Here is a 115343-nt window from a genome sequence, read left to right as displayed (position 1 = left end):
AAGAAGCAGCCGTTCGGTCCGCGCAAGGTGCTGATCGATGGCGGCGTCGACCCTTCGAAGAATCCGATCTGGATCGAAGGGCCGCACATCTTCAAGCGCGATGGCTGGTATTACCTCAACTGCGCCGAAGGCGGCACCGGTCCGCAACATTCGCAGGTGATCCTGCGCAGCCGCGAGGTGTGGGGCCCGTACGAACCGTACGGGAACAATCCCATCCTGACCCAGCGCGACCTGCCGGGCGACCGCGTCCATCCCGTCACCAACGCCGGCCATGCCGATCTGGTGGAAGGATTGGACGGCCGCTGGTGGGCCACGTTCCTGGCCAGTCGCAATTACGGCGGAGTGCACTACAACACCGGCCGCGAAACCTTCCTGCTGCCGGTCGAATGGAAGGACGGCTGGCCGATGATCCTGGAACCGGATCTCGAGATTCCTTATGTCGCTGCAGGTCCGGCTTTCATGTCGCGCACGGAAACGCAGGCGCCCTCGACCGGAAATTTCACCTGGCGCGACGAGTTCGATAAGCCCGAACTGGATCGCGCCTGGATGTACGTGCGCGTGCCCAAACAGCCGTGGCTCGATTTCGCCAGCCACGCGGGGCAGTTGTCCATGCGGCCCTTGTCCGAAGCGCTGGACACGCTGCGCAACCCGGCGTTCCTGGCGCGTCGCCAGCAGCACACGACGTTCGAAGCCAGCACCGCATTGCGGGTGCCGGTCGAGGCGGGCACCGAGGCGGGCATCGCCGCCTTCCAGAACGAAACCCACTGGTACTTCCTCGGAGTGCGTCGCCAGGGCAAGCGCATGGAATTGTTCCTGGAGAAAAACGGCGGCGAAGGCGGACGCATCGTCGCCACCACGATGCTGCCGGCTTCGGACTCGCTGGAACTGAAGATCACGGGCGACGCCGCCGACTACTCGTTCGGCTACGACGCAGGCAGGGGCTGGCAATGGTTGAAGCAGGGCGAGGACGGCACCTTGCTCAGTACCGACGTGGCCGGGGGTTTCATCGGCGCCGTGGTCGGACCGCATGCGCGAATCGCCCCGAACGAACGAAACGGAGCAGACAAATGAGCGACAGGAATCCATGGTTGCGGACGATGATCCGTGGCGGCTTGATGGCGATGCTCGCGTGGCACGCGCCGGGCCTGCATGCCGCGGAGGCGCAGGGGGCGCTGCCGATCTATAAGGACACGCAGCGCAGCTTCGAGGAACGCGCGGCCGACCTGGTGTCGCGGATGACATTGGAAGAGAAGGCCGCGCAGATGCAGAACGGCGCGCCCGCGATCGAACGCCTGGGCCTTCCCGCGTACGACTGGTGGAACGAGGCGCTGCATGGCGTGGCGCGCGCAGGAGGCGCTACCGTGTTCCCGCAGGCCATCGGTCTGGCCGCGACCTTCGACGTGCCGTTGATGGACCAGGTGTCGCGGGCGATCAGCGACGAAGCGCGCGCCAAGCATCACGAGGCTTTGAGGCGTGGCGAACACGGCCGCTACCAGGGCCTGACCTTCTGGTCGCCGAACATCAATATCTTCCGCGATCCACGCTGGGGGCGTGGACAGGAAACCTATGGCGAGGATCCGTTTCTGACCGCGCGCATGGGGGTGAGCTTCGTGCGCGGCTTGCAAGGCGACGACCCGAAGTACCGCAAACTCGACGCCACCGCCAAGCACTTCGCCGTGCATAGCGGGCCGGAAGCGGATCGCCATCACTTCGACGCCCGCCCGAGCGCGCGCGATCTCTACGAGACCTACCTGCCGGCGTTCGAGGCGCTGGTCAAGGAAGGGCAGGTGGACGCGGTGATGGGCGCGTACAACCGGGTCCATGGCGAATCGGCCAGCGCCAGCCGGTTCCTGCTGCGCGACGTGCTGCGCCGCGACTGGGGCTTCAAGGGCTATGTGGTGTCCGACTGCTGGGCGATCGTGGATATCTGGAAGAACCACAGGATCGTGGCCACGCGCGAGCAGGCCGCTGCGCTGGCGGTGAAGAACGGCACCGAGCTGGAATGCGGGGAGGAGTATTCGACCTTGCCCGAGGCCGTGCGCCAGGGCCTCATCACCGAAGCGGAGATCGACGATGCGCTGACCCGGTTGTTCACGGCGCGCATGCGCCTGGGCATGTTCGACCCGCCGGAAATGGTGCGCTGGGCGCGCATTCCCGCCTCCGCCAACCAGTCGCCGGAACACGACGCGTTGTCGCGCAAGGCCGCGCAGGAATCGATGGTGCTGCTGAAAAACGACGGCGTGCTGCCGTTGTCGCGCAAGCTGCGCCGCATCGCGGTGGTCGGCCCCACCGCCGACGACACCATGGCCCTGCTGGGCAATTACTACGGCACCCCGGCCGCGCCGGTGACCCTCCTGCAGGGCATCCGCGAGGCCGCGCCACAGGTGGAAGTGGTGCATGCGCGCGGCGTCGACCTGGTCGAAGGGCGCGAAGATCCCGCCGCGACGCCGCTGGTCGAGGCGCAATACCTGCGCCCGGCCGCGGGCAGCAGCGAGCGCGGCCTGCGCGGCGAATATTTCCGCAGCCGCGATCTGTCGGGCACGCCGGCATTGGTGCGCGTGGATGCGCAGATCGGGTTCCGCTGGGATCGTGGTTCGCCCACCGACAACCTGATGGCGCGTGGAGAAGCCGGCCCTGGCCAGGGCGTGCCCGCCGACGATTTCAGCATCCGCTGGAGCGGCCAGCTGCTGCCGCCGGTATCGGGTACTTATCGCATCGAAGCCGCGGCCAACGACGGCTTCCGCCTGTACCTGGATGGACGCCTGTTGCTCGACCATTGGCAGGCCAGCGATCGCCTGAGTGCCAATGGCGTCGACGTGGAGCTGGAAGCCGGCCGTGCCTACGGCATCCGGCTGGAGTACTACGAAGGCGAGCGCGACGCCGGGGTTCGCCTGGCCTGGAACATGCCGGGTGCCAAACCACCGTTCGAGGAAGCGCTGCAAGCGGCGCGCGGTTCGGACGTGGTGGTGTTCGTCGGTGGCCTGACCGGCGATGTCGAAGGCGAGGAGATGACGGTCAGCTACCCGGGTTTCGCCGGTGGCGATCGCACCGACCTGCGCCTGCCCGCCACGCAGCGCAAGCTGCTGGAGGCGCTGCAGGCCACCGGCAAGCCGGTAGTGGTGGTGCTGACCGCGGGTTCGGCACTGGCCATCGACTGGGCACAGCAGCACGTGGCGGCGATCCTGATGGCGTGGTACCCGGGCCAGCGTGGCGGCGATGCGGTGGCGGACGTCCTGTTCGGCGACGCCAATCCCGCCGGGCGCCTGCCGGTCACCTTCTACAAGGCGGACGAGAAGCTGCCGCCGTTCGATGACTATGCGATGGCAGGACGCACCTACCGCTACTTCGAGGGGGAACCGCTGTATGCGTTCGGCCATGGCCTTTCGTACACAAGCTTCGAGTATGCAGATCTGCATCTGGATCGTGCGCGGGTGGACGTCGACGATGAAGTGAAAGTGTCGCTGCAAGTCGGCAACAAGGGCGCGCGCGCCGGCGATGAAGTCGTGCAGCTGTACCTGCGTCAGGTCCGGCCCGGGCACGGGCACGGGCGTGCATTGAAGGAATTGCGCGGTTTCCAGCGCATCACCTTGCAGCCGGGCGAGAGCAGGAAGGTGGAGTTCGCCATCCTCCCGGAGCGCGACCTGCGGTTCTACGACGAGCAGGGCAAGCGCTATGCCGTCGATCCGGGCGCGTACGAGGTGCAGGTGGGCGCGTCCAGCGCGGACATCCGCGCACGCGCGACGTTCGAAGTGGACGCAGGCATATCGCGATGATCCGGCAGACTTGTAGGAGGGGCTTCAGCCCCGACCGGCATCCGGCCGACTCTTTCGCGGCTGACGCCGCTCCCACAAAAGCGGCCCGTTGCTGGCTGCTCGCTGCATGACCGTTTCCATTTCCACCGCTGCACGACTCGGCGACACCGTGCTCGACGCGCTTCCAGTCGACATCGTGCGCCCGGCTTACGATCGTGCAGCCACCCGCATCGGCATCGTCCATATCGGCGTCGGCGCCTTCCATCGCGCGCACCAGGCGGTCTACGTCGACGACCTGCTGGCCGACGAACCGGAATGGGCGATCTGCGGCGTCTCGCTGCACGGCGCTGGGGTACGCGATGCCCTGCGACCGCAGGACGGGTTGTACACGCTTGCCTTGCTAGGCGAACGGCCAGTCCTGCGGGTCATCGGCTCCCTCAAGGAAGTGCTGTACGCGCGCGAGGATTCTTCCGCCGTGCTCGACCGCCTGGCCGATCCTTGCACCCGGCTGGTGACCCTGACCATCACCGAGAAGGGCTATTGCCTGGCCGGCGATGGGCTGGACCTGGCGAATCCGGAGATCGTCCATGACCTCGCTTCGCCCGGGGCGCCGCATGGCGCCATCGGTTACGTAGTGGCCGGATTGCGCCGGCGCTGGCGGCTTGGTGTGGCGCCTTACACCGTTCTGAGCTGCGACAACCTTGCCGACAACGGCGGGCGTTTGCGACGCGCGGTCCTGCAGTTCGCGCAACGGATCGATCCTGCATTGAAAGATTGGATCGAAGCCGAAGTCGCATTCCCCCGCTCGATGGTCGACAGCATCACCCCGGCCACCGACGACGTGTTACGCGAACAGGTGTCCGCACAACTCGGTTGCATCGATGCGTGGCCGGTCCAGCGCGAAGCCTATTCGCAATGGGTGGTCGAGGATCGTTTCTGCAATGACCGCCCGCGCTTCGAACGCGTCGGCGTGACCCTGAGCGACGACATCGCCGGTTACGACCGGGCCAAGCTGCGCCTGCTCAACGCGCCGCACTCGGCACTGGCCTATCTTGGTTCGCTGCTGGAGATCGAAACGGTGGCCGATGCGATGCGCCGTCCGCAACTGGCCGGCTTCGTCGAGCGATTGATGCGCGAACACATCGCGCCCAACCTCGACACGCCGCGCGGATTCGATCCGCAGGCCTACATCGGCGCCATCCTGGAACGCTTCCGCAACCCCGCCATCCGCCACAAGCTGTCGCAGATCGCCTGGGACGGCTCGCAGAAGCTGCCGGTACGCCTGCTCGGCACGATTTCAGATGCACTGGCGGCCGGCCGTCCCATCGACGTGCTGTGCCTGCCGATCGCGGCCTGGATGCACTTCGTGCGTCGCCAGGCCAATAACGGAGTGGCGCTGGTGGATCCCCTCGACCAGGCGTTGTCTACCATCGGTCGCAAGGCAACGGGTGATGCACAAGGTGACGTGGCGGCTTTCCTCGCGATGGATGCGGTGTTCGCACCGCTCGGCGGCGATCCGCGATTCGTGGGTGCATTGCGCGAGGCCTACGCCAGGTTCGGCGATGCGACGCCGTCGGCGATCCTGCGCGTGCTTGCGGGCGAGGGACGTGCCTAGGCGGATCCGACGCCACGCCTTGTGTAGGAGCGCCCCTTGGGCGCGATGCTCTACCGAGTGCCCAGACCAGAGCATCGCGCCCAAGGGGCGCTCCTACGGCGGTGACGGTCCGGGCGTTCCTAGCGGCCGAATTGCAGGCCGGTGACTTTCAAGCGTATCCGTGCCAGCAGGGTATGCGAGGTCATGTAGAGCGTGCGCCCGTCGTCGCCGAAGGCGCAGTTGGAGATCGCGAGGCCGGTCTCGATACGTCCCAGGCGCTTGCCATCGGGATCGAACACCAGCACGCCACCGGGTCCGGTGGCGAACAGGCGTCCGTCTCCAGCGACGGCCATGCCATCGGGCAACCCCTGGACACCTTCATCGATGAGGTCGGAGGCATCGGCGAACACGCGCTTGCCGGCGACATCGCCTTGTGCATCCAGTGAATAAGCCATCCACACCGGGCGCGTCGGATCCGAGTTCGAAACATATAGAGTCCGCTCGTCCGGCGACAACGCGATGCCGTTGGGGAAACTCAACTCATCATCCAGCAGATGCACGCTGCCATCGGTATCGATGCGGTACACACCGTTGAACTTCAGCTCCTTGGCCGGGGAATCGTCCAGTCCCTTCAGGCCATAAGGTGGATCGGTGAAGAACACCACGCCATCGCTGCGCCGGACCAGGTCGTTGGGACTGTTGAAACGTTTCCCTTCGTAGGTCGCTGCAATCGTGGTTTTCCGCTTCGTAGCCGGATCGAGCCTGGCCACGACACGCGTCCCGGAGTCGGCCACCAGCACGGTACCTGCCGGCTCCGCGTACAAGCCATTGGCGCCGGCCTCGCGCATGATTTCCGGGTCGGGGTCGGCAAGACCGGAAGGCTTGAGGAAAACAGAGAGACCGTCGCGCTGCGTCCAGCGATACAGCGTGTTCTCGGGCACGTCGGTGAAAAGCAGGTAATTTCCGCCGCGGATCCAGGTGGGTCCTTCGGACCAGGTGAAGCCTTCGGTGAGCTTCTCGATCTGTGCATCCGCAGCGACGACCGCGTGGAATGACGGATCGAAGGCGGTCGTGCGTCCGATGACAGGAAAGTCAGCTGCCGATTCGCCCGGTGTCGTGCAGCCAACCAGTGTAGCCAGGAACGAAAGGGCAAGAATGAGGCGGGAGATATTTCGCATTGTGGGATATCCAGGCGGCTCGTGATCAGTGATCGGTCGGCGTTCAAGCATCGCATTCGTTCTGGACGGATCCAGCGACGCCGATAGTCAGTCGCTTGAGAATGGTGGTCAAGCCGGATCCTTGCAGTAGTGGGGCACTCATTTCGTTGCCGGCCCAAGGTACGTCAACGGAATGGGCCCAGTGCTCGCGACCAGCTTCTGCAGCACTACGTTGTCGTCCAGCCGCCAGACCTTGACCGAATGCTTGCCTGCGATCACTCCCGGGAACACCGTCTGCAGCACGCGGACATTGTGTTCGACCGCGCGATTCCAGTCGCGCTGCTCTTCCAGGGTCGTTGCCGTCGGCGAGGGCAGCAGTTTGTCGACCAGCGTCTGCATGGGGCCGTCATCGAGGGAGATGCCGACCCGCAACGATCCGCGGCCGATGGTGTCGAGGGTCGGGGACAGGTACAGCTGCACGGTCAGGTCGCCCGGATGACGGACCATGACGTCGTATTCCAGCCGCACAGCGTCTTGCTCGACGGTCGGGGCGCGTCCCTGCGGCAGGGCGACGACGGCGCCCAGGGTGCGCCCGAGATGCGGAATGACCCTCCATGCCAATCCCTTGCCATCGACGGCCCTGCTGAAGTCGGGTGCTTCGATGGCCACGACCTCCTGCGTTGCCTCGTGATCCGCGGCACTGCTGGCGAAGACGACCGGTCTGGTTTCGCCCGAAGCCTGGATGCGCTTGATCCCGGGCATCACCTGGGTCGCGGGCTGTTGCCAATTGCTGTAGCCGATGTGCGTCTGCGACATCATTCCGTCCCACTTGCCGCCGGCCACATGGTGATAGGCGTCGGTCAATGCCTGATCACGGCGGAAGGCGGCCTCGGCACGATCGGCGAAAGTGTTGGCGCGCGGATCGCCGGCCGCAGCCAGGCGACGGTTCCAGGCGACGGCATGGTAGAGCTGATAAAGATTGGACAGCGCCGCGATGGGATGTTCGACCAATTGGAGGTACGCGGCACGTTGTGCTTCGGGCAGCTCAGCCTTCACCTTCAGCATGTTTCGTTCAAGCGACTGCCATTCGTCCACCAGCATGTCGAACTCACCACGCTCCAGCGTGTCGCCGACCCGTTCGCCGATGCGGAAGCTGTCGGCGTCGATCAATTCCGGCTTGCGCCGCGCCGCGTACTGGCTGTAGCGCGTGACCAGGTCCGCGATCGCGACCGATTGCGCGGGTCCGAAGGTCGCGCGCGCCCATGCTTCCGGATAGCGCTTGAGCGCATCCGGGGTCATCGCCTCGGGATTCCAGGCCTGTTCCATGAAGAAAGAGAGCGGAAACTCCATCGGCTTGATGTCGCCCACGTTGACGATCCACAGCGCTCTGGCGCCCCGCGCATAGGCGAGATCCATCTGCTGCCAGGTCTTCTCGATCTGGACCGTGTTCAACCATTTGTAGTTGCGCGGCGCGCCCACGTAGTCGAAATGGTAATAGACGCCATATCCACCCTGATGGCCGAGGTCGCCGGTGGGCAGGCGACGGATCTGCCCCCAGTTGTCGTCCGCGAAAAGCAGGGTGACATCGTCCGGGACTTTCATTCCCTGGTCGTAGTAGTCCTGCACTTCCTTGTAGAGGGCCCACACCTGCGGCGTCTGCCCGGCGGGCTTGCCGGTCGCCTGGGCGATGATCCTGCGCTGGTCGGCGACGATGCCTTCCATGAGCGGGATGGCGGTGCCCTCGGCCATGGCTTCGTCGCCGTCCCCGCGCATGCCGATGGTGACCAGGCTTTCGTACGATTGCCCGTTGCCTTTCGACATCATTCGTTGGATGCCACCCCGCCAGAAGGTTTCCAGGTTGGCGGCATTGGTTGCGTAATCCCACTTGCCGCCGGTGACGCCTTGCTCCGTGTTGCGATGCCATTCGTCATGCGCGCGCGTCATCGGCTCGTGGTGCGAAGTGCCCATGACCACGCCCATGGTGTCGGCGACGACCATGTTGTCCGGATCATCGTCGTTGAAAGCTCTCGGCGACCACATCGCCGGCCACAGGTAGTTGCCCTTGAGCCTGAGCAGCAGTTCGAAAACATGCTCGTACATCTTCGCGTTGCTGCCGCCGAACTTCTTGCTGGTCCAGCTGCCGAACGCCGGATCTTCGTCGTTGATGAAGAAGCCGCGATACTTGACCTTCGGCGCATCCCGGTGCGATCCGGCAGTGACGAACAGGTTCGACTGCGGGCGCACCGGTACGTCGGCGAACCAGTACCACGGCGAAACGCCGATCTTCGCGGAGAGGTCATAGGTGCCGAACACCGCCCCGCGACGGTCGGCACCGACGATGACCAGCGCCCGCGAAACACCCGGCAGCGGTTGCTCGACGACGACCTGGCGGAAGGCTTCCCACTGCCCGGAAATGTCACGCGCATCGAGCTTGCCGCTGCGGACCAGGTCATCGATGACCGGACTTTGCCCCAGCACGCCGATGATCACCAGGGCGCCTGCCTGCGCGGGAATTCCAGCGATGCGTCGAGCGCTGGTTCCGCCCACGCGTCCCAGATCGGCGGCGAAGTTGTCGGCCGCCCGCTGCACGGCAGGATCCGCCGAGGCATCGACGAGGATAGTAGCCGGCTTTCCCGCTTCGATCAGCGGGAAGCTGCCTTCGCCTCGCTCAGCGCAAACCGATGCAGGGGATTCGCAGGCATGGGCGGCCGGCATGATCGCCAGGGCGAACAGCAGGGTTATGGTTCCGCAGGCGAAGCGCATGATTTTCAGATCCTCTTTCGAAGAGTGGGTCGCTGGTTCCGTGGGGCGTGCAAGGGCGGATTGGCGGGTAAGCGCAACCTCGTCGAGTCGTCCCTTCAGTCCTGTCGCGCAGGCACCTTCAGCACCGCGTCCAATGCGGGCTTGGGTTGGCGTTCGCGATCGAACAGCAGCGGATAGTTGGTACGGTGCGGGATCGGGTAGTCGTTCTTCCACGACATGCCGTCGTGCACGCCCCACAGGCTGACCCGCGCGATCGCATCGCGCTTGCGGTGGAAGATGCGGAAAAGTTCGACATAGCGTTCGCTCAGTTGACGCTGCACCTCTGCCGGCAGTCCATCGGGGTAGGGGTCGAGGAAGCGTTCGAATTCCTCCCGTTGGAATTGCGGATGGGCCATGCCGGTGCCGATGATCTGGCCTTCCCTGGTCAGCGGCAGCACGTCCACGTCCAGTTCGGTGATCATTACTTTCAAGCCCAGCGCTGCGTAGGCGTCGATCGCCGTCTCGATATGCGCGGTGGATGGATAGTCCAGGCCCCAGTGGCCCTGCATGCCGATGCCGTCGATGCGGATGCCCGCGGCCTGCAGCATCTTGACCATGCGCACGATGCCATCGCGCTTTTCCGGCCGCCAAGCATTGAAATCGTTGTAGTAGAGCTCCGTGTCCGGTGCGTAGCGTTGAGCGAAACGGAAGGCGTTGCGGACCACTTCGTCGCCATCACCGATCGCCTTGACCCAAGTGGTGGGACGATAGCCGCCGTCCTCGTCGATGATCTCGTTGACGACGTCCCATGCATCCACACGCCCCGCGTAGCGACCGGCGACAACTTCGATGAAGCCGCGCATGCGTTCGATCTGGGCTTTCGGATCATTCGGCTTGCCATCGCCATCCTGGAAGAACCAGTCGGGTGTCTGGTTATGCCAGACCAGTGTATGGCCGACGATGAACATGCCGTGCTTCTCGCCGAAGGCTACGAAGGCATCCGCCGCGGCGAAGTCGTACACGCCCGGCCTTGGATGTATGACCTCGTTCTTCATAACGTTCTCGGCAGTGATCGCGTTGAAGTGCAGCGGAACCAGCGCCTGCGAGCGCGCATCGCGACCCGACACGATGTCGTCGTTGACCGCCACGCCCACCATGAAGTCGTCGGCGTAGGCCTGCTTCAGCGTGGCGGACTTCGCCGACGTTCCCGCAGCGGCGCCCACTGCGCTATCGTCCGCCTGCAGTGGCGGGACGACTGCAACGGCCAGGCCCGCCAACAACAGCGACGCCAGGGTCCTGGCCTTCAGCGATGACAAGCTCATCGGCGTGCTCGCCCGCCTCACAGCTTGTAAGCCTTCTTCGGCAGCCGATAAGCCAGGTCCACCACGACCTCGGCCGCTTCGTCTTCGTCCATGCGGTGCTCGGCGACCAGCTTGGCCAGGAAGGCGCAATCCACGCGCCGCGCTACGTCGTGGCGGGCCGGGATCGAAAGGAAGGCGCGGGTGTCGTCGTTGAAGCCGACCGTGTTGTAGAAGCCGGCGGTGCTCAACGTCTGTTCGCGGAAACGCCACATGCCTTCGGGCGAATCGTGGAACCACCACGCCGGACCCAGCAGCAGGGCAGGGTAGTGGCCGGCCAGCGGACCGAGCTCCCGCGCATAAGCGCTTTCGTCCAGGGTGAAGAGGATCAGCTTGAATCCGGGTTCGTTGCCGAACCGGTCCAGCAAGGGCTTGAGCGCATGCACGTACTCGGTGCGCACGGGAATGTCCGCGCCCTTGTCGCGGCCGAAGCGCTGGAACAGCTGCCGGTTGTGGTTGCGGAAGCATCCCGGATGGAGCTGCATGACCAGGCCGTCGTCCAGGCTCATCGCGGCCATCTCGGTCAGCATCTGCGCGCGGAACAGTTCGGCCTGCTGCGCCGTCGCATCGCCGCGCACGACCTGGTCGAACAGCCGGCGCTTGTCGGCATCGGCAAGATCGGCGGTCGCTGCGCTGGGGTGTCCATGGTCGGTCGAAGTGGCGCCCATCGCGGCGAAGAAGGCACGGCGCTGGCGATGCGCGCGCAAGTATCCGTTCCAGTCGAGCACGTCCTCGCCGGTGATTTCCCCGAACCGGCGCAACGCCGCCGGGAACTGTTCGTGTTCCGGGTCGATCACCGGATCGGGACGATAGGCGGTGACCACGCGCCCGTTCCAGCCGCTGTCGCGGATCGCGGCATGGTGCCGCAGCGGATCCAGCGGCGATTCGGTGGTGGCGATGACTTCGATGTTGAAACGCTCGAACAACGCGCGCGGGGCGAACTCCGGCCGCTGCAGCGCCCCGGTGATGTGGTCGTAATGCGTGTCGGCGGTGGCTTCCTCCAGACGCACGCGCAAGCCGAAGACCTCGTGGAAGACATGGTTCAGCCACATCGACGACGGCGTGCCCCGCAGCAGGTGGAAGTTGGCCGCGAACAGGCGCCAGGCCGCGCGGGGATCGACGCCGGCGCGCGAGCCGTCGGCGCGGGGAATGCCCAGGGCATCCAGCGCAATGCCCTGGCTGTAAAGCATGCGGAACACGTAGTGGTCCGGGACCAGCAGCAACTCGGTCGCGTTGGCGAACGCGGCATTGGTCGCGAACCAGGCCGGATCGGTGTGGCCGTGCGGGCTGACGATCGGCAGGCCGGCGACCTGCGAATAAAGCCGGCGGGCGATCGCACGGGCTGTCGGATCGGGCGAAAACAGCCGGTTTTCGTCGAGGACCAGTGGCGTTGGTGCAGTCATCGCAGCGGCTTCGGTGGAATGCATTCGAGCGGATGGAAGATCCCGGTCATCGCGTCGTGGCGCCTGCCGGATCGCCGCTGACATAACGTCGCAGCCATTCCAGGGCGGGACGCTCGCTGCCGTCCGCGCGGATCAGGTACGCGCCTTCCTTCTCGCGCCACATTCCCGGCCGGTATCCCCACAGGGTGATGCCCTTGACCGCCGGATGTTCCCAGAACACCGGGAAAACGCGCTGGTAGCTGGCCAGTTGTTCGGCATCGCTGGGGCCGTCGATATCCATCTCGGTCACGTAGAGGGGCAGGCCGGTCTGTGCGAGCGAATCCAGGTTGGCGCGGTGCACGTCCATCGGCCATTCGCTGGTCGTGGCGAAGGAATGCGCCTGCACGCCGATGCCGTCGACCAGGTTTTCCTTCTGCAGCAGCTTGATGATCCCGCGGTAGCGCTTCGTGTTCTCGGGCTTGTTGGTGATGTTGTAATCGTTGATCAGCAGCTTGGCCCGGGGAAAGTACTGGCGTGCCAGCCGGTAGGACTGCAGGATCCATTCCCAGCCGCTGGCGCCTTCGCCGCCCAGCGCGGCGAGGTAGTTGCCGCCGCCTTCGTCGTCCTTGTTCGGCGGGTCGTTCAACGGCTCGTTGACCACTTCCACGAAATCCAGGTCCGGATAGCGCTGGGCCACGGCCGCGAACCACTCCTCGATCTCCTCGCGCTGTTCCGCGGGCGGCAAGGTCTCCATCCATTCGGGCTGCTGGTTGCCCCAGACCATCACGTGCATGTGGAAGGGCAGGCCATTGGCCTTGGCGAAGCGGTGGGCCTCGTCCAGCAGGGTCCAATCCATCCGGTCGCGGACCGCCTCGACCTCGCCCCATTTGCCGGCGTTCTCGGGCGTCACCTTGTTCCAGTACCTGGCAAAATCAGGGGCCTGCGCCTGGCTGTAGGCGCTGCCCAGGAATTTCGACTGGCCTTCCGCCAAGGGCGCGGAGTACGCCGGTCCGCTCGCCGCGATCGACAGCAGGCTTGCAAGAAAGAGATGTTTGCTCATGCGATGTTTGTTCACGCGACTCTCCGGGGGGCGTCAGATGGTTTGTGCAGGCGGGACATCAAGCTGTGCGGGTTCAAGCCTGGGCGCCAGCGCATGCACCACCATCAGCGCGAGCAGGTAGGCCGAGCCGGCCATTAGGAACAACGGCACATAGCTGCCGGTCGCTTCCAGCAGGAGGCCGGTGAAGGTGGCGATCATCATGCCGCCGACCGCACCGGCGAAGCCACCGATGCCCACGACCGAGGCCACGGCCCGGCGCGGAAACATGTCCGAGGTCAGCGTGAACACGTTGGCCGACCAACCCTGGTGGCCCGCCGTAGCCAGGCCGATCAAGGCCACCGCCAGCCACAGGTTGTCGGCGCGCGCGGCGAAGACGATCGGCACCACGCACAGCGCGCATACCAGCATCGCGCCCTTGCGCGCGCGGTTCACGCTCCAGCCGCGTTTGATCAGGCGTCCGGACAGCCAGCCGCCGGCGATGCTGCCGACATCGGCCATCACGAAGATGACGATCAGAGGAAGCCCCAGGCCCATCAGGGTCAGGCCGTATTCGGCATGCAGGAATTTGGGCAGCCAGAACAGGAAGAACCACCAGATGGGATCGGTGATGAACTTGGCGGCGACGAAAGCCCATGCCTGGCGATGGCGCAGGATCCGCGACCACGGCACGCGCACGGTCGGTTCCGGCGGGTCGCTGCGGATATGCGCCAGTTCCGCGCTGGAGAGGGCAGGGTGTTGCTCTGGGGTGCGGTAGATCAACAACCAGGCCACGATCCACGCCGCACTCAGCACGCCGGTGAACAGGAAGGCGGCCTGCCAGCCCCAGGTCACGGCGACCACGGGCACCATCAGCGGCGCGACGATCGCGCCGATGTTCGAGCCGGAATTGAAAATACCGGTGGCCAGCGCACGCTCGCGCCGCGGGAACCATTCGGCGACGGTCTTGATCGCCGCGGGGAAATTCCCCGCTTCTCCCAGGCCAAGCATGAAGCGCGCGGCGATGAAGCCACCGACGCTTGCGGCCAGCGAATGGCTCATGGCCGCCAGGCTCCAGACACCAATGGCGATGGCATAGCCGATGCGCGTGCCCAGGCGATCGATGATCACGCCGGTGCACAACAGGCCGATGGCATAGGCGGCCTGGAACGCGGTGACGATGTAGCCGTATTCGATCTCGTTCCAGCCGAATTCCTCCTGCAGGAACGGCGCCAGTACGCCCAGGACCTGGCGGTCGATGTAATTGATCGTGGTCGCCGCCAACAGCATCGCGCAGATGCGCCAGCGGTACCTGCCCAGCCGCGGCGCCGCTTGCCCAGCGTCGGCGCTGGATCCGGCGCTGCTCATGTACGACAAGCCACGGAAGAATCCGCGCATGTCGTCGAATGACGAAGCAGGAAGGAAGTGCGCGCGCCAGAAAGGGAATTGCTGCGGCGCAATGCGAATTGCGCGTGGGGTCTGGTTCGGATCATCGGTGTTTTCCCTTGCGCGACGTGGCATTGCGACTTGTGTGATAGCGCTATCATTAGCACAGCGGAACGACGCCCGGCTAGACCCGGAAGAAGTGTCCCGGAAAACGCCGCGATCAATAAACAAGCACCTGCTGCAACGCAGCAGGGCACTTTTCGGTCAATCCCGGATCCATGTTGCTGCGCAGCGTGCGGGAAAAAAATGGTAGCGCTACCATCCGGCCGGTCCGCTCATCACGCAATCGCGGTCGCTACGGTCAGTCCTGACAAAAAACACCAACCACTCGACTCCACGCGGCCAATATCCGCGACAGGTCGAATCACCAGAAACGGGAGGGGAGTACGGTGCAAATTCATATTTCAAGAACGGCGTTGTCGCGCGCATTGAGTCTGGCGCTTTTCAGTCTGGCGAGCGGTTCCGCCTTCGCCCAGTCCACGGAATCCGCACCGGCCGAGCCTGTCGCCACGCCTGCGGAACCCGCGGCGCAGGTGCAGGGCACGGAGCCCACCGTGACCGACCTCGACCGGGTGGTCTCCACCGGATTCCGCCAGAGCCTGCAATATTCGACCGACGCCAAGCGCGAGTCGACCGGCTTCACCGATTCGATCTTCGCCGAGGACATCGGCAAGTTCCCGGACACCAACATCGCCGAATCGCTGACCCGCATCCCGGGCATCCAGATCAGTCGCGACGTCAACGGCGAAGGCCTGAACATCGGCATCCGCGGCCTCGGCAACAGCTTCACCAAGACCACGATCAATGGCGCCGCCGCGGCCACCGCCTCGATCGGCCTGGACGCGACCAACCAGAACCGCGAAGTCGACCTGAACCTGTTCCCCACCGAATTCTTCAACAAGGTGACGGTATACAAGTCGCCGAAGGCCAGCCTGCCCGAAGGCGGCGCGGCGGGCGTGGTCGACATGCGCAACTCGCGTCCGTTCGACAATCCCGGCAAGCACCTCACCTATTCGCTGCAGGGCTCGTACAACGACATCAGCGACAAGATCAGCCCGCAGGGTTCGCTGATCGGCAGCTGGACCAACGAGGCCGGCACCTTCGGCGCGCTGGTCGGCGTGTCCTCGGTCAAGGGCAAGATCGGCGTCGAAGGCTACGAGACCATCGGCTGGACCAATCCGAACCTGACCAACGCGCAATGCGGCAATGGCGGTGATCCCGCCGGCTTTCCCGCCCTGGGCCAGCCCTGCAATGTCTACGGCGGCAATGGCTGGCGCATCCCCGACACGGTGCCGGACAACCCCTCGACGATCGGCGCCGGCCTGACCCCGGGCCAGCCGATCGACGCCGCGTGGTTGCTGGCCAACAATCCGGGCCTGACCGCCGCGCAGATCGGCGAAGCGCTGATCCCGCGCCTGGGCCGCCCGGTGAACATGTCCGGCGACCGCGACCGCGATGCGTTCGTGGGCTCGTTCGAGTTCCGTCCGAACGAGGACATGAACTTCTACCTGGACCTGCTGTACACGAAAGCGCACCGCACCAACGACCGCATCGACATGAACCTGATCGGCCGCAACGGCAGCATGATCCCGATGGACATGCAGCTGGACGAGAACGGCGTGGTCACCAGCGCCACCTTCACCAATGCGCGGTACTTCCTGGAGGCGCGCCCGTACGCCGAGGACGTGAAGTACTGGAGCGCCAATCCAGGCGCCACCTTCTGGTTCGGCGGAGACGACCAGGTCAAGCTGGACTTGCAGGCCAACGTCAGCCGCAGCTGGATGCGCCGCGAGTCGCCGACCATCCTGGTCAACTCTCCGTACACCACCATCCAGTACGCCAACGACGGCAGCCTGCCTTCGTGGACCACCGACCTGGACCTCAACGATCCGAACCTGGGCTGGACCTGGGCCGGCGGCCGCGTCAACGTGCAGAACGAGAAGCGCGTGACCGAGACCGGCGGCTTCCGCGCCGACCTGCAGTTCGGCGACGACAGGAACAACATCAGGATCGGCGCGGCCACGGACCGCAACTACCGCACCATCCAGGGTTTCGACAACAGCGCGGCGTGGGAGGATTACGTGTGCCGCGGCCTGAATGCCGACGGCAGCGTGCCGAACCCGCGTCCGGCCTGCGAAGGCGGCCCGCTGGCCGCGGTTCCGCAGGACCAGCTGGCCCAGTACCTGCTGCCGGGTCCCGACGGTTTCATCACCATCGACTTCGACCGCTTCATGGCCGACACCAACTACGCCGAGTTCCGCGATTCCGCGCCCGAATCGGGCGGCCCGAACACGGGCGGTTCGACCGGCGGCTTCGAGGAGAAGAGCAAGGCCGCCTACATCGAGATCAATGGCGAGTCCGAAATCCTCAACCGCACCCTGCGCTACAACGCCGGCGTGCGCTGGGTGGACACCAAGCACAACATCAATGGTCCGGTCACCATCGGCGGCGTGCGCCAGTGGCAGAGCCTGGACGGCGACTACAGCGAATGGTTGCCGTCGTTCAGCGCGGCCTGGGACGTGGCCGACAGTGTGGTCCTGCGCATGTCCGGTTCGCGCACGATGACCCGGCCTAACCCGAGCAGCATGTTGCCGAACACCACCTTCACCGACCAGGGTGCGACGAACGCCAACCAGGGCAACCCGGGCCTGACGCCGTACATCTCCACCAACTTCGACCTGGGCGGCGAGTGGTACACCGGCGATGAAGGCTTCGTCGGCCTGACCCTGTTCAACAAGCGAGTGGAGGGTTACACCTTCCAGGGCGTGACCACGATTCCGTTCCTGCAACTGGGCATTCCGTTCGAAGACCTCACCGAAACCCAGCAAGAGGCGCTGAACCAGCGCGGCGGCCCGAACGTGGCCACGATCAACGTGCAGCAGCAGGTCAATGCCGATGCGGCGCTGAACATCCGCGGCTGGGAAGCGATCTGGGTGCAGCCGCTGGACTTCGTGTTCAACGGCCTGGGCTTCATGGCCAACTACACCAAGATCAAGATCTCGACCGAGGGCCGCGACGCCACCGCGCTTTCCGGCAACGTGTACGGCGTTTCGCCGTCGCTGTGGAACGCCACCGCCTATTGGGAGAACGACCTTGCTTCGGTGCGCCTGTCCTACAGTTGGGCGGAAGGCGCGTTCGGCACCGGTCCGAACCAGCAGGGCATCGCCCCGGCGCAGATCTACGGCGAGGACCGCGGCCAGCTGGATCTGTCGGCGAGCTACACGTTGTCGAGCCTGCCGAGCAAGCCGCAGATCACGCTCAACGTGCTCAACCTCACCGGCGAGGAGCGTCGCTCCAACTTCTGGCACGACAACGCGGTCAACGACTACTACGATCCGGGCACCACGTACATGGTCGGTATCCGCGGCACGTTCTGATGCAGCATGTGCCGATGGACATGTCCTGATGGGACATGCGATGCGGTAAACCGGTGGGCGACCACCTGCGGCCCGCTCCGGTGCGAAAGCGCCGGGCGGGTCGCGCCATATCCAGGGCAGTGCGGCCGGGTGGCCGATAATGCCGGAAGCTTGATCCACAGGGAAAACCCGCGGCCATGAACAACGCAACCGAAACGCTCTCGGTCAAGGAAAAAGTCGGCTACAGCCTCGGCGACCTGTCGGCGAACCTGATCTTCCAGACCTTCATCACCTTCCTCGCCTTCTTCTATACCGACGTGTACCGGATCCCCGCCGGCACCGCGGCCACGATCATCTTCGCCGGCGGCCTGCTCGGCGCCTTCGTGTTCACCCCGGTCGTCGGCCTGATCGCCGACCGCACCAACACCCGCTGGGGCAAGTTCCGTCCGTGGATACTGTGGACCGCGGTCCCTTTCGGCGTGCTCTCGCTGCTGGCCTTCAGCACGCCGGACCTGGGCGAACACGGCAAGGTCGTGTACGCGCTGACCACCTACACCCTGCTGGTCATGGTGTACGCCGCCAACAACCTGCCGTATTCGGCGCTGAGCGGCGTGATCACCGGCAGCATGGCCGACCGCAACAGCCTGTCGTCGTACCGCTTCGTCGCGGTGATGGTCGCGCAGTTCGTCATCCAGGTGCTGTTGCTGCCGCTGGTGCTGATCCTCGGCGGCGGCGACAAGGTGCAGGGTTTCCACAACACCATGGCGTTGTTCGCGGTGGTCGGCACCGTGTTCTTCCTGATCACCTTCATCACCACGAAGGAGCGCATCGTCCCGGCGGCGGGGCAGAAGTCCAGCATCCGCCAGGACCTGGCCGACCTCACCCGCAACAGGCCGTGGCTGCTGATCCTGGCGCTGACCATCCTGGTGTTCATCAACCTCGCCCTGAAGGGCGGCATGTACGTCTACTACTTCAAGTACTACCTGGATGCGGGACAACTGGCGCAGTTCCTGGAAAACGTCGGTTTCGACCGCTTCATCGCCGGGCTCAACGCCGCGCTCACCGGCATCGGGCTGAGCGAATTCCAGTGGCCGAAGGACGCGCCGACCTCGGCGTTCAGCCTGTTCAATGCCGGCGGCATCATCTTCATGATCATCGGCATCGGTTTCTCCAAACGGCTCGCCGACCGCTTCGGCAAGCGCGATGTGTTCGGAGCCGCGCTGTTCGTCTCCACCCTGTGCCTGCTGGCGTTCTGGTTCTATTCGCCGTCGTCGATCGGCCTGGTGGTCGTGTCGTACATCCTGCACGGCTTCTTCTACGGCATCACCATCCCGCTGCTGTGGGCGATGGTCGCCGACGTGGCCGACTGGTCCGAGTGGAAGAACCACCGCCGCGCCACCGCGATCACTTTCTCGGCGGTCCTGTGCGGGTTGAAGATCGGACTGAGCGTCGGCGGCTCGCTGGTCGCCGGCATCCTGGCCTGGTACGGCTACAGCCCCGACCTGGCCGCGCAGTCGCCGCAAGCGGTGCACGGCATCAAGCTGGCGATCAGCGTGTACTGCTCGATTCCTTTCCTGGCCTGCGTGGCGCTGCTGTTCCTGTACGAAATCGACAAGAAGATGGAGTCGCGGATCGAACAGGAGCTCAATGCGCGCCGGGCACAAGCCAATGCGTGAACTGTCGACTACTTATCCCTGCGGAACAGATCGCCATGGCCGATGAATTCGATCCAATCTTGCTGAAGGCGCTGGCCGGAAAGGCGATCTCGCCACCGCTGGTCACGCACATCTACACCGCCGACCCTTCGGCGCACGTTTTCGATGGCCGCCTCTATATCTATCCCTCCCACGATATCGAGGCGGGCATCGCTTTCAACGATCTGGGCGATCACTTCGGCATGCAGGACTACCACGTGCTGCGCATGGATTCGCCCGAGGGCGAAGCGGTCGATTGCGGCGTCGCGTTGCATATCAGAGACGTGCCCTGGGCCGAACGGCAGATGTGGGCGCCGGATATCGCGTATCGCGACGGCCGCTATTACTTCTATTTCCCGGCCAAGCGCGCGGACGGCATCTTCCAGATCGGCGTGGCCGTCGGCGACGACCCGGCGGGTCCGTTCGTGCCCGAGCCGCAGCCGATCGACGGCAGCTATTCCATCGACCCCGCCGCGTTCACCGACGACGACGGCGAATGCTACCTGTACTTCGGCGGCCTCTGGGGCGGGCAGCTGCAGAAATACCGGGACAATGCCTACGATGCCTCGCACGAAGAGCCTGCCGATGGCCGGCAGGCGCTGGGTCCACGCGTGGCAAGGCTGGAGGCGGGCATGAAGCAGTTCGCCGAGGCACCGCGTGAAGTACTGATAGTGGATGAGGCGGGGCAGCCGCTACGCGCCGACGATCATGCACGGCGATACTTCGAGGGCCCATGGATGCACAAGCATCTGGGCAAGTACTACCTCTCGTATTCGACCGGCAACACGCACCTGCTGTGCTACGCGGTGGGCGACAACCCGTATGGTCCGTTCGTCTACCAGGGAGTGATCCTGCAGCCGGTGGTTGGCTGGACGACCCATCACTCCATCTGCGAGTTCGAGGGCCGTTGGTACCTGTTCTACCACGACTCGATTCTCTCGGGCGGCGTGACCCACCTGCGATCGGTCAAGGTCACGGAACTGCATTACGACGGGCAGGGCAGGATCCGGACCATCGACCCTTATGGCGGCTGATCCGCACGGATCGCCTGCAGCGGATGCGATGGCGCCGTTCGCGCCGGGGCCGCTGATCGGCATCGCCCACGGAAGCCTGCGCGTGACGATCGCGCCGCAGGCGGGTGGACGCATCGCGCAGATCAACTACGACGGGATCGATCATCTGGTCGGCTATCAGGAAGACAACACGGCGATGATCGCCTGGGGAAGTTATCCGATGCTGCCGTGGGCGGGTCGCATCCGCCATGGCCGGTTCGGCTTCCAGGACCGGGAATATCAGCTTCCCTTGAACATGGGTGCGCATGCCATCCATGGTGTCGGCTTCGCAATGCCGTGGAAGGTGGAGGCGCACGAAAGCCACGCCGTCGAACTTTCGCTGGCGTTGCCCGAAGACGAACGCTGGCCGTTCGGCGGTACCGCGCATCAGCGCATCGAGGCAGGGGAGGGCTGGTTGAAGATGGATCTGTCGGTACGCGCCGGACAACATCCGATGCCTGCCGTCATCGGTTGGCATCCCTGGTTCCGCAAGCCCGAGCAGTTCCACTTCTCACCCAGCAGCATCTATCCACGGGACCATGAAGGAATAGCGACCCTGCCGCTGGCGGATCCGCCGCCGGGCCCCTGGGACGACTGCTTCATCAACCATGAGCCGGTCACGCTGCGGCGCGCAGGCCAGCAGCTGCGCCTGAGCTCGAATTGCACGCACTGGGTGGTTTACGACGCGACATCCTTCGCCACCTGCGTGGAACCGCAAAGCGGTCCTGGCGATGCATTCAACTTGGAGCCGACGCTGGTCCTGCCAGGGGAAATGCTGCGGAGACGATTCCTGATCGAATGGGGCGAGACCTGACCTGGCTGATCAGCCTGAAGAATGGATCGTGGGGAGATTCGGTCGATCAGGAAGTAGACCTGACCTCCGTTCTTCACGTTCCATGGGTCTGGTGAGCGAGATCGGATGATCCGCTCGAGCAGGAATAACTGCTTCCGAACCGGGGCGGGTGTTGCTAGAAGTCAACCTGACCCCGTTCCTGTAACTGCGGATCGCAGGGAGTTCCTCGTCGTCGATTCCGGAATGCAACCACATTCCGTATGCGATGGTCCGCTCTTCCCCGGTAGCGCCCAGTGCCTGGTACGCAGGGTGCGGTGTAATCAGTGGATCACGGGCCTTGCCAAGGTGTGTGTGTACGCTGGACCAGCGGTATTCTTCCGGCAATGCGGCCATGGCGGCCCGCACCGGGTTCAGTTCGATGTAGCGGCATACCGTCAGCGCATATCGATCGGAATCGACCAGGCAGGACTTGAAGCGACCCTGCCACAGCGTGCCGGAGCGACCATGCCGGTAGTTGAAGCACTGGACGTAGCTCTGGCCGACGGCTCGCATCGCCACGGCCAGCACCTCTGGCCTGGGTGGCGTCAGGAGCAAGTGGACATGATTGTCCATCAGAACGGAGGCATGGACGGCGATGGCATTTCCAGTACAGGCTTCGTGCAGCAGCTTGCGGTAGTGATGACGGTCGTCGTCATCGATGAGAATGGCGGCGCGGTTGACGCCGCGCTGGGTGATGTGGAGCGGAACGTTTGGCAGAACCAGGCGTGCGCGGCGCGGCATGGCGGAAGGCGGAGGGTGGCGGGCATCCAATGTCTCGACCGGCGGCGCGGCGGAAAATCAGGGAAGTGATGCGCGGAACGTAGGAAATGCCTGTTTAATTACCTCCGTCCCCTTTAAGTCTTTAAGCCGAGGCAAGTCCGTGGATGCTGAAGGAAAAGCGCTGTCGTCGCTGCATGGACTGGTGCTGGCTGGTGGCGACAGCCTGCGCATGGGCGAAGACAAGGCGCTGCTCGATGCCGGCGGGGAACCGCAATTGCAGGCGACGCTGCGGCTATTGCAGAAGCATGCGCGGCCTTGCTTCGTATCGCTGCGTGCCGGACAGCGCAGCGAACCTTTGCGCTCGGGAATGCGCCAGATCATCGACGGCCTGGAGGGAGTCGGACCGGCGGCGGGGCTGCTCGCCGCGCGCGCCGCGTACCCACAGGCGGCATGGCTGGTGGTGGCCTGCGACCTGCCGCTGTTGAACGACGCGGCATTGGAGGCATTGATCCGCGCACGCGACGGGCGCCATGCCGCCATCGGCTATCGTAGTGGCCATGACGACCTGCCCGAACCGCTTTGCACGCTCTGGGAACCGGCCGCGCTGGGTCGCCTGGAGCAGCAGGTGCGCGCGGGGCGGAACGGCTTGCGCGACACCTTGCTGCAGGTCGACATGCTGTTGTTGCCCACGCCACCCGATGCGGTGCTGGACAACGCCAACACGCCGCAGGAGCGTGAACGGCTCATGCGTCGGATGGAACCTGCATCGGGAAAACGATGAAATATCGAGGCGCGGTACCGGAATGCGCTACGGCCTGGCATCGGCAGGCATGCCTCGAACCGACGTCTCGATGCAATCCACTTTCCGTTTGAGAACCGGGGATCGTTCGTGATTGCGTATGCGGAGGCGCTGCGGCGGGTGCTGGATCGATCCCGCCTGCTGGAAATGGAATCGTGTTCTCCCGCCGATGCGCGGGAACGCGTGCTTGCCATGCCGATACAGGCGGCATGCGCGCTTCCGCTTTTCGACAATGCGGCCATGGACGGCTACGCGCTGGCCAGTGCCGGCGGGACGCTGCGCGCCGGCGGCGAATTCCGCGTCGCCGGGGTGATCGTTGCGGGTGGACCGATACCTGCCGGGACCAGTGGCGCGGCCTGGGAAATCACCACCGGCGCGTGCTTGCCCGATGGCTTCGATTGCGTGGCGGCGCTTGAAAATACAGAACGGCTGGATGATGGGCGCATGCGACTGTTGGCGGACGTGAGTCCCGGCCAGAACGTGCGTCGCCGCGGCAGCGACCTCATGCCGGGCGAACCAATCGCACTCCCCGGCCAGCGCGTCGAGCCGGCGTTGTGCATGGCCCTGGCGGCACTGGGCGTGGAGCGCGTCGAGGTCCGCCGCAGACCGCGCGTGGCCATCCTGAGCACGGGCAGCGAACTGGTGGCCGATCCGTCGCTGCCGCTGGAGCCGGGAAAGATCCGCGCGGCCAATGCCCCTTATCTCGAGGCATCGCTTCGCGCCTTCGGTGCCGAGGTGGTGACGAGCCTGACCCTGGACGACGATCCGGCGATCTTCGCCGCGGAGCTGCAGCGGGTCGCCGTGCAGGCCGATCTGGTGCTGAGCACCGGCGCGGTTTCCATGGGACGCCACGATTTCGTGCCGGCCAGCCTGGAATCGATCGGCGCCCGCCTGCTGTTCCACAAGGTGGGTATCCGTCCGGGCAAACCGTTGCTCGCCGCGATGCTGGCGGACGGTCCGCTGATGATCGGACTGCCGGGCAATCCATTGGCGACCGCGGCAGGATTCCGTTTTTTCGTGGTGCCAGCGTTGCGGGCGATGCTGGGCATGGCGCAGGAATCGCCGCTGCACGCGCGGCTTTCCGTGGCAAGCGACCGGCGAGCCGGATTGCGGCATTTCCTCAAGGCGCGGGTCGACCACGACACGCATGGCCTGCTGCGGGCAACCCTGCTCGACGGGCAGGAATCGTTCCGCATGGCTCCCTTGCTGAAAGCCAATGCCTGGGCAGTGTTGCCTAACGATGTCGACGAAACGCCGGACGAGGCGATGATCGATGTGTTGCCGCTGGATCCGGGCGGCAAGTGGGATTTCGGTTGAAGCTTCAACCCGCCGTCGGATCTTCCGGCTGGATCAATCGCCGCGGATGGCTGTAGATCACGTGGCGGCCAGGCCGGACGAAACCGGCCAGTGTCAGGCCGCAGTCCTGGGCCAGGTGCACCGCCAAGGCAGTGGGCGCCGAAATCGCGGCGAGGAGCGGCATGCCGGCGATAGCCGCCTTGGTGACCATTTCGTAGCTGGCGCGGCTGGTGACCAGAGCGAAACCCCGGTCGGGTTCGACGCCGGCGCGCAGCATCGCGCCGATCAGCTTGTCGAGCGCGTTGTGGCGACCGACATCCTCGCGAACCAGCACCAGTGCGCCATCGGGGCGCGCCCACGCGGCGGCGTGGGTCGCGCCGGTGGCGGCGTTGAGCGGTTGCCTGTGTTCGAGCGCTTGCAGCGCCGCCTCCAGGGCAGCTGCACTGATCGTCGTTCCTTCGGCGACTGCTGCGGGATGCTTGACCACTTCTTCCAGCAGGCGGCTGCCGCAGATGCCGCAACCGCTGCGCCCGGGAAGATTGCGTCCACCCTCGTCCGCGCCGGTCGGCGCCGGGTGACGGGTGGTTATGTCCAGGAAGATTCCCTCGAGCACCGGCCGTATCCCGATCGCGACGATGTCGCGCGGATGCGCGCGGCCCTCGGTCAATGAAAATCCGTAGGCGAAATCCTCCAGGTCGTGCGGCGTCGCCATCATCACCGCGAACGCGACGCCGTCGTAATGCACCGCGACGGGAATTTCCTCGGCCAGCAGGTCGTCGGCCGGCTGCACCGACGCGCCGCGCACCTGGGTGACGGGTCGGCGCAGGTAACCGGCGCCTTCCGCGGTCGGATCAGACGGCACGGTTTCCGCTTTCGCTGGAAGCGCTGATCAGCACCGGAATCGACTTGTACGCCGGAGTGCCGGATTTCGGATCGTGGCTGTCCAGCGGCACCAGGCAATTGCCTTCCGGGTAGTACATGGCGGCCGATCCGCGCGGGATGTCGTAGGCCACGGCGGTGAAGCCGCGAACGGTACGCGTGGCGATGCCGTCTTGCGCCGTCGCCACGCGCGATTCGATATCGATGCGGTCGCCATGCGCGAGTCCGCGCGCCTCCAGGTCCTGCCGGTTCATGAACACCACGTCGCGACGCCCGGAAATCCCACGATAGCGATCGTTCAATCCGTAGATGGTGGTGTTGTACTGGTCGTGCGCGCGCAGCGTCGTCATCGTCAGCAGACCGGGCTGGCCGTTGGGTTGGTCTCCTGCCGCGTCCTCGTCGAGTCCCGGCGCGACCAGGAAATTCGCCTTCCTGCCCGGTCCGCCCCAGTCGCGTACCGAGGCGCCCACCGGCAGGCGGAAGCCGCCCGGCTCGCGCACCCTGCGATTGAAATCCTCGAAGATAGGGAACACCGATTCGATGCCATCGCGGATCAGGTCGTAGTCGTCGACCAGGGCCTGCCACGGGACCTTGCTGTGGGGCAGGGTGGCCTGGGCGATGCCCGCGACGATCGCCGGTTCGGACAGCAGGTGTTCCGACGCCGGCTTCAATCCGCCCTCGGAGGCGTGGACCATGGACATGGAATCCTCCACGGTCACCGACTGCAATCCGCTGGCTTGCCGGTCCAGCTCGGTGCGTCCCAGGCAGGGCAGCAGGAACGCCTGCCTGGCGGCGATCAGGTGCGAGCGGTTGAGCTTGGTCGCGATGTGCACGACCAGGTCCAGCTTGCGCATCGCCGGGAAAGTGACCTGCGGGTCGGAGATCGCCACCGCCAGGTTGCCGCCCAGGCAGACCAGCGCTTTCGAGCGGCCATCGCGTATCGCGCGTATCGCTTCGACCGCATCGTGGCCGTGGCTGAGCGGGAATTCGAAGCCGTAGGTGCGCTTGATCGCCTCCTGCAGCTCCACGGTCGGTTTCTCGGTGATGCCGACGGTGCGGTCGCCCTGTACGTTGGAGTGCCCGCGGATCGGCGCGATGCCCGCGCCTTGCCGGCCGATGTTGCCGCGCAATAGCATCAGGTTGGCCATCTGCTGCACGTTGTGCGTGCCGAAGCGGTGCTGGGTCATGCCCATGCCGTAGCAGAGGATCACGCGCTCGGCGTGGGCATAGACCGAAGCTGCATCTGCGATGTCCGCGCGCGACAGTCCGGAGATGCGTTCTATATCGTCCCAGCGCGTGCCTTCGATATCGGCGCGCAAGTCTTCGATGCCATGGGTGTGTTCGGCGATGAACGCGCGATCGAGCAGGCCCGGTCCACCTGCCGCCAGGTCGACCGCATCGGCTTCGAACAGCCACTTCATCATGCCCTTGAGCAGGGCCACGTCGCCGCCGATCTTCACCTGGTAATAGGTCTGGGCGAGGGGGGTGGAGCTGTTGGTCAGCATCTCCGCCGGATGCTGCGGGGAGGTGAAGCGCTCCAGGCCGCGCTCGCGCAACGGATTGACGGCGATGATCGGCGCGCCGCGCTTCGCTATCCCGCGCAGGGTCGTGAGCATGCGCGGATGGTTGGTGCCGGGGTTGTGGCCGAAGCTGAAGAGCGCGTCGCAGTGGTCGAAGTCCTCCAGCGTCACCGTGCCCTTGCCCACGCCGATCGATTCGGGCAGGCCGACGCTGGTCGCTTCGTGGCACATGTTGGAGCAGTCGGGGAAATTGTTGGTGCCGAATTCGCGCACCATCAACTGGTACAGGAACGCCGCTTCGTTGGACGTGCGGCCGGAAGTGTAGAACTCGGCCATGTCCGGATCCGGCAGTTCGCGCAGCGCCGCGCCGATGCGGGCGAAGGCTGCTTCCCAGGCGATCGGCTGGTAGGTGTCGGTGGCCGGGTCGTAGGCCATCGGATGGGTCAGCCGCCCTTCGTCCTCCAGCGCGTGGTCGCTCCATTCCCACAACGCGGAAAGGGAATGCGCGGCGAAGAATTCCGGTGTCGCGCGCTTGCCGGTGGCTTCCCATGAAACGGCCTTGGCGCCGTTCTCGCAGAATTCGAAGGAAGAAGTGTGTTTCGGATCGGGCCAGGCGCAGCCCGGGCAATCGAAACCGGTGGGCTGGTTGACCCTGCGCAGCGCCGCGGTCTCGCGGCCGATCGCCATCTGGCCCTTGAGCGCCCTGGCGACCGCGCCCATCGCGCCCCATCCGCCCGCCGCGCCATCGTAGTCGTCTACGCCTGGAACTTTGCGATCAGTCATGGTGGGGGTTCCGTCGTTCGGATGAGCCAGTCTCGTCGCGCAATAGTGCCACGTCGTCCAACAGAGGGGCCATCAACAAAGGGGCCAGAGTAAATATCCGTTTGAATTCGGGATTTCACCATGCTTCCACGCGGGAAAGTCCGATAGTCCCGGCCCGGCGCGACAGGGATGCTGGCTGCAGTCTTTCCGCTGCAGAGGGTTCCCGCCATGCCGCGCCGTCCACGCCTCGAGTTACCTGGGGTGCCGCTTCACATCACGCATCGGGGCGTCAATCGCGCCGCCACGTTCCTGGATGCCGAGGATTTCACCCACTACCGCCATTGTCTCGGCGACGCCCTGGCGGAACAGGGCGTCGCACTGCACGCCTACGTGCTGATGACCAACCATGTCCATCTGTTGCTCACCCCACCGGCACCCGGTCGCGTGTCCGCAGCCATGCGAAGATTGGGGCAGCGTTACGTCCCGGCATTCAACCGCAAGCATGGGCGTACCGGCACGCTTTGGGAGGGGCGCTTCAAATCCTGTCTGGTGGACTCGGAACACTACCTGCTCACGGTCCATCGCTACATCGAGCTCAACCCGGTGCGTGCCGCCATGGTCGCTGCTCCGGAGCACTATCGCTGGTCCAGCGTGCATGCCAGCCTGATGACCCTCGCCGATCCGATCATCACCCCGCACGAGGTCTACCTGGCGTGGTCCGGAACGCATCCCGCGCAGCGGGCGGAAAGCTATCGGGAATGGCTGCGGCAGGGCATCAACGATGACGAACTCCACGCTATCCGCGCGCATCTCCAACAGGAGCGCGCCCTGGGCAACCCCAGGTTCCAGGCCATGGCGGAAAAGACCCTCAATCGTCCGGTAACGGTACGATCGCGAGGAAGGCCGCGGAAGCCAGGGGAGCCCGCTGACGCTTAGGATTCAAACGTATATTTACTCTGGCCCCTTTTGTTGTTGGAGCCATCGCGACCGAGGCCGACATTGTCCAGGTAGCCCGGATCGTCGCGATACTGGGCCACGGCGCGGATCGCGAACACATCCTGCTTGATCGGGATATTGACCATCGCCTTGGCGCCGAAGCCGGTGTCGGCGTTGCGGGTCTGGCTGACCGTGGCTTCCACCGCCGCGTCGAAGCCCGACGCATCGGCGGTATTGGCCACGTAGTTGATCGCACCGCCCATCGATGCCGAACCGAACAGCGTGCCCTGCGGGCCACGCAGCACTTCCACCCGGTTGAGGTCGAAGGTGTCGATGTCGGGCACCACGATGGTCCAGCCCGGCTCGGTCAGCGGTACTTCGTTGAGGAAATAGCCGGTGGTGGTCTGGCCCTGCACGTTGCCGGAGTTGCTGGCGATGCCGCGCACGACGACATGGGAAACGCCCGGCTGGTACTGGTTGAAGACCACGCCCGGGGTGCTCTGGATGTAGTCGGCCAGGCTTTGCGCGCCGATGTCCTGCAATTGCTGGCCGGTGACGGCCGAGACCGAGCCGGCGACTTCGCGCACCGACTGCTCGCGCTTGCCGGCGGTGACGGTAATCCGGTCCAGGGTGGTCGCGTCGGGTGCCGTGGTTTCTGCGGGAGCGGCTTCCTGCGCCCAGGCCGGGGCGCCGCCGATGAGGCTGCACAGACAAGCCAGGCGGATGGCGTGGAAAAGGGTGTGGCGGGCTTGCGCTTTCATGGTCGATCCCCTCGATGGCGTCGTGGCGTAAGGCTGCGAAGCAGGACTGCTCCCGGACGGCGCGCCGGTGACCTACCGTCGCGGGCGGCATCAGGGAGCCTGCTGGCTAGCAGTAATAGGTGACCGCAGGCGCTGCGTCCAGCAGAAACAACGGAGCTGGATATTTTGATAAGATGCTGAAAATAAAGAAGTTACTTGTCTATATTCCGCATGGCCGACGGATCCAGACATCAATAACTGCAGAATCTTCTGGATAGTGCTTCGTATTTCCTACAACCTGCGGCCCGATCCGTGGTCTCTTCAACGAGTCCTGACCCCTGCGAGTCCGAACATGTCCCAGAAGAGTCCCGACCGCCTGGATCTGAAGATCCTCGATGTCCTGCAGCAGGACGCGCGCATCACCAACCAGGCGCTGGCCGACCTGGTGGCGCTGTCGCCCAGTGCCTGCCTGGCGCGGGTGCGCGCACTGGAAGCGCGTGGGCTGATTCGCAGCTACCGCGCGCACGTGGCCGTGGACCGCATCCGCTCGGCCACCATCGTGTTGGCGCAGGTGACCTTCAAGCAGCATGCGCTGGACGAGTTCACCGAGTTCGACCACCGCATCCTGGCCATGCCCGAAGTGGTCGAGGCCAGCCGCATCAGCGGCTCCTACGATTACCTGTTGCGGGTGATCGTGCACGACGTGCACGAATGGAAGGACATCGCGCGCCTGTTGCTGGGCGGCGAGTACGGGGTGGAGAAGATCGTCTCGCACTTCCTGATGGATGAAGTGAAACCATTCTCCGGTTATCCGCTGACGTCGCGGCCGCAGCGCGGTTGACTGCACGCGAATCATTGCCGTCGCTCCGGAGACGCTCGCCAGCTTCGACTCGCGGCATGGATCCGGCCGACCGCATTTGTCGATGGGTTGCCGGCGCCCCGATCGGAGGCTGCTCTGCGGAAACCTCGATGCATCCGGGGTCGTCGGGATTCCGTTCGCGGCTCCCGCCGCTCCCGCGAGACGCGATGCCACGCCTCTGTAGGAGCGGCGCAAGCCGCGAAGGCGATCCTGCGAGCCTCGATGCATCAGGCGCTGTCAGGCTCTATTCGCGGCTCACGCCGCTCCCTAAGGATCGCGCTTGTACATGATCAGCAGCTGCAGGTCTTCGTCGCCGGCCTGGCGGATCGAATGGGTGCTGCCCGGCTGGAGCACCGCCAGTTCGCGCTCGTCAATCACCGACGAGGGATGCGCCTGTACAGTGTGGATGGCCAGCGTGGTGGGAGCGGCCAGTCCGCGCACCGCCTGTGCATACAAGTACAAGCCGTGCGTGTCCAGAAACTGGATCTTGTCGAACTCGCGCGGCGCCACCGGCCTGGCCAGGATCGGGGGGTGGCACCGCATTCGCGCGCCAGCGCGACATAACGCATCAACCATTGCGGGAAATCGTGCAACGGTTCGTTGTAGCGCTTCGGGTCTTCGATTTTCCAGTCGTTGCGACTTAACTGGAGAAACGGTTTCAAAGACACTTATGTCGTAGTCGAAGTGCCATTCTGCTGATGATAGCTTGGTGATTCTTTGCGTGGTCAGAAAGGAACTCTGACACCGTTCTTCCTGGGCATTAGCATGAGACTCTAGCGCAGCAATGCGGTCGAATGGATTCGATGATTGGAACGAGGATTCTCTCCAAGAGAGTCTTTTTCGGCGCTCACTTGTGGCCGTCAGCGGCGATTGCAAAGCGATTGGATGTTCTAGATGTCGTTCGACTGCATCAGGCCGGACTTGAGACTAAGCGCGACTGCCTTGCTTCTCGAACCTACCCCCAGTTTGCCGAGAATGTTCTTGACGTGGAACTTGACGGTGTCTTCGGACACGCCGATCTCCAGACCGATCTGCTGGTTGCTGTGACCACGCACGATCCAGTGCAGCACTTCCAGTTCCCGGGCCGTAAGCTCGGGCTGCGTCGCTGCTTCCTCGGCCTTTAGGCCTACAGCGGGCGATAGGTACCTTCCGCCATGGTGGACTGTGCGAATGGCGCCCATCAGTTCTTCGGAAGGCGCGTTCTTGAACAGGTAGGCCTGAGCGCCGGCCTGCAGCGCTTTCTCTATCTCGCTGCCGCCCGCGTTGGCGGTCAGCACCAGGAATCGCGCGCGCGGCGATTTGGCGCGAAGCAGCGAGATGAGTTCGATGCCTCCCAGGTCCGGCAGCGACAGATCCACCAGCGTCACATCCGGTACACGCGATTCGAACAGTCCGATCGCCTCGGCCGCGTTAGCCGCCGCTCCGACCAGTTCGAAGTCTTCTTGGTAGCCGACGATGGCGCCGATACCCGCGCGTACGACAGGATGGTCGTCCACTATCAGGACCCGGATTTTTTGCTGCTCGCTCATCCCTCTATCCTTTCAGTGCCGTTTCCACGTAAATAGCGCCACAACCGCTCCATCAAATTGGGCCGGGGGACACGTAGCGAAACCCGGGAGCCCTGGCCGATTTCGCTGCTTACTTCAAGCCGTGCACCCAGACGATCAGCGCGTCGGCGGATGTTGTTCATTCCATAGCCCCGTGCGGGCTGCGGCGTATTGGAGCCTTGGGAGAAACCGCTGCCGTCGTCGGAAACGACCAGATGCAACGCATCGGTCGCGTAAGTCACGTCGATGGAGATCGTTCGCGCGTTACCGTGCTGGATGGCATTGGATATCGCTTCCTGAGTGATCAGAACCACATGGTGTCGAGCCTCCGAACGCAATGTCCAAAGCGTCCCGGAGGTACGGATATCCAGTTTATCGACGCGGCCGGCGGTGAGTTGATGGGCCATGGCCGAGATCGATTCCATCAGGCTTTTGTAGGCCAGGTTCGGCGGACTCAGGTTCCATACCGAATACCGCGCATCGTCCAGACTGGTCTTGGCGAGGTCCCGGGCCGAGGTCAGATGCGTCGAAGTCATGTGGGGCGCGCGCGTCATGCTGATCAAGGCGGCCTCGGTCTGGAAAACGATGCCGCTCAAGCCCTGGGCCAGGCTGTCGTGGATCTCGCCTGCTATGCGCTGGCGCTCTTCCAGGATTCCCGCTTTCGCATAAAGCCAGTTGACGCGCATCCGGTAGGTCAGCCATGCAAGAACGAATACGAGCAGGCCGCTCAACAACCGGAACCACCAGGTCTGATAGAACCGGGGACTGATGTAGAAGTGAAGAATGTCTTCCTGTTCGTTCCAGCTTCCATCCGCTCCGCTCGCACCGACATGGAAGGTGTAATGGCCGGGCGAAAGATTGGTGTACTGCGCCATGCGTTCCATGTTGCCCGTGATCCATTGTGCGTCCAGGCCATCGAGTTTGTAACGGAACCGGGTTCGCTCAGGAGCGGAAAGATTCGGTGCGGTGAAATGGATCTCGAGTCGACCCGTTCCCGGCAGCAGCTTCACCGCCACGCCCAGGGTGACTGGGATTTCGTCGGCGAGCACCTGCTCTATGCGGGCCTGTGGTTTCAGCGTGCCCAAGGAAAGGCGAGTGGGATCGATCACCGATACGCCGCGGATCGTGGGGAACCAGAGTCTGCCGTCGCGCCCCTTCCATCCGGCCGGTTGCGAACCGGCAGTGGTCTCGCTGCTTTTCATGCCGTCCGCTTTGCCGAACACAAGCGGATTCAGTTGCCGTTTCTTGCCGGCGGAAACCGCCTCCAGATCCGAACGGAGGATGCGCAGAACGCCTTTGTTGGAACCGATCCAGAGGTTACCCGTGGCGTCCTCCATGATGTTGTTGATGGTATCGTCAATCAGCCCCTGATGGGTAGTGAATCGTTCGAGCAAGCCATTCTTGCGTCGAAACAGGCCATGACCGTTCGTGCCTATCCACAGGGTCTTCCCGGCGTCGTAATACAGCGACAGAATGAGCACGTCGCTGAGGTCGCTCTTGGTGGCGTCGCTGCTGATGCGATCGTCTTGGATGGTGTCCAGGCCATAGCGGGTGCCGGCCCAGATGGTGCCGCGCGGGCCTCCGATCAGAGCGAACACGAAGTCGTCCAGCAATCCATCAGCCTTGGCGTAAGAGCGGACTTTTCCGGCGGCATAACGCACGATCCCTCCGCCCCTGGTGGAGAGCCAGAGCCGGCGATGATCGTCTTCGTATATTCCGGTGATCTGGTAATGAGGCATGCCTTGTGGTCCGGCGACGGTTTCCGTTACGCGCTCGTCCCTGATCCGGACCAGTCCGTCTCCGGTTCCCACCCAAAGGTTCTGCGCGCGGTCTTCGAGTAGCGAGATCATCTCGTTCGAAGGCAATCCGTCGACGATGGTGAAGGTACGCACTTTGTGATCACGTATGCGGCTGAGCCCGGCGCCCGTGGCTACCCACACATCGCCCTTGGAATCCTGGAGAACCGACTGGACTGGGTCGGCGGCCAGTCCTTCCTCCGTGGCGTATGTGGTGAATGCGCCATCTTGGAAACGGTCCAGTCCTCCACCCATGGTGCCTACCCACAGGTTTCCGGTGCGGTCCTCATAAAGTGTGTTCACCTGATCGCTGCTGAGTCCTTGCTTGGCGGTGAAACGGTCGACCTGCTGTCCCTTGACCCGCAACAGGCCTTCGCCCGCGCTGGCGAACCAGAGGTTTCGGTCGCGATCCATGAGGGTGTCGCTGACGGTGCCGAAGGGGAACCCGTCGATGTTCCAGGGCTGGATGCCTTCGCGCGAACGTCGCGTGATGCGGGTGTCGCGCGTGCGAGCCCACAGGTTGTCGTCGAGATCGAGGAACAGGTCGGACACGTCTTTGCCAGCCGCATCGCCCTGACTTGGATAAGGCAAGATTCTGCCTTGCGCCATGCGGTTCAGACCACCGGAAGTCGCGATCCAGACCGAACCGTCCGCGGCGGTCGCCAGGCGCCGGATGAGATCGGTCCAGAGCCCATCGGAGGCGGTGTATATCCGCACCACGCTCCCGTCGCGGACATGCACCAGGCCGCCATGGCCGCCCACCCACACGCTGCCATCGGGGGTTGCCGCAACGCTTATGCCGGCCCTCGGACCAACGCTGTCCAGATGGGAAAAGACATCGTTGCGGAAAGACGTGACGCCACCGTTGGCAGTGGCGATCCATAGCGTGCCATGGCTGTCCTCGGCCAGATCCGAAACGAAATCATCATGCAGTGCGGGAGTGTTGGTGTGGTCGAATACGGTGAATCGCACGCCATCGAAACGGGCAAGGCCGCCTTGTGTGCCTACCCACAAGTATCCATCCGAGGTCTCGAGGATCTTGGTCACCGCGCTTTGCGGCAAACCATCCTCCATTCTCCACACAGTGTGCACATACTGGGTAAGCGCTTTTTCCGGATCCAGCGCGAGCGCCGCCGGCAAGGGCGCCACAATGCACAGCAGGCCGAACGTGAGCTGGGCCATCCAAGTTGTTCGCCGGCACATCAATGGCCTTGCGCCATGCGCAATGAAATCTCATCCACATGGTACGCCGGGACTGCGATGCAATGTGGGATTGGATTCGCATCGAATGCGACAGGCGCCGCGAATGCATCCGCATATTTCTTTCCTCGCGTAATTTCCGTCTGGTCGCCAGAAGCGTCATATCGTTGCAGGATTTCCCTGTTCACTTTCACGTACCGGCGAGATGCCGCTGCAAAGCCACCACTTCGGGTAGGTCTTCTACTATCCGTGCGAGGGTGTTCTGTGCATATGTAAGCGGTGCATGATCGGACCGCGACGCATCCAGGACAAAGAGCGACGTGCGATATGGCCTGTCAGTCGCATGTATTAACGCAAGGAAGCGAACTACGGCCGTCCTGGTGCGGCAGATCTTTCGCGCATGGCCATTGCCATCCACTCCTACCAACGAAATCCGGCGCGAACCTGCCGGCCTGGACTTGTCGCAGCGCTTAGAAACATCCGAAGCACCTGAGTACACGTGGCCAGGCCTGATGGCGCTAGCCGACACCCGCCATCATCGGTTGTACAACCAAGGATCCGTCAATGAGAGGCAACACCAACGGCCGGCTGCGCAAAGCGCGCGGAGCACGAATTTACAAGCTGGCGCCAACTACCCGCGCCGTCCGTGCCGTGCTCGCAGGCTCGGCCACCTTTTGGGCACTGGCGCTGGCCGGCAATGGCGTCGCCTATGCGGGCACATGCCTTTCGACGGACGCCACTACAGTTTCCTGCAACGGAGATATCACCGAGACGCTCCCGGGTACCCTGTTCGTACCGCCCATCGACATGACACTGGTGTTGGGCGATGCGGCGCCGACGAGCGTGACCACGGCGATGGGCGAGATCGGCGTGGATGCGACATGGAGCGGCAGCATCGGCATCGTGAGCAACGCCGACATCACTACCGACGGTGGCGATGGCGTGCATGTCTATGGATCGACTCCTGGTGCGGGCGCTACATTCGAGAACCTCGGCAGCGTCGACACTAGCGTTACCCTGGATGGCGCCAATGCGGTCGACATCGATGCATATGGCGATGTGACCATCGCCAATGCGAGCGACCTGGCGGCCAACGGCGCTGGCAGTTACGACGTTACAACGGTCGCCGCCTATTCGGTCGAGGGAGTTACCACCATCGACAACCTGGCCACGGGCACTATCGCCGCTAACGCCAGCGACGGGAATGCACTGGCGGTCAGTGCGTTCGGCTTTTACGGATCCGTAGTCAATAACGATGGTGCGATTGTCGGCACGTCAGTGAACGGCACCGCCACCGGGGTATTCGTGGAAGCTTTCGCCGACGCGCTGGGCGGCGGCATCGCCGACGCCAGCAACACCGGCAGCATCGATGTCTCATCGACCAATTCGCAGGCCATCGGCATATCGGCTTATGCCGGCAGCACTTCGGCGGCGATAGACAATGCCGGCACGATCACCGCCACCGGTTATGGCCTAGCGGTAGGCATAAGTACCTACGCCACCGGCACCACGGCCATCGACAGCTCCGGCACGATTGCGGTCACGGCCATTGCCGGCGACGCCTTCGGCATATCGGCCGCGTCGGATTGGGACAGCATAAGTATCGTCAATTCGGGTGATATTTCCGCCGACGGAAGCAACGCGGCGGCGGCTATCCTCTCTGCTGGCTATCGAGGCGATATCGACAATTCCGGCGCCGTTACCGCCAGCGCCGCTAACGGCACGGCGAGTGGCATCCTGGCGCAGGACTATTACTCCAGCAACATAAGCAGCGACGGCGGCATACACGCGACGTCGCTGTTTGGAGACGCAGTGGGCGTGGATGCGTCCACCGCGCTGTTGGTGGCGGTGGACAACACCGGGGCGATTTCGGTGGACGGAGCCAACAATGCGACCGGCATCATCGCCGCGTCGCTTTTCGGCACCCATGTGGGCAACTCCGGCACAATCACCGCCAGCGCCGAGTACGGCAACGCGGCCGGCGTGATTGCCGAGGTGCTGGGTGGCCCCTATGCCTACGAGAACGCCGTCGTGGACAACTCGGGCAGCATTTCTGCAACGAGCAATATCGGCGACGCCAGCGGTATCCAACTGACGGCAGACCTGCCGTTCGCCGTGGTCTACAACTCAGGGTCGGTGTCGGCGGCATCGAGCCAGGGCGCGGCCACGGGCATCGGCGTCCAGACCGATGCCAGCATCTCCAGCTCCTACGTCCTCAGCAGCGGCAGTGTCGATGCGGCCGCCGGCGGAGACCACGGTTTTGCCCAGGGCATCAGTGCGTATGCCAACGATGGCGATTCATTCGTCGTGACCTCCGGTACCGTCTCGGCAACAGCCGGACTTTCCGGAACCGCGTACGGAGTGATGGCGCTATCGCAGAACGGTTCGACTACGGTCGACAACTCCGGCGATATCGACGTCGCGACCACGCCGATGGGCGTAGTGCAATTCACTACCGATCTTGACTATGCAACTGGGATCTACGCGGGCAGCGAAGATCTGTCGACAGTCACCAACTCGGGCAGCATCACCGTCGACGGCGGCTGGCAGGCCCTGGGCATCGAGGTGCGTGCGGACGACGGCCTGGTGTCAGTGAGCAATGGCGAGGCTGGTACGATCAACGTGACCGGCAGCCGAACCGCTACCGGTATCAGCACTTTTGTTGACTCCTTCGGTCGCGACCCTTACACCAATGCCGCGCTGATCGACAACGCCGGCAGTATCTCGGTGACCACCACCGGCGAAATCACCGATCCCGCTGGCTATGCTTTCCTGGGAAATGCGATAGGCATCGACGCTTTTCTCTTCCACGGCGAAGACGTCACGATCACCAACTCGGGCAGCATCTCCATCGATGCCGCAGGTGTCGGTAAGGGAATACACGCCGACACAGTCGGCGAGGTGTTGGTGACCAATTCCGGCAGCATCGCCATCACCGGCTCCGGCTCGAATTCTTCCTACGGTATCGAGGGGGTTTCCGTTACAGGTGACATCTCCCTCGTCAATAGCAGCGGTATCACCATATTGTCGAGCGCCTTGTCTGCCGCCGATGTCGCCACCGGCCTCGACGCGTCGGCACTTTCTCTATATGCGGCGGGCGACGCCAGCGTCGTCAACACCGGCGATATCATCATCGACGGTGCGTTTACCGCGTTTGGCGTTCATGCGGATGCCGGCTTGCTGGGGACGGGCAACGTCACCGTAAGCAATGTCGGCGATATCACCCTGGCAGCCGTGGGTAATGCATGGGGTGTCGACACCATGCTGTGGAAATACGATGGCGACACGATTGTCGACAATACCGGCAATATTACGGTCACCGGTACCGATGCGCGGGGCATGCGCGTGGGGCAGGCCAGCAGCGTTGGCGACATCCATATCACCAATTCCGGCGACATCGATGCCACCGCCATCAGTCCGGCGAATCCTTATGGTTATGCGTATGGGGCCATCGGCGTTTTCGCCCGGAGGTATGCGTTCGGGGATGGCGGTGTCGTAACGGTCGACAACACGGGCTCGATCAGCGCCATCGCCGACATCGGCGACAGCAACCCCGGCTTCCGCGGCGCCCATGCCCATGGCGTCAAGGTGTTCACATACGGCAACGACATCGACGTGAGCAACGCCGGTTCGATCCTGGCCGAGTTGGCGGCAACAGGTCCAACGGCCGGTTCTGCCCTGGGCGTTTTCGTGAAGAACGGGTACGGCACTTCGTTCGGCGATATCGGCATCAGCAACACCGGCTCCATCGAAACGTCGGTCACCTCGAACGACGCGGTGTCCCCCTTTACATTCCTTTACTACTCGGGTGCCTACACGGCAGGCGTCCACGCACGCGCCACTTATGGCGATGTGGACGTGATCAATGCAGGTTCCATCAATGCAAGCGCGTTATCCGATTACAACGCCGATGCCGGCGTCACCCGCGCCAGCGGCATCTCCGTGCTGAGCAAGGTTGGAACCGGTACCGAGCGCGACTTCGACCTAGGCGACCTCACGGTGGCCAATGCCGCCACCGGTTCGATCCGCGCCCATTCGCAGGCCGACATCGGCGAGAGCGTCATCATTGCTACCGGCATTTCCGCCTTGGTTTCGGTCGGTACTTACGGTTCCCTGCTGGCCAGCGCCGGTCACGGCATCACCATCGACAATACAGGCCTGGTCTCGGCGATCGCCGTCACCGGCGAAGGCGCAACGGGTACGGCAACTGCCACCGGTATCTCCGCGGCCAACGGTTCGACGCAAGGGTTCGCTGATGTAAGCAACACCGGTCGACTCAACGCCGAAGCCACCACGACCGGCACGGCTACCGCCATTGGTCTGTTTGCCTCGGCCGCCGAGATCACCATCGATCTAGGCCCAGACAGTGTGATCACCGCGACAGCCACAGGTGCGGACGGCACTGCGACCGGCCTGTCGCTCAGCGGCGGGTCCATCACTGCCAGCAATGCCGGTATCCTGCAGGCCGAGTTCATCGGTGCGGACGGCAGCACTTACGGCGCGCACATTGCCTCGACCACGGGCGCCGCGGACTTCAGCAACAGCGGCACGATCAACGCCACCGATGCCGACCTGGCGGTGGGCGTACAGCTCGACAGCCTGACTTCCACCACCCTGATCAACAGCGGCACGATCAATGCGTTCTCCGCAGCGGGAAGAGGTATCGCCGTGCGCACCGGCGACTCGACCGACCTCATCCAGAACACCGGCACCTTGAACGGCGCGCTGGTCACCAATGGCGGCAACGACACTCTGGATAACGGCCTGGGCGGCGTGTGGCATGCGATCGGTTCGTCGGATTTCGGATCCGGCACCGATACGATCACCAATGCGGGCACAATCTTCCTGGACAACGCCGCCATCACCCTGGGCGATTCGGCGACCTTCGACAACGCCTTTACCAGCAATGGCCTGATCCGGGTGTCGGGCGACAACACGATCGACCTGGGCGCGCAGAATACCCTGGCGTTCTCCAACAGCGGCATCCTAGACTTCCGCGACGGCGCGGCCGACGACATCCTGACGATCAATGGAGACTTCGGCGGCAGCGGTGCGATCAACCTGGATGTCAGCGGGCTGAACACCAGCAGCGACCTGCTCTACGTCAACGGCAATATCGCTGCAGGCAGCACCAGCACGATCAACGTGTCCCTGATGGCCTTGCCGACCACGCAGACGGCCAGCATGCCGCTGGTCTATGTATCGGGTGACTCCACGGCCACTTCCTTCCAGTTGGGGGAAGTGCGCTACGACCCGGACCAGAACTTCCTGACCCTGACCTACAACGTCGATCTGGAAGCGGCCATCGACACGACCAACGCAACCCTCGACGTGTTCTCCCTGGGGATGAAGGTATCGGGCCTGAGCGACTCGGGCACTCTGGCCGCCACCATCGCCCCGGGCGCGCAGAGCCTGCTGAGCAGCCAGGTCGGTACCTGGCGCCAGCGCATGGGCGTGATCGACAAGTTCCGCCAGGGTGGCGTGGCTCTCTGGGCGCGTCTGTTCCAGGACAGCGGCGTGGTCAGTCCGCAGCACACGGCGAGCAATTTCGGCCAGGACGGCAACTTTGCCTTCGACCAGCGTAACTCCGGCACCGAAGTGGGCGCCGATTTTGCGATCTCCGATGCGCTCAGTGTCGGCCTGTTGGCCGGCAAGTCCGATGCCCGCCAGCGCCTGCAGGGCACCGGCCTGGGCACGAGCACGATCGAGGGCGATACCTACGGCGCCTACGCCACCTGGATCTCACCCATCGGTTTCTACGTGGATGCCTCGTACCGGCACATGAGTTTGGACGCCAAGCTCAAGACCTCGGCAGGCGAGATCCGCACCAGCGGCAATGCCAATGCGTTGAGCCTGGAAGGCGGATACGCCTGGACGCTGGACAACGGCCTGAAGATCGAGCCGCAGGTGCAGTACACCCGCATCACGGTCGACGACATCGACGCGCTGTCGGGTCAACTGGCCAGCTTCCAGTCCGAAGGCGGCGATTCCTCGCGCGGCCGGATCGGCGTGATGTTCCGCAAGGGCTTCGGCAGCGGCAGTGCGGTATGGACGCCGTATGCGTCGGTCAACGCGGTGCGCGAGTTCGACGGCAAGAACGGGTTCTCCATCAACGAGGATTTTTCCGGGGAGACTCATGCCGAGGGTACCAACGCGCTGGTCGAGGCGGGCCTGAACGTCGACATCGGCCGCCTGTCGGTGTTCGGCAGCGCGAACTGGCAGGACGGCGGCGCGCTGGAAAGCATCGTCACCGGACAGGTGGGCGTGCGCTTCGCCTGGTAAGACTGCAGAAACCCCGTCGCCAGGTGGCGCCAGGGTCCTTGTACCGATTGACGGCGGATCACCGGAGCAATTCGGTCGCCCGCCAGCCACCTTCCCAAGAGGACTTATCCATGTCGTTCAATCCCAAGATCCTGTCGCTGGCCGTGTTGATGGCGCTCACCGGCAACACGGTTGCCGCAGAGCTGGACAGCGCAACGATCGCGAGCAAGCAGCTCGCCCTGCAGAAAAGTCCGGCGGTAGGTCGCGCCCTGGGACTGTTGGGTACAAGCAAGGGAATCTCTACGGCGCGTGTCTCGCAGAACGACCGCTTCATCGCCCGCGATGTGACCGTGGACCGGGACGGCACCGAGCACGTGCGCTTCAACCGCACCTATGCGGGTCTGCCGGTGATCGGCGGCGACTTCGTGGTGCACTCGCGCAACGGACAGCTCAAGGCGGCGTCGCAGACGCAGCGTTCGGCATTGAGCCTGAGCACGCGCGCCCGGGTCGCGGCCACCGATGCGATCGTGAGTGCAGGCGTTGAATTTGGCAGCGGTTTCGTCGGCAGGCCGACCGCCTCGCTGGCGGTCTACGCACGTGACGAAAATGCGCCGAAACTGGCATGGCAGGTCGCGTTCGTTGGCTTCGACAAGACCGGGGGGGCGATTGATTCCGTGTACATCGTCGATGCCAACAACGGCAAGGTGCTCGATCGCTGGAGCACCATCGAAACCACGCGCGTACGCGGGGCCGTCTGCCTGAGCACCGACAATACTCCGGCAACGGGTACCGGCAAGACGCTCTATTCGGGCAACGTGGCCATCGGCACCACGGCTTGCGGCACCAGTTTCGACCTGAAGGACCAGTCGCGCGGCCGCAACTACGTCACCGACCTGGGCAATGCGGCTGTCGGCAAGGGCAAGATCTTCAACGACCTCGACAACGTATTCGGCAACAATGCCGACACCGATCGCGCTTCCGCGGCGGTCGATGCCTTGTATGGCGCGGAGAGGACCTGGGACTATTACCGCGATGTCCACGGCCGCCTCGGTATCAACAACGACGGCGTCGGCGCCTTGAATCGCGTGCATGCCGGCCAGGGTTATGCCAACGCCAACTGGAGCGACGCCTGTTTCTGCATGACCTATGGCGATGGCGATGGCGTCAATATCGGCCCACTGGTGGCTCTGGACATCGCCGGCCACGAGATTTCCCACGGCGTGACCAGCCGTACGGCCAGGTTGATCTATTCGGGCGAATCGGGCGCGTTGAACGAGGCCAATTCCGACATCCTGGGCACCATGGTCGAGTTCCGAGCGAACAACCCGCTCGATACCCCCGATTACCTGATCGGCGAAAAGATCTTCATCTCCAACCCCGGCAACACCAAGGCCTTGCGCTGGATGTTCAAGCCCGACCTCGATGGCCTTTCGCCCAACTGCTACTCCAGCAACATCGGCAAGCTGGACGTGCATTTCTCCTCTGGAGTCGCCAACCATTTTTACTACCTGCTCGCCGAAGGCAGCGGTTCCAAGACGTTCAGCGGTGTGAACCACACCTCGCCGACCTGCAATGGCTCGTCGCTTGCCGGCATCACCCGCGCCAAGGCCGAGAAGATCTGGTATCGCGCACTGACCGTGTACTTCACCTCCAACACCGGCTACGCAGCCGCGCGCGCAGCCACCATCAGCGCATCCAACGACCTCTACGGGGTCAATTCCATTGAGTCCAAAGCAGTGGCTGCGACCTGGTCGGCCGTCAAGGTCAACTGACGCACGGTTCTTCATCGCGAAATGCGGTGAGAATAGGTTTGGCGACGCTCATCAGTGGAGAACTCCGTGGCAAGCAGGAAAAACAGCATCCCCGATGCGGGAGCCGTGATCCCCGCGGCAAGCGTCGAAGGCGAGATAGGCCTGGAGCCGGTGACCGCCGAGGCGCCGATCCCGGCGCCGGAGCCCTCCGGTACGCCCGACGGCCCCTCGCCCGAGGGCACTGCGGGGTCTTCGCCCAAGGCGCCGCTGGACATCACCCAGCTCAAAGTAGAGAAGAGCTGTTCGCGCGGGCTGGCCGCCTGGCTGGCCGGCAATCGCCTGTCCCTGGCGATCTCTTCCTACCAGACCGGACGGGTCTATCTGGTTGGCAGCGACAAGGCCGGACGGGTGTCCTTCTTCGAACGCATCTTCGAACGCGCCATGGGCATTGTCGGCAACGCCCAGCGCCTGTACCTGGGCGGGCTGTACCAGCTGTGGCGCTTCGAGAACGTGCTTCGCCCGAACGAGGTCATCCATGGCCAGTTCGACAAGTGCTACGTGCCGCGCAACGCCCAGACCATCGGCGACCTGGACATCCATGAGCTGGGCATCCGCAAGAACGGCAAGGTGGTCTTCATCAACACCAAGTATTCCTGCCTGGCCGAGCTCAGCATGACCCACAGCTTCAAGGCGATCTGGAAGCCGGACTTCATAAGTAAGCTCGCCCCCGAGGACCGCTGCCACCTCAACGGCCTGGCCATGGTCGATGGTGAGCCGAAGTACGTCACTGCCGTATGCAAGTCCGATGCGGTGGACGGCTGGCGCGACCGGCGCAAGGACGGCGGGGTGGTGATCGACATCGAGAGCAACGAGATCGTCTGCGAAGGCCTGTCCATGCCGCACTCACCGCGCTGGGCGAACGGCAAGCTGTGGGTGCTCAATGCCGGCACCGGCGAGCTGGGCTGGGTGGACTTCGAGAAAAAGTCATTCGTGCCGCTGACCTTCCTGCCCGGCTTCGCTCGCGGCCTGTCGATCATCGGCAATACGGCTGCGGTGGGTTTGTCCAAGCCCAGGAACCAGCGTTTCGAGGGCCTGCAGCTGGATGAAGCACTGAGCAAGCGCGATGTCGAGCCCTGGTGCGGCGTGCAGATCGTCTCGCTCACCAATGGCGATGTGCAGCACTGGATACGTTTCGATGGGGATATCAGCGAGGTCTTCGACCTGTGTTTCCTGCCGAACGTGCGCAACCCGATGATGGTGGGGCTGCGTACCCCGGAGATCCGCGACCTGATCACCTTCGAAACCGAATCCCAGAAGGAAGTTGGCGCATAAGGAGTATGTCGGCATGGTCGGCACACTGCTCCAGCCCACGCCCTAGTTTTTGACGGAACCCGGTCTGTTCCTCATCCGCAATGTCCTGATGGCTTTCCCGGATCCGTTATTGGCTACCTAGATTCTGGCTGCACCACCACAATCCAGGCAAGCCCCGTGCGTCTCGTCTGGTGCGCAGGAGCGATGCCAGTCGCGGAATCCACATCAATAAGGCTCTATCGCGACGACTTCACCGCTATGGGTTGCGTCCGTACATGATCAACAGCTGCAGATCTTCGTCGCCGGCCTGGCGGATCGAATGGGTGCTGCCGGGGCGGGTGAGCATGGCGTTGCCGGCGTGCACTTCATGGGTCTTGCCGTCCAGGGTGTAGATGCCGCGGCCGGCGAGCACGTAATAGATCTCGTCCTTGTCGTGCTGGTGCAGGCCGGTGCTGGCGCCACGATGCAGCATGCGCTTGCGGAATACGAAGGGCATGTCCGGCGCATCGGCGAAGAACGGATAGGCCGTGGTTTCGCCGGTGCCGCCATGCGGACCGGGTTGGAGCACCGCCAGTTCGCGTTCGTCGATCACCGACGAGGGATGCGCCTGCGCCTTGAGGTCGGCCAGCGCGGTGGCGCGCGCGCCGCAATCGGTATCGCGGACCACGTGCGCTTTCATCGACGGGTCGAGCTTGATCCAGGCGGCCACCACCAGGCAGGCGACCGCGGTCGCGCCGCTGGTCTGGAAATGCGTATCGTCGGCCTGGCCCTGTTCCGGCACGTGCATGTAGAAGGCTTTCGACGGCTCATCGCCCAGCGCTCGCAGCCAGTCCATGCTGCTGGCGGTGAGGTCGATCAGGCCGACCCGTTCGCGCGCGGCCAGGTCGCGCACCGCCTGCGCATACAGGCCATGCGTGTCCAGCAGCTGGGTCTTGTCGAACTCGCGCCGCGCCACCGGCGTGACCAGGATCGGGGTGGCGCCGCGTTCGCGCGCCAGCGCGACATAGCGCAGCAGCCACTGCGGGAAATCGTGCAGCGGTTCGTTGTAGCGCGTCGGGTCTTCGATCTTCTCGTCGTTGTGGCCGAACTGGACCAGCAACACGTCGCCCTTGCGCAACTCCCTGGCGATGCCGTCCAGCCAGCCCTGTTCGATGAAACTGCGCGAGCTGCGTCCGCTCTGCGCGTGGTTGCGTACTTCCCAGCTACTGTCGAGGAAGCCCGGCAGCGCCTGGCCCCAGCCGGTGCGTGGTGCGCGTTCCGGGCCGTAGGCGCTGGCGGTGGAATCGCCGGCGATGAACACGCGATGCGCGGGTTCGGCGGCCGAGATCCGCCACGTCGCGAATGAAAGGGTCAGCAGGACAAGCCACTTCGACATGCAGATTCTCCAATTCCAAGGGTTGCGGATGGAGGTCGTATCCGTAGGAGCGACGTGAGTCGCGAATGAACTCTCGGAAAACAATTCGCGACTCACGTCGCTCCTACGAAAGCGGAGGTTGCTAACGCGCCAGCCAGCCGCCATCCACCGGCAGGACCGCGCCGTGCACGTAGTCGGAGGCCGCGGACGACAGGAACACCGCCGCGCCGCCCAGGTCCGAGGGCTTGCCCCAGTGGCCGGCGGGGATGCGTTCCAGGATCGACTGATTGCGCGCTTCGTCGTTGCGCAGCGCCTCGGTGTTGTTGGTGGCGAAATAACCGGGCGCGATCGCGTTGACGTTGATGCCCTTGCTCGCCCACTCGTTGGCCAGCAGGCGGGTGATGCCGAGCACGCCGGACTTGCTGGCGGTGTAGGAAGGCACGCGGATGCCGCCCTGGAAGGACAGCATCGAGGCGATGTTGACGATCTTGCCGCCGCGCTCGTTGGCCACCCACCAGCGCGCCGCAGCCTGGGCCAGGAAGAACACCGATTTCAGGTTCACGTCCATCACCGCGTCCCAGTCTTCCTCGCTGAAGTCGAGCGAGTCGTTGCGGCGGATGATGCCGGCGTTGTTGACCAGGATGTCGATGGCGCCGAATTCGACGACCGCGCGCCGCACTATCTCGCCGACCGGGGCGATGCTGTCCAGCGTCGCCTCCACCCACAGCAGGCGACGGCCAGCGGCGCGCACGGCGGTGTCGGTGTCGGTCGGGGCACTGCGGCCGACGGCCACGATGTCGGCGCCGGCCTGCGCCAGCGCGACCGCGATGCCCTGGCCCAGACCGGTGTTGGCGCCGGTGACCAGCGCGACGCGACCGCTCAGATCGAAGGGATTGGCCATGTCCGCGCTCACTTCAACTGGCAGATGTCGAGGACGTTCATGTCGGTGTAGTCCAGGTTCTCGCCGCCCATCGCCCAGATGAAGCAGTAGTTGCTGGTGCCCGAGCCCATGTGGATCGACCACGGCGGCGACACCACCGCTTCGCCATCGGCGACCACGATGTGGCGTTGCGCGTCGGGTTCGCCCATGAAGTGGTAGACGCGGTCGTTGTCGCCCAGGTCGAAGTAGAAATAGACCTCGCTGCGGCGGTCGTGCAGGTGCGGGGGCATGGTGTTCCAGACGCTGCCGGTCTTGAGCACGGTCAGGCCCAGCAGCAACTGCGAGGACTGACAGGTGGCCGGCACGATGTACTGGTAGATGGTGCGTTCGTTGCTGGTCTCCAGCGAGCCGCGTTCCAGCGCCACCGCATCCTTGATCGCCAGGGCCCTGGTCTCGAAGCGCGCATGCGCCGGCGTGGACGTCAGGTAGAACTTCGCCGGATTGGCCGCATCGTCGGATTCGAACGAGACCTCGGCACTGCCCATCGCCACGTACAGGCCGTCCTTCGGCCCCAGTGCGTAGGCGGTGCCATCGACGCTGACCTTGCCGGCGCCGGCGCCGACATTGATCACGCCCAGTTCGCGGCGTTCCAGGAAGGGACGGCCGGCGGCCGAGGCGGGCTCGGTCTGCTTCGGCAGTTGCACGGGCCCGGACACCGGCGCGGCGCCGCCGATCACGAAGCGTTCGTTGTGCGAATAGTTGAGCTGCACGCTGTCGGCCACGAACAGGCCGCTGACCAGGTAACGGTCGCGCAACTGGTCGTTGCTGGCGCCGGCCATCATGTCGGGGTGGGTGGCGTGGTAGGTCTTGCAGTACATGGCAGGCTCCGTGCAGGAATCGGCGGGGACAGTCCAGTCAGAATCAGTCGCTTCGCCAGGGGCTGGAAGCAGGCAGTCTAGCCTTTGCGGTAACCGGTGTCATTTCGCGCTGCGGCAGAGGTGCCGTAGGAGCGCCCCTTGGGCGCGAGCTCTTCTTCCAGGTTGCCGATACCTGACGGAGAGCTCGCGCCCAAGGGGCGCTCCTACGGGGTGCGGTCTTTCGCGGCAATTCGGGAAATGCATTTCCCGCCATCGATTCAGCCCGGCGGCTGGCAGGAATCGCGGATCACCAGGTGCGGACGCACGCTGGCCGAGGAAACGACCGCGGAGGCATCGGGCTGGACCAGCATCGACGCGGCCAGGCGCCCGGTATCGCGGGTCGGGCGGCGCACGCTGGTCAACGAGGGCCATAGGCGCGAAGCCAGCGAGCTGTCGTCGAAGCCGACCACCGACAACTGCTGCGGGATGCTGATCCCCGAACGCAGCGCGACCTTGTACACGCCGGCGGCCATTTCGTCGTTGCCGGTGAAGATCGCGGTGGGACGCTGCCTGCCGGCCAGGAGTTTTTCCGCGGCGGCGACGCCGGATTCGAAGGTGTAGCCGGCTTCGATGATGCGCGACTTCGGCGGCTCGACGCCGTGGCGCCCTAGCGCTTCGACGAAACCGGAAGTGCGTTCCAGCGCAGAACGGTAGTTGTTGGGGCCGGTGATCAGGGCGATGTCGCGATGGCCGAGCATGTGCAGGTAATCGGCCGCTTCGGCGGCGCCGTCGCGGTCGTGGGTCACGACCATGCGCGACATGTCGTCCATCGCCACCGGGGCGATGCGCACGTAGCGGCAGCCGATTTCCAGCAGCGTGTCGGCCAGGGCCTGGTCCTCGGAGACGCGCGGCACCAGCATCACCCCGTGCAGTTTCTGTTGCTGGACGAAGCGGCGCACCCCGTCGATGTAGTTGGGATTGCGGCTGTCGCAGGGATGCACGACCAGCTCGAAGCCCGAATCGCGGATCGCGTCCAGCGCCCCGTACTGCATGTTGACGATGTACTGCGCGGTCGGGTTGTCGTAGACCATGCCGATCAGGAACGACTTGCGGAAGGCCAGGCCGCGCGCCATCGGGTCCGGCGCATAACCGACCTGGCGCATCAGCGCTTCCACTTTCTCGCGCGTGTCCTTACGCACCAGCGGCGAGTGGTTGATGATCCGCGACACGGTCTTCTTGGAAACCCCGGACAGCCGCGCGATGTCGTTGATCGTCGATGCCTTGCCCGGGGCGGAGGGCGGAACGGGCGTTTCTGGCTTCTTGCGCGCGGGCATGGACGTCAGTGTCTGGAGAGGGTGGATGGATTGATTCTAGCTTGCGTATCGCCGGCGCAGCGCGCCGTGCGGAAAGTCCACGTTCCCGGCGCGCAGGGCGGGCGTCAGGCCCTGAGCAGCGCGGGCAGCCACAGCGACAGGCCGGGGAAGAACGCGACCAGCAGCAGTACCGCCAGCCCGGCCAGCCAGAATGGCCAGATGCTCTTCATGCTTTCGGCCACGGTGATCTTGCCGATGGCGGTGCCGATGAACAGCACCGATCCCACCGGCGGGGTGACCAGGCCGATGCCGCCGGTCAGCACCAGCACCAGCCCGAACTGGATCGGGTCGATGCCGTAGGCCTTGGCCACGGGCAGGAAGATCGGCGTGCAGATCAGGATCATCGGCGCCAGGTCCATGAAGGTGCCCAGCAGCAGCAGGACCACGATGATCAGCAACAGGACCAGGTATTTGTTGTGGGCGATCGACTGCAGCGCCTGCACCGCGGCGGTGGGGACTTCCAGGTAGGCCAGCAGCCAGCCGAACGCGGCCGCGGTGGCGATCACGAACAGGATCACGCCGGTGGTCCGCGCCGCATGGGTGACCGTGGCGAAGAATTCGCGCAGGCCCAGTTGCCGGTACAGCGCGCTGGTCACCAGCAGCGCATAGACCACGGCGATCGCCGCGCTCTCCACCGCGGTGAAGACGCCGGCGCGGATGCCGATGAAGATCAACGCCACCAGCCCCAGGCCGGGCAGCGCGGACACCGTCCGCAGCATCACCACGCGCAGGCCGGGGAAGGGCTCCACGCCGTAGCCGCGACGGCGCGCCACGACCCAGCCGGTGAACATCAGCACCACCGTCATCAACAACGCCGGGACGATGCCGGCGGCGAACAGGTCGGCGATGGACAGGCCGCCGCCGGCCGCGGCCGAAAACAGGATCAGGTTGTGCGAAGGCGGCACCAGCAGCGCCACCAGCGCCGCGGTGATGCTGACGTTGACGGCGAAGTCGCGGTCGTAACCGCGCTTGACCATCTGCGGGATCATGGTTCCGCCGATCGCCGAGACATCGGCGATGGCCGAACCGGACACGCCGCCGAAGAACAGCGAGGACAGGATGCTGACCTGGCCCAGGCCGCCGCGCAGGCGCCCGACCAGCGACGAGGCCAGGCTGATCAGGCGCTCGGATATGCCGCCGCGCATCATGATCTCGCCGGCGAAGATGAAAAGCGGGATCGCGATCAGCGCGGCCGAACCGCTGCCGGCCGAGATCTGCTGGACCAGCACGATGGCGGGCAGGTCCAGATACCACAGGGTCGCCAGCGAAGCGGCGGCCAGCGCATAGGCGACCGGCACGCCGATCAGCAGGAGCACGGCGAACAGCGAGAACAGGATCGTGATGCCCATGGCTCAGCGGGCTCCTTCGATGGCGGAGTCGGTGCCGGCCAGCGCGTCGAACAGTTGCTCGAGCGCGAACGCCGCCATCAGCAGGCCGCCGATCGAAAGCGGCAGGTAGTTGATGCTCAGCGGGATGTCGGCGCCGGCAGTCGGTATGTCCCATCCATCCAGCAGCAATATCCAGCCCCAGTAGGCCAGGGTCGCGCCGATCGCCGCGATCACCGCGGCCGGCACCACCTGCAACAGGCGCCGCGCCGCCGGACCCGCCGCGTCGGCGAACAGGTGGAAACTGAAATGGCGCCGGGTATGCACGCCCGCGGCGGCGCCCAGGCTCATCGCGGTGCTCAGCAGCAGCACGGTGACCGGCTCGGTCCAGCTCGGCGAATCGTTGAGCACGTAGCGGGCGATCACCTGCCAGCCCTGCACGATGACCAGGCCGACCAGCGCGGCGGCGGCGATGCCGATGGCGATGGCGGAGAGCAGGCCGATGGCGCGTCGCGGCAGGCTGCGGGAAGGAGGATTCGGCGTGGCTGCGGACATCGCGGTGCGCTCAGGCGAGGTCGCGGATGCGACGGTAGAGGGAATCGAGGTCGGGATGGCGCAGGTATTCGTCCAGCAATGGCTGCGCAGCGCGCCGGAACGCGGCCATGTCGACGGCGTTGAAGTGCACGCCGTGGGCCAGGATCGCCTTGCGCGCGGCGTTCTCCGATTCGTCCCACAGTTCGCGCATCACCTTGACCGACTGTCGCGCTGTGTCGATCAGCAGCCGGCGGTCGCCGGGCGCCATCGCCTCCAGGCTGCGCCGCGACACCAGCAGCACGTCGGGGGCGTAGGAATGCTCGCTCTGCGACCAGTATTTCGCCGCTTCGAAATGGCGGCTGGAATGGAAACTGCGCAGGTTGTTTTCCGCGCCGTCGATCATGTGCGTCTCCATGCCCGAGAACACCTCGCCCAGCGACAGCGGCGTGGGGTTGGCGCCGAACAGGCGCAGCATCTCGATGAAGATGTCGGAGGCCGGCACGCGGATCTTCATGCCGTGCAGGTCGGCCGGCTCGACGATCGGCCGGCGCGCGTTGTAGAAGCAGCGCGCGCCCGAATCGTAGATCGCCAGCCCGACCAGTTCGCGGCTTTCGAAGCCGCGCAGCACCGCATCGCCCACGCCTTCGTCCATGGCCCGGCGCATGTGCGCGACCGAATCGAAGACGTAGGGCAGGCACAGGGCCTGGGTCAGCGGGAAGGCGTTGTTCAACGCGCCCGCATACACCCGGGTCATGTCGATGGCGCCGTAGCGGGCCATGTCGATCGATTCGGCTTCGCGCCCGAGCTGGCCGGAATGATAGAGGCGGATGCGCAGGCGCCCGGCGGTCTCGCGCTCCAGGGTCTGGCCTATCCAGCGCACCGCCTGCACCGTGGGGTAGTCGCTGACATGCACGTCGGTCGCGGTGAGCACGCCATCGGCGACGTTGGCATTGGCCGGCAGCGAAGCCAGCGGCGTGGCGCATGCGGCGGCGATGCCCGCGCCGATGAATTGGCGTCGGTTGATCATGCGCCGGTCTCTGCCTGCATCTGCAAAGGCGCCGCAGGCCGTGCGCGGCATTGGATGTCGCCGAAACCGCCGAAGCTGATCCGTCCCTGTTGCCCGGCGACGATGTCGTGGATGCCGGTGGCGTTGCCGGTGGCGATCAGCTCGCCCGCTTTCAACGGGCGACCGCGTCGCGCCGAGCGCGAAAGCGCGAAGGCGAAGGCCGCACGCAAGCCGCCGGGCAGTGTGGTCGCGCCACCGCTGCCGACCTGTTGGCCTTCGATGAAGGTCGTGCAGGTCAGTTGATCCTCGGGTATCGATTTCCAGTCCGGAATTTCCCGGCCCAGGACCAGGCCGTTGTTGTTGCCGAAATCGGAAACCACCACGCGCGGTCCCAGCACGTTGATCGTCGCCAGCGGGCTGCTGGCTATCTCAATGCCGACATGCAGCGTCGCCGGCAGCGATGCGGCTTCTTCGGGGGTCCAGTCGGTCTTGTCCGTGGGCGCATCGGCCAGCAGTTGCAGCACGTACTCGGCTTCGATCGCGGCGAAACCGCCGGCGAAGACCGGGATCTGCACTTCGCCGTCGAAGGCGGGCAGCAAGCCGCGGGCGAAGATCGGGCCGAGCAGGCGTTCGTCGCCGGAAGCATCGCGGCGCTCGGCGGCGATGTAGCCGACCTTCCAGCCGACGAGGCGGTCCGGCCAGCGCGCGATGGCCAGATCCTGCACTTGATAGGCGGTAACCAGGTCCGCCGGGATGTCGCCGGGAAACCCGGCCAGGGAGCTTCCCTGCAGGCGCGCCTGCACGAAACCGACGGCGATCGCCGCCAGATCCGGGGATCCGGGAACAGTTTCCTCAACACTTTCGCGAGTGCCCAATCGGCCTCTCCAATGGTCTGGTTTGCTGCACTGCCGATGGACAGCAGGGGTCGATGGCTTGTATATGGTAAACCGGTGTCATTTACAATACGCAGTGCCGCAAACCGGACGGCATGCGTCACCATCCGTTCCTGGGAGGGAGCCATATGCAATCCATCAGCGCCTCGCGCGCGGCCAAGCGTCGCCGACCGATCCTCGCGACCTGCGCCGTCCTGCTTTGCGGCCTGACCACGGCCGCGATCGCCGCGGAAACCACCGCGCCTTTGGCCTTCCCCGGCGCGCAGGGCTGGGCCGCGCATACCCCCGGCGGCCGTGGCGGCAGGATCATCCGCGTCACCACCCTGGCGGGGGACGGCCCGGGTTCGTTCGTCGAGGCGGTCAACAGCAAGGGACCGCGCATCGTCGTATTCGAGGTTGGCGGGGTGATCGACCTCGGCGTGAAAACGGTGAACATCCGCGAGCCATACCTGACCATCGCCGGGCAGACCGCGCCGCAACCGGGCATCACCCTGATCCGCGGCGGCCTGGACATCTTCGCCCACGACGTGATCGTCCAGCACCTCCGCGTGCGTCCCGGCGACGCAGGCCTGCCGAAGATGAGCGGCAACGATTTCGACGCGATCAGTACCGTCGGCGCGCACGACGTGATCGTCGACCACTGCTCGCTGACCTGGGCCACCGACGAGAACCTGTCGGCGTCGGGCACCCGCTTCGCCGGCGATACCCCGGAGCAATGGCGCGAAGGCACCTCGCACCGCATCACCTTCAGCAACAACCTCATCGCCGAGGGCCTGGCCCACGCCAACCACGCCAAGGGCGAGCATTCGAAAGGCTCGCTGATCCACGACAACGCCCGCGACATCCTGATCGTCGGCAACCTGTATGCGCAGAACTACGAGCGCAACCCGTTCTTCAAGGGCGGCACCCAGGGCTGGGTGGTCAACAACCTGATCTACAACCCGGGCCAGCGCGGCGTCATGTACAACCTGATCGCCGCCGAATGGGCGGGGCATCCCTATCAGGACGGCCGCATGGCGGTGGTCGGTAACGTGATGCGCGCCGGCCCCGACACGCCGACCCGGGCGGCCTTCTTCATGTTCGGCGGTTCCGGCGATCTCGATCTCTACCTGCACGACAACATCGCGGTGGACCGCATCGGCGATCCGTTGCCGATGCTGGGCCGCTACACCACCGCCGCGGTCGCGCCGCGGATGATGAAGGATCCGCCGCCGCTGCCGTTCGGGGTCAAGCCGATTCCGGCCACGCAGGTGCAGGATGCGGTGATCGCCGCTGTCGGCGCCCGCCCGTGGGACCGCGACGACATCGACCGCCGCATCCTCGAGAACACGATCGAAGGCCGCGGCCACATCCTCGACAGCCAGGATGAAGTACGCGGCTACCCGAAGCATGCCGAAACCCGCCAGGCCTTCGTGCCCGAAGACTGGAACCTGGACACGATGGAGCCGCTGAAGCCGCTCAAGCATCGCGATCCGTTGAAATAAGCATCCCCCGAAGCGGAGCGCAGTCCGATGCCAGGTAACCACAGCGACGGCGGCGGCGCGAACAGCCGTCGTGATTTCCTCAAGCAAGCCGCTTGGCTGGGGATCGGTGCCGGCGCGCTCGCATCGCCATGGCCGCAGGTGCTCGCAGCGCCGGCGTCGTCTGCATCGGATGTCGCGACGACACGCAGCGGCAAGATCCGCGGTTACCTGGACCGCGGGGTGCGCGTATTCAAGGGCATTCCCTACGGCGCTGACACTTCCACGCGCAGGTTCATGCCGGCGCTGCGGGAAACGCCATGGCGAGGCGTGCGCGAAACACTCGCGCATGGCGCGTCCGCTCCGCAATCGGGCACGGAGGAATCGATCAGCGAAGACTGCCTGTTCCTCAATGTGTACACCCCGGGGCTGGGCGATGGCGGCGCGCGGCCGATCCTGTTCTACCTCCATGGCGGCGGCTACAACAACGGCTCCGGCAGCAGTCCGCTCTACGACAGTGTCAACCTGTGCCGGCGCGGCGACGTGGTCGTGGTCACGGTCAACCATCGGCTCAATGCGTTCGGCTATCTCTATCTGGGCGAGCTCGGTGGCGAAGACCTGCAATGGTCCGGCAACGTCGGCCAGCTGGACCTGGTCCAGGCGCTGCAATGGGTGCGCGAGCATGCGCATGAGTTCGGCGGCGACGCCGGCAACGTCACCGTGTTCGGCCAGTCCGGCGGCGGCGCCAAGATCGCGACGCTGATGGCGATGCCGGCCGCAGCCGGGCTTTTCCATCGGGCCCTGACCATGAGCGGCCAGCAGGTCACCGCCGCCGGTCCGCGCGCGGCGACCCAGCGCACGCGCCTGCTGCTGGATGCGCTGCGGATAGCGCCCGACCAGCTCGATCGCCTGCGCACGCTGCCGATGGCGAAAATCCTCGAGGCCGCGCGCACCCGTGATCCCTCGCGCATCGAGGACACCAGCCTGTACTTCGGCCCGGTGATGGACGCGCGCAGTCTGCATCGGCATCCGTTCTATCCCGATGCGCCGGCGCAGTCGGCGCATATCCCGATGATCATCGGCAACACCCGCGACGAGACGCGCGCGTTCCTGGGCAACGATCCGGACAACTTCACCCTGACCTGGGAACAATTGCCTGCCCGGTTGCAGGCGCAGCAGTACACCGACCTGCTGCCGGAAACGGTGATCGCCGAATATCGGCGCCTGTATCCCGACTACACGCCTTCGCAGGTGTTCTTCGCCGCGACCACCGCCGGGCGCTCCTGGCGCGGCGCGATCGAGGAAGCGGAGGCGCGCGCGCGACAGGGTTCACCGACCTGGGCCTACCAGCTGGATTGGGGATCGCCGCTGGACGATGGCAAGTTCGGCGCCATGCACACGCTCGACATCCCGCTGGTGTTCGACAACATCGCCCAACCGGGTTCGCGTACCGGCACGGGTGCCGATGCGCAACGGCTGGCCGAGCAGATGAGCGGCATGCTGCTGGCCCTGGCGCGGCAGGGCGATCCCAACCACGCCGGCATCCCGCACTGGGCGCCTTATTCGCTGCAACGGCGCCAGACGATGCTGTTCGACCTGCCGCCGCATCTCGAGAGCGACCCGCGTGGCGGCGAACGAAAACTCTATGAGCGCGCGCCTTTCATCCAGCGCGGGACGATGTAGGAAGACAGTCGATCCATCTCCGTTGCGAACCCTGCCGTATCCCCCGAGGGGACTTCTTCAGGGGCGTGGGAGTTTCCATGGGCGCGAGCTCTTGACTTGTTTCGCGATCCGATCGGAGAGCTCGCGCCCATGGGCGCTCCTACAGAAAGCCATAAAGAAAAGCCCGGCTTGCGCCGGGCTTTTCTTTCGCGGGTTCCTGGCGACGACCGGGACGGGTGGAGAGCCCCGTCCCGGCCCAGGCAGTCAGAACTTGTAGCGCACGCCCAACAGGTACTGGCGGCCGGTCTGGCTGTATTCCAGCGGCAGCTGCACGGCGGGGTTGGCGACCCAGGATTCCTGCGCCTCGTTGGTGAGGTTGTTGCCTTCCAGGCTCAGCTCGAAATGGTCGTTGATCTTCCAGCGGACGGATGCGTCCAGGATGGTGGCGCCACTCTGTCCGTGCACGCCATTGGCGTCGCTGTTGAAGCCGACTTCGGTGCCGGGCACCTGGATCAGGTAGTCGTCGCGATTGGTCGCCGAGAGGCGTCCGGAGAAGCGCTTGCCTTCATAGAACAGCGTCGCGTTCCACGAATGCTTGGACAGCCCCAGCAGGTCGGTCTTCTGCGCAGGATTGCCGTTCGACTGCAGGTATTGGATCTGCGAATCGACGTAGGTGTAATTCACCTGCGTGCCGAAGTTGCTCCAGGCGCCGGGCAGGAAGGTGAACGGCTGGGTGTAGTTGAACTCGAGGCCGGTCAGTTCGCCACCGGGGGTATTGACCGGGACCGAGAACACGAACTCGTCGCTGACCGTGGCGCCGGTGCCGTCCAGCAGGTTGGCGGGCAGGCCGCTGTCGGCATAGACGCGGGTCTCGCGCGTGTTCTGGATGAAGCTGTCGATGTCCTTGTAGAACAGTCCCACGCCGAGCATGGCGCCTTCGTTGAAATACCATTCGAAGCCCAGGTCGGCGGTCTTGGCCCGGACCGGATCGAGGAACGGGTTGCCGCCGCTGACCGTGCGCGCGCTGCCGCTGACGCTGACGTTGACGCCGGGTGTCAGGCTGGCCAGCGGCGCCCGCGACATCACCTTTGCCGCTGCGAAGCGGATCAGGAAATCCGGGGCGACCTCGGCGACCAGGTTGATCGACGGCAGGGTGTCGTTGTAGTCGCGGGTCACCGTGGTCGGCGTGGGCGTACCGCTGGCCTGGGCGATGCCGCTCGAGGTCTGGCTGGTACGGACGTAGCGCACACCGAAGTTGCCGGAGAACGGAATCGAGCCGAGGTCGGTCGAGAATTCGCCCATCAGGTAACCGCTGCGATCCTTCTCGTTCACGCTGGTGTGGCTCGGCGCGTAGTCGCCCATGGCGAACGTGCCGCTGTCGCTGAAGATGCCGAACAGGTTGGCGATGGCGTTGAAGTCGAGGACCCGCCAGGTCCCGGGCGCCCCGCTCAGTCCGGTCAGGCTGGCCAGCTCGGTCATGTCGGTCGGCACGTTGGAGGTGCCGTCGGCAAAGGTCGGGTTCGCGGTGGATTCGTTCGCGGTGCGGCGCCGCTCGGAAGAGGCGTAGCCGTAGTTCTTGGCCTGGACGCCACCGGTCAGGGTGAACGACGGACTCACCAGCCATTTGAAGTCCAGCTGCCCGGTGTCGAAGTCGTTGGTGACGGAATTTTCGCGCAGGCGGATCGTGGAGAGAGCCCAGCCGGCGGGGTCGGTCGGATCGAACCCGTAGTCGAATACCGGCTCGTTCGGATTGCCGCGATAGTCGTAGCTGTAGCCATCGACATCGAGCTTGTCCATCATTACCGTCGCCTGGACCGGGTTGCGGAATTCCGATTTCGACGTGCCGATCTTCCCGGTTACCCGGAAATCGTCGGTGAAGCGGTGCTCGCCATCGAGGCTGAGCTGCTTGAAGGTCGTGCTCCATTCGTCATGGCGGTGCTCGGAGCGTATGTCGACATTGTCGAACACGCCGTAGACCAGCGCGCCATCCTCGACCACGCCGTCCATGACCAGGATCTGCGGCTTGCCGGTGGCGCCGGTCTTGCTGAGGCCGTTGGCCTCGATGTATTTCTCGTTGCGCTCCGCGTCGATCTTGGAATACATCGCGTCCAGGCTGAACTGGGTACGATCGCTGGGCTTGAACTGCAGTGACGCGGTGACGCCCAAGCGCTTCTGGTCGTGTTCCATCAGCGTGTAGCGCGGGAAGCGTGGCGCATAGACATCGGCGGCGAGCGCCGGCTGGAATGGCGAGGCGGGATCGAAGCCGCCATTGGTCGTGCCGCCCGACCAGCGCACGGTGCCGCTGCCCTCGTCCAGGGCCTGGCGCTCGGAATAGGCAAGCGACACCAGTGCGCCGAACTTGCCGTCGGCCCAGCTGTTGGCGATCAGTCCGGCGAAGCGCGGATCGGTGGTGTCGGTCACATCGTTGAAGCTGCCCTGCAGGCTGGCCGCTGCGGTGAAGCCGTCATAATCGAAGGGTCGCGCAGTGCGCAGGTCGACGGTGGCGCCGAGCGAGCCTTCGTCGACATCGGCCGAGGCGGTCTTGCGCACGATCAGCTGCGAGAACAGGTCGGAAGCGAAGACGTTGAAGTCGAAATTCCGGCTGCGGTTGGCGCCGCCCTGGCCGTCGCTGCTGCCGACCGAACTCATTGCCTCCAGCCCGTTGAGGCGCACGCGGGTGAATTGCGGGCCGAGGCCGCGCACGGTGATGTTGCGGCCCTCGCCGGCATCGCGGGTGATCACCACGCCGGGGATGCGCTGCAGCGATTCGGCCAGATTGAGATCGGGGAACTTGCCGATGTCCTCGGCGACGATGGCATCGACCACGCCCTTCTCGCTGCGCTTGATGTCCAGCGCCTTCTCCAGGCTGGCGCGGTAGCCGGTGACGGTGATGGTTTCCAGGGTGTCGACCGGTTCCGGTGGCGCCGCTTGCGCGGTACTGTCGGCGGCAGCCGGAGTCGCCTCCTGGGCAAGGGCGGCAAGGGCATTGAATTGCAGGGCCAGCCCGATCGACAGGGCGAGTACGGTAACCGGTGTCTTCCGGCGGTTGTTGCGAGTTTGCATGGATTCCCCTCCTCAAGGGCACATGATCGCTCTAGGGCGCTTTTCACGTTGGATCGAATTGAATTCACCTACCTCGGGACTGCCTCCAGAGGTAAAATGACACCGCTGGTCAAAAAAACCGTAACAGAGTGTGCGGTGCAACAACAACTATTCGTTGCGGGGCCGTATGGTGTCCCCGGGACAATCCAGTGCCGGCCTCCATCCGGAGCGGCGGACATCAGGTGAGGGAGTGACAAGAATGCGGGGACACGTCGTCTGTTTCGGGGAACTGTTGCTGCGCCTGAGCGCACCAGGAAGGCAGTTATTGCTGCAATCGCCCGGTTTCGAGGTCTGCGTCGGGGGCGCCGAAGCCAATGTCGCGGTTTCGCTGTCCAGGTTCGGCCATCGCGCGCGGATGGCCGGAGCGGTGGCCGACAATGCGCTAGGCGCCGCGGCGACCGGAGAACTGCGTCGCCACGGGGTCGACACGGACGCCCTGCAGACTGTGCCGGGGCGCATGGGTCTGTACTTTTTGACACCGGGAGCCATCCAGCGTCCGAGCGAGGTCCTGTACGACCGCGCCGACTCCGCCTTCGTCCGCGCCGGTGGCGGCGACCACGATTGGAGATCCCTGCTGCAGGGCGCGGACTGGCTACATGTGTCCGGAATCAGCCCCGCCCTGGGCCAGGTCGCGGCCGACCGCACCCTGCAGGCGGTGCGCGCCGCACGCGCGGCGGGGGTCCGGGTGTCCTTCGATGGCAACTTCCGCCCGCAATTGTGGAAAAGCTGGGACGGCGATGCCGCCGGCATCCTGCGCGCGATCATGGCCGAGGCCGACCTGCTGTTCGCCAGCCATCGCGATATCGAGGTCGTGCTGGGCCAGTCGTTCGCGCAAGCCACCGCCGGAGAGCGCTTCCTGGCCGGCGCCCAGGCCGCCTTCGCCGCCTTCCCGCGACTGCACAGGATGGCGGCGACGATCCGCGTGCAACGCAGCGTCGACCACCATGCGCTGTCGGCCATCGACGCGAGACGCGATGGAACCAGCCATGCCACCCCGGTGCATGAACTTCCGTCCATCGTCGACCGCATCGGCACCGGCGACGCCTTCGCCGCCGGTGTGCTGCATGGCGCGATCACCGGCATGGACGATGCGGACGGGCTGCATTTCGGACTGGCCGCGGCCTGCCTGAAGCATTCGTTGCCGGGCGACTTCAACCTGCTCGGGACCGCCGAAGTGGAAGCGTTCCTGAGCGGCAACGGTTTCGATGTGAAGCGCTGAGCGGGTAGGGCGGCGGGCCCGGTTCCAGGCACGGTATCAAGTCGGTGCCGCGACCCCGGCGCCATGGAAATGGCGCTTGAATGCGACTTCGCCGAGCGGAGCGGTTTCCAGTTCGCGCGCGTAGCGATGGCCTTCGTAGACCGCGTGCACGATCAGGCCGGGGGCGAGCGCGTCGCCCAGGCAACGGACCGTGCGCACGCCCGCATCGGCCCATTCGGGTTCGCGCAAGCGCAATTCCTGGTACAGCGCATCGTCGGGAACGCGCGCGGTGATCGCCACCAGCGCATCGCAGGCCAGCGTGCGCGGCTTGCCGCTCCAGACGTTTTCCAACAACAGGCCGGCATCGTCGAAACCGGCGATGTTGTGGGAAACGACCTGCTCCACGTCCAGTGCCGCCATCCGCTTCTGGATGTGCCGGTAGTCCAGCGTGTGCACGCTCCACGAGGCGATGGTGTCGTCGGCGGTGACATAGACCACCTCGCACCCCTGCTTGCGCAGCGCTTCGGCGATCACGCTGCCCAGGTAGAAATAGTCGTCGTCGAAGATCGCCACCCGGCCCTTGGGAATGCGGCCATCGAGGATGTCGTCGGGCGTGAAAACGCGTTCGTTGTTCTCGAATCCGGCGATGCCCAGGCCATTGCTGCGGCCGAAGCCATCGCGGCGCCAATGGCAGCCGGTGGCCAGGGCCACGTGTTCGGCGCCGAAATCGAGCACGTCCTGAGCGGTCAGTCGCGAGTCCAGATAGACGCCGACATTGGAGAGCTTGCCGATCTGGCCGACACGCCAGTCGCGCACCCGCGCCCATTCGGACAGTCCGGGCAGGCGCGATTCGCGGCTCACCCGGCCGCCGAGTTCCTTGCGGCCCTCGGCCAGGTTCACTTCGTAGCCGCGCTGGCCCAGCGCGCGCGCCGCTTCCAGTCCCGCCGGGCCGGCGCCGACCACCAGCACACGCGACTGCGAGGCGCGCGGCGCGATCTTTTCCGGATGCCAGTCCTTGCGCCACTCCTCGCCCATGGTCGGGTTCTGGGTGCAGCGGATCGGCGAAATGGTCATGTCGCCGGACACGCAGATGTTGCAGCCGATGCATTCGCGGATGTCGTCGATGCGGCCTTCCTCGATCTTCTTCGGCAGGAAGGGATCGGCGATGGAAGGACGCGCGGCGCCGATCATGTCCAGCACGCCACGCTTGAGTTGCGACACCATGGTGTCCGGCGAAGTGAAGCGGCCGACGCCGACCACCGGCTTGCTCGTGGTCTTCTTGACGAAATCGATGAACGGTTCCTGCGCGCCTTCGGCGGCGAAGCGCGAGGGAACCGAATCGTTGTACCAGGCGGCGACGTTGACGTCCCACAGGTCGGGCAGCTCGGCGAGCATGCCGACGATGTCGCGCGCCTCGTTCAATTCCACACCACCGGGTCCCAGCAGTTCCTCGGTGGCGAAACGCAGGGCGACCGCACAGGTATCGCCGACCGCCTCCTTCGTGTCCTGCAGTACCTCGCGCAGCAGGCGCACGCGGTTTTCCAGCGAGCCGCCGTACTCGTCGCTGCGCTGGTTGCGGCGGCGCTGCAGGAAATGCATGGCCAGCGACAGGTCGTGGCCGGCGTAGACGTAGATGATGTCCATGCCCGCGCGCTTGCCGCGGACCGCGGCCTCGCGGTGCCAGCGCCGGTACTCGCGGATGTCGTGCAGGTCCATGGCCCGCGCCTGCGAGGGATAGCCGTACTTGGACGGCTGGTGCGACGGCGCCAGCAGCACTTCGCGCGAATACAGGTTGGACGCGGTCGGGCCGTTGTGCGAAAGCTCGAGTGCGGCCAGCGCGCCATGCGCATGGACCTTGTCGCACATCAACGCCAGCGCGGGGATGTCGCGGTCGTCCCACAGGCGCGCTTCCACGTATGGAGTGAGGTCGCTGCTCGGGTGGATTTCGCATTCTTCCGTGGACACCACCGCCCAGCCGCCTTCGGCCTTCATCTCGCGCATCGCCGCGTGCGCCAGCGGCATCGCATGGCCCATGCCATTGCAGTGCGGGACCTGGAAGAAACGGTTCTTGGCCGTCACCGGCCCGATCCGGATCGGAGTGAAGAGGATGTCGTAGCGTGGATCGCGGGGCATGGATCAGGACCGGTTGAGGCGGGTGCGCAGGATGCGCATGAAGATATAGAGCGGCAAGCCACAGGCGGCCAACACCAGCGCCATCACGAAGGCCTCGTGGCCCATGCCGACGAAGGCGAAGATGGCGTAGGCGGTTCCCAGCACCGCGATCGTCAGCAGGCCGCGCACGCCTTTGTCGTCCAGGCGCTTGCCGCGCTTCCACAGCACCGCCAGTGCGATCGAGCAGCACAGGTACAGCGGCAGGTTGGCCGCGGTGACCACCTGGCTCATCACGGTGAAGCCGTTCACCAGCGACTTGCTGTAGTTCATCAGGATCATGGCGCTGGCCAGCAGCCCGGTGATGACCAGGGCGAAGACCGGCGCGCCGTGGCGGTTGTTGCGCGACAGGAAAGCGGGCAGCGTGCCGTTGTCGGCCATGGTCCGGGTCATTTCGCCGCCCAGCAGGGTCCAGCCGTTCAATGCGCCGAGCCCGCTGACCACCACGAACAGGGCCAGCCAGCGGCCGAAGCCGTCGCCTGCGAAGCGGTCCATCAGCAACGCGAACGGCGCCGGCGAAGCAGCCAGTTCCTGCGACGGGATCAGCAACAGCGGCACGGTCGAGACGATCAGGTAGATCGCCGCGGTCAGCAGGGTGCCGACGAGGGTCGCGCGCGGAATGGTGCGCCCCGGATTCTCGACCTTGGACGCGGGCACCGTGGCCGACTCGATGCCGAGCATCGCGAACAGGGCGATGGTCCCGGCGGCCATCGAATCGGCCAGGGTGATCGGCTGGGTCGGCGGATGCGCCACGTAGGCGTGCGGCGAGTTCACCAGCATCCATGCGCCGAGCAGGGCGATGGCCAGCATCGGCAGCAGTTTCAGCGCGGTGGTCACCAGCTGCACGCCGCCCCCGCTGCGTACCCCGAGCAGGTTGATGGCCACGAAGGTCCACAGCAGGCCCAAGGCGAACAAGGAGGGCTGCAGGGGGGCGAGTTCCGGGAATGCGGCACGGATGTAAGCGACCACGCCGGTGGCCAGGGCCGCGTTGGTGATCCACACCGACACCCAGTAGCACCACATGGCAAGGAAGGCGGGCAGGTCGCCCAGGGTGCTGCGCACATACCCGTACGGGCCGTCGGCGTGGGCCAGTTCGCGCGCCAGCCTGGCGAAGACCCGGGCCAAGCAGATGCAGCCCAGCACGGTGATGCCCCAGCCGATGGTTGCGTTGAAACCGTACGGCGCCAGCGAGGCGGGCAGCAGGAAAATGCCCATGCCGATGGTGTTGCCCACCACCAGCGCGGTGCAGGTCCAGAAGCCGATCTTCCGGGTGTCGTTCATGCGGCCTCTGGGAAATGAAGGTTGGTGATGTGGGGTGAGTTGCCGTGGATTCCTTCTCCCCTTGTGGGAGAAGAGCCTGTCCCGTACTCGATACGGGGTGGCGCGTAGCGCCGGAAGAGGGGTTGGCGGAGCTGTGGAGTTTCGCGATCAGCGGGCGTTTCGAGCGCAATGGAAGGACGTATCCCGCACTCGATGCTCCGGTCGCGGGCCAAATTCCCGGGCTCCGGCTTGCCCTCTCCCGCCGTGCTGCGCACGTCGACCTCTCCCACGAAGGGAGAGGTGGAAGGCCCAAGGCTCTCTCCTCTCATTGCGTGAGAGGTGGAAAGCCGCGAGTTGTCTTCTCCCCTTGTGGGAGAAGGTGGCGCGCAGCGCCGGAAGAGGGGGTGGCGGAGCTGTGAAGTTTCACGATCAGCGGGCGTGTCGAGCGCAATAAAGGGACATATCCCGCACTTGATGCTCTGGTCGCGTGCCAGGCCATCGGGCTCCGGCTTCCCCTCTCCCGCCGTGCTGCGCACGTCGACCTCTCCCACAAGGGGAGAGGTGGAAAACCGAAGCTCGCCTGTCGTAGCCAAGGCGCCGATGGCCGTCCGCATCAATCCAGCGCGACCGGCTGTCCGGCCTTCACCACTCCGCGCACCTTGCGCAGGCATTCGATGTCCTGCAGTGGATCGCAACCTACCGCGACCAGGTCCGCGGACTTGCCCACCGCTATCGAGCCGGTCTCCTTTTCCTTGCCCAGCAGCCGCGCCGAGCTGATCGTCGCCGATTGCAGGGCCTGCAGCGGGGTCATGCCGTACTTCACCATGTAGGCGAACTGGCGGGCGTTGTCGCCGTGCGGGTAGACGCCGGAATCGGTGCCGAAGGCCAGATTGACGCCCAGCTTGACCGCTTTGCGGAAGCCCTCGCGCTGCGCGTCGGTGGTGTCCAGGTTCTTGCGCAGGATCTCTTCCGACCAGCCGTCCGCGCGTCCGACGGAATCGATGTAGTCGCCGTCGTAGATGTCGGCGACCAGCCAGGTGCCGTGTTCCTTCATCATCGCGATGGCTTCGTCGTCCATCAGCGAGCCATGTTCGATCGAACGCACCCCGGCGCGGATCGCGCGCTTGATGCCTTCGGCGCCGTGCGCATGGGCGGCGACGAAGGTGCCGCGCTTGGCGGCCTCCTCGACGGCGGCGCGGATCTCGGCTTCGGTGTACTCCGATTCGCCCGGCTCGGTGCCGGCAGCGAGCACCGCGCCGGTGGCGATGATCTTGATGAAATCCGCGCCGTGGTCCAGCAGGTAGTCCACGTGCTCGCGGATTTCGGCTTCGTCGTCGGAAACACCGAGGCGGAACTCGGGCGCGACCACGGTTCCGGCGGGCAGGCCGGTGATCTCGCCGCCACCGCCATCGATGGTGATGTAGGCGCCGGCCACGTACATGCGCGGTCCCGGCACCAGTCCGGCGTTGATCGCATCGCGCAGGATCACGTCCGACAGGCCGCGGAACACGCCGACATCGCGCACCGTGGTGAAGCCGGCCTGCAGGGTCGCGCGTGCGTTCTTCGCGCCGATCAGCGCATCGCGGCCGGGATTGCTCTTCAGCGGCGTGGCCGGGTCGGCGTACGGACCTTCGTCGGCGATATGCGTGTGCATGTCCATCAGGCCCGGCACCACGGTATAGGCGGACCAGTCGATCACGTGTCCGCTGGCGGTCGATGCGTTCCACGCCGAAATGGAAACGATCCTGCCGTCCTCGGTGCCAATGGCCTGATCGGCCAGCACCTTGCCGGTCTCGACGTCGATCACGTGGCCGGCATGCACGGTGCTGCGTTCGGCGCCGTGGGCGGCGGACGCCGACAGCGACAAGGCCAGAGCGGCGAACAGGGAGGTGCTGCGGAAACTCATGGAGTCGCTCCGGCGCCGGCATAGGCCGCACGCAATAAATTCTGGAAATGCCAGACGCCGCTTTCCCGTTTCGGGCAGAGACGGCCGGCGTCGTAGAAGCCGGAAGCCAGTCCCTTCTGCACCGATTCGCAGATGGTGATGTCCTCGGCCTGCACTTCGTCGCTGAAGGACTGGTCGGCCGCGATCCGGGCCATCGCCTGTTCGTCCTGGGCGTAGTAGTAGTCGAATTCCACCCGGCAGCGCCCCGGTCCCAGCGGCAGGATGCGGTTGGTCTGCAGGCGCCCGGGCATGATGTTGAGCATCACGTTGGGATAGACGTGGTAATAGAACGCCTCGCCTTCGCCATAGGCGCCGCCGCTGTCGCGCAGCGGCGAGTTCTGCAGCGAATACCAGGGGAACAGTTCGGTATCGTAGGCGCGATAGTCCAGCACCTTGGACAGGCCGGGATGCACGTGCGGCAGGTGGTAGCCCTCGAGGAAGTTGTCGATGTAGACCTTCCAGTTGCAGTCGATGTCGTAGGAATCGCGGCGCAGGTAGCGCATCGCCGACAGGTCGATCGGGGCGATGCGTTCGACGATGCCGCCGTAGACGTCGTCGAAATCCGGCACCGAATCGTCCAGTGCGACGAACACCAGTCCCTGCCACTCGTGCACGCGCAACGGCGGCAGGCGGATGTCCTCGACCCTGAAATCCTGCGCGGCCTGCATTTCCGGCGCGCTGCGCAGCTGGCCTTCCAGGGTATAGGTCCAGCCGTGGTACTTGCAGTGCAGGGCGCGCGCGCCCTTGCCGTTGCACAGCGCCAGCGGTCCGGCCCGATGGCGGCAGACGTTGGGGAAGGCGCGCAGCACGCCGTCCTGGCCGCGGACGACGATGACGGGCACTTCGCCGATCCTTTCGACCACGTGGTCGCCGGGCTCGGCCAGTTGCGCGTGCTGCGCGACCAACTGCCAGCTGCGTGCGAATACCGCACGCTGTTCCATCGCCAGCATGTCTTCGCCGAAGTAATAACGGGCCGGCAATGCGCTCGCCAGCTCCAGCGCTTTTGCCGCATCAACTGCCTGCATTGCCTTTCTCCGAGGTTGTAAGCTGCAAGGCCATCCGGCCTGTCGTGGAGCATCCATGATCCGTTTCCTCATTGCCGTCGCATTGTGCGCGTTCTGCGCGCTGGCGTCCGCCGCCGAACCCCGCGCACGCGACCTCGGCGTCCCGTTCGAAGGTTCGCCCGGCCCGCTCGATGCGATCACCGATGTCGCCGGCATCAGCGTCGGCCAGGTCACCCTGATCGAGGACCTCGCCGATGGCAGGAAGGTGCGCACCGGCGTCACCGCGATCCTGCCGCGCGGCCGCGCCACCTTCGACACCCCGGTGTTCGGCGCCTGGTTCGCGCTCAACGGCAATGGCGAGATGACCGGCACCGCATGGATCGACGAATCGGGGCAGGTGGAAGGTCCGGTGATGCTGACCAATACCCACAGCGTGGGCGTGGTCCGCGATGCGGTGATCGTCGAACGCGTGCGCTCCGGCACGGCCGATCCTTCGGGTTACTGGTGGTCGCTGCCGGTGGTGGCGGAAACCTGGGATGGCGAGCTCAACGACATCAACGGATTCCATGTGCGCCCGGAGCATGTGGCCAAGGCATTGGCCGATGCGAAAGGCGGGCCGGTCGCCGAAGGCAACGTCGGTGGCGGCACCGGCATGGTCTGCCACGAATTCAAATGCGGCATCGGCACCGCTTCCCGAGTGGTCGAGTCCGATGCCGGCGGCGACTACACCGTCGGCGTGCTGGTCCAGGCCAACTACGGCGTGCGCGACAGCCTGCGCATCGCCGGTGTTCCGGTCGGGCAGTATCTGCGCGACGACGGGAGCTACAGCCAGCCTCCCGCGCCCAAGGGCGACACCGGATCGATCATCATCGTGGTCGCCACCGACGCACCGTTGCTGCCGCACCAGCTCAAGCGCATCGCCAAGCGCGCTGGCATGGGCCTGGCGCGGATGGGCAGCTACGCCGGCAACGGTTCCGGCGACATTTTCCTGGCGTTCTCCACCGCCAATGCGGGATCGCTGAAGGGCGATGCGCTGTCGCAGGCCAGCTTCGTCGGCCTGGATCACCTCGACGGGTTGTTCGAGGCCACGGTGCAGGCCACCGAGGAGGCCATCGTCAACGCGATGGTCGCGGCGCGCGACATGCAGGGCAACGACGGACATTACGCGAAGGCGATCCCGCATGCGGAACTGGTGAAGCTGTTGAAGCGGTTCGGGCGTTACGTGCCGAAGCGTTGATGCTTCATCCGGCGCGAATTTTCTCGAATCGTCGTCCCCGCGAAGGCGGGGATCCAGCGCCTTTGCTCTTAATGCGCGAAAGTCGTTGGGTTCCCGCCTTCGCGGGAATGACGATTTACTTTTATCGCGGTTGGGAAATATCACTTTCACTCACGGCTTCAAATACTTGTCGTACCAAGCCAGGTTCCGCTCCAGCCGGTCGCGCAGGTAGCTGGGCACGGTCAGGCCGTGGTTCTCGCCCGGATAGATCACCAACTGGGTCGGTATTTCGAGCGAGCGCAGCGCCTGGTACATCTGCTCGGCGCCCAGGCAGGGCACGTTGTAGTCCGCTTCGCCGCACTGGAACAGGGTCGGGGTCTTGATCCGGTCCGCGTGCAGGAACGGATAACTGGCGCGGTCGTATTGCGTGCGGTCTTCCCAGGGCGTGCCCAGTTCGATCTCGTACTCGCGGATGTACTGGTCGTGGCCGTACATCGCGTACATGTTGGAGGCGCCGGCGCCGCTGATCGCGGCCTTGAAGCGGGTGTCGCGCGCGATCACCGCGTTGGTCAGGATGGCGCCGTAGCTCCAGCCGCCGATACCGAGGTGCTGTGGATCGGCGATGCCCATCTCCACCACATGGTCGACGCCGGCCAGCACATCGTCCGCGTCCTTGTTGCCCCAGTCGGCATGGATCGCCTTGGCGAAATCGAAGCCGCGGCCGGAACTGCCGCGCGGATTCACCGCGACGACGGCGTAGCCTTGCGCGGCGTAGGCCTGCCAGTCGGGCATGAACTCGTGGCTGAATTCGTAGACCGGTCCGCCATGCAGGCGCAGCAGGGTGGGGTAGCGCTTGCCCGGTTCGTAGCCGACCGGTTTCACCAGCAGGCCTTCCAGCGGCGTCCCGTCCCTGGCCTCGAAGCGGATCTTCTCCACGTCCGCGAGTCGCTTGCCGGCCAGCCATTCGTTGTGCCTGCCGAGCGCGCGCAATCCCCCCGGCTCCACGGCGGAGATTTCATAGGGATGGTGGTCGCCGCCGCCGAGCACGACGATGCGTCCGCCGGGTGAAACGTCCAGGTCGTAGTCGAAGCGGTCGCCATGGGTCAGGTCGGTGACCTTGCCGTCGGCCAGGTCGATGCGCGACAGGTGGGTGACCAGGCTCTGTTCGATCAAGGCGTAGACGCTGTTGCCATCGGCCGACCAGCGCGGCTTGGTGAAACAGCGGTCGATCGGTGCGGGGATCGTGGCCTTGCCGCTGGCGACGTCCACCACCGCCAGTTGCCACGGCGCGTAATAGATCCATTGGTCCTCGCCGCTCTGCAGGTAGGCGATGCGCGTGCTGTCCGGGCTCCAGGCCGGGCGCGTTTCCCAGTACGGGTCCAGGTCGGAACCGGGGAAGGTGGTCAGCTGGCGCTCGCCGGCGCCGGCTTCCGGTTCGATCACGTAGATGTCGAAGTCGAGGTGGCGATCCGGATCCTGGCCACGCTTGGTCACGTAGGCGATCAGTTTTCCGTCCGGCGACCACGCCGGAAGTTGCTCGTCGTGCGCGCCGGAAGTGAGTTGTTCGACCTTGCCGCTGGCCAGGTCGAACAGGTACAGGTGTTTGCGTCGCGAGCCCAGGTAGCCGCTGCCGTCTTCCTTGAACTGGTAGCGGTCGGTGACGATCGGCGGCGGGTTCTTCGGTTTCGGCGTGCCGGCCGGGAATTGCGGATCCAGTGCGATCACCGCAAGACGCTTGCCATCCGGCGACCACGCGAAGTCCTCGACGCCATCGGCGAAATCGGTCACGCGGCGCGCTTTTCCGCCGGTTGCGGGCATCGTCCATACCTGCGTGGTCGCGTCTTCCTCGTCTTCACCAGCTTGCTTGCGGTCCGAGAGAAAGGCGATCCAGCGTCCATCCGCCGACCATTGCCCCCGCCACTCGCTGCTGTCCGGGGTGCTGGTCAATCGGGTGCGCCGGGCGCCGGTGTAGTCCACGCGCCAGAGATCGGACTGTGCCTTGTCCTCGGCCAGATTGGCGGTGGTGACCGTGTACACCAGGCGTTCGCCATCGGCCGAAAAACCGGGCTCGGTCAGGTCGGCCAGGCGCGCCAGGTCGGACGGCTGGAAGCGATCCTCGGGCATCGCCGCATTGGCGTCGCAGGCGAACATGGCCAGCAACAGGCAGGCGAGTCGTTTCATTCGCTGGTTTTCCCCTGTACGTTGGCGCGGCCGTCGGCGATCGCCTGATAGCGTTCGCGGGCTTCGCGGAAATAATCGAGCGTGGCCTTGCGCTCGGCTTCGTCGTTGTAATCGTCGCGTGCGGAAGCGGCTTCGATCACGCGTCCCAGCCAATCCGAAAAATAGGCCGCATCCTGGTGCGCGCTCGCAGTGGGTTGTGGCGCGCCCAGCCAGACCGGATTGGTGGTGGCGTAGGGATGGATATCCAGCACCAGCGGATCGGCGGCGTCGTTCCAGGCGCGCAGCAGCAACCAGCCGCCGTCCAGTTCCAGTACGCCGTCGTCGTCGAGGCTGCGGCGGTCGCCGCCCAGCGCGAACGATTCGACCACCTGGCCGTTGTGCACCAGTTCCAGATGATCGATGGCCACCGGCGAACGCAGGGCGATGCGGTAGCGATGCTTGCCGGAGGCGACTTGGGTGGTTTCTCCCGGCTTGGCGCCGTCGACCAGCAATCCCAATAGCGGTCCGTTGCTGGCGAAGCCATGCCCGCCCTTGAGTGCAGCGGCCAGCGATGGCCCATCGCGCCTGCCGCCGGTATCCAGGAACACCCGGTTCATGCCGACCGGCCCGCGCAGCGAAGCGTAGTTGGCCATCGCATCGGTGCCTGCGCCGGTGGCCAGCGGGAATCCCAGGTTCAACAGGCGGTACCAGACCGCTGCCGTGGACTTGTGGTCGGAGAAGCCGACCACTTCGATGTAATCGATCTTGCCGTTGATGACATCGGCCGGCAAAGCATTGCTCAGCAGCGGATCCCTGCCCGGATCGGGATAGGTATCGAAGGGATGCACGTAGCCGACCACGCCATGCTGTGCGTGCGCGAGGTCGGCGATCACGCCGTTGTGCGGATACGGGCTGGCCAGTGCGGTGTGGCGGTAGGCGGAAAAATCGGGAGTGAGATAGTGGTCGTCCAGTTGCAGCAGGCCCAGGTGGCCCCAGAAGCTGGTGTGGTATTCCTGTGCCTGCAGGACCGTGGTGGCCGCGGTGCTGGCCGGATCGGCATCGGTGCGGAAATAGCCGATGTCCGGGATGCGTTCTTCCTTGTTGACGATGGTGTTGAAGACCACGTCCAGGTCCTCGGCCCGTGCCTGGCGAGCCAGGTTGTCCGGCGTGTTGCGGTAGTGGCCACCGTAGTTCATGTGCACGTGCAGGTCGGCGCTGATCCAGTCGCCGAAGGCCGCGGGCAGGCGTTGCGGCACGAGTTTCGCCTGCACGCTCGAGTCGGCGCCTGCCTTCACCTCGATCCGTTGCTGCCATGGCGAATAAGCGAAACCGTGTTGCACCGTCACCTTCGTCGTGCCGACCGGGACGTCCAGCGCGCACGGCGGCGCGCATCGGAAGTAATGCGTTTCGGCCGATTGCAGCGCGCGATCGAAACCGTCGTCGGCCTGGATCCACGCGTCCGCCGACGCATGTGCGCGTCCATCGCTGCCGAGAACTGCCACGCGCGCAGGCGTGCGCTTGCCATGCTCATCGACGATATCCAGCAGCAGGCGCGAACTTGCGGTCCTGTAGGCGCGGCTCGTGGCGGCGATGGTTTGCGTCGCACCACCGATCACGTCCATCACCCGCAAGGCGGTGTTGCCATCGCGGTTGTCGATGAAGGCGATGCGCTTGCCGTCCGGCGACCAGCGCGCGTTGCGGCGGTCGTACTCGCCGAAAGTCAGCGGCAACGGCACCGCTCCCGCCGGCGTGGTCAGCCACAGCTGCTGCCATTGGCGACCGTGGTAGCTGCCGAACAGCAGGCGCTTGCCATCCGGCGCCAGCTCCGGCCGTGCGTTCCAGCTGGTTTCCTCGCTGAGGATCTTTCTGCGTCGCGAGGGATGGTCCACCTCCACCGACCACAGGTCGCCGGTGCCCCAGGCGATCTCGGGATTGGTGAGGTAGTAAATCGTCTTTCCATCCGGCGACCACGAAGGATTGATCGCGTGGTCGAACGCCGAATAGTAGTAACGATCGAGCCTGCTCTTGCGTTCGCCCAGCAACGGCCGTGCGCGATGCAGGCCATCGGCATCGATGTCGGCGATTAACAGGTTGAAATGCCCGCTGCCCTGGGTCGAGACCCAGGCGATGCGCTTGCCGTCCGGCGACAGGCGCGGCTCCAGGTTGACCGCGCCACCGGAAGTCAGCGCCTGTTCGCGGCCGCTGGCCAGGTCCAGCCGCCACAGTTCCAGCGCAGCGCCGTCGTAGCGCGCGAACACCACGCTGCGTCCGTCGCGGGCGACATCGGGCTGGTGATCGTAGGCGCCGGTCGCGTGGGTCAGTTCCGTCGCGCTGGTTTCGCCCATCCGTTGGCGCCACAGCGAACCGGCCATGCTGTAGACCAGGGACTGGCCGTCGGGCATGAAGCTCAACGACGAAGGTCCGCTGGTCAGCTGTGGAATATAAAGCTCGCGCCAGTAGTAGTTGTGCGGCAGATCGACCTGCTTGAGCACGGGTTCGCGTCCGGCTTGCGCGGTGCCGGCCAGCGACAGCGTGGCCAACAGCAGTAGCGGAAGCCGGCGCAGCGCCCTCATCGCGTGCCGCGCAAGGCCTGGTGCAGGCTAGTCCCGAGCAGGTCCATCGCTTCGTCCACCTCGGCCACGCTGACGTTCAACGGCGGCATGAAGCGTACCGTGCTGGCGCCGCAGGACAGCAGCAGCAGGCCGTTGTGGAAGGCGCGGGTGATGACGTCGTCGCACAGGCTGCGCGCCGGGGTCTTCGCTTCGTCGCCTTCGACCAGTTCCATGCCGATCATCAGGCCTTGGCCGCGGACCTCGCCGATGCACGGATAGTCGCGCTTCAGTTCGTGCAAGCGCCGTATGAAATGCGCGCCGACCGTGGCCGCGTTGTCGACAAGCCCGCCACGCACCAGGTCCAGGGTCGCATTGGCCGCGGCGCAGGCCAGCGGATTGCCGCCGTAGGTGTTGCCGTGCGCGCCGCGTTTCCACTGCGACATCAGCGATTTCCTGGCCACCACCGCGCCGATCGGCAGGCCCGAGCCCAGGCCCTTGGCCAGGGTCATGATGTCGGGGGCAACGCCGGAATGTTCGCAAGCGAACATCTTCCCGGTACGGCCGACGCCCGACTGCACTTCATCGAAGACCAGCAGGATGCCGTGCTCGTCGCACAATGCGCGCAGGCCGGCCAGGAATCCCGGCGGTGGCACCACGTAACCGCCTTCGCCCTGCAGCGGCTCGACCAGGATCGCCGCCACTTCCGTCGCCGGCACGTTGCGTTCGAACAGCATGCGCAGGTAATCGAGCACCGCCTTGCCCTGGTCGTCGCCGGCGAACAACGGCCGGTAAGGATTAGGGTAGGGCACGTGGGTCACGCCCGGCATGGTCGGCGCGAAACCGAGTTGCTGGGTGTACTTGCTGGAAGTGAAGGACAGCGAACCCATGGTCCGGCCATGGAAACCGCCGAGGAAACCGATGAAACGCGGGCGTTTCGTCACGTAGCGCGCCAGTTTCAGCGCGCCTTCCACCGCTTCGGTGCCGGACTGGCACAGGAAGCTCATCGCCGGTTCGTTCATCGGCGCGACCGCGGCCAGGCGTTCGCCCAGCGCGGTCATGTTCTCGTGCCAGTAGTCGCTGGAGATGTGCAGGAAATCGTCCGCCGCCGCCTTCACCGCCGCCACCACCTGCGGATGCGCATGGCCGGTGGCGCAGACTGCGATGCCGGCGGCGAAATCGAGGAAGCGGTTGCCGTCCACGTCCCACACCTCGGTGCCGCGGCCGTGCGACATGACGAACGGATAGTCGCGCGGGTACGAGGGCGAGATGACTTCGGCATCGCGGGCGATCATGGCGCGCGCCTTGGGGCCGGGAAGTTCGGTCTTGAGGTGCGGACGGGTGGGGGAAGCGTCGTGCATGGGGGAGCCTGGGATGAGAAACGAGAGATGAGGAACGAGGAACGAGTGGGGTGGGGATTACAGGGGTAGTGGCATCGGTCGTGCGTGCGCCGCGCGCGTTCGTGCGTGCAGTGCACGCAGGGTTTCGAGTTCGTTTGGGGTGGGCGGGTCGATGAGGCCGACATGCTCGGCCAGCGTCAGCGGCCAGCCGACCGCGGCGCGGGCTTCTTCCACGCCGACGCCGGAAAACAGCGCGCTCAACTGCAATTCCTGGGTGCGTGGGTGCGGGACCAGCGTGCCGAAGTCGCTGATCACCACGCACGGGCCGCCGCCGGGTGCGGTGGTGCGCGCGCGTGCGCCCGATCCGCCGAGGTAACCGGCGCTGGTGCGGAAATCCAGGCGTTCGACGAAGCTGCGCGGCGTGGCCTTGAGCATGACGAAGGTCTGGCGCGCGTGCGTGGCGATCTCGGGCGCGCCGCCGGCGCCCGGCAGGCGAGTCTCCGGCGCATCGTAGGAACCGATCACGGTGCTGTTGAGGTTGCCGAAACGGTCGATCTGCGCGGCGCCGAGGAAACCGACATCGACCCGCCCGGCCTGCAGGTAGTAGCTGAATATTTCCGGCAACGGCACCACGTAGGCGGCGGTCTGGGCCAGTTCGCCATCGCCGATGGACAACGGCAACACTTCCGGGCGGGTGCCGATCGTGCCGGATTCGTAGACCAGCACGATGTCCGGCGCATGGGTCAGCCGGGCCAGGTTGCAGGCCGCGCTGGGCAGGCCGATGCCGACGAAGCAGACGCAGCCGTCCCACAGCAGGCGCGCCGCGGCGATGGTCATCCATTCGTCGCGGGTGCAGGCGCTCAAGCGGCTCTTTCCAGCAGGCTGCCGAGGAAGCCGCGATGGTCGGCGCTATTCAACACGTGCTCGCCCATCCATGCCAGGAAAACCTCGCGATCGCGCGCGATCGCATCCCAGTCGCGGTAGAAGGCGTTGTCGCGTTCGTAATAACCCTGCGCATACGAGGGATAGGCGCCACCCGGGCAATGCGCGACCGCATCGACCACCCAATGCGGCAGCAGCATGCCGTTCATCGCCGGCGACAGGCTCTCGACGATCTCTTCCACCGTGACCAGCAGCGACTTCGCGGCCAGTGCCGCCTCGCGCGCGGCACCGACGATGCCGTGCAGGGCGACGTTGCCCTGGCGGTCGGCGCATTGCGCATGCAGGATAGTGACGTCGGGATTGATCGCGGGCACGGCGGCCAAGGATTCGCCGGTGAACGGGCACTGGACGCGGCGGATATTGGAGTTGTGCGCCGGCAGGTCGGTATCCAGATAACCGCGCAGGACGCCGAACGGCAGCCGCGCCGCACCCGCGCAGAAGGCCGCGGCCATGCCGGCGTGGCTGTGTTCGTCCAGTTGCAGCGGATGCGGCCATCGCCGTTCCACCGCATCGCGCAGCCGGTGCAGGGAGCCGACGCCCGGGTTGCCGCCCCACGAGAAGGTCAGCTTGCGCGCGCAGCCCATGCCGATCATCTGGTCGTAGACCAGGTCCGGGGTCATCCGCACCAGGTGCAGGTCATGGCGGCGCTGGCGGATGATCTCGTGGCCGGCGGCGAAGGGAATCAGATGGGTGAAACCTTCCAGCGCCACGCAGTCGCCGTCCTGCACGTGCTCGGCGACCGCATCGGCCAGCGACAGGAAGCGCGCGCTCATTCCACCACCGTGCGCGATTGCTCGCGCAGGTACTGGGCCAGGTAATAGAACGAGGCGATGGCCTTGCCCGTCGTGCCCGAACCCTTCCAGCCGCCGAACGGCTGGTAGCCGGGCCAGGCGCCGGTGGTGGCGCCCTGCGGACGGTTGGCGTAGGTGACGCCGGCTTCGATGTGGTCGAAGAAATACGCCAGATCGTCGTCGTTGCCGTAGCAACCGGCGGTCAGCCCGACCGGAGAATCGTTGGCCAGGCGCAATGCTTCCTCGCGATCCCCGACCCGGCAGAGCATGACGATGGGCAGGAACATTTCCTCGGCGAACAGCGGGTGCCCGGCCGGCGCTTCGGCCAGGGTCGGGGCGACGAAGTTCCCATGCGCGAGTTCGCCTTCCTCAAGACGTTGCGCGCCGGCCAGCACGCGTCCGCCATGTGCGGAAAGCAGCGCCGAGCAGCGCGCATAGTTCTGCAGCGCCTTGGCCGTGGTCACCGGACCCATCCAGTTTTCCTGCAGGCAGGGGTCGCCGATGCGCAATGCCCGGATCTTCGCCAGCAGTGTTTCGATCAGCGCATCGGCGACGGCTTCGTCCACGTACACGCGCGACAACGCCGAGCACTTCTGCCCGCTCATGCCGAAGGCCGAGCGCACGATGCCGGTCGCGGCGCGTTCCAGGTCGGCGTTGGCGGTGACCACGCAGGCGTTCTTGCCGCCCATTTCGGCGATGCACGGCCGCGGATAGACTCCCGCTGCCATGCCGCGGTAGATGTGCATGCCGACCTCGAACGAGCCGGTGAAGGTCACCCCGGCGGTCCGTGGATGCCAGACCAGCACTTCACCGACTTCGTTGCCGCTGCCGTTGAGGTAATTGAAGACGCCGGCCGGCAGGCCCGCATCGCGCAGGCAGTCGGCCAGCAAGCGGCCCGACCACGGCGTGTCGCTGGCGCTCTTGAACACCACCGTGTTGCCGGTGACCAGCGCCGCCGCGACCGGGCCGCCGGCGAGGGCGAACGGGAAGTTGTACGGCGCGATCACCACCCAGGCGCCGTAGGGGCGCATCACGCTGCGGTTGCGGGATTTGAAACCGGGCAGCGGATCGTCCGGCAGGGCATGGTCGAAGCCCTCGTGGCGCTCGAAATCCTCGGCGTAATGGCGGAAGAAGTCGGCCGTTTCCTGCACTTCGCCCAGCGCTTCCATCCGGTTCTTGCCGACCTCCAGGGCCAGCGCCGCGCCGATCGGGTAGACGCGCTCCTCGATCAGCGCCGCCACCCGCTTGAGCAGGCGCACGCGCTCGGCCATCGGCGTCGCGCGCCAGGCCGGGAACGCCGCATGCGCCGCTTCCATCGCCTGCGCCGCCTGCGCTGCATCGGCCAGGGCGAAGCGGCCCAGTATCCGGCGCCGGTCGATCGGCCCATGCCGCAATTCGGAATCGGCGCCGGCGCGATCCATGCCGTCGATATGCAGGAGATGTTCGGCGCCGAGCGCGCTTTCGGTTTCGGCCAGCGCGGCATCGAAGCGCGCGTGCAGGTCCGCCGGCGGATCGAACATGGTCGCGTAGGTGAGTTTGTAGCTCATGCGGGCTCTCCTCCGGCGGACTTCACTTCGGCACGCTCACTTCGACCTGCTTGCCTTCGGCCTGCGCCATTTCGCCGAGCAGGCGATCCAGCAACGCCAGCGCATCGTCCAGTTCGTTCTCGGCTATCACCAGTGGTGGCGCCAGGATCAGCAGGTTGCCGCGGGCGGCGAACGACACGCCCAGTTCCATCGCCTTCTGCAGCAGATGCTTCAACGACGGCACCATCTGCGGCCAGGGTGCCAGCGGCGCGCGGGTTTCGCGGTCGGCGACCAGTTCGATGACGGCGAACAGGCCATGGCCGCCGCGCACGTCGCCGATCAGCGGCTGCCGCGATTGCATGTCCTTCAACGCGGCGAACATCCGCTGGCCGAGCAGGCGCGAACGTCCGATCAGGTTTCCGTCTTCATAGGCCTGCAGCGCGGCCACGCCCGCGGCGCAGGACAAGGGATGCCCGCAATAGGTCAGGCCGGTAGGGAGCATTTCGTTTTCCAGGCGCGCGGCGATCTCCGCCGACACCACCACCGCGCCCAACGGCAGATGCGCGCCGGTCAGGCCCTTGGCCAGGGTCATCAGGTCCGGCCGGGCCGCTTCGCCGTGGCGCTGCCAGGCGAACCACTCGCCGCAGCGGCCGAAGCCGCTCATGACTTCATCGGCGATCAGGGGGATGCCGTGGTCGCGGGTGATCGCACGCAACCGCGGCCAGTAGTTGTCGGGGGCGACGATGCCGTTGGTGCCGGCGTCGGGTTCCATCAGCACCGCGGCCACGTTCGCCGCACCCTGGCGGATGATTTCGGTTTCGACCGCCGCCGCCGCGCGTTGCCCGCACTGCACATCGCCGTCGCTGCCGAACGGGCAGCGGTACGCATACGGCGGCGCAACGTGCAGCACGCCCCAGGCCTGCGCATCGACCTGGGCCTGGGTGCGCGCATCGCCGGACAGGGCCATCGCGGCATAGCTGGCGCCGTGATAGGAGCGGTCGCGTGCGATCACCTTGCCGCGCGGCAGGCCGCGCGCCTGGCGCGCGAACTTGACTGCGTTTTCGTTGGCATCGGCGCCCCCCAGGGTGAAGAACACGCGGCCGCCGTCGAAGCCGGATTTCTCCAGCAGGGCCACGGCCAGCTCCGCGCGCGGCTGCGCCCCCCAGGCCGAAGTGACGAAGCACAGGCGCTCGGCCTGGGTGCGGATCGCGGCGACGACGTGCGGATGCTGGTGGCCCAGGTTGCTGCATTCGGCCAGGCTGCTCATGTCCAGGTATTCGCGGCCTTCCTCGTCGCGCAGACGCGCGCCGTGGCCGCCGACGATCGTCGGCGCCCGCCATTCCGACTGCACGCACCAGCTGTGCAGGACGTTGTCGCGCTCGCTCGTCACGCATGCATTCCAAAGTTGTTTTGTGCGGTAATCGCACGCTAATTCGTATTGCGAACCCATTGGAAACCTTCTACGCTCGACCTGTCAATCCACCTGCAGCGGCGCATGGCGAGCGAGCGTTTCGAAGAAAGTCCCGACTATGTGCAATCGCTGGCGCGCAGCCTGCAGGTGCTGCGCGCGTTCGGCCACGACCTGCCCACTCCCAGCCTGTCCGAACTCGCCACGCGCACCGATCTTTCGCGCGCCGTGGTGCGGCGGATCCTGCTGACCCTGCAGCACCTGGGCTACGTGGGCATGCGCGGGCGCAGTTTCTTCCTGACCCCGCGCGTGCTGGAACTCGGCTTCAGCTACCTGTCCTCGCTGGACCTGACCGAGCTGGCCCAGCAGACCATGGAGCAGCTGGCGCAGAAGGTGGGCGAATCGTGTTCGATGGCAGTGCTGGACGGCAGCGACATCGTCTACGTGCTGCGGGTGCCGGTGCGCCGGGTGATGAGCATCGGCCTGGGCGTGGGCGCGCGCCTGCCCGCCTTCGCCGCCTCGATGGGGCGGGTGATGCTGGCCGACCTGCCCGAGGCCGAACTCGACGCCTGGATGCAGGGCAACACGTTCCAGGCCTACACGCCGAAGACGCTGCGCAATGCGCGCGCGCTGAAGACCGAACTTCAGAACGTGCGCAAGCAGGGCTATGCGCGGGTCTCGCAGGAACTCGAGCTTGGACTGTGTTCCATCGCCGTGCCGATCCGCGCCGGCAACGGCTGCGTGGTGGCCGGCCTGAACGTGAGCATGCAGTACAACGACAAGGCGCACGACCGCGCCATCAAGGAAATCCTGCCCGCGCTGCGCGCGGCGCAGCCGCAAATCGAGCAAGCGATCCGGCAGGGCGGTTGGGCGCCGCATGTGTACAGGAGACAGGGCCTGTGAACCGCGCCTACCTCGTCGATGCGACGCGTACGCCCTTCGGGCGCTACGGCGGCGCACTCGCCGGGGTACGCTGCGACGACCTGGCCGCCCTGCCGCTGATCGCGTTGAGGCAGCGCCACCCCGCGCTGGACTGGACCGCGCTGGACGAAGTGATCCTGGGTTGCGCCAACCAGTCCGGCGAGGACAACCGCAATGTCGCGCGCATGGCCGCCCTGTTGTCGGGCCTGCCGGAAACCGTGCCCGCGGTGACGGTCAACCGGCTCTGCGCCTCCGGGCTGGAGGCGATCGGGCAGGGCGCCCGTGCGATCGCCTGCGGGGAAGCGGACCTCATTGTCGCCGGCGGCGTCGAGAGCATGACCCGTGCGCCCTACGTCATGGCCAAGGCCGGCAACGGATTCGACCGCGACCAGCAACTGGCCGACACCACGCTGGGCTGGCGTTTCGTCAATCCGCGCATGCAGGCGGGGTTCGGCGTCGATTCGATGACCCGGACCGCGGAGAACCTGGCGCGCGAACACGGCATCGCCCGCGCCGACCAGGATGCGTATGCCTTGCGCAGCCAGCAGCGCGCGGCGCATGCGCGACGGCAAGGCTGGTTCGACGAGGAGATCGTTCCGGTTTCCATCGCACAGGAAACCGGATCGATCGATTTCGAACATGACGAACAACCGCGTCCCGATACCGATCTGGAGCGTCTCGCGTCGTTGAAGCCCTTGCTCGGCGCGGATACCAGCATCACCGCCGGCAACGCCTCCGCCATCAACGATGGCGCGGCCGCGGTGTTGCTCGCTTCGCAAGAAGCGCTCGAAACGCACGGCCTGGAACCGCTGGCGCGGATCATCGGCATGGCCTCGGCCGGGGTCGCGCCGCGGCTGATGGGCATCGGCCCGGTACCCGCCATCCACAAGCTGCTGGCGCGCACCGGACTGGACCTGGCCGACTTCGACCGGATCGAGATCAACGAAGCCTTCGCCGCGCAGGTGCTGGCCTGCACCCGCGCGCTGGGACTGGCCGACGATGCGGCGCAGGTCAACGCCAATGGCGGCGCGATCGCGCTGGGCCATCCGCTCGGCGCCAGCGGCGCGCGCCTGGCCATGACCGCGGCCTATGCGCTGCGCCGGCATGGACAACGACGCGCATTGGTCAGCCTGTGCGTCGGCGTTGGCCAGGGCGTGGCGCTGGCATTGGAAATTCCATGAAGTCTTTCGCATGAAGTCCGAATGAGGAAATACATGAAGCAGCAACGTCCCATCGGGTTGCGCCTTGCCGTTACGGCCGCGTTGGCCATGCTTCCGCTCGCCAACGTGGCGGCGACCGAGCGGACGCCGCAAGCGCAGCGGGTGCTGGGCCGCGAGTTGCTGCAGGAACTGATCGAAACCGACACCACTCCGGACCACGGCAGCACCACCGCAGCCGCGGAATCGCTGGCCAGGCGCTTCCTCGCCGCCGGTTTCGATCCGGCCGACGTGCTGGTAGTCGGCGACCACCCGCTCAAGCGCAATCTGGTCGTGCGCCTGCGCGGCCGCGGCGAGCGCGAGCCGATCCTGCTGCTGGCGCACCTGGACGTGGTCGAGGCGCGGCGCGAGGACTGGCATTTCGATCCCTACAAGCTGACCGAGAGCGACGGGTATTTCTACGGACGCGGAACCTCCGACATCAAGGGCGGCGCGGCCGGCCTGGTCGCGACGCTGTTGCGCCTGCATGCGGAAAAAATCGTGCCGCGCGGCGATTACGTGCTCGCCCTGACCGCAGGCGAGGAAGACGGCGGCGACAACGGTGTGCAATGGCTGCTGGCGCATCGTCCGGAACTGGTCGAGGCGGCCTACGGCATCAACGTCGATGGCGGTGGTCCGGAGATCCGCAACGGCAAGCCGGCGGTGCTGTCGGTGGAAACCGCGGAGAAGGTCTATCTCAGCTTCACCCTGACCGCGCGCAATCCGGGCGGGCACAGTTCGTTGCCCACGCCGGACAACGCCATCTACCGGCTGGCGCAAGGTTTGTCGCGGCTGGCTTCGTACCAGTTCCCGTTGCGGACCAACTCCGCCACGCGCGGCTACTACAAGGGCCTGGCCTCGTTGTATTCCGGGCAGGTCGCCGAAGACATGCGCGCCGCCGCCACGGAGCCGCAGGACGTCGTGGCGCTGGCCCGGCTGGCCGCCACCTCCACTTACAACAACGCGCAGTTGCGCACCACCTGCATCCCCACTTTGCTGAAAGGCGGACATGCCGAGAACGCCCTGCCGCAGATGGCCCAGGCCACGGTGAATTGCCGCGTGCTGCCGGGCGAGGATCCTGCCGCGGTCGAAGCCGCACTGAAGCAGGCCGTCGCCGATCCCGCCATCGAATTCGCGCGCGTCGCCGAGCCGATGCCCAGCCCGCCTTCGCCGGTGAATCCCGAACTCTTCGCCCGCATCGCCGAGGTGGCGAAAGACATGTGGAGTGAAATCCCGGTTTCGCCCTACATGTCCGCGGGCGCCACCGACAGCGTGTTCTTGCGCGCGGCGGGCATGCCGGTCTATGTCTTCAACGGTATCGCCTATGACGTCGACGATGATCGCGCCCACGGACAGGACGAACGCATGCGCGTGGAGTCCTACTATCAATCGCTGCAGTTCAACTATAGATTGTTGCAGGCGTTATGAAGATCGGGGTTCAAGCGATGCGCATGCAGGATGAATCCGTAATTCCGATTTCAGTGCCGCAACGCGCATCGCAGTCGTGGCGCGATCCCGCATGAACAGCGCCGTCGCGCCGACCGCCGACCTGGACACCGCGCTCGCGCATGCTTCGCGCCTGCTGACGACCGATCCGACGCTGGCCGGCGAACAGGCGACGGAAATCATCAAGGCCGTCGGCGAACATCCGGCCGCGCTGCTGGTGCTCGGCGTTTCCCGGCGCGCGCGCGGCGACCTCGAAGGCGCGTTGCGGATCCTGCAGCCGCTGGCCGCCACGCAGGCGAATTCGGCGGCGACCCAGCTCGAACTGGGCATCACCCTGGGCCGGGCAGGCCAGGGCGATGCGGCGGCGTCGGCGTTGCGCCGCGCGGTGGCGCTCAAGCCCGACCTTCCGCAGGCCTGGCTGGCGCTGGGCGACCACCTGATGGCGATGGACGATGCCGAAGGCGCGGACCTGGCCTATGCCAACCACGTGCGCTACTCCACCCGCGATCCGCAACTGCTGGCCGCGGCCACCGCGCTGTGCGAAAACCGCATCCCCGAAGCCGAAGCATCGCTGCGCGAACACCTCAGGCGCGCGCCGACCGACGTCGCCGCGATCCGCATGCTGGCCGAAATCGCCCTGCGCCTGGGCCGCAACGAGGACGCCGAGAACCTGCTGGCGCGCTGCCTCGAGCTGGCCCCCGGCTTCCATGCCGCGCGCCAGAACTACGCGCTGGTGCTGCATCGTTCCAACAAGCCGGCCGAGGCGCTGGTCCAGATCGACCGACTGCTCGCGGACGAACCCGACAATCCCGGTTATCGCAATCTCAAGGCGGTGGTGTTATGCCGTATCGGTGATTACGAACCCGCCATCGGACTCTACGAAAAGATCCTCCAGGTCTATCCACAGCACCCGAGGATCTGGATGAGCTACGGCCATGCGCTGAAGACCGCCGGCCACCAGGATCGCGCCATCGACGCGTATCGCCGCAGCCTGCGCCTGGAGCCGGGTTCGGGCGAGGTCTGGTGGAGCCTGGCCAACCTGAAGACTTTCCGGTTTTCCGACGACGACCTGTCCGCGATGCGGCGGCAACTCGACCAGCCGCGGCTCGCCTCCGAGGACCGCCAGCACCTGGAGTTCGCGATCGGCAAGGCGCTGGAGGACGAGGGCGAATACCAAGCCTCGTTTCAACACTACCGGCATGGCAACGAACTGCGCCGCGCGACATTGTCGTACAGCGCGAACGACACCACGGCGCGGGTGGCGCGGATCAAGCGCGGTTATACCCGCGGGTTCTTCGAACGGCGCGCCGGCTTCGGCGCCGCCGCGCCCGATCCGATCTTCATCGTCGGCCTGCCGCGCGCCGGTTCCACCCTGCTGGAGCAGATCCTGTCCAGCCACTCCGCGGTCGAAGGCACCATGGAGTTGCCGGAGATCACCTCGATCACCCGCGAACTGCGCGGTCAGGCCACGGCCGGGCAGGCCATGCCCTACCACGATGTGCTGGAAGGGATGGACGCCGAAGCGCTGCGCGTCCTCGGCGAACGTTATCTGCAGCACACGCGGATCCAGCGCAAGACCGATGCGCCGTTCTTCATCGACAAGATGCCGAACAACTTCCTGCACATCGGCCTGATCCAGCTGATCCTGCCCAACGCGAAGATCATCGATGCGCGCCGGCATCCGCTGGCCTGCTGTTTCTCCGGTTTCAAGCAGCACTTCGCCCGCGGCCAGAGCTTCACCTACGACCTGGACGACATCGGCCGCTACTACGCCGATTACGTCGAACTGATGGCGCATTTCGACCAGGCGCTGCCGGGGCGCATCCATCGCGTCTTCTACGAACGCATGGTCGACGACACCGAAACCGAAGTACGGCGCCTGCTCGAATACTGCGGCCTGCCGTTCGAGGAACGCTGCCTGCGTTTCTTCGAGAACACGCGCGCGGTGCGCACCGCCAGCTCCGAACAGGTGCGCAAACCGATCTACCGCGAGGGCGTCGACCACTGGCGCCATTTCGAACCCTGGCTGGGGCCATTGAAGCGGGCGCTGGGCCCGGTCCTCGAAAACTATCCGGAAGTACCCGGGTTCCCATAGGCGAAGACAAGTCACGAACCATTGAACAACCACTGGAGAGAGAGGTGACGCAGATGAAGAGGCACGACACGAAACGAGGTGGCCGACGAATTCCGTCGACCTTCGCCCGCTTGCCGCTGGCCGCGGCGATCTACCTGGCGGTGGGTTCGGCCGCGTTCGCGCAGGAGGCCGCGCCGGCCCCCGCGCCGCAGAAGAACACCGAGGCCGCGACCCTGGACACGATCACGGTGACCGCGCAGAAGCGCACCGAGAACCTGCAGAAGGTGCCGATCAGCATCCAGGTGCTGGGCAACGAGAAACTCGAAGAGCTCAACGTCACCGATTTCGAGGATTACGTGAAGTACCTGCCCAGCGTCTCCTACCAGACGTTCGGCCCCGGCTTCGCCCAGATCTACATGCGCGGCGTCTCCAGCGGCGGCGACGGCAACCATTCCGGTCCGCTGCCCAGCGTCGGCGTGTACCTGGACGAGCAACCGGTCACCACCATCCAGGGGCCGCTGGACATCCATATCTACGATGTCGCCCGCGTCGAAGTGCTGGCCGGGCCGCAAGGCACCCTGTACGGCGCCAGCTCGCAGGCCGGGACCATGCGCATCATCACCAACAAGCCCGACCCCAGCGGTTTCGAAGCCGGTTACAGCCTGGAGGCGAACAGCGTCAGTCATGGCGGCATCGGCCACATCGCCGAAGGCTTCGTCAATATCCCCGTCACCGACACGGCGGCGATCCGCCTGGTGGGCTGGAACCAGCATGACGCCGGCTATATCGACAACCGCGAAGGCGACCGGCAATTCCCGATCCGCGATACCGAAGCCGATCCCGATGCGGTGCCCAGCTGGGGCGGGGTGGTCAGCAACCGCGACTGCACTTCGACCGACCTGCTGGTCTGTACCGGGCGGGCGAAAGACAACTACAACGACGTCGACACCACCGGCGCGCGCCTGGCGCTGAAGGTGAACCTCAACGACAACTGGACCATCAGCCCGACGGTGATGGGACAGACCGCGACCGCCAACGGCAGCTTCGCCTTCGACGAGAACGTGGGCGACCTGGCCGTATCCCACGCCTATCGCGAGCGCAGCGAGGACAAGTGGGTGCAGGCGGCGCTGACGGTGGAGGGCAAGATCGGCAACTTCGACGTCACCTACGCCTTCGCCCACCTCAAGCGCGACGACGAGGTCGATTCGGACTACAGCGACTATTCGTTCTGGTACGACACCCTGTACGCCTACGGCGGCTCGATCTACAACGACAACGGCGACCTGATCAACCCGTCGCAATACATCAAGGGCAAGGACGGCTACAAGAAGACCAGCCACGAATTGCGCATCGCCTCGCCGCAGGAGAACCGCCTGCGCTTCGTCGGCGGCCTGTTCTGGCAGGACCAGCGCCACGACATCCAGCAGGACTACATCATCGACGGCCTGGCCACGGATTCGTCGGTGCCGGGTTGGCCGGGGACGCTGTGGCTGACCAAGCAGATCCGCGAAGACCACGACGAAGCCGTGTTCGGCGAACTGTCTTTCGACTTCACCGACAAGCTGACCGCCACCGCGGGCTTCCGCTCGTTCAGGGTCGACAACACGTTGAAGGGTTTCCATGGTTTCCGCAGCTACATCGAGGACGACCCCGACAGCGATACCGACGCATTCTGCGCGAACCCGGATACGCCGTTCATGAATTCGCCCTGCGTCAACATCGACAAGGGCGTGCGCGAGCACGACACCATCGGCAAGTTCAACCTGACCTACCATTTCGACGACAGCAAGATGGTCTACGCCACCTGGTCGGAAGGCTATCGCCCCGGCGGCAACAACCGCCGCGGCAGCCTGCCGCCGTACATGTCCGATTACCTGACCAACTACGAGCTGGGCTGGAAGACCACCTGGTTCGACAACAGCCTTTCCTTCAACGGCTCGGTCTTCCGCCAGGAATGGAAGGACTTCCAGTTCGCGATCCTCGGCGCCAACGGCCTGACCGAGATCAAGAACGCCAACCAGGCCCGGATCAACGGCATGGAAATGGAATTGAACTGGGCCGCCACCTACAACCTCAACATCTCCGGCGGCGCCGCGTTCTACGACGCCAAGCTGACCGAGAACTTCTGCGGCCTGACCGACGCCGAGGGCACGCCGATCACCGATTGCCCGGTCGGCGTGATCAATCCCGATACCGGCGAGGAGTTCGCTGGTCCCGAGGCGCCCAGCGGCACCCGCCTGCCGGTCACGCCCAAGTTCAAGGGCAACCTGACCGCGCGCTACAACTTCAACCTCGGCGGCTTCGATGCCTATGTCCAGGGCGCGGTGGTGCACGTCGGCCAGCGCACCTCGGACCTGCGCCTGGCCGAACGGGAAATCCTCGGCAGCCTGCCGGCGTACACGACGGCCGATTTCTCGGCCGGTATCGCCAAGGGCAGCTGGGCGGTGGACCTGTTCCTGAGCAATGCGTTCGACGAGCGCGCGGTGATCTCGCGGTTCGCCCAATGCGCGGAGAGCGTCTGCGGTGCGGCCGGCGTCGTCCCGGAGTATCCGAACGGCCAGATCTATACGGTCACCAACCAGCCACGGATGTTCGGCGTGCGTTTCTCGCAGAAGTTCTGAGCCGCGCGAAGCCGCAAGTCGCCGCACAGGGCCCCGGCAATGCCGGGGCCTTTTTTTGGGGAAGCGTCCAGGCAACGGGCTGCTGCACGCGGTTCCACGGCGTGGCATATTCGCCGGCAGGATGGCTGTGGCAGGGGACGCGGTCCGCACCGCCTGAGCGCGGAACCATGCAATCTGTATCCGGGAGAACTCCATGTTGGGTTTGACTACGATCGGTGTCGTGCATACCGCCATCAGCCTGGTCGCTGTCGCCGCGGGCATCTACGCTTTCTTCCGCGACAAGGAAATATCGCCGCGCAACGGCCTGGGCAGGGTTTACCTCTGGACGACGGTGCTTACCTGCCTCACCGGGTTCTTCATCTTCCAGCACGGCGGTTTCGGCAAGCCGCATGCGTTGGGCATCATCACCCTGCTGGTGCTCGCGCTTGCGTGGGTCGCCGGCTCCACGAAGTTGTTCGGCCGGGCGGGCCGCTACATCGAGACGGTTTCGTATTCGCTGACGTTCTTCTTCCACATGATCCCGGGCTTCACCGAATCCTTGACCCGGTTGCCGGCGGGCGCGCCGGTCTTTTCGGGTCCGGACGATCCCACCTTGCAGAAGGTGATCGGCGTGGTCTTCCTGTTGTTCCTGGCGGGAGCCTTCCTGCAGGTCATGCGCCTGCGGCGTGCGGGTGGCGTCGCGGTACCGGCGACCTGAGTCCGCAAGCCGTGCAGTGGCCGACAACCGGGTTGTCGGCCACAATGCAAGGCATGGACAACGCGACCGACCTGCTTGAAACCGTGGAACAGGAAACCGGCCCTTCGCCGCAGTGGGCGGTGATCTGGCTGCATGGCCTGGGCGCCGACGGCCACGACTTCGCCCCGCTGGTGCCGGAACTGGTGCGCGAAGGCTGGCCGGACATCCGCTTCGTGTTCCCGCATGCGCCGGTGCGCGCGGTCACCATCAACAACGGCGTGCGCATGCGCGCGTGGTACGACATCGTGGGCATGGACTTCCCGACCCGCGCCGACAGCGAAGGCGTGGACCAGTCGATCCTGCAGGCCGGCGCGCTGATCGACCGCGAGCATGCGCGCGGCATCGGCCCGCAACGGATCCTGCTGGCCGGGTTTTCCCAGGGCGGGGCGATCGCCCTCGCCGCGGGCCTGCGACGGAAGACGCCGCTGGCGGGATTGATCGCCTTGTCGACCTATCTTCCCGGCGCCGGCACCGCCGCTGAAGCCAAGAGCGGAGCAGCGGCGAAACAACCGGTGTTCATGGCCCATGGCGGCAGCGATCCGGTGATCCCGCTGATCCATGCCGAGCAAAGCGCGCAACTGCTGCGATCCCTGGGCTTCGCAGTGGAATGGCATCGCTACCCGATGGCGCACCAGGTCTGCGCCGAGGAAATACGCGACCTGGGCGACTGGATGACGCAGCGTTTCGCACAAGCCTAGTGTGCGCCGCGTCCCAAGGTGACGCTGGCCGGCGCCACCGCTACCATGGGCCCGCAATTCCTTTCCCTTGAATCGAGGATGCAGGCGCCGTGAAGGTGGTCATTGCCGATGACGAACCGCTGGCCCGCGAGCGACTGCGTTCGCTGCTGGGCGAGCATGCCGGCATCGAGATCGTGGCCGAAGCCGAGAACGGCCTGACCGCCCTGCAGGCCTGCGCCGAATTCCGCCCGGACCTGGTGCTGCTGGATATCGCCATGCCCGGCGTGGATGGGCTGGAAGCGGCGCGCCATCTCCCCGCGTTCGAGCCGCGACCGGCGGTGGTGTTCTGCACCGCCTACGACGAGCACGCGCTGTCCGCGTTCGACGCCGCCGCGATCGACTACCTGATGAAACCGGTGCGCGCCGAACGTCTTGCGGCCGCACTGGGACGCGCCCGCACCTTCATCGCCGGCCGCGAGACCCAGGCGCCGGCCGCGCCCGGCAAGCATCCGCGCACCCACCTGTGCGCGCGCCTGCGCGGCAGCCTGCGCCTGATCCCGGTGGAAGACGTGCACTACCTGCAGGCCGAGGAAAAATACGTCGTCGTCCACCATGCGCGCGGCGAGGATCTGATCGAGGAGTCGCTGAAGTCGCTGGAAGACGAATTCAGCGCACGCTTCGTCCGCATCCACCGCAACTGCCTGGTGGCGCGGCACGAGATCACCGAGCTCAAGCGCAGCAGCGACGGCCGCGTGCATGCCGTGCTCCGCCATGGCAAGGAGCCGCTGGAAGTCAGCCGCCGCTGCGTGGCGGGGCTGCGCGATACGGTCAAGAATTTTTAAGGAACCTCTGAATGATTCCCTCTTTTGCGCCCTTGCACAAAGCGGGAAAGGCAGGAGCCTTTAGACACGGATCAGAGCGGAAACCACGGATAAAGCAACCGCTGTATCTGTCTTTTCCGCTCTGATCCGCGTCTAAGAAAAGCTCCGAATAATTTCCTCTTTCGCGTTCATTGGACTGTTGAAGCTCCTGCGAGAGCCGGTAACGGGTAGCCGGTAGCCCGAAATCAAGAGCCGCTCTCCGGCTACCGGCTCGCCGCTCTCGGTATTTAGGCTACGGAAGTTCCAAGACATAAGACCATCCTTGGCGAAACGGGTGGTTCGTGACTGCATATCTGGCTCATCACCAACTACCACCCGCATAATGGCGCATGGATTCGATCCGCATCGCCACCCGCAAGAGCCCGCTCGCCCTCTGGCAGACCGAGCACGTCGCCGCCAGGCTGCGCGAAGCGCATCCGCGACTTGAAGTCGAGCTGGTGCCGATGAGCACGCGCGGCGACGACGTGCTGGACCGTTCGCTGGCCGCGATCGGCGGCAAGGGCCTGTTCCTCAAGGAACTGGAATTGGCGATGCTGCGCGGCGAGGCCGATTGCGCGGTGCATTCGCTCAAGGACGTGCCGATGGACCTGGATCCGCCGTTCGCGCTGTCGGCGATCCTGGAACGCGCGGATCCGGCCGATGCCTTCATCTCCAATACCTATGCATCGCTGCAGGCGTTGCCGCACGGCGCGCGCGTGGGGACTTCGTCCCTGCGCCGCCAGGCGCAGCTGCGCGCGCTGCGCCCGGATCTGGTGCTGCTGGACCTGCGCGGCAACGTCAACACCCGCCTGGCCAAACTGGATGCGGGCGAATACGACGCCATCGTGCTGGCTTGCGCAGGCTTGCTGCGGCTCGGCTTCGGTTCGCGCATCCGCCTGCGCCTGGCCGCGCCCGACTGGTTGCCGGCCCCCGCGCAAGGCGCGATCGCAGTGGAGTGCCGAGCCGACGACGCTGCTACCCAGGCGCTGTTCTCGGTGCTCGACCATGCGCCCACGCGGACCTGCGTGGAGGCCGAGCGGGCGATGAACCGTGCGTTGCACGGCAGTTGCCACGTGCCGGTCGCGGCCTATGCGGAACTGCATGGTGCGCGGTTGCACCTCGCCGGCCTGGTTGGGTCGGCCAGCGACGGGCGCGCGGTGCGTAGTTCCGCCGAAGCCGCGGCCGATGCCGGTGAAGCGCTGGGACAGCGGCTTGCGACGGAGTTGCTGGCGATGGGAGCAGGCGAGTTCCTCTAGGAAAACCTTGAGGAATGTGGGGAGGGCGCCGCTGTGGGAGGGGCGTTAGCCCCGATGCTTTCCAGCTTACGTTCGTCGGGGCTGACGCCCCTCCCGCAAGTTGGCGTCGCCGCCTATCTGAAGCGGTACACCACGTTCATCGTGGTCAGCGTGTCGGTCTTCTTCTGTTCGGTGTTGACGTCGCTGTTGTGGCGCGCCTGCAACCCGGCCTTCAGCGCCAGGTGCGAATTCATCGCCACCGACACGCCGAGGTCGTTCTGGGCGAAGGTGTTGGAAGTGCCCGATTCCACCAGCAAGGTGTTTTCCAGTTCGGTGTTCTCGGTCAGGTCGAACTTCAGGCCGATGAAGCCGCGGCCGATCAATCCGGATTCGGTACGGTCTTCCTCGACATTGTGCGCACGGCGAAGACCGGGTCCGATCTGCAGGTCGAGCCGGGTCCGGTCGCCGTCCATGATCCGGGTGCCGTAGCCGACGCTGGCGCTCTGCTGGTAGCTGTAGGTGGCGAAATCGTCGCGCTCATAGCGTAGTGCGGTGGTGAACTGGCGATGCTCGCCCAGCTTCAATGCGCTCTTCGCCCCGGCCGTGTAGCGGTTGGCGGTGGTGCCGCGTTCGCGCACCGTGCCGCCGTTGCCGTCATCGACCAGGTGTTCGGCACTGGAGCGCAGGCCGAACAGGTCCATGGCATGGATCCAGTCGCCATGCGTGTACTGCACGTTGAACCGGCCGTTGAGGCTTTCGCTGACGCTGTTGCCGCGGGTGGCGGCGAAACCCAGTTCGCCGCCGCCGTCCCAGGGCGATGTTTCCGCTTCCTGGGGATCCGCATCGCAGCTGTGAGCGGTTTCTTCGGCCAGGGCGGCAGGGGCGACCGGCAGGAAGGCCAGCAGGATGAGGAACAGGGAAGTGCGGGGCATGGGGGCAGGCCTCGGGATTGTAGGGTAGAGGGAATACAGCCGAAGCGGCCGTGAAAACGGTTACATGATATCCGTAAGCGCCTGTCCATGATAGTCCAAGTGCTTGTTATGGATCATGTTTATGAAGATTCAAGGGTCGTTTGTTCAGGGTCGGCACAACTCGCGGTCGCGACGCAGTTCCTCTTGGAGCAGTCCCCGTTCCCGCTCCGAGGTGGCGGCCAGCAGGCCCGCGATGTTGGACTGGATGCGCGGGCAGGGCGGACCGGGATCGCCGAATGCCCTGGCGATGGCGTCCATCACCCGTTTCGGCGACGGTGGCGGGCGCATGCGGAAGGCGTCCGCGCCATCGCCTCCCGGCAGTTGCGCCCGGCGGCTGCGTAACGGTGTGGGCTGGAAGCCGGGCGGAGACTGTCCGCGCGCCCACTGATGGCCCTGTTCCAGCAACTCCGCAGCCGAGACGGTGGAGTTGGACGCGGGCTCGGTGGCCGATGCGGCACTACGAGGAAGAAGGTTGGGCTGACTCACCGTTCGTGCGGATAGGGCGCGCGCCGTCGCGACCGGGGCCAAGGGCGCGACTACGGCCGGGGACGGTTGCCGGATGGGTCCCAGGAACACCAGGCGCAAGCGCACCTGTTCGCCCCTGTCCGTTTGCCCGCGGCTGAGAGGCTGGACCAGCAGCCACAACAGTCCGGCATGCACCGCCACCACGCACAACCACGCCACTGCCTGCGTGGCGCGTTCCTGCCGTTCGTTCGTCCGCATCCGGATCCCCGCTGATTGCGCGGGAGTCTGCGGAGGTCCGGGTTAAACCACAGTTAGAAATTCATTGTGGAATTCATTGCGGCGCGTCGACGACGATGCCCGGGTCGTCGTAGCGCGAATAGCGCAGGGTCATCGAATAGGGCTTGCCCTGCGACTCGCCCTGGCTCACCAGCTGCAAGGGCAGGCCATCGCCACCGATCCAGAAAGTGAACTCACTGGATTGGGGCTGGCTGGACTGGGGCCGGCTGGGCCCGGGTCCGGTGTGCCTGACCAGGTATTTCTTCGCCGGTTGGCCGTCGACGCTGTCGTTACCCAGCGATTCGACGCTCATCCCGGCCTTGTGCTCCTCGATCCTGAGCGGATCGCGCCACTGGGTCAGCGTACCCGGGGGCAGCGGTGCTTTCATCGAACGGCCATCGACCTGCATGTACATGGTGTCGCCGATGACCACCTGGGTCCCCGTCGGCATTTTCATCCGATAGCGGTCGGGGGCGACGAAGTCCATCTCGATGACCATGCTCCGCGCGCCTTGCATGTCCATGACCGCATGGAAGCTCTTGGCTTTCAGGAACTTGTCCATCGACGCCTTCATCTCGTCTTCGGGGCTGGACAAGGGATCCAGCGCGGACGCGGCTTGCTCCAGCATGCCCGCCGGTCCGGCTGGCGCGGGCGCGTCGGTTTCGGCGGGCGTCGAAGGCTTGCAGGCGGCAAGGGCGATGACCAGGCAGGCAAGCGCGAGCGGGCGGATCGACATGGGGGAAACTCCGGGGCTGGTTGGCGCGATGGTAAGGCCGGGGAAGGGCTCTCCTGCAAACGCCGGCAGCTTGGGTCCGCGCGTTGGGGGTCGCGGCGCAGGGGGATGCGTCGCGGGGTCCGGCACCGCACGGGCCCAAGCTGCCGGCGCAGCGGGGTCCATGATCGATCCAACGCGGACCGCAGCACGAAAACGGCCACGGCTCGGCCATAATCGGCGCATGGACAAGATCGAACGCATTACCGCGCTGCACCGCATCCTCAAGGCCGCCCGCTATCCGGTCACGGTCAAGCGCCTGCAGGAGGAGCTGGGCTGCTCGCGCGCCACCGCCTACCGCGACCTGGCCTACCTGCGCGATGCGCTGATGGCGCCGATCGAGGGCGATGGCGAAGCGGGTTTCCGCTACGTGGCGGGAGAAAGCGAGCGCTTCGAACTGCCCGGCCTGTGGCTGAGTTCGGAAGAACTCTATTCGCTGCTGGCCGCGCAACAGCTGCTGATGCGCACCGGCGGCGGCGTGCTGGCCGGTGCGCTGGCGCCGTTGCAGAAGCGCATCGAAGGCCTGCTCGCCGACCACGCCGGCGTCGATCACTGGCCGGTGGAGCGGGTGCGGGTGATCCCGCATCGCGGCCGGCGCCTGGACGAAGCCAGTTTCCGCAGCGTCGCCTCGGCGGTGCTCGAGCGCAAGCGGCTCAATTTCGAATACCGCGCGCGCTCCACCGACGAACGCACCCGGCGCACGGTGTCGCCGCAGCGCATCACCCACTATCGCGACAACTGGTACCTGGATGCGTGGGACCACGAGCGCAACGGACTGCGCAGCTTCGCCGTGGACCGCATCAGCAGCGCCAAGGCGCTGGACGAGCCCGCGCGCGACCTGCCCGAAAGCGAACTCAACCAGCACCTGGCCTCCAGTTACGGCATTTTTTCCGGCGAGCCCAAGGGCTGGGCGACCATCGTGTTCAGCGCCAAGACCGCGCGCTGGGTCGCCGACGAACAGTGGCATTCGAAGCAGGAAGGCCGTTTCCTGGCCGATGGCCGCTACGAATTGAAGGTGCCGTACAGCGTCTCGCGCGAGTTGCTGATGGACATCCTGCACTACGGCGCCGATGCGGAAATCATCGAGCCGCAAGTGCTGCGCGAACAGGCCAAGTCGCTGCTGGAGCTGGCGCTGAGCAACTACGGCCATTGACCGATCCCCGTAAGAGCGCCCATGGGCGCGAGCTCTTCGGTGGGATCCTGGGTGCGGGACGAAAAGCTCGCGCCCATGGGCGCTCCTACAAAAGCGCGGGGTCGCAATCGGTGAGATGGGCGGGCGGCAGGCTGCGGTTCCACCCTTCCGGAGCTGCCGACATGCCGAAGTTCGTTTCCGCGCCTTTCCGTCAACAGGAACTTGTCGATCCACGCCTGCTGCATGGCGTGCGCAATGCGTTCATCACCGGATTGGCGCTGGTGCTGCTGCTTCCCGCCGCGCGCGGGCATAGCGACTGGCTGGGCTGGATGCCGCTGTGGCTGCTGGGCATGCCGGCGGTGGCGTGGTGGTCGCTGTACCGGTTCCACCTGCCGTTGCGCAAGGCCACGGCGCAGGAAACGTCGAAACGCGCGCGCCGCCGCCGCCCGGGCACGCAGGCCCGGCGTCGCGTAGCTCCCGGCTTGCGGCGCCTGCCCCGCGTGGCCTGACCTTCGGCAGGGGGAGCGGGGCGCGGGTGTGTGATAGCGTGAAGAATTATGTTCCACGCACCGGAGTAAACATGCCCAAGCTTGCCCACGCCTGCCAGGCCATCGTGGTTGCCGCAGGTCTCGCCGCCGCTACCGGCAGCACTTTCGCCGAGGAGCCCGCCGCCGTGACCGATGACAAGTACGCCTGGCTGGAAGACGTCACCGGCGACAAGCCGCTGGAGTGGGTCAAGGCGCAGAACGCGAAGGCCGAGGCGGAAATCGCGGCCACGCCCGAATTCAAGCGGCTGGAAGGCCGGATCCTGACCATGCTCGATTCCGATGCCAAGATCCCGGGCGTGGAGAAGATCGGCGCGTATTACTACAACTTCTGGAAGGACAAGAGCCACGAGCGCGGCGTCTGGCGCCGGACCACGCTGGAGGAATACCGCAAGCCGCAGCCGCAGTGGGAAACGGTCATCGACCTGGATGCGCTGAACGCGGCCGAAGGCCTGCAGGACGACAAGAAGTGGGTCTGGCACGGCGCCGACTGCCGCAAGCCCGATTACGACCGCTGCCTGGTCGCGCTGTCGCGCGGCGGCTCCGATGCCGACGTCACCCGCGAGTTCGATCTGGCCAGCAAGCAATGGGTGAAGGACGGATTCCTGCGTCCCGAGGCCAAGGGGGGGCTGGGCTGGAAGGACGCGGACACGGTCTACGTCTACACCGATTTCGGCCCCGGCAGCATGACCCCTTCGGGCTATCCGCGCATCGTCAAGGAATGGAAGCGCGGCACCCCGATGAGCGCGGCCAGCGTGGTCTACGAAGGCAGCAACGCGGACATGTACATCGCCGCGTACCACGACAACACGCCGGGTTTCGAGCGCGATTTCGTCAGCCGCACCATCGCCTTCTACAACGACGAGCTTTACCTGCGCGGCAGCGACGGCAAGCTGGTCAAGATCGACGTGCCCAATTCCACGAACAAGGGCGTGGTCCGCGAATGGCTGGCGCTGGAACTGCGCGAGCCATGGGAAATCGAGGGCAGGACCTACAAGGCCGGCTCGCTGCTGGTCGCGAAATTCGACGATTTCATGGCCGGAAAGCGCGACTTCGAAGTCCTGTTCGAGCCGACCGACTCCACCTCGCTGGCCGGCACCACCTGGACCAGGAACCACGTCGTGTTGAACGTGCTGGACGACGTCAAGAACAAGCTGACGGTGCTGACGCCTTCCGGTGAAGGGTGGAAGAAAAGCGCATTCGCCGGCGCGCCGGCCCTGGGCACCATCGGCGTCGGCGCGGTCGACAGCGACGACAGCGATGCCGTGTGGATGACGGTCACCGATTACCTGACCCCGACCACGCTGATGCTGGCCGAAGCGGGCAAGGCCGGCAGCGTCGAAGTGCTGAAGACCATGCCTGCGTTCTTCGACGGCTCCAGGGACGTGGTCGAGCAGCACTTCGCCAGTTCCAAGGATGGCACCAAGGTGCCTTACTTCCTGGTGCGGCCGAAGGACCTGAAGTACGACGGCAGCGCACCGACCCTGCTGTACGGCTATGGCGGCTTCGAGATCTCGCTGACCCCGGGTTATTCCGGCGGCGTCGGCATGGGCTGGCTCGAGAAGGGCGGCGTCTACGCGGTGGCCAATATCCGCGGCGGCGGCGAATACGGACCGCGTTGGCACCAGGCGGCGCTGAAGCAGAACCGGCACAAGGCCTACGAGGACTTCGCCGCGGTGGCGCAGGACCTGGCCGCGCGCAAGATCACTTCCGCCAGGCGCCTGGGCATCCAGGGCGGCAGCAATGGCGGCCTGCTGATGGGCAACATGCTCACCCAGTATCCGGAACTGTTCGGCGCGGTGGTGGTGCAGGTGCCGTTGCTGGACATGAAGCGCTACAGCCACCTGTTGGCCGGCGCCTCGTGGATGGCCGAATACGGCAATCCGGACACGGCCGACTGGGACTACATCCGCACGTTCTCGCCGTACCACCTGTTCGACCCGGCCAGGACCTATCCGCCGACGCTGTTCACCACCTCCACGCGCGACGATCGCGTGCATCCCGGCCATGCGCGCAAGATGATGGCCAAGATGCTGGATGCGGGCAAGGACGTGCGCTACTACGAGAACATCGAGGGCGGCCATGGCGGCGCATCGAACAATGCGCAGTCGGCGCACATGAGCGCGCTGGCCTTTACCTTCCTGTGGCAGCAACTGGCCGAGTAAGGCGAGTCGCGGCAACTCCGGTCCCGGCACTCGCCGGGATCGGTCCACGAGGGTTCCCGATCCATTGTTTCACGGCAAAACGGACCTACCTATGAAGACTTCCCTCCTGTTCGCGGCTGCCCTCCTGATGACCACGTCTTCCAGTTCCGCCCTCGCGCTCGACGCCACCGCGCCGGATGTGGCCAGGAAACCGCACGAAGTGAAGGCGCCGTTCGGCGCGACCCGCAACGACGACTACTACTGGTTGCGCGACGACGAGCGCAAGGATCCGGCGATGCTGGCCTACCTGGCGGCCGAGAACGCCTACGCCGATACGGTGCTGGCGCCGACCAAACCGTTGCAGGAAAAGCTCTACTCCGAGATCGTCGCCCGGATCAAGCAGGACGACAGCTCGGTGCCGTACCGCGAGCGCGGCTACTGGTACTACACGCGTTTCGAGACCGGCCAGGACTATCCGATCCATGCGCGCCGCAAGGGCACGATGGACGGGCCGGAGGAAGTGCTGCTCGACGTCAACGCAATGGCCAAGGGCCACGATTTCTTCAATGTCGGCGAATGGGCCGTCAGCCAGGACAACCGGCTGCTGGCCTGGGCGGAAGACGCGGTTGGCCGGCGCCAGTACGTGGTCCACGTGCGCAACCTGGAAACCGGCGAAACCTACGCCGATACGGTCGCCGGCGTGGCCCCGGAACTGGTCTGGGCCGACGACAACAAGACCCTGTTCTACGCCGAGAACGACCCGGAAACCCTGCGCACCGTGCGCATCAAGAAGCACCTGCTCGGCACCCCGGTCGCCGACGACCCGCTGGTCTACGAGGAGAAGGACGAAAGCTTCTTCATGGGCGTTTCGCGTACCGGCGACGACAAGTTCATCTGCATCGACACCGGCAGCCATGTCTCCGGCGAGACCCGCTGCGCGCCGGCCGCGGATCCGGTCGAGTTCACCGTACTGGCGCCGCGCCAGCGCGATGTCGAATACAACGTCGACCACATCGGCGACCACTGGGTGATCCGCACCAATGCCGATGGCGCGGAGAATTTCAAGCTGATGACCGCGCCCGACGGCGCGAGTACGCGGGCCGAGTGGAAGGAATGGGTCGCGCATCGCGACGACGTGTTCATCGAACGCTTCGAGCTGTTCGACGGTTTCACCGCGATCAGCGAGCGCTCCGACGCGCTGGAGCGCATCCGCCTGGTCAAGGCCGACGGCGCCGAGGAGTACGTCAAGTCCGACGAACCCGCGTATTCGATGGGACTGGAGATCAATTCCGAGCACGATACGCCGTGGCTGCGCTACGACTACACGTCGATGACCACGCCGACCACCGTCTACGAACTCAACACCCGGACCGGCGAGCGCAGGTTGCTCAAGCAACAGCCGGTGCTGGGCTACGACCCGGCCCTTTACGTGACCGAACGGCTGTGGGCGACAGCGCGCGATGGGACCAGGATCCCGGTGTCGGTGGTCTACAGGAAGGGATTCGAGAAGAACGGCAAGGGCGCCTTGCTGCAGTACGCCTACGGCAGTTACGGCCATTCCACCGACCCGACCTTCAACCTGACCAACGTCAGCCTGCTCGACCGCGGCATGGTCTACGCCATCGCCCACATCCGCGGCGGCCAGGAACTGGGACGCAAGTGGTACGACGACGGCAAGCTGCTGAACAAGAAGAACAGCTTCACCGACTTCATCGACGTCACCGATTTCCTGGTCGAGCAGGGCTATGCCGCGAAGGACCGCGTCGCCGCTCATGGCGGCAGCGCCGGCGGCCTGCTGATGGGCGCCATTTCCAACATGGCGCCGGGCAAGTACCGGGCGATCGTGTCGCAGGTGCCGTTCGTGGACGTGACTACCACCATGCTCGACCCGAGCATCCCGCTGACCACCAACGAATACGACGAATGGGGCAACCCGGAACAGAAGAAGTTCTACGATTACATCGTCACCTATTCGCCGTACGACAACATCAGCAAGCAGGCCTATCCGGCGATCTTCGTCGGCACCGGCCTGTGGGATTCGCAGGTGCAGTACTGGGAACCGGCCAAGTACGTGGCGAAATTGCGCGATGAGAACACCGGCACGCTGCCGCTGGTGTTCCGCATCAACATGGAAGCCGGCCACGGCGGCAAGTCCGGGCGTTTCCGCCGCTATCGCGAGACCGCCGAGTACTACGCCTTCGTGCTGGACCAGCTGGGCGTAACCGAACCGGCCGCGAAATAACCCGGCTCGTCGTAGGAGCGGGCCTTGCCCGCGATGCTCTTCTTTCCGTTTCCACGTCCGTTTCCACGAAAAGGCATCGCGGACAAGGCCCGCTCCTACATGGATATGATGCTGCCATGACCGGACGATCGCGCCTCCGCTGGGCCTGGTGGCTGCTGGCCTACGCCTGCCTGGGCGCCGGCATCGTCGGCATCTTCGTGCCCGGCCTGCCGACCACCGTATTCATCCTGATCGCTGCGTATGCCGCTTCGCGCGGTTCCGATCGGCTGCATCGCTACCTGCTCGAGCACCCGCGCTTCGGACCGGCGATCCGCGACTGGCAGGCGCATGGCGCGGTGTCGCGGCGGGCCAAGTGGGCGGCGACGATGGCGATGGTGGCCAGCGCCCTGGTGCTGCTGGCGATCATGCTCTCGGTCGGCGGCCATCGCTGGTGGATGGCGGCCCTGCCCATCCTCTGCATGGCCGTGGTCGCGACATGGTTGTGGCTGCGCCCCGAGCCATCCGCCTGACCCCGCCGGTTCACGCCGGTCTGGCTATACTTCGGCCATGAACAAATCCATGCGCATCACCCTTTCCGGCATCGTCCTCGCCTTGCTTGCCGGTTGCGGCGCCAAGGGTCCGCTGATCCTGCCGGAGAAGGCGGTTCCGATCGAAGTGCCGACGGAAACCACGCCTGAAGCCACGCCCGAGTCCGTCCCGTCCGTGGACGCGACGGAAACGGATACCACCCCCACCGAACCACAGACCGGGGACGCAGTCGAAACCCCGGTGCCGCCGGCGAAGGATGACTGACACGCCGGCCCCCGCCACAGCCGTGGTGCGCTTCTCCAAGATGCACGGCGCAGGCAACGATTTCGTGGTCATCGACCTGCGCGACGGGACCCCGCCGCCTGATGCGGATCTGGCCTCGCGACTGGCCGACCGCCACTTCGGCGTCGGCTGCGACCAGATCCTGACCATCGAGGCGCCGCGCAGCGGGGAGGCGGTCGCTTCCTACCGGATCTGGAACTCGGATGGTTCGGCTTCGCAGCAATGCGGCAACGGCGCGCGTTGCGTCGCGGCCTGGCTGGTGCGCGACGGCGTCGCCCGGGGCGATCGCTTCCGCCTCGACAGCCCGCTGGCCACCCACGACGTGGTGCGGCTCGGCGGCGACCGTTATTCCATCGCCATGGGCGTGCCGCAGTTCGACCCGGCGAAGATACCGCTGGCGGGATTCGCCGCGTTCCAGGACCGCTATGCGACCGAACTCGATGGCGGGACCGTCCACTTCGGCGCGGTGTCGATGGGCAATCCGCATGCATTGATCGAAGTGGCGGATATCGATGAGGCGCCCGTCGCCGTGCTCGGTCCGGCATTGCAGTCCAGCAGCGCCTTCCCGCAATCGGCCAACATCGGTTTCGCCCAGGTCATCGCCCGCGATCGCCTGCGCCTGCGCGTGTACGAACGTGGCGCAGGCGAGACACTGGCCTGCGGCAGCGGCGCCTGCGCGGCGGCGGCGATCCTGATCCGGCGCGGAACGATCGATCGCCAGGTGAATATCTCGCTGCCTGGCGGCGACCTGCACATAAGCTGGCCCGATGACGCCGCCGAGGTCATCATGTCCGGACCGGCGGCATTCGTATTCGAAGGGGATTGGAAGCAATGACCGAAACACAGGAAAAACTGGGCGCGCACGAGATCGCCGCATGGCTGCGCCGACATCCGACCTTCCTCAAGCAGTTCCCGGATCTGGCGCTGACCCTGGTGGTGCCGCGCGAGGAAGGGCCGACCGCTTCGCTGGCCAGCTATCAGCTGGAAGTGCTGCGCGACAAGAACCGCGAGCTGTCCAAGCGCCTCAACGACCTGTTCGCCAACGCCCAGGAAAACGAGCGCCTGGCCGTGCGCACCCATCAGTTGACCCTGTCCTTGCTGAAGCAGACCACCGCCCAGGACACGCTGCGGGCGATGGCCGCATCGCTGGCCGAGGATTTCAACGGCGACCTGGTGCGCATGGTGCTGTTCGAGCCGGTCGCCGGCCTGGACGATAGCGAATGGCTGCAGGTGGTGGCGGAAAACAGCACCCATCTGGCCTCGTTCCGCGATTGCCTGCAGGACGGCGAACCGATCTGTGGACGCCTGCAGCCGGAAAAGAACGCCTTGCTGTACGGCCCGCGCGCCGAGGAAGTGCAGTCGTCGGCCTTGTTGCCGCTGCCCGGCCTGGGCCTGGTCGCGGTCGGCAGCCGCGACGGCAACCGTTTCTATCCGGGCATGGGCACGCTGGTCCTGCGCATGATGGGCGAGGCGCTGGCGGTGGCGTTGAAGCGTTTCGATGGCTGAAGCGAGGGCTTTCGTTTTTTGCTCGTCATTCCCGCGCAGGCGGGAATCGCTCCTGCTCCTGCATGAGCGCACCTTGCCCACGACGTTTTCCGGTAAGAAGCGAAGAGCGATTCCCGCCTGCGCGGGAATGACGAGCAGGAAAGAAGCGCTCGCATGATCGAAGACTTCCTCTCCCACCTCCAGGTCGAACGCCGCATGTCGGCGCATACGCTCGACGCCTATCGCCGTGATCTCACCGCGCTGATCGAGTGGTCCACGATGCAAGGCATCGACGATCTGACCGCGCTGGATGCCGAACAACTCCGCGCCTTCGTCGCCGCCGAACACCGACGTGGGTTGTCGCCGAAAAGCCTGCAGCGCCGCCTTTCCGCCTGCCGCAGTTATTTCAACTGGCTGCTCCGGCATGGCCGCATCGCCGCCAGCCCCGCTGCCGCGTTGCGCGCGCCGAAGTCGCCGCGCAAATTGCCGCAGGTGCTGGATGCCGACGAGGCCTCGCGCCTGGTGCAGGTGCCGACCGACGCGCCATTGGGGTTCCGCGATCGCGCTCTGCTGGAACTGTTCTATTCCTCCGGCCTGCGCCTGAGCGAACTCTGCGGCCTGCGCTGGCACGACCTCGATTTGGCCAGCGGTTTCGTCACCGTGCTGGGTAAGGGCAACAAGCAGCGCAAGGTGCCGGTGGGTTCGCATGCGCGCAGGGCGCTGGAAGCCTGGCGCGAGGAGCGCAAGGTCGTGAACGAGGCGCCGGTGTTCCCCGGACGCGACGGTGGTCCGATCTCGCAACGCGCGGTGCAGATCCGCATGAAGTTGCTGGCGCAGAAGCAGGGCCTGTTCAAGAACGTGCATCCGCACATGCTGCGGCACAGCTTCGCCAGCCACATCCTGGAATCCTCCGGCGACCTGCGCGGCGTGCAGGAATTGCTGGGCCATGCCGACATCGCCACCACCCAGATCTATACCCACCTGGATTTCCAGCATCTGGCCAAGGTGTACGACGCCGCGCATCCCAGGGCGAAGCGGAGAAAAGGCGAGGAGTGAGTGGAGAGGAGTGAGGAACGAGTAGGGCCAAAGCTCCGTTTAACCCACTTCTCACTCCTCGTTTCTCGTTCCTCGTTCCTCGTTCCCATGCCAAAGGTCATCTTGAACTGCACTTCATGCACCCCCACTGCATTGGGGACGCCATAACAGACCTGCCCATGGACCCCAGCCAGAACCCCAATGTTTTCCACGCCACCACGATCCTGTCGGTGCGCCGCAACGGCCGCGTCGCGGTCGCCGGCGACGGGCAGGTGACCCTCGGCCACACGGTGATGAAGGGCAATGCGCGCAAGGTGCGCCGCCTGGGTCGCGATGGCCAGGTGCTGGCCGGTTTCGCCGGCGCCGCCGCCGACGCCTTCACCCTGTTCGAGCTGTTCGAGGCCAAGCTCGAGAAACACGGGCAGTTGCAACGCGCCGCGGTCGAGCTGGCCAAGGACTGGCGCACCGAGCGCCGCCTCGGCAAGCTCGAAGCGCTGCTCGCCGTCGCCGACAAGGACACTTCGCTGATCATCAGCGGCACCGGCGATGTGATCGAGCCGGAGGACGGCATCATCGCCATCGGTTCGGGCGGCGCCTACGCCTTGTCGGCCGCACGCGCGCTGATGGCGCATACCGAAATGGACGCGAAATCCATTGCGGTCGAGTCGCTCAACATCGCCGGCGACATCTGCATCTACACCAACCGCAACGTGGTGGTCGAGGAGCTATAGGAACGAGTGGAGAGGAACGAGGAGCGAGTGAAAGCCGACCTCGGTTCCAATCCACCGCCTTCACTCGTTCCTCGTTCCTCTCTACTCGTTCCTGGATTACTCACCCCATGTCCCAGACGTCCAACATCTCTTCCACCATGACCCCGCGCGAGATCGTGCAGGAACTCGACCGCCATATCGTCGGCCAGCACGCGGCCAAGCGCGCGGTCGCCATCGCCCTGCGCAACCGCTGGCGGCGCATGCAGTTGCAGCCGGACCTACGCGATGAAGTGATGCCGAAGAACATCCTGATGATCGGCCCCACCGGCGTCGGCAAGACCGAGATCGCGCGGCGCCTGGCCACGCTGGCCAATGCGCCGTTCGTGAAAGTCGAAGCCACGCGCTTCACCGAGGTCGGCTACGTCGGTAAGGACGTGGAACAGATCGTGCGCGACCTGGCCGACACCGCGGTCAAGATGTACCGCGAACAGGCCAAGGCGCGGGTGCGTACCCAGGCCGAGGAGCGTGCCGAGGACCGCATTCTCGATGCGTTGCTCCCGCGCCGCAGCACCGGCATCGGCTTCGATGCGGAAGCCGCGCGCAACGAGCCGTCCGCCCAGGACGGGGATACCCGCAACAAGTTCCGCAAGATGCTGCGCGCGGGCGAGCTGGACGATCGCGAGATCGAGCTGGAACTCTCCGCCAACGTCAGCATGGACATCATGACCCCGCCGGGGATGGAGGAAATGGGCCAGCAGCTGCGGCAGATGTTCTCCAACATCGGCGGTGGAAAGTCGCATGCGCGCACTCTGGCGATCAAGGCCGCGCGTCCGCAATTGATCGAGGAGGAAGCCGCCAAGCTGGTCAACGAGGAAGACATCCGCGCCGCCGCCATCGAGGCCTGCGAGCAGAACGGCATCGTGTTCATCGACGAGATCGACAAGGTCGCCAAGCGCGGCGGCAACATGAGCGGCGGCGACGTGTCGCGCGAGGGCGTGCAACGCGATCTGCTGCCGCTGGTGGAAGGCTCCAACGTCAGCACCAAGTACGGCACGGTCAAGACCGACCACATCCTGTTCATCGCCTCGGGCGCGTTCCATCTGGCCAAGCCCAGCGACCTGATCCCGGAACTGCAGGGCCGTTTCCCGATCCGGGTGGAGCTGTCGGCTTTGTCCAAGGAGGATTTCGTGCGCATCCTCACCGAACCCAAGGCCGCGTTGACCCGCCAGTACGAAGCGTTGCTGCAGACCGAAGGGGTGACCGTGGATTTCACCAGCGATGCCGTCGATCGCCTCGCCGAAATCGCCGCGCAGGTCAACGAGCGCCAGGAAAACATCGGCGCGCGCCGCTTGCATACGGTGCTGGAACGCCTGCTGGATACGCTGAGCTACGAGGCGCCCGATCGCGACGGGCAGAAGGTCAGCATCGACAAGGCCTACGTGGATTCGCACCTGGGCGAACTGGTGCAGGATCCGGACCTGAGCCGCTACATCCTGTAATTCCCCGTAGGAGCGGGCCTTGCCCGCGATGCTCTTGCGCGACATGGCCGAAGAGCATCGCGGGCAAGGCCCGCTCCTACGGCCGCGGCGGGTCATCGCGGCTCCCTGCGACTCCGATCTTGACGGAGGGGTTGCGTGCGCGATCAATCCTCGCCGATATCCTCGTTCCACACTTCCGGATTGGCGGCGATGTAATCGCCGAGCATGGCGATGCATTCCTCGCTGCGCAGGTCGATCACGTTGACGCCGTTGTCGCGCAGCCAGTCGATGCCGCCGCTGAAGTTGACCGATTCGCCCACCACCACCGTGCCGATATTGAACTGGCGCACCAGGCCGCTGCAGTACCAGCACGGCGCCAGCGTGGTGACCATGATCGTGTCGCGGTAGCGACGCTGGCGGCCGGCCTTGCGGAAGGCGTCGGTTTCGCCATGGACCGAAGGGTCGTTTTCCTGGATACGACGGTTGTGGCCGCAGCCCAGCAGCTTGCCGTCCTGGTGGAAGAGGGCTGCGCCGATGGGAATCCCGCCCTCGGCCAGGCCTTGGCGGGCCTCGGCGATGGCCGTGTCCAGCAGGGCGCGGTAATCGATGGTCGAAATCACGGGTTGCTCCATGCAGCGGTGGTCGTGGCAGAGCTTGCCATGGCAGCAGGTCGCGAAACAGCCAGGGAAGTCCGTATTCACATTGCGACGGTCTTGGCCGCCGACCGCTTTCGTTGCACCATGCAAGCGCGTGGCATCGAAATCCGGCCGCAGGGCCTTGGGGGAGTCCATGAAACAGCTCATCGCAACCTGCCTGGGTCTGGCGCTCGCCGGTTTTTTGCCCGGCGCCAGGGCGGAGATCGTGCAGGGCCAGCTTGAGTTGCGCTGGGGCGATCCGATTCCCGTGCATGGCAAGTCGCAATTGCCATCCCGGTTCATCGCAACCCTGGTCGGGGATGACGGCAAGCGCCGTGCGCTGGATCCGGCGCAGGCGCGGCGCGCGGCCGGCGATCTGTACGCGCTGGCCAACCGCCGCGTGGCGGTGGAATTCTCGCAGGCCAAGCGCGGCGGGGGCGCCGCGACCATCATGGCCATCGTGCCGGCCGACCGGCTGCAATTGCCGGGGCTGTCCAAAGCAGTGCTCATGCCCAAGGCGGTGATCGGCAACACCCGCTGGGTGACGGTGGCATGCAAGTTCAGTGACATCGCCGATGAGCAGAAGCCAGTGACTTTCTTCAGCGGCCAGTACGGCACCAATCCCGGCCAGCTGGGCCACTACTGGAAGGAAGTGTCCTACAACAAGATCGACCTGGCCGGCAGCAGCGCCTATGGCTGGTTCACCCTGCCGCAGCCGCGTTCGTTTTACATCACCACGGTTGACGGAGAGGACGATGCGAACCTGGACCAGTTGTTCAAGGACTGTGCCGCGGCCGCCGACCCTACCGTGAATTTCAATGCCGTGCAGGGCATCAACATGATGTTCAACGGCGATCTGGACGGCTCCGCCTGGGGGGGCGGCGCTTGCGGACGGCTGGAAGGGGTCGACAGGTGCATCAGCAACACCTGGAACCCGCCATGGTCGTTCGGCAACTTGGCGCCGCTGGCGCATGAGATGGGCCACGGCTACGGCCTGCCGCATTCGAACAACTCCGATGGCGATGACGACCCCTACGACAATCCATGGGATGTGATGAGCGATGGATGGAGCAATGCGGTTTCCAATGCCACCTACGGTGCATTGCCCAAGCACATCAACGTCCGCCAGCGCGATCGTCTGGGATGGATCGACGCGGCACGCAAGCTGACGGTCCCGGTGGGTGGTTCGGCCAGGGAAGTCCTGCTGGACCGGGCGAGCCTGGCCGGATCGACGAACCGGCAGATGATCGTGCTGTCGCTTCCGGCCACCGACGTGGCCGGGAATGCGTACTACACAGTGGAGGCGCGTGGCCGCACCGGTACTTATGAAGCCGCACTCGCGGGCGCGGCAGTGATCGTCCATGGCATCGATGCGGACGGGGTCGCCTACAGCATGGATGCCGATATCCCGCCCGCTGACCGGTCCAACAACGAGGGTTCGATGTTCAAGGTGGGCGAGACCTGGGTTTCCCCGGATGGATCGCAGATGGTGAAGGTGCTGTCGGCCACCGCCAATGGGTTCATTGTCCGGATAGGCAAATGGCACTCGACCGGCGGGCCATTGCTTCCCCGCACCAAACCAGCAGCGGTCGCCAGGCCGGCGCAGGCCCAGCCCGCATCGGGGACTGCTACCCGGCGGCGTCCGGGTCCCGGTTGCGGCGATTCCTCCAGCGCCACGCGATGCAACGACAGGATCCGATGATCCGGCGTGGTCCATGGATCCATGGACCGCGCGATTCGCCGCCCCCCGCACCGGCAATGCGATAATGGCCGCATGAGCGAATCCCCCTACAAATCCGGCACCACCCATTTCGGCTTCAAGGACGTCGCCGCCAAGGACAAGCAGAAGCTGGTAGGCGAAGTATTTTCCTCGGTCGCGGGCAACTACGACCTGATGAACGACCTGATGAGCCTGGGCGTGCATCGGGTGTGGAAGCGCTATTTCGTCGGCACCGCGCAGGTCAAGCGCGGCGACCGCGTGCTGGACCTGGCCGGTGGCACGGGCGATATCGCCGCGCTGTTGAAGGAGCGAGTGGGCGACGAAGGCGAGATCGTGCTCGGCGACATCAATGCCGGCATGCTCGGCGTCGGCCGCGACCGCATGACCAACCGCGGCCTGGTCGACGGCCTCGATTACGTGCAGTGCAACGCCGAGGCGCTGCCGTTCCCGGACGCCAGCTTCGACCTGGTCACGATCGCCTTCGGCCTGCGCAACGTCACCGACAAGGACGCGGGCCTGCGCGAGATGTTCCGCGTGCTGAAAGTAGGCGGACAGGCGCGGGTGCTGGAATTCTCGGAAGTGACCGTGGACTGGTTCAAGCCGGTCTACGACTTCCACTCGTTCAAGATCCTGCCGAGGCTGGGCCAGTTGTTCGCCCGCGACGCCGACAGCTACCAGTACCTGGCCGAAAGCATCCGCAAGCACCCGCCGCAGGAAGAATTGAAGGCGATGATGCAGGAGGCCGGTTTCGAGCGCTGTGGCTACAAGAACCTGTCCGCGGGCATCGTCGCGGTGCATACCGGCTACAAGGTCTAGATCCTGTCGGAGCGGCGTCCCGCCGCGAGTTCTTGCCCTTTGGTCCTGGCCGGCGGTATTCCCGGTAGCCCTGAAATTGGTGCGCCGCCCCAAGCTCGCGGCGGGACGCCGCTCCCACGACCTGTTCAGGACTCTGCCGTGCCGGGGGAGGGTAAACTTGCCGCATCCCCCGATCCGGATATCAAAAAATGCGTTCAGCTTTCCTGTTGCTGTCCTGCGCCGTCGTGCTGGCGGCTGGCTGTTCCCGTGATGCCAACCCCGCCCCCGAAGCCAAGTCCGCCAAGCCGGCGACCGATGCCGTGAAAACCTCGCGCAGCAACGACGAGAGCTCCTATGCCGAACCCGGCAAGGTCGTCATCAGCGACCTGGCGCTGGATCTGGCCATCGATTTCGACAAGAAGCAGATCGGCGGCACCGCCACCTACAAGCTCGACTGGAAGGACAAGTCCGCCACCCAGCTGGTGCTGGATACGCGCGCGCTGACCATCAGCAAGGTCGAGGGCGACGATGGCAAGGGCAACTGGACGCCGTTGAAGTACGCGCTGGCCGCCAACGACAAGATCTACGGCAGCAAGCTGACCATCGAAACGCCGGCCCGCAACGCCAACGTGCAGGTCACCTACAACACCTCGCCCGAGGCCTCGGGCCTGCAGTGGCTGGAGCCGTCGATGACCGAGGGCAAGCAGTTGCCCTTCATGTTCAGCCAGTCGCAGGCCATCCATGCGCGCAGCTGGGTGCCGCTGCAGGACACGCCCAGCGTGCGCTTCACCTACACCGCCCACGTGACCAGCCGTCCCGACGTGATGGTGCTGATGAGCGCCGACAACGACCCCGCCGCCAAGCGCACCGGCGACTACACCTTCAGCATGCCCAATCCGATCCCGTCGTACCTGCTGGCGATCGCCGCGGGCGACCTGGTGTTCAAGCCGATCTCCGCGCGCAGCGGCGTGTGGGCCGAGCCGACCATGGTCGACAAGGCGGCCAAGGAATTCGAAGACACCGAGAAGATGATCGCGACCACCGAGGCGCTGTACGGTCCGTACCGCTGGGGCCGCTACGACATGCTGGTGTTGCCGCCGTCGTTCCCGTTCGGCGGCATGGAGAATCCGCGCCTGACTTTCGCCACGCCCACCGTGATCGTCGGCGACAAGTCGCTGGTGTCGCTGATCGCGCATGAGCTGGCGCACAGCTGGTCCGGCAACCTGGTCACCAATGCCAGCTGGAAGGACATCTGGTTGAACGAGGGCTTCACCACCTACGTGCAGGCGCGCATCACCGAGGCGCTGTACGGTCAGGAAGCGGCCGAGATGGAGCGCCAGACCGACCAGGTCGACCTGCTGAACGAAGTGAAGGACATGAGCCCGGCCGACCAGGCGCTGGCCTTGCCGGCGCTGACCGAGCGCGATCCGGACGACGCGCTGAGCAACGTGGCCTACGTCAAGGGCGCATGGTTCCTGCAGTTTCTGGAGCAGCGTTTCGGCCGCGAGGTGTTCGATCCGTTCCTGCGCGGCTGGTTCAACGACCATGCCTTCCAGAGCGCCAACACCGACCAGTTCGTAGCCTATTTGAAGAAGAACCTGCTGCCGAAGAACCCGAACGCGGTCACCGCCGCCGAACTGGATGCATGGCTCAACCAGCCGGGCATCCCGACCTTCGCCACCAAGGCGCAGTCGCGCGGCTTCTCCAGCGTCGATACGGCGCGCATCGCCTGGCTGGGCAGCAATATCCTGCCGACCGCGCAGGTCACTTCCGAATGGAATACCCAGCAGTGGGTGCACTTCATCGCCGGCCTCGGCCCGACGCTGAAACCCGAACAACTCAAGCAGCTCGACGACGCCTACCACTTCACCGGCACCGCCAACGGCGAGATCGCGATGCGCTGGTATCCGCTGGCGGTGCGCAGCGGTTACGCCGAAGCGCAACCGGCGATCGCCGCGTTCCTGGAACGGGTAGGCCGGCGCAAGCTGATCATGCCGATCTACGAGGAACTGGTGAAGACGCCGGAAGGCCTGGCTTTCGCCCAGGACACCTTCGCCAAGGCGCGGCCCGGTTCCAACCCGATCACCACCGCCTCGGTGGAAGCGGTGCTGGCCAAGGCGGAAGGCGGCAAGTAAACGATGCGTCCATCGCGTCGCTTGCTGTCGCATCGCCTGCTGTCACATCGCATGTTGAAAACGGTCGCCTTGCTGGCGGCCGTTTTTATTTGCGCCATGGCCGTGTGGTTGTGGCGCGATCCGTTGGCGCTGGTGCACGCGGAATTCGCGCGGCAACGCTGGAGCGCCGGCCTGTCCCTGGGCCAGGCGCAGGTGGCCGGGCATCGTTGGGTGTACGCGATGCGTGAAGCCGATATCGCCGATGCGCCTACGGTGGTCATGATCCACGGCTTCACCGGCGGCAAGGAAAACTGGTATCCGCTCGCCGCAAGGTTGCGCGGGCGCTATCGCCTGTTGATCCCGGACCTGCCCGGTTGGGGCGACAGCGAACGCATCGAGGGCGCGGATTACGGTTTCGTGGCGCAGAGCGGGCGCGTGGCCGCTTTCATCGGGCAGGTCGCGCGCGCAGGCTCCGCAACAGCCGGGGGCAGCGAGGTCGTGTTGCTCGGGCATTCGATGGGCGGCGGCATCGTCGCCCTGGCCGCGGCCGATCGTCCGCAAGACATCGCGCGCGTCGGCCTGTTCGATGCCGCCGGCGTGCGTTTCAAGGACAATCGCTTCGGCGAGGAAGTATTGGCGGGGCGTAATCCGTTCGCGGTGAACGACGAAGCCTCGCTCGATCGCTACCTCGATACGGTTTTCCATCTTGACTCGGCCAAGCCGTGGATTCCCTGGCCGGCCTCGCGCGCGCTGATCGCCTGGCGCAAGCGGCAGGCATCTTTCGAACAAGGCGTGCTGGACAGGATCGGCCGCGGCGACGAGCGCTTCCTGCCGGGCGAAGCCGCATCGCGCATCGACCAGCCGGCACTGCTGCTGTGGTGCCGGCAGGACCAGGTGATCGATCCCAGCGCGATCGACCTGTACGGCGCGCGCATGCCGCAGGCGCTGAAAGTGATGCTGGACGGTTGCGGGCACATGTCGATCATGGAACGACCGGACGACGTGGCGGCATCGGTACGATTGTTGATCGACAAGGGAGAACCGCGATGAAGAAAACGATCCTGCTGGCTTGCTGCATGCTGGCATTGGCCGCGTGCGGAGACCGCGAAGCCGAACAACGCGCGGCTGTCGCCGCGCAAGCCGCCGCGCGGGAAGAAGCGGCGGCGACCCTGGCGCGCGAATACGACAATGCGGTCACCGCGCAGAACTGGGAAATGGCGCGCGTGCACGGCGCCGCGCTGCTGTCGCAGTATCCCGACTCGCAAGCGGCGGAAAAAATGAAGGCCGGCTACGAGGAAGTGAAGGCCCGGGGCGAGGCCGCGCGCGAGGAGCGGCGCCTGCAGGGGCTATGGAACTACGCCCAGGTCGCCGACGGCGGCGGCATCCAGCGTTCGGCGATGATCTACAGCAAGGATCCCCTCGACCTGGATGGCAGCGGCGCGAAACCGGTGCAACTGGTGTTCCGCGACCATCCCAAGTGGAAGCGCAGCGCCTACCTGGTGCTGCAGGCCAGCGATTTCCGCTGCCCCGGCGGCTGCAAGGTGAAGGTGATCGCCGATGGCGCGGCCAAATCGATGGATGCCTGGCGTCCCGATACCGACGAGGCCATCGCCATGTTCATCACCAACGACAAGGCGCTGTGGAAACTGCTGCGCAAGACCAAAGTGGCGTCGATCGAATTCCCGGTGAAGGGCGGCGGCACGCGCACGGCGGTGTTCGAGACGGGCGGGCTGGATGGGTCGCAGATGCCGGGCTGGGATTGAATCTTGTCCGCGGCTGGAACGGCAAGGCTCGGCATCATCGCGATGATGCTGGCCCTGGCTTCCTGTGCGTCGGCGCCGGATCCCGACCGGGCGGATGTGCAGTCCAACGCATGCGCTCGAATCGGCGAGGTGCCTGATCCGATCCGTCGGGATTTTTCGTTGAATCCCTTCTACGAGAAGTATGCCGACGCCAACGGATTGCCGGTACTGTCTTCGGCAGATCCCGACGATGCGGCTCTTGAGCGCGCCTGCAAGCTGGCGGTGAACATGCTGTCCCATCGCCCCGATGTACGCGCCAAACTGATCGAGTTGCGTGCGCGCTTCGTGGTGATCGGGCGGCATGAGGGCACGGCCGACATCCCCGAATACGGGTTCCGGGACAAGTCGCAGCAAGAAAGGGACGCGATCAACGCCCGCGCGCGTGGGCTGGGCGGGCAGGCGGCGTCCTGCGGCGAAGAAAACCTCATGTGCCAGTCCGGTGATCGTTACCCGACCGAAAGCATTTGCGTCCACGAGTTCTCGCACACCATTGGCCAGGGTGTTTATGAGCTGGACCATGGATTTGGTGATCGTTTGCAGCATGCGTTCGATGCTGCCAAGGCAAGTGGCATCCTGGACGAAAGCTATCGCGCGGAGAACCCGGACGAGTACTGGGCCGAAGGGGTGCAGGATTGGTACGGCACGAACGCCCAGTCCAGTCCGCCCGATGGCGTGCACAATGCGGTCAATACGAGACGGGAGCTCGAAGCATTCGATCCACGCTTGTCCGCATTGATCGGCGAGGTTTTCCCAACGGATACGGATTGGCATGACTGTCATGTCGGTGATGAATGACGCGCACGAGGCTGACGAGTAGGGGCCGGCCTCGACCCGTCTCCAGTTGAGCCACGATATCCGGGAGGACGGGCCCAGGCCCGCCCAGCATCTGCGGCATCACGCGATGTTTTCCTGCCGGGAGTAAGCTCCGGCACATGGCGTGCGGCTCCGTGCCGGATTCGCAAGCCAAGGTGACGCGACGCCGGACGCGCGCGCCAGGTACACCAGCGACGCATCGCCGCATGGGACGGCAGGCGGGCGCCACGCGGAGGCGATCATGCTCTCTCCACGACTGCACAACTTTCTCGACGAGCGCCACGGCCACTACACAGCGTTCACCCACGACCGCACCATCACCGCGGACCAGACCGCCAACGCGGCGCATATCGGCCGCCAGCATTTCGCCAAGACCGTGATGCTGAAGGTAGACGACAAGCTGGCGATGATGGTGATGCCGGCGTCCTACCGGATCGATCTCGTGCGCCTGTCGCGTGCGCTGGGCGGCAGCCTGGTGGAACTGGCGCAGGAAAATGAATTCCGCGATGCGTTCCCGGATTGCGAACTCGGCGCGATGCCGCCGTTCGGCCATCTCTACGGCATGCCGGTGTATGTCGATTCGCGCCTGACCGGACAGGCCGAGATCGCCTTCAACGCCGGCTCGCATACCGATGTCGTGCGCATGCCCTACGACGAATTCGAGCGGCTGGCGCAGCCCGAGCTGCTTTGGCTGGCGCATGTGATGTGAGGAGCGAGGAGCTAGGAGCGAGGAGTGAGTTAAGAGGAGTGAGGAGTGAGTAAAGGCGGTCGGCTGTTGCTTTCTCTCACTCCTCACTCCTCTTAACTCACTCCTGCTTCTTAAGTCACTCCTGCTCCAGATCTTAATTGTCGGAAATTTGTCGGAAGCTCAGGTCGGTCGCGCCGGATTCATCCCCGGCACCGAAGCGCAGGCGCTCAGGGCCTAGAATGGAGGAGAAGCGGGCTGGTGAAGGCCTCTTTTCCCTTGCCATCCATCCGCTTCCTTCTCCGGCGCCAACCATGCCCAGGCCTCCCGTCACTCCGGTTTTTGCTTCCCTTTTCCAGCGCTTGCAACCCATCGCCGTCTTCTTCCTCATCGGCCTGTTGATACTGGGGCTGTCGCGGCTTGGCCTGGCCTGGTGGCAGGCCGAGGACATCAGCGCAGTGAATGGTTGGGCGCCGGTATTCGTGCAAGGTCTGCGCGTGGACATCGCCAGCCTGTGCATGTTGTACGGAATCCCCGGCGTATTGGCCTTGCTGCTGCCGGAGGGGGGCTGGGTCGGCCGCGCATGGAAAGGCTTCCTGCGCCTGTGGCTGACGCTGGCGACCTGCGTGCTCGCGTTCCTGGAACTGTCCACCCCGGATTTCATGGAGGAGTACGGGCTGCGGCCGAACCGGATCTTCCTCGAATACCTGATCTATCCCCGGGAAGTGGCCAGCACCCTGATCAAGGGTCATACCTTCAGTCTGATCCTGGGCGTGGCGCTGGTCGCGGCGCTTGCCTGGGCGATGTGGCGCGTCGCCGGACGCTTGCTTGCGCGTCCCTCTTCCGGTGGCGTGGGTCTGCCGTGGCGCGTGCCCTGCGCGTTCCTGTTCCTGCTGCTGGTCGGCTTCGGCGTGCGTTCGACCCTGGGCCATCGGCCCTTGAACCCGGCCATGGTCGCTTTCGCCACCGATCCGACCGTCAACGTGTTGCCGCTGAATTCCTTCTATTCGGTGGCCCATGCGGGTCGAGAACTGCTGCAGACAAGCGATACTTCCCGCCTTTACGGCGACATGTCCCTGGCGCAGGTGGTGGGCGAGCTGCACGCCCACGGCGGCCTGCCTGCTTCGGCCTATGTTTCCGGCAAGCTGCCGACGCTGGCGGCGCGGCCGCCGCAATACACCGGCAAGCCGCGCAACCTGGTGATCATCCTCGAAGAGAGCCTGGGCGCGCAGTTCATCGGCAGCCTTGGCGGCATGCCGCTGTCGCCGAACTACGATCGCCTCAGCCAGCAGGGTTGGGCGTTCGACAATCTGTATGCGACCGGCACGCGATCGGTGCGCGGCATCGAAGCGGTGCTGACCGGCTTCACCCCCTCGCCGGCGCAGGCGGTAGTGAAGATGCCGAAGAGCCAGCAGCAATTCTTCACCCTGGCCGAACTGCTCAATCGCCGCGGCTACGACGCGGCGTTCTACTACGGCGGCGAGAGCCACTTCGACAATATGCGCGGCTTCTTCCTCGGCAACGGCTTCACCCGCATCGTCGACCAGGACAATTACAAGAAGCCGGTATTCACCGGATCATGGGGCGTATCCGACGAGGACCTCTTCTCCAGGGCCGATGCCGAGTTCCGCGGCCTGCACGCGCAGGGGAAACCGTTCTTCGGACTGGTGTTCAGTTCGAGCAACCACGATCCATTCGAATTCCCCGATGGGCGCATCGATCTGTACGAGCAGCCCAAGCAGACCCGCAACAACGCGGCCAAATACGCCGATTACGCCATCGGCACGTTCTTCAGGAAAGCCATGGCCTCGCCGTACTGGAAGGACACCGTGTTCCTGGTCGTGGCCGACCACGACTCGCGCGTGCTGGGCCAGGACCTGGTGCCGATCGCCAACTTCCACATCCCGGGTTTGATCCTGGGCGCTGACATCGCGCCGCGTCGCGATCCGCGCATCGTCAGCCAGGTCGACCTGGCGCCGACGCTGCTGTCGCTGATCGGCATCGACGACCCCACGCCGATGACCGGGCAGGATCTCACCGACCCGGAGCGGCTCAGGCCGGGTCGGGCGATGATGCAGTACGACCGCAATTTCGCCTGGATGAGCGGCAACGACGTGGTGATCCTGCAGCCGGACAAGCCTGCGGAGGGTTTCCGCTACGATGCCGTCACCGATCGCCTGTCGCCGGCGACCGCTTCCGCGCAGATGACGCGGACTGCGCTGGCGCATGCGATGTGGGGAACCGAGGCTTACGAGCAGGGGCTGTACCGGTTGCCGCCGGTGCCTAAGAAATAGCTGTGGGGAGGAGTGAGTGTGGAGGAGTGAGAAGTGAGTAAAGGCGGCCGGCTGTTGATTTCTCTCACTCCTCACTCCTCCACACTCACTCCTGCTTCATAGCGAGTAGCCGAACTGCTGCTTGAACTGCTCGTTGAACTCGTCGTAGTCGAAGCGCTGGTTCTGGGTGCCGGGGTGTTCGACCTTCAGCGCGCCCATCAAATTCCCCATGCGGCCGATGGTCAGCCAGTCGTAGCCTTTCTCGATGCCGAAGATCAGGCCGGCGCGGAAGGCGTCGCCGCAGCCGGTCGGATCGGTGACCCGGCGCTCGTGCGCCGGTGGGATGTCGTAGCTCTTTTCCGCGGTGTGGATCTGCGAGCCGTGCGGGCCGCGGGTGGTGATGTAGGCCTTGACCCGCTGCATGATCTCGTTCTCGCTCCAGCCGGTGCGTTCCTGCAGCAGGTTGGATTCGTAGTCGTTGACGGTGACGTAGTCGGCCTGTTCGATGAAGTGGCGCAGTTCGGCGCCATTGAACAACGGCATGGCCTGGCCCGGGTCGAAGATGAAGGGAATGCCGGCCTCGGCGAATTCGGTCGCGTTCTGCAGCATGCCTTCGCGGCCGTCGGGACTGACGATGCCGAAAGTCACGCCGGCCACGTTCTTCACGTGGTTCTCGTACGAACGCATCATCGCGCCCGGGTGGAAAGCGGTGATCTGGTTGTTGTCCAGGTCGGTGGTGATGAAGGCCTGCGGGGTGAACAGCTCGTCGATGACCTTGACCTGGCTCATGTCGATGCCCTGTTCCACGAACCATTCGCGGTAGGGGCCGAAATCCTGGCCCACGGTGGCCATCGGGACCGGTTCGCCACCCAGCAATTTCAGGTTGTAGGCGATGTTGCCGGCGCAGCCGCCGAACTCGCGGCGCATGCGCGGCACCAGGAAC

General features: G+C 65.4%; 84 protein-coding genes (2 of these 84 only partly in view). 46 read left to right on the top strand and 38 right to left on the bottom strand.

Annotated elements, in window-relative coordinates; all coding sequences use genetic code 11:
• From CSC74_RS11195 to CSC74_RS11185, 3 genes are all read left to right on the top strand, one after another.
• Positions 1-1071 carry the 3' portion of a glycoside hydrolase family 43 protein gene (locus CSC74_RS11195; RefSeq protein WP_425501455.1) on the top strand. 606 nt of this gene lie to the left of the window's left edge, so only the last 1071 of its 1677 coding nucleotides appear in the window; its start codon lies off the left edge, out of view; its stop codon occupies positions 1069-1071.
• A 50-nt stretch (positions 1072-1121) separates the two neighbouring features.
• A complete protein-coding gene (locus CSC74_RS11190) occupies positions 1122-3773 on the top strand; it encodes a glycoside hydrolase family 3 protein (RefSeq protein ID WP_425501459.1) in 2652 nt (883 codons plus the stop codon).
• A 106-nt stretch (positions 3774-3879) separates the two neighbouring features.
• The gene (locus CSC74_RS11185) at positions 3880-5367 is read left to right on the top strand and encodes a mannitol dehydrogenase family protein (RefSeq protein WP_162314541.1); all 1488 of its coding nucleotides are present in this window, start codon (positions 3880-3882) and stop codon (positions 5365-5367) included.
• Positions 5368-5486: 119 nt separating this feature from the next.
• Here the strand turns inward: CSC74_RS11185 and CSC74_RS11180 are convergent, their stop codons facing one another.
• From CSC74_RS11180 to CSC74_RS11155, 6 genes are all read right to left on the bottom strand, one after another.
• Positions 5487-6524 carry an SMP-30/gluconolactonase/LRE family protein gene (locus CSC74_RS11180; protein WP_162314540.1) on the bottom strand — a complete coding sequence of 346 codons (1038 nt, stop codon included), beginning with the start codon at positions 6522-6524 and terminating at the stop codon, positions 5487-5489.
• 138 nt (positions 6525-6662) lie between these two features.
• A complete protein-coding gene (locus tag CSC74_RS11175; protein WP_162314539.1) occupies positions 6663-9266 on the bottom strand; it encodes a glycosyl hydrolase 115 family protein in 2604 nt (867 codons plus the stop codon).
• A gap of 95 nt (positions 9267-9361) precedes the next feature.
• A complete protein-coding gene (locus CSC74_RS11170; protein WP_162314538.1) occupies positions 9362-10567 on the bottom strand; it encodes an endo-1,4-beta-xylanase in 1206 nt (401 codons plus the stop codon).
• Positions 10568-10584: 17 nt separating this feature from the next.
• Entirely contained in the window at positions 10585-12006 is a 1422-nt protein-coding gene (gene uxaC, locus CSC74_RS11165; protein WP_162314537.1) for a glucuronate isomerase, read from the bottom strand.
• A 46-nt stretch (positions 12007-12052) separates the two neighbouring features.
• Complete coding sequence (locus CSC74_RS11160; RefSeq protein WP_162314536.1) at positions 12053-13045, bottom strand: endo-1,4-beta-xylanase; 993 nt, start codon at positions 13043-13045, stop codon at positions 12053-12055.
• A 33-nt stretch (positions 13046-13078) separates the two neighbouring features.
• On the bottom strand, positions 13079-14389 hold the full coding sequence (locus tag CSC74_RS11155) for an MFS transporter (RefSeq protein ID WP_162314535.1): 1311 nt from the start codon (positions 14387-14389) through the stop codon (positions 13079-13081).
• A gap of 467 nt (positions 14390-14856) precedes the next feature.
• Here CSC74_RS11155 and CSC74_RS11150 point away from each other — a divergent pair, with 467 nt between their 5' ends.
• The 4 genes from CSC74_RS11150 (at position 14857) to CSC74_RS11135 (ending at position 21383) form a co-directional block, all read left to right on the top strand.
• On the top strand, positions 14857-17844 hold the full coding sequence (locus tag CSC74_RS11150) for a TonB-dependent receptor (RefSeq protein WP_162314534.1): 2988 nt from the start codon (positions 14857-14859) through the stop codon (positions 17842-17844).
• A 176-nt stretch (positions 17845-18020) separates the two neighbouring features.
• Positions 18021-19499 carry an MFS transporter gene (locus tag CSC74_RS11145; protein WP_162314533.1) on the top strand — a complete coding sequence of 493 codons (1479 nt, stop codon included), beginning with the start codon at positions 18021-18023 and terminating at the stop codon, positions 19497-19499.
• 35 nt (positions 19500-19534) lie between these two features.
• Complete coding sequence (locus tag CSC74_RS11140; protein ID WP_162314532.1) at positions 19535-20551, top strand: glycoside hydrolase family 43 protein; 1017 nt, start codon at positions 19535-19537, stop codon at positions 20549-20551.
• 28 nt (positions 20552-20579) lie between these two features.
• The gene (locus CSC74_RS11135) at positions 20580-21383 is read left to right on the top strand and encodes an aldose 1-epimerase (protein WP_246193169.1); all 804 of its coding nucleotides are present in this window, start codon (positions 20580-20582) and stop codon (positions 21381-21383) included.
• A 9-nt stretch (positions 21384-21392) separates the two neighbouring features.
• On the opposite strand, the gene CSC74_RS11130 is transcribed toward CSC74_RS11135, so the two are convergent.
• Positions 21393-22142, bottom strand: coding sequence for a transposase (locus CSC74_RS11130; protein ID WP_162314530.1), 750 nt, complete (start codon positions 22140-22142; stop codon positions 21393-21395).
• Positions 22143-22281: 139 nt separating this feature from the next.
• Here CSC74_RS11130 and CSC74_RS11125 point away from each other — a divergent pair, with 139 nt between their 5' ends.
• Both CSC74_RS11125 and CSC74_RS11120 read left to right on the top strand, forming a co-directional pair.
• The gene (locus CSC74_RS11125; protein WP_246193166.1) at positions 22282-22902 is read left to right on the top strand and encodes an NTP transferase domain-containing protein; all 621 of its coding nucleotides are present in this window, start codon (positions 22282-22284) and stop codon (positions 22900-22902) included.
• 108 nt (positions 22903-23010) lie between these two features.
• Entirely contained in the window at positions 23011-24237 is a 1227-nt protein-coding gene (locus tag CSC74_RS11120; RefSeq protein WP_162314529.1) for a molybdopterin molybdotransferase MoeA, read from the top strand.
• 4 nt (positions 24238-24241) lie between these two features.
• Here the strand turns inward: CSC74_RS11120 and fdhD are convergent, their stop codons facing one another.
• Both fdhD and CSC74_RS11110 read right to left on the bottom strand, forming a co-directional pair.
• A complete protein-coding gene (gene fdhD / locus CSC74_RS11115) occupies positions 24242-25078 on the bottom strand; it encodes a formate dehydrogenase accessory sulfurtransferase FdhD (RefSeq protein ID WP_162314528.1) in 837 nt (278 codons plus the stop codon).
• Positions 25068-27398, bottom strand: coding sequence for an FdhF/YdeP family oxidoreductase (locus CSC74_RS11110; RefSeq protein WP_162314527.1), 2331 nt, complete (start codon positions 27396-27398; stop codon positions 25068-25070). The genes fdhD and CSC74_RS11110 overlap by 11 nt, the downstream gene beginning before the upstream one ends.
• A 207-nt stretch (positions 27399-27605) precedes the next feature.
• On the opposite strand from CSC74_RS11110, the gene CSC74_RS11105 reads away from it, so the two are divergent.
• Positions 27606-28313, top strand: coding sequence for a transposase (locus CSC74_RS11105; RefSeq protein ID WP_162314526.1), 708 nt, complete (start codon positions 27606-27608; stop codon positions 28311-28313).
• Here the strand turns inward: CSC74_RS11105 and CSC74_RS11100 are convergent.
• A complete protein-coding gene (locus CSC74_RS11100) occupies positions 28310-29074 on the bottom strand; it encodes a TonB-dependent receptor plug domain-containing protein (protein ID WP_162314525.1) in 765 nt (254 codons plus the stop codon). The genes CSC74_RS11105 and CSC74_RS11100 overlap by 4 nt on opposite strands.
• 331 nt (positions 29075-29405) lie before the next feature.
• On the opposite strand from CSC74_RS11100, the gene CSC74_RS11095 reads away from it, so the two are divergent.
• Positions 29406-29894, top strand: coding sequence for an Lrp/AsnC family transcriptional regulator (locus CSC74_RS11095; protein WP_162314524.1), 489 nt, complete (start codon positions 29406-29408; stop codon positions 29892-29894).
• 285 nt (positions 29895-30179) lie between these two features.
• Here CSC74_RS11095 and CSC74_RS17740 read toward each other — a convergent pair whose 3' ends face one another.
• From CSC74_RS17740 to CSC74_RS11080, 3 genes are all read right to left on the bottom strand, one after another.
• The gene (locus CSC74_RS17740) at positions 30180-30455 is read right to left on the bottom strand and encodes a cupin domain-containing protein (protein WP_162314523.1); all 276 of its coding nucleotides are present in this window, start codon (positions 30453-30455) and stop codon (positions 30180-30182) included.
• A gap of 347 nt (positions 30456-30802) precedes the next feature.
• Positions 30803-31441, bottom strand: coding sequence for a response regulator (locus tag CSC74_RS11085; RefSeq protein ID WP_162314522.1), 639 nt, complete (start codon positions 31439-31441; stop codon positions 30803-30805).
• Positions 31438-34437, bottom strand: a complete 3000-nt coding sequence (locus CSC74_RS11080) for a sensor histidine kinase (RefSeq protein ID WP_162314521.1) — start codon at positions 34435-34437, stop codon at positions 31438-31440. The genes CSC74_RS11085 and CSC74_RS11080 overlap by 4 nt, the downstream gene beginning before the upstream one ends.
• 582 nt (positions 34438-35019) lie before the next feature.
• Between CSC74_RS11080 and CSC74_RS11075 the strand changes: the two genes are divergently transcribed.
• The 3 genes from CSC74_RS11075 to CSC74_RS11065 all read left to right on the top strand — a co-directional run bounded on the left by CSC74_RS11075 (position 35020) and on the right by CSC74_RS11065 (position 43799).
• A complete protein-coding gene (locus CSC74_RS11075; RefSeq protein WP_162314520.1) occupies positions 35020-40737 on the top strand; it encodes an autotransporter outer membrane beta-barrel domain-containing protein in 5718 nt (1905 codons plus the stop codon).
• A 110-nt stretch (positions 40738-40847) separates the two neighbouring features.
• Positions 40848-42488, top strand: coding sequence for a M4 family metallopeptidase (locus tag CSC74_RS11070; protein ID WP_162314519.1), 1641 nt, complete (start codon positions 40848-40850; stop codon positions 42486-42488).
• 66 nt (positions 42489-42554) lie between these two features.
• Positions 42555-43799: a TIGR03032 family protein gene (locus CSC74_RS11065; protein ID WP_246193164.1), complete on the top strand. Its 1245-nt coding sequence runs from the start codon at positions 42555-42557 to the stop codon at positions 43797-43799.
• 235 nt (positions 43800-44034) lie between these two features.
• Here CSC74_RS11065 and CSC74_RS11060 read toward each other — a convergent pair whose 3' ends face one another.
• The 8 genes from CSC74_RS11060 to CSC74_RS11025 form a co-directional block, all read right to left on the bottom strand.
• Positions 44035-45153: a cupin domain-containing protein gene (locus CSC74_RS11060; RefSeq protein WP_162314518.1), complete on the bottom strand. Its 1119-nt coding sequence runs from the start codon at positions 45151-45153 to the stop codon at positions 44035-44037.
• Positions 45154-45274: 121 nt separating this feature from the next.
• Entirely contained in the window at positions 45275-46033 is a 759-nt protein-coding gene (gene kduD, locus CSC74_RS11055; protein WP_162314517.1) for a 2-dehydro-3-deoxy-D-gluconate 5-dehydrogenase KduD, read from the bottom strand.
• An 8-nt stretch (positions 46034-46041) separates the two neighbouring features.
• On the bottom strand, positions 46042-46890 hold the full coding sequence (gene kduI / locus CSC74_RS11050; protein ID WP_162314516.1) for a 5-dehydro-4-deoxy-D-glucuronate isomerase: 849 nt from the start codon (positions 46888-46890) through the stop codon (positions 46042-46044).
• A gap of 257 nt (positions 46891-47147) precedes the next feature.
• Positions 47148-48203, bottom strand: coding sequence for a LacI family DNA-binding transcriptional regulator (locus tag CSC74_RS11045; protein WP_162314515.1), 1056 nt, complete (start codon positions 48201-48203; stop codon positions 47148-47150).
• 104 nt (positions 48204-48307) lie between these two features.
• A complete protein-coding gene (locus tag CSC74_RS11040; protein ID WP_162314514.1) occupies positions 48308-49591 on the bottom strand; it encodes a TRAP transporter large permease in 1284 nt (427 codons plus the stop codon).
• Between the two features lie 3 nt (positions 49592-49594).
• Complete coding sequence (locus tag CSC74_RS11035) at positions 49595-50122, bottom strand: TRAP transporter small permease (RefSeq protein ID WP_162314513.1); 528 nt, start codon at positions 50120-50122, stop codon at positions 49595-49597.
• A 10-nt stretch (positions 50123-50132) separates the two neighbouring features.
• Positions 50133-51128 (bottom strand): TRAP transporter substrate-binding protein, encoded by a 996-nt coding sequence (locus CSC74_RS11030; protein ID WP_162314512.1) that lies wholly within the window; start codon positions 51126-51128, stop codon positions 50133-50135.
• Entirely contained in the window at positions 51125-51982 is an 858-nt protein-coding gene (locus tag CSC74_RS11025) for a 2-keto-4-pentenoate hydratase (RefSeq protein WP_211369621.1), read from the bottom strand. Before CSC74_RS11025 ends, CSC74_RS11030 begins: the two co-directional genes overlap by 4 nt.
• Positions 51983-52128: 146 nt before the next feature.
• Here CSC74_RS11025 and CSC74_RS11020 point away from each other — a divergent pair, with 146 nt between their 5' ends.
• Entirely contained in the window at positions 52129-53484 is a 1356-nt protein-coding gene (locus tag CSC74_RS11020; protein WP_162314511.1) for a pectate lyase family protein, read from the top strand.
• Positions 53485-53511: 27 nt separating this feature from the next.
• A complete protein-coding gene (locus tag CSC74_RS11015) occupies positions 53512-55143 on the top strand; it encodes a carboxylesterase/lipase family protein (protein WP_162314510.1) in 1632 nt (543 codons plus the stop codon).
• Between the two features lie 243 nt (positions 55144-55386).
• Here CSC74_RS11015 and CSC74_RS11010 read toward each other — a convergent pair whose 3' ends face one another.
• Positions 55387-58185: a TonB-dependent receptor gene (locus CSC74_RS11010; RefSeq protein WP_162314509.1), complete on the bottom strand. Its 2799-nt coding sequence runs from the start codon at positions 58183-58185 to the stop codon at positions 55387-55389.
• 238 nt (positions 58186-58423) lie between these two features.
• On the opposite strand from CSC74_RS11010, the gene CSC74_RS11005 reads away from it, so the two are divergent.
• Positions 58424-59443 (top strand): sugar kinase, encoded by a 1020-nt coding sequence (locus CSC74_RS11005; RefSeq protein ID WP_162314508.1) that lies wholly within the window; start codon positions 58424-58426, stop codon positions 59441-59443.
• 36 nt (positions 59444-59479) lie between these two features.
• Here the strand turns inward: CSC74_RS11005 and CSC74_RS11000 are convergent, their stop codons facing one another.
• The 4 genes from CSC74_RS11000 to CSC74_RS10985 form a co-directional block, all read right to left on the bottom strand.
• Positions 59480-61555, bottom strand: coding sequence for an oxidoreductase (locus tag CSC74_RS11000; protein ID WP_162314507.1), 2076 nt, complete (start codon positions 61553-61555; stop codon positions 59480-59482).
• 3 nt (positions 61556-61558) lie between these two features.
• Positions 61559-62872, bottom strand: coding sequence for an APC family permease (locus CSC74_RS10995; protein ID WP_162314506.1), 1314 nt, complete (start codon positions 62870-62872; stop codon positions 61559-61561).
• Between the two features lie 592 nt (positions 62873-63464).
• Positions 63465-64757, bottom strand: a complete 1293-nt coding sequence (locus CSC74_RS10990; RefSeq protein WP_162314505.1) for a Xaa-Pro dipeptidase — start codon at positions 64755-64757, stop codon at positions 63465-63467.
• Positions 64754-65821 carry an aromatic ring-hydroxylating oxygenase subunit alpha gene (locus CSC74_RS10985; RefSeq protein WP_162314504.1) on the bottom strand — a complete coding sequence of 356 codons (1068 nt, stop codon included), beginning with the start codon at positions 65819-65821 and terminating at the stop codon, positions 64754-64756. The genes CSC74_RS10990 and CSC74_RS10985 overlap by 4 nt, the downstream gene beginning before the upstream one ends.
• A gap of 55 nt (positions 65822-65876) precedes the next feature.
• On the opposite strand from CSC74_RS10985, the gene CSC74_RS10980 reads away from it, so the two are divergent.
• Positions 65877-67037 (top strand): DmpA family aminopeptidase, encoded by a 1161-nt coding sequence (locus tag CSC74_RS10980; RefSeq protein WP_162314503.1) that lies wholly within the window; start codon positions 65877-65879, stop codon positions 67035-67037.
• A gap of 150 nt (positions 67038-67187) precedes the next feature.
• On the opposite strand, the gene CSC74_RS10975 is transcribed toward CSC74_RS10980, so the two are convergent.
• From CSC74_RS10975 to CSC74_RS10945, 7 genes are read right to left on the bottom strand one after another with little or no spacing between them, the layout of a single operon-like run.
• Positions 67188-69197, bottom strand: a complete 2010-nt coding sequence (locus tag CSC74_RS10975; protein ID WP_162314502.1) for a S9 family peptidase — start codon at positions 69195-69197, stop codon at positions 67188-67190.
• Complete coding sequence (locus tag CSC74_RS10970; RefSeq protein WP_162314501.1) at positions 69194-71749, bottom strand: CehA/McbA family metallohydrolase; 2556 nt, start codon at positions 71747-71749, stop codon at positions 69194-69196. Before CSC74_RS10970 ends, CSC74_RS10975 begins: the two co-directional genes overlap by 4 nt.
• Entirely contained in the window at positions 71746-73086 is a 1341-nt protein-coding gene (locus CSC74_RS10965; RefSeq protein WP_162314500.1) for an acetyl ornithine aminotransferase family protein, read from the bottom strand. The genes CSC74_RS10970 and CSC74_RS10965 overlap by 4 nt, the downstream gene beginning before the upstream one ends.
• 57 nt (positions 73087-73143) lie before the next feature.
• Positions 73144-73929 (bottom strand): CoA-transferase subunit beta, encoded by a 786-nt coding sequence (locus CSC74_RS10960; RefSeq protein WP_162314499.1) that lies wholly within the window; start codon positions 73927-73929, stop codon positions 73144-73146.
• Positions 73926-74780 carry a CoA transferase subunit A gene (locus CSC74_RS10955; RefSeq protein WP_162314498.1) on the bottom strand — a complete coding sequence of 285 codons (855 nt, stop codon included), beginning with the start codon at positions 74778-74780 and terminating at the stop codon, positions 73926-73928. Before CSC74_RS10955 ends, CSC74_RS10960 begins: the two co-directional genes overlap by 4 nt.
• Complete coding sequence (locus CSC74_RS10950) at positions 74777-76345, bottom strand: aldehyde dehydrogenase family protein (protein WP_162314497.1); 1569 nt, start codon at positions 76343-76345, stop codon at positions 74777-74779. The genes CSC74_RS10955 and CSC74_RS10950 overlap by 4 nt, the downstream gene beginning before the upstream one ends.
• 22 nt (positions 76346-76367) lie before the next feature.
• Complete coding sequence (locus CSC74_RS10945) at positions 76368-77714, bottom strand: aminotransferase family protein (RefSeq protein WP_162314496.1); 1347 nt, start codon at positions 77712-77714, stop codon at positions 76368-76370.
• 105 nt (positions 77715-77819) lie between these two features.
• Between CSC74_RS10945 and CSC74_RS10940 the strand changes: the two genes are divergently transcribed.
• From CSC74_RS10940 to hemC, 9 genes are all read left to right on the top strand, one after another.
• The gene (locus CSC74_RS10940) at positions 77820-78635 is read left to right on the top strand and encodes an IclR family transcriptional regulator domain-containing protein (RefSeq protein WP_162314495.1); all 816 of its coding nucleotides are present in this window, start codon (positions 77820-77822) and stop codon (positions 78633-78635) included.
• Complete coding sequence (pcaF, locus tag CSC74_RS10935; RefSeq protein WP_162314494.1) at positions 78632-79834, top strand: 3-oxoadipyl-CoA thiolase; 1203 nt, start codon at positions 78632-78634, stop codon at positions 79832-79834. The genes CSC74_RS10940 and pcaF overlap by 4 nt, the downstream gene beginning before the upstream one ends.
• Positions 79835-79867: 33 nt before the next feature.
• Positions 79868-81277, top strand: a complete 1410-nt coding sequence (locus CSC74_RS10930) for a M20/M25/M40 family metallo-hydrolase (protein ID WP_162314493.1) — start codon at positions 79868-79870, stop codon at positions 81275-81277.
• 91 nt (positions 81278-81368) lie between these two features.
• A complete protein-coding gene (locus CSC74_RS10925) occupies positions 81369-83390 on the top strand; it encodes a tetratricopeptide repeat-containing sulfotransferase family protein (RefSeq protein WP_162314492.1) in 2022 nt (673 codons plus the stop codon).
• Between the two features lie 53 nt (positions 83391-83443).
• Positions 83444-85990 (top strand): TonB-dependent receptor, encoded by a 2547-nt coding sequence (locus CSC74_RS10920; RefSeq protein WP_162314491.1) that lies wholly within the window; start codon positions 83444-83446, stop codon positions 85988-85990.
• 193 nt (positions 85991-86183) lie between these two features.
• A complete protein-coding gene (locus tag CSC74_RS10915) occupies positions 86184-86687 on the top strand; it encodes a DUF2306 domain-containing protein (RefSeq protein ID WP_162314490.1) in 504 nt (167 codons plus the stop codon).
• 53 nt (positions 86688-86740) lie between these two features.
• Complete coding sequence (locus CSC74_RS10910; RefSeq protein ID WP_162314489.1) at positions 86741-87424, top strand: alpha/beta hydrolase; 684 nt, start codon at positions 86741-86743, stop codon at positions 87422-87424.
• An 89-nt stretch (positions 87425-87513) separates the two neighbouring features.
• Positions 87514-88245, top strand: a complete 732-nt coding sequence (locus CSC74_RS10905; protein WP_162314488.1) for a LytR/AlgR family response regulator transcription factor — start codon at positions 87514-87516, stop codon at positions 88243-88245.
• A gap of 368 nt (positions 88246-88613) precedes the next feature.
• Positions 88614-89519, top strand: a complete 906-nt coding sequence (gene hemC / locus CSC74_RS10900; RefSeq protein WP_162314487.1) for a hydroxymethylbilane synthase — start codon at positions 88614-88616, stop codon at positions 89517-89519.
• Positions 89520-89632: 113 nt separating this feature from the next.
• On the opposite strand, the gene CSC74_RS10895 is transcribed toward hemC, so the two are convergent.
• From CSC74_RS10895 to CSC74_RS10885, 3 genes are all read right to left on the bottom strand, one after another.
• Complete coding sequence (locus CSC74_RS10895; RefSeq protein ID WP_162314486.1) at positions 89633-90430, bottom strand: DUF481 domain-containing protein; 798 nt, start codon at positions 90428-90430, stop codon at positions 89633-89635.
• A gap of 144 nt (positions 90431-90574) precedes the next feature.
• Complete coding sequence (locus CSC74_RS10890) at positions 90575-91192, bottom strand: hypothetical protein (RefSeq protein WP_162314485.1); 618 nt, start codon at positions 91190-91192, stop codon at positions 90575-90577.
• A 73-nt stretch (positions 91193-91265) separates the two neighbouring features.
• Positions 91266-91946: a hypothetical protein gene (locus CSC74_RS10885; RefSeq protein ID WP_162314484.1), complete on the bottom strand. Its 681-nt coding sequence runs from the start codon at positions 91944-91946 to the stop codon at positions 91266-91268.
• 220 nt (positions 91947-92166) lie between these two features.
• Here CSC74_RS10885 and CSC74_RS10880 point away from each other — a divergent pair, with 220 nt between their 5' ends.
• The 11 genes from CSC74_RS10880 (at position 92167) to hslU (ending at position 103584) form a co-directional block, all read left to right on the top strand.
• Entirely contained in the window at positions 92167-93135 is a 969-nt protein-coding gene (locus CSC74_RS10880; RefSeq protein WP_162314483.1) for a helix-turn-helix transcriptional regulator, read from the top strand.
• A 161-nt stretch (positions 93136-93296) separates the two neighbouring features.
• Positions 93297-93623 carry a hypothetical protein gene (locus CSC74_RS10875; protein ID WP_162314482.1) on the top strand — a complete coding sequence of 109 codons (327 nt, stop codon included), beginning with the start codon at positions 93297-93299 and terminating at the stop codon, positions 93621-93623.
• A 71-nt stretch (positions 93624-93694) separates the two neighbouring features.
• A complete protein-coding gene (locus CSC74_RS10870) occupies positions 93695-95824 on the top strand; it encodes a prolyl oligopeptidase family serine peptidase (RefSeq protein ID WP_162314481.1) in 2130 nt (709 codons plus the stop codon).
• Positions 95825-95915: 91 nt separating this feature from the next.
• Complete coding sequence (locus CSC74_RS10865) at positions 95916-98045, top strand: S9 family peptidase (RefSeq protein WP_246193162.1); 2130 nt, start codon at positions 95916-95918, stop codon at positions 98043-98045.
• 116 nt (positions 98046-98161) lie between these two features.
• Positions 98162-98554 carry a YbaN family protein gene (locus CSC74_RS10860; protein WP_162314480.1) on the top strand — a complete coding sequence of 131 codons (393 nt, stop codon included), beginning with the start codon at positions 98162-98164 and terminating at the stop codon, positions 98552-98554.
• Between the two features lie 37 nt (positions 98555-98591).
• Positions 98592-98837, top strand: coding sequence for an LPS translocon maturation chaperone LptM (gene lptM, locus CSC74_RS10855; RefSeq protein ID WP_162314479.1), 246 nt, complete (start codon positions 98592-98594; stop codon positions 98835-98837).
• A complete protein-coding gene (gene dapF / locus CSC74_RS10850; RefSeq protein ID WP_246193160.1) occupies positions 98830-99690 on the top strand; it encodes a diaminopimelate epimerase in 861 nt (286 codons plus the stop codon). The genes lptM and dapF overlap by 8 nt, the downstream gene beginning before the upstream one ends.
• Positions 99687-100361 carry a DUF484 family protein gene (locus tag CSC74_RS10845; protein WP_162314478.1) on the top strand — a complete coding sequence of 225 codons (675 nt, stop codon included), beginning with the start codon at positions 99687-99689 and terminating at the stop codon, positions 100359-100361. The genes dapF and CSC74_RS10845 overlap by 4 nt, the downstream gene beginning before the upstream one ends.
• Before the next feature lie 117 nt (positions 100362-100478).
• On the top strand, positions 100479-101396 hold the full coding sequence (xerC, locus tag CSC74_RS10840) for a tyrosine recombinase XerC (RefSeq protein WP_281349759.1): 918 nt from the start codon (positions 100479-100481) through the stop codon (positions 101394-101396).
• 158 nt (positions 101397-101554) lie between these two features.
• Positions 101555-102106: an ATP-dependent protease subunit HslV gene (hslV, locus tag CSC74_RS10835; RefSeq protein ID WP_162314476.1), complete on the top strand. Its 552-nt coding sequence runs from the start codon at positions 101555-101557 to the stop codon at positions 102104-102106.
• A gap of 107 nt (positions 102107-102213) precedes the next feature.
• Entirely contained in the window at positions 102214-103584 is a 1371-nt protein-coding gene (gene hslU, locus CSC74_RS10830; RefSeq protein ID WP_281349750.1) for an ATP-dependent protease ATPase subunit HslU, read from the top strand.
• Positions 103585-103727: 143 nt separating this feature from the next.
• Here hslU and CSC74_RS10825 read toward each other — a convergent pair whose 3' ends face one another.
• Positions 103728-104183: a nucleoside deaminase gene (locus tag CSC74_RS10825; RefSeq protein ID WP_162314475.1), complete on the bottom strand. Its 456-nt coding sequence runs from the start codon at positions 104181-104183 to the stop codon at positions 103728-103730.
• Between the two features lie 169 nt (positions 104184-104352).
• Between CSC74_RS10825 and CSC74_RS10820 the strand changes: the two genes are divergently transcribed.
• The 8 genes from CSC74_RS10820 (at position 104353) to CSC74_RS10785 (ending at position 114421) form a co-directional block, all read left to right on the top strand.
• On the top strand, positions 104353-105900 hold the full coding sequence (locus tag CSC74_RS10820) for a metallopeptidase domain-containing protein (RefSeq protein WP_162314474.1): 1548 nt from the start codon (positions 104353-104355) through the stop codon (positions 105898-105900).
• A gap of 72 nt (positions 105901-105972) precedes the next feature.
• Positions 105973-106734: a bifunctional demethylmenaquinone methyltransferase/2-methoxy-6-polyprenyl-1,4-benzoquinol methylase UbiE gene (ubiE, locus tag CSC74_RS10815; RefSeq protein WP_162314473.1), complete on the top strand. Its 762-nt coding sequence runs from the start codon at positions 105973-105975 to the stop codon at positions 106732-106734.
• A gap of 188 nt (positions 106735-106922) precedes the next feature.
• Positions 106923-108848 (top strand): M1 family metallopeptidase, encoded by a 1926-nt coding sequence (locus CSC74_RS10810; protein ID WP_162314472.1) that lies wholly within the window; start codon positions 106923-106925, stop codon positions 108846-108848.
• 3 nt (positions 108849-108851) lie between these two features.
• Positions 108852-109877 (top strand): alpha/beta fold hydrolase, encoded by a 1026-nt coding sequence (locus tag CSC74_RS10805; protein ID WP_246193158.1) that lies wholly within the window; start codon positions 108852-108854, stop codon positions 109875-109877.
• Positions 109874-110590 carry a hypothetical protein gene (locus tag CSC74_RS10800; protein ID WP_162314471.1) on the top strand — a complete coding sequence of 239 codons (717 nt, stop codon included), beginning with the start codon at positions 109874-109876 and terminating at the stop codon, positions 110588-110590. Before CSC74_RS10805 ends, CSC74_RS10800 begins: the two co-directional genes overlap by 4 nt.
• 3 nt (positions 110591-110593) lie before the next feature.
• Entirely contained in the window at positions 110594-111424 is an 831-nt protein-coding gene (locus CSC74_RS10795) for a hypothetical protein (protein WP_162314470.1), read from the top strand.
• A gap of 259 nt (positions 111425-111683) precedes the next feature.
• The gene (locus CSC74_RS10790; RefSeq protein WP_162314469.1) at positions 111684-112151 is read left to right on the top strand and encodes an aminoacyl-tRNA deacylase; all 468 of its coding nucleotides are present in this window, start codon (positions 111684-111686) and stop codon (positions 112149-112151) included.
• Positions 112152-112441: 290 nt separating this feature from the next.
• A complete protein-coding gene (locus CSC74_RS10785) occupies positions 112442-114421 on the top strand; it encodes an LTA synthase family protein (protein WP_162314468.1) in 1980 nt (659 codons plus the stop codon).
• A 96-nt stretch (positions 114422-114517) separates the two neighbouring features.
• Here CSC74_RS10785 and CSC74_RS10780 read toward each other — a convergent pair whose 3' ends face one another.
• On the bottom strand, positions 114518-115343 hold the 3' portion of the coding sequence (locus CSC74_RS10780; protein WP_162314467.1) for a carbohydrate kinase family protein. It continues 107 nt past the right edge of the window; only the last 826 of its 933 coding nucleotides appear in the window; its start codon lies beyond the right edge, outside the window — the gene reads right to left on this strand; its stop codon occupies positions 114518-114520.

It is taken from the genome of Pseudoxanthomonas yeongjuensis (genome assembly GCF_010093345.1).
Taxonomy (GTDB): domain Bacteria; phylum Pseudomonadota; class Gammaproteobacteria; order Xanthomonadales; family Xanthomonadaceae; genus Pseudoxanthomonas_A; species Pseudoxanthomonas_A yeongjuensis.
The sequence above is the reverse complement of the archived record's forward strand: the minus strand, read 5'-3'. Positions and strand labels throughout refer to the sequence as shown.

Coding starts and splice junctions, on each gene's coding strand:
- CSC74_RS10910 (WP_162314489.1), top strand. CDS start 86,741: ATGGACAACGCGACCGACCTGCTTGAAACCGTGGAACAGGAAACCGGC.
- CSC74_RS11155 (WP_162314535.1), bottom strand. CDS start 14,389: ATGAGCAGCGCCGGATCCAGCGCCGACGCTGGGCAAGCGGCGCCGCGG.
- CSC74_RS10955 (WP_162314498.1), bottom strand. CDS start 74,780: ATGAGCGCGCGCTTCCTGTCGCTGGCCGATGCGGTCGCCGAGCACGTG.
- CSC74_RS11140 (WP_162314532.1), top strand. CDS start 19,535: ATGGCCGATGAATTCGATCCAATCTTGCTGAAGGCGCTGGCCGGAAAG.
- CSC74_RS11030 (WP_162314512.1), bottom strand. CDS start 51,128: ATGATCAACCGACGCCAATTCATCGGCGCGGGCATCGCCGCCGCATGC.
- CSC74_RS10880 (WP_162314483.1), top strand. CDS start 92,167: ATGGACAAGATCGAACGCATTACCGCGCTGCACCGCATCCTCAAGGCC.
- CSC74_RS10930 (WP_162314493.1), top strand. CDS start 79,868: ATGAAGCAGCAACGTCCCATCGGGTTGCGCCTTGCCGTTACGGCCGCG.
- CSC74_RS10845 (WP_162314478.1), top strand. CDS start 99,687: ATGACCGAAACACAGGAAAAACTGGGCGCGCACGAGATCGCCGCATGG.
- CSC74_RS10970 (WP_162314501.1), bottom strand. CDS start 71,749: ATGAGGGCGCTGCGCCGGCTTCCGCTACTGCTGTTGGCCACGCTGTCG.
- CSC74_RS11000 (WP_162314507.1), bottom strand. CDS start 61,555: ATGCCCCGCGATCCACGCTACGACATCCTCTTCACTCCGATCCGGATC.
- CSC74_RS10895 (WP_162314486.1), bottom strand. CDS start 90,430: ATGCCCCGCACTTCCCTGTTCCTCATCCTGCTGGCCTTCCTGCCGGTC.
- CSC74_RS11185 (WP_162314541.1), top strand. CDS start 3,880: ATGACCGTTTCCATTTCCACCGCTGCACGACTCGGCGACACCGTGCTC.
- CSC74_RS11170 (WP_162314538.1), bottom strand. CDS start 10,567: ATGAGCTTGTCATCGCTGAAGGCCAGGACCCTGGCGTCGCTGTTGTTG.
- dapF (WP_246193160.1), top strand. CDS start 98,830: ATGACTGACACGCCGGCCCCCGCCACAGCCGTGGTGCGCTTCTCCAAG.
- CSC74_RS11130 (WP_162314530.1), bottom strand. CDS start 22,142: ATGCCGCGCCGCGCACGCCTGGTTCTGCCAAACGTTCCGCTCCACATC.
- CSC74_RS11180 (WP_162314540.1), bottom strand. CDS start 6,524: ATGCGAAATATCTCCCGCCTCATTCTTGCCCTTTCGTTCCTGGCTACA.
- CSC74_RS11040 (WP_162314514.1), bottom strand. CDS start 49,591: ATGGGCATCACGATCCTGTTCTCGCTGTTCGCCGTGCTCCTGCTGATC.
- CSC74_RS10950 (WP_162314497.1), bottom strand. CDS start 76,345: ATGAGCTACAAACTCACCTACGCGACCATGTTCGATCCGCCGGCGGAC.
- CSC74_RS11045 (WP_162314515.1), bottom strand. CDS start 48,203: ATGCCCGCGCGCAAGAAGCCAGAAACGCCCGTTCCGCCCTCCGCCCCG.
- CSC74_RS10805 (WP_246193158.1), top strand. CDS start 108,852: ATGCGTCCATCGCGTCGCTTGCTGTCGCATCGCCTGCTGTCACATCGC.
- CSC74_RS10985 (WP_162314504.1), bottom strand. CDS start 65,821: ATGCAGGCAGTTGATGCGGCAAAAGCGCTGGAGCTGGCGAGCGCATTG.
- hslV (WP_162314476.1), top strand. CDS start 101,555: ATGGACCCCAGCCAGAACCCCAATGTTTTCCACGCCACCACGATCCTG.
- uxaC (WP_162314537.1), bottom strand. CDS start 12,006: ATGACTGCACCAACGCCACTGGTCCTCGACGAAAACCGGCTGTTTTCG.
- CSC74_RS11020 (WP_162314511.1), top strand. CDS start 52,129: ATGCAATCCATCAGCGCCTCGCGCGCGGCCAAGCGTCGCCGACCGATC.
- CSC74_RS11135 (WP_246193169.1), top strand. CDS start 20,580: ATGGCGCCGTTCGCGCCGGGGCCGCTGATCGGCATCGCCCACGGAAGC.
- ubiE (WP_162314473.1), top strand. CDS start 105,973: ATGAGCGAATCCCCCTACAAATCCGGCACCACCCATTTCGGCTTCAAG.
- CSC74_RS10995 (WP_162314506.1), bottom strand. CDS start 62,872: ATGAACGACACCCGGAAGATCGGCTTCTGGACCTGCACCGCGCTGGTG.
- CSC74_RS11095 (WP_162314524.1), top strand. CDS start 29,406: ATGTCCCAGAAGAGTCCCGACCGCCTGGATCTGAAGATCCTCGATGTC.
- CSC74_RS17740 (WP_162314523.1), bottom strand. CDS start 30,455: ATGCGGTGCCACCCCCCGATCCTGGCCAGGCCGGTGGCGCCGCGCGAG.
- CSC74_RS10925 (WP_162314492.1), top strand. CDS start 81,369: ATGAACAGCGCCGTCGCGCCGACCGCCGACCTGGACACCGCGCTCGCG.
- CSC74_RS10940 (WP_162314495.1), top strand. CDS start 77,820: ATGGCGAGCGAGCGTTTCGAAGAAAGTCCCGACTATGTGCAATCGCTG.
- CSC74_RS10965 (WP_162314500.1), bottom strand. CDS start 73,086: ATGCACGACGCTTCCCCCACCCGTCCGCACCTCAAGACCGAACTTCCC.
- hslU (WP_281349750.1), top strand. CDS start 102,214: ATGTCCCAGACGTCCAACATCTCTTCCACCATGACCCCGCGCGAGATC.
- CSC74_RS11060 (WP_162314518.1), bottom strand. CDS start 45,153: ATGTCGAAGTGGCTTGTCCTGCTGACCCTTTCATTCGCGACGTGGCGG.
- CSC74_RS10790 (WP_162314469.1), top strand. CDS start 111,684: ATGCTCTCTCCACGACTGCACAACTTTCTCGACGAGCGCCACGGCCAC.
- CSC74_RS11145 (WP_162314533.1), top strand. CDS start 18,021: ATGAACAACGCAACCGAAACGCTCTCGGTCAAGGAAAAAGTCGGCTAC.
- lptM (WP_162314479.1), top strand. CDS start 98,592: ATGAACAAATCCATGCGCATCACCCTTTCCGGCATCGTCCTCGCCTTG.
- CSC74_RS11035 (WP_162314513.1), bottom strand. CDS start 50,122: ATGTCCGCAGCCACGCCGAATCCTCCTTCCCGCAGCCTGCCGCGACGC.
- hemC (WP_162314487.1), top strand. CDS start 88,614: ATGGATTCGATCCGCATCGCCACCCGCAAGAGCCCGCTCGCCCTCTGG.
- CSC74_RS11175 (WP_162314539.1), bottom strand. CDS start 9,266: ATGCGCTTCGCCTGCGGAACCATAACCCTGCTGTTCGCCCTGGCGATC.
- CSC74_RS10785 (WP_162314468.1), top strand. CDS start 112,442: ATGCCCAGGCCTCCCGTCACTCCGGTTTTTGCTTCCCTTTTCCAGCGC.
- CSC74_RS10800 (WP_162314471.1), top strand. CDS start 109,874: ATGAAGAAAACGATCCTGCTGGCTTGCTGCATGCTGGCATTGGCCGCG.
- CSC74_RS10975 (WP_162314502.1), bottom strand. CDS start 69,197: ATGAAACGACTCGCCTGCCTGTTGCTGGCCATGTTCGCCTGCGACGCC.
- CSC74_RS10885 (WP_162314484.1), bottom strand. CDS start 91,946: ATGTCGATCCGCCCGCTCGCGCTTGCCTGCCTGGTCATCGCCCTTGCC.
- CSC74_RS10870 (WP_162314481.1), top strand. CDS start 93,695: ATGCCCAAGCTTGCCCACGCCTGCCAGGCCATCGTGGTTGCCGCAGGT.
- CSC74_RS11080 (WP_162314521.1), bottom strand. CDS start 34,437: ATGGCCCAGCTCACGTTCGGCCTGCTGTGCATTGTGGCGCCCTTGCCG.
- CSC74_RS11070 (WP_162314519.1), top strand. CDS start 40,848: ATGTCGTTCAATCCCAAGATCCTGTCGCTGGCCGTGTTGATGGCGCTC.
- CSC74_RS10890 (WP_162314485.1), bottom strand. CDS start 91,192: ATGCGGACGAACGAACGGCAGGAACGCGCCACGCAGGCAGTGGCGTGG.
- CSC74_RS10915 (WP_162314490.1), top strand. CDS start 86,184: ATGTTGGGTTTGACTACGATCGGTGTCGTGCATACCGCCATCAGCCTG.
- CSC74_RS10810 (WP_162314472.1), top strand. CDS start 106,923: ATGCGTTCAGCTTTCCTGTTGCTGTCCTGCGCCGTCGTGCTGGCGGCT.
- CSC74_RS11010 (WP_162314509.1), bottom strand. CDS start 58,185: ATGCAAACTCGCAACAACCGCCGGAAGACACCGGTTACCGTACTCGCC.
- CSC74_RS11005 (WP_162314508.1), top strand. CDS start 58,424: ATGCGGGGACACGTCGTCTGTTTCGGGGAACTGTTGCTGCGCCTGAGC.
- CSC74_RS11105 (WP_162314526.1), top strand. CDS start 27,606: ATGCCGCGCCGTCCACGCCTCGAGTTACCTGGGGTGCCGCTTCACATC.
- CSC74_RS10875 (WP_162314482.1), top strand. CDS start 93,297: ATGCCGAAGTTCGTTTCCGCGCCTTTCCGTCAACAGGAACTTGTCGAT.
- CSC74_RS11100 (WP_162314525.1), bottom strand. CDS start 29,074: ATGAAAGCGCAAGCCCGCCACACCCTTTTCCACGCCATCCGCCTGGCT.
- CSC74_RS11110 (WP_162314527.1), bottom strand. CDS start 27,398: ATGACTGATCGCAAAGTTCCAGGCGTAGACGACTACGATGGCGCGGCG.
- CSC74_RS11160 (WP_162314536.1), bottom strand. CDS start 13,045: ATGAGCAAACATCTCTTTCTTGCAAGCCTGCTGTCGATCGCGGCGAGC.
- CSC74_RS10980 (WP_162314503.1), top strand. CDS start 65,877: ATGATCCGTTTCCTCATTGCCGTCGCATTGTGCGCGTTCTGCGCGCTG.
- CSC74_RS11085 (WP_162314522.1), bottom strand. CDS start 31,441: ATGAGCGAGCAGCAAAAAATCCGGGTCCTGATAGTGGACGACCATCCT.
- kduI (WP_162314516.1), bottom strand. CDS start 46,890: ATGTACTGCAAGACCTACCACGCCACCCACCCCGACATGATGGCCGGC.
- CSC74_RS10865 (WP_246193162.1), top strand. CDS start 95,916: ATGAAGACTTCCCTCCTGTTCGCGGCTGCCCTCCTGATGACCACGTCT.
- CSC74_RS11190 (WP_425501459.1), top strand. CDS start 1,122: ATGCTCGCGTGGCACGCGCCGGGCCTGCATGCCGCGGAGGCGCAGGGG.
- kduD (WP_162314517.1), bottom strand. CDS start 46,033: ATGGCCAATCCCTTCGATCTGAGCGGTCGCGTCGCGCTGGTCACCGGC.
- CSC74_RS10920 (WP_162314491.1), top strand. CDS start 83,444: ATGAAGAGGCACGACACGAAACGAGGTGGCCGACGAATTCCGTCGACC.
- CSC74_RS11015 (WP_162314510.1), top strand. CDS start 53,512: ATGCCAGGTAACCACAGCGACGGCGGCGGCGCGAACAGCCGTCGTGAT.
- CSC74_RS10860 (WP_162314480.1), top strand. CDS start 98,162: ATGACCGGACGATCGCGCCTCCGCTGGGCCTGGTGGCTGCTGGCCTAC.
- CSC74_RS10820 (WP_162314474.1), top strand. CDS start 104,353: ATGAAACAGCTCATCGCAACCTGCCTGGGTCTGGCGCTCGCCGGTTTT.
- CSC74_RS10990 (WP_162314505.1), bottom strand. CDS start 64,757: ATGAGTTTCCGCAGCACCTCCCTGTTCGCCGCTCTGGCCTTGTCGCTG.
- CSC74_RS11075 (WP_162314520.1), top strand. CDS start 35,020: ATGAGAGGCAACACCAACGGCCGGCTGCGCAAAGCGCGCGGAGCACGA.